Genomic DNA, 92,154 nt, shown 5'->3' with positions numbered 1-92,154 from the left:
TCGGTGAAACCACAGTATCACGACGCGGGGAGGGAAAACCTCAGGTCAGCCGCTTGTCCCCGTGCTCTTGAGCTTCGCTCCGGCGTCCGCCGCGCGCTGGAGAGCGTCCTGAAGGTCCTCCTGCGCCTTGCCGTACGCCGTCCAGTCGCCCTTCTGGAGCGCCGCCTCGCCCGCGTCGTACGCCTTCTGGGCGTCGGCGATGGCCGCCTTCAGCGCGGCGTCGTTCGACGTGGGTGCCGGAGGCGTGGTGCCGTCCTTCGGCGGGGTCGTGGGCTTCGTCGGCGCATCCACCCCGAAGACCGCGTTCAGCGCGTCGGTGAGGTTGTCCTCGAACACGGTGGTGTCCTTGGTCGTGTCACCGTCCGGCTGGTCCGCGTCCACGTAGGACACCGCGACCTTCTTCAGGAGCGGGTACAGGGCGTTCCGGCCCTGGGCGTACACCGGCTCCACGTACAGGAACCCGCCGTCGAGCGGCACGGTCAGCAGGTTGCCGTACTGGATGTCGGAGTCGGCGCCCTTCATGTCCCGGACGAACTGGGCGACGTCCGGCAGACCGTTGAGCTTGCTCTGCACCTGGGCCGGACCCGGCACGTCCTCGGTGACCCGCAGCAGTCTCAGCCGGCCGTACTCCTTGCTGGTGGCGTCGGCGTCGACCGCCATGAAGCCGCCCAGGTTGGGCCGGCCGTTCGGCGTGAACGTCGTCGTCAGCGAGAAGCGCTGCGCCGTGTCCCCGGGCATCTTCATGCTCAGGTAGTACGGCGGGACCGCGTTGCCGTCCTTGTTGGTCGGGTCGTCCGGCACCTGCCAGGCGTCCGAGCCGCTGTAGAACTGCGCGGGGTCGGTGACGTGGTAGCGGGTCAGCAGCTCGCGCTGGACCTTGAACATGTCCTGCGGGTAGCGCAGGTGCTCCATCAGGTCGCCGTCGATCTCGGACTTCGCCTTCACCGTGTCCGGGAAGGCCTTCATCCAGGTCTTGAGGACCGGGTCCTGCGTGTCCCACTGGTAGAGGTTCACCGTGCCGTCGTAGGCGTCGACGGTGGCCTTCACCGAGTTGCGGATGTAGTTGACCTGGTTCTGCTGGGCGACGACGGCGCGCTGCTGGTTGCCGACGGTCAGGGAGTCGGCCGTGGTGTCGCCGAGCGTGGTCCGCGAGGCGTACGGGTAGCCGTTGGTCGTCGTGTAGGCGTCGACGATCCACTGGATCCGGCCGTTGACGACCGCCGGGTAGGCGTCGCCGTCGATGGTCAGCCAGGGCGCGACGGCCTCGACGCGCTCCTTGGGCGTGCGGTTGTAGAGGATCCGCGAGCCCTCGCCGATGGCCCCCGAGTAGAGGATCTGCGGCTCGCTGAAGGCCACCGCGTAGGCGGCGCGGTTGAACGCGCCGGAGAGGCTGACGCCGCTCTTCTCCTTGTAGCTGGTGGTCTTCTCGCCGTTCTCCTCGTAGTCCAGCTCCTTCTGCGGGCCGCCCACGATCGAGTACTGGTCGGTCTTCTCGCCGTAGTAGATCCGCTGCTGGTACTCGCCGACGTCACCGGTCGTCGGCAGCCCGGACTCGGTGAAGACCGGGGAGCCGTTGGCGTCCGTCTGCGTACCCTTGGCCATGATCGCGCCGTAGCCGTGGGTGTAGGTGAAGTGGTCGTTGATCCAGTTCCGCTTCGGGATGCCCTTGATGTTGAGCTCCCGCAGACCGATGACCGTGTCCCTGCCCTGGTAGCGGTCCACGTCCAGGGTCGTCGGGAACTGGTAGTACTTCCGCTTCTGCTCCAGCTGCTGGAACGTCGGCGAGACGATGTTCGGGTCGAGGACGCGGTAGCTGGCCGCCGAGTCGGCGTCCGTGCGGAGCTGGTCCTTGGCCTTGACCGTCGACTTGCCCGAGTAGTTCTCGGGCTTCGTCGAGTCGATCGCGTACGCCTTGCGGGTCGCGTCGATGTTCTTCTGGATGTACGGCGCTTCCTTGGCCTGCTCGTTCGGCTGGACCTGGAACTTCTGCACGATGGCCGGGTACAGGCCGCCGATGAGGACCGCCGAGAGCACCATCAGGCCGAAGCCGATCACCGGCAGCTGCCAGGTGCGGCGCCAGAGCGTCGCGAAGAACAGCACGGCGCAGATCGCGGCGATGCAGAACAGGATGGTCTTCGCCGGCAGGTACGCGTTGGCGTCGACGTACCGCAGGCCCGTCCAGTTGCCGGTGGCCTTGAAGTCGCTGGACTTCACGGCCAGGCCGTACCGGTCGAGCCAGTACGCCACGGCCTTGAGCGAGACGAAGATGCCGAGCAGCACCGAGAGGTGACCGGTGGCGGCGGCGGTCGCGCGGGCGCCCGGGCTGGTGATCCGCAGTCCGCCGTACAGGTAGTGCGTGAGCGCGGCGGCGATCAGCGACAGCACGGCGGCGGCGAAGCCGAAGGCGAGGAGGAAGCGGTACCAGGGCAGGTCGAAGGCGTAGAACGCCACGTCGAGACCGAACTGCGGGTCCTTCTGGCCGAACTTCACGCCGTTGACCCACATGAGCCAGGTGCGCCACTGACCCGAGGCGGAGGCTCCGGCGATCAGCCCCACCAGGACCGTGACCGCGAGCAGCACCCACTTCTTGAAGGGGGCGACCCCCATCCGGTACCGGTCGAGGCTCTGCTGCTCCAGCGACATCGCGCTGAGCGGCGGACGCAGCCGGTACGCCAGCCAGATGTTCAGGCCGACGGCGAGCCCCATGAGGAGACCGAAGACGGCGAAGAGCCCGATCTTGGTCCACAGAGTGGTGGTGAACACGGACGAGTACTTGACCGAGCGGTACCAGAGCCAGTCCGTCCAGAACCCGGCGAACATCACGAACGCCATGGCCAGGACGGCCAGCACCCCGAGTGTCATGAGCAGGGTGCGGGCCCGCCGGGACGGCCGGCCGACTCTCATCCTCGGCCCGGACGGGCTACCGCCGCGGTCCGGCATCTGGAAAGCCAACGTGCGCCCCTCGATGTTGATGCGTCTGAAAGCAGGCCCCGCGATCGTAGAGCCCAATGGTGCAACTTACTGAGGCTTTACCTAGTTCCCGTCTTCGGGGCAAGACGAGGCAGGATATTGGTCATGTCCAACGTTTCCCCCTCAGGCCCGGCGATGGCCGCGAGCCCCCTCACCCGCGCAGTACTCGAGATCGACGAGTACGCGTCGGGTCTCGGCTGGAACCAGCCGGCCCGTCTGTTCGCCCTCGTCGACACCGCACGGCTCCGCGCCAAGGAGCCCGCGCTCGCCTCCCAGCTCGGCCTGGGCGACGACGCCACCGCCTTCACCCCCATCGAGCAGGACAAGCTGCCGCGCGGGAAGCCGCTCGACGAGTTCCTCGGCACGATCGCCTGGCCCTCCTCCGTGGCGGGCTGCGCCCTGACCGTGGAGCGCCTGATGCTGCCGCCGTCGGCCGAGTCCCAGGTGCCGCAGGGGCTGAGCGAGAAGCAGCTCGCCAAGTGGGTCGCCGCGCACCCGGACCGCCAGGAGGTCCGGATGACCGTGGCGGTGCTGCGCGGCGGCGCCCGCGAGGCGGCGATCCGGCTGCGGGAGAAGGACACGACGACCGAGGTCCTGACCGGCCCCGACCTCGTGCCCGGGCTCGCCGAGGCACTGTCGGCGACCTTCGAGTCCTGAGCCACGCCAGGCCCTGAGCCACGCCGGTCCACGGCGGCGGTACGAAGAGGGGGCGCCCGGTCGGCCGACCGGGCGCCCCTCGTGCGTGTCCGGGCCGGTCAGCCCGCGGAGCAGCGCGGCAGGTCCGCCGTGTCGCCCTTGCGGAGCTTCTCCAGCGACTTGGTGGCGTCGTCGATGGTGTCCACCTTGATCAGGGTCAGACCGTCGGGCGTGTCGGAGGCGGCGGACGCGCAGTTGTCGGCGGGGGTGAGGAAGTACTGCGCGCCCGCGTTGCGCGCGCCGACGAGCTTCATGTCGATGCCGCCGATCGGACCGACCTTCCCCTTGTCGTCGATGGTGCCCGTGCCGGCGATGAACTTGCCGTCGGTGAGGCTCTCCGGGGTGAGCTTGTCGACGATGCCGAGGGCGAACATCAGGCCGGCGCTGGGGCCGCCGACGTCGGCGAGGTTGATGTCGATGGTGAACGGGAAGACGTGGTCGGTCCCGGCCTGGATGCCGACGATGGCCCGGTCGCCCTCCTCCGAGGTGGCGGTCCTGATGACCACCTTCCGCGTGACGGTGGGCTCCTTACGGGCCTTCTCGGCCTCGGCGGCCTCCTTGGCGGGGACGATCGTGAACTCGACGTCCTGGCCGGGCTTGCGCTTCGTGACCTGCTCGGCGACGTCGCCCGGCTCGGTGACCTTCACGCCGTCGACGGCCCTGATGACGTCACCGGCGTGCAGCTTGCCCTCCGCCGGGGAGTCCTTGACGACGGTGGCGACGATGACCCGGCTGGTCACCGGGATGCCCAGCTCCCCGAGGGCCGCCACCTTGGCGCTCTCCTGGGACTGGCTGAACTCCTCGGCGTTCTCCTGGCTCGACTGCTCCTCGGTCTTGCCGTCCGGGTAGAGCGTGTCGTGCGGCACCACCACGTTGTCGTGGGCGAGCCAGCCGTAGACCGCCTCGACGGCGTTCATCTTGTAGTCCGCGCTGGTGACACGGACCGTCGTCATGTTGAGGTGACCGTCGGTCGGGTATGTCTTGCGTCCGGAGATCGAGAGGACGGGCTCTCCCCTGGCCTCTCCCAGGGTGTTGACCGTGGGACCGGGACTCATCTCCGCGTACGGCACCGGGATCAGGACGCCTGCGATGAGCAGACAGATCAACACCAGGGTGGAGGCGAGCATCGTCGCGGTGCGGCGTGGCATGGAACGACAGTACGGGACTCGCCTGTGGGTGCACCCCTGGGGCGGTCCGTACGGGGCTGTCCGTACGGGGGCGGCCGGCGGGCCGCGTCAGCTGGACGGTGTGGACACGGGACTCACCGTCGTGGCCGCCTCGCGCTCCTGGACGACGGAGTCGGCGGTCGTGATGTGGGAACGCTCCATCGCGTCCCGGAAGCGGGCGTAGCCGGCGAGCTCGGCCACGTCACCTATCGTCTTGTTCCTCGAAGCCCAGCTTCCCCATATCGCCGCGCCGACGACTGCGAAAAGCGGAATCAGCAACCAGGCCAGCGCTGCCATCCCGACCTCCCATCCCCAGTGAGTTGACCAGCAGACTATTCATCTGTGGCATCAACGCTGCTGCCTGGGGGCCGGTTACGCAAATCGGGCGTTCGGCTACGCGCAGTCGGCGCGTCGCCTTGCGGGCCGGGACCGCTCCCGGCACGGCCTCAGCAGGCCCCCACCCACTCCTCGGTGCCGTCGGAGAAGGTCTGGTGCTTCCAGATCGGAACCTCGTGCTTGAGGTCGTCGATCAGCTTGCGGCAGGCCTCGAAGGCCTCGCCGCGGTGCGGGCAGGAGACGGCGACGACGACCGCGATGTCGCCGATCCGGAGGTCGCCGACGCGGTGCACGGCGGCCAGCGCGCGGACCGGGTAGTCGGCGACGACCTTCTCGGCGACGCGGCGCATCTCCGCCTCGGCGGTGGGGTGGCAGGAGTAGCCGAGGGCGTCGACGTCCGCGCCTCCGTCGTGGTTGCGCACGGTGCCCACGAAGAGCGTCGTGCCGCCGGAGGCGTCGTCGCCGACGGCCCGGAAGACCTCGTCCACGGAGAGCGGGGTGTCCCGGATCGCGAGGAGCTTGATCGGGTCGTCGGCGGCCTGCTCGCCGGGATGGTCGTGGGTGCGTGCCATGCGCCCATGGTGCCGTACGCCGCCGACATCCCGGAATAGCGGTTTCGACCGGTCGTCGGAACCCTCCGTAGGAGGGTTCTACAGACCGCCCCTACAGACCGCTCCCCCGGGCCCGCCCCCCGGCGCGGGTCAGATCCCGCGCCGCTTCCGCATCTGCCGGACGAGCGCCGCCGTGCCGAGCAGCGCCACCGTCGCACCGGCCGCGCCCGCGGCCGTCGCGTCCTTGCGGCCCAGGCGGCGGCCGGCGACCGTGTGGCGGCCCTCGACCTCCTCCAGGAGCGCGGTGAGGACCTCCTCGTTCGTCCACTTCGGCCGCCAGCCGGCGTCGTGCAGCCGCCCGACGCTGACCACCCAGGGGTGCATGGTGTACGCGAGGTCGCCCGCCGGGGACGGGGTGAGCCCGATCCGGTGGAGGCGGGCCGCCGCGCCGAGGGCGACGGCGGAGGGGAGCTCCATGCGCCGGATCCCGGAGAGCTCCTCGACCTCCTCCTGCTCCAGCCAGCCCTCGCAGCCGACCGCGAACTCTCCGTCGACCTTCTCCAGGGCCGCGTACTCCAGCGCGCTCACCAGGTCGTCGACGTGGCAGAACTGCCAGGTGGGCCGGGAGCCGGCGACGACGAGCAGCCGGGGCGACTCGAAGTAGCGGGTCAGCGCCGTGTCCGTACCGCCGACGAGGACGGCCGGGCGGACGACCGTGACGTTGAGGCCGGGGTGCGCGCGGGGCGCCCGGCGGCCGAGGCGCTCGATCTCCAGCATGTCGCCGACGCCGGTGGCCTCCGCCGTCGCCCTGAGCTCGGCGTCCTCGGAGAGCGGGATGTCGTTGTCGGGCAGGGCGCCGTAGACCATCGCGGAGGTGCAGAGCACCACGCGGTGCACTCCGGCGGCCGCGGCGGCGGTCAGGACCGTCTGCGTGCCGCGCACGTTGTAGGCCGTTCGGGCGGCGGGGTCGGTCTCCAGGTCGAGATCGACGGCGAGGTGCACGACGACGTCCGCGCCGCGCAGCTTCTCGGCGATGGCCGGATCGCGCACGTCGAGGATGTGCCACCGCGCCTCGGCGACCTCGCCCCGGCGCTCGTCGATCGCGACGACCTGCTTGACCTCGTCGGACGCGGCGAGGCGCCTGGTCAGCAGGTCACCGACGCCGGAAGCGGCACCGGTGACCGCGACGACGGGTCCGCGCGCGGCGGACCGGGTTGAGTGGTTTCGCGCTCCGCGAACCTGAGGATCTGGGGAACTCACCGGGCGTCTCCAGCGGTTGTCTTCAGTACGTACACGCATGACGCGTACGGACCAGGTGGCGTCCATCCTGCCGCAGGGCACGGCCCGGCGGAGCACCGAGCCCATTTCCGGCCCGGATGTCTACGCTGGTGGTGTGCGGGGCCCGTGGATCGGGCCCTGGTCGGGCAGTCGCCGTCGGCAGGAGGCCGGCGGCCCTACGAGCCGAGGAAACCTGTGAGTGACACCCCATTCGGATTCGGCCTTCCGCCGGAGGAGCCGGAGAACGGCGACGAGGGCAAGAAGAAGGACCCCGCCGGAGGTGGCCAGGGCTCCGGCAACCCGTTCGGGGCGAACCCGTTCGGCTTCGGCGGGCTGCCCGGCATGGGCGGGCCTGGCGGCGCGGACAATCCCTTCGCGGCGATGTTCGGCTCGCTGAACCCCAACGATCTGGGTGCGGCCTTCCAGCAGCTCGGGCAGATGCTGAGCTACGAGGGCGGTCCCGTGAACTGGGACATGGCCAAGCAGATCGCCCGCCAGGTGGTGGCCCAGGGCACCCCCGACGGCACGAAGGACGCCAGCGTGGGCCCCGCGGAGAAGTCCGCGGTCGAGGAGGCCGTGCGCCTGGCCGACCTGTGGCTGGACGGCGTGACCTCGCTGCCCTCGGGCGCGAGCACGGCCGTGGCGTGGAGCCGCGCGGAATGGGTCGAGGCGACGCTGCCGGCGTGGCAGCAGCTCGTGGACCCGGTCGCCGAGCGGGTCGGCGCGGCGATGGGCGACGTCCTGCCGGAGGAGATGCAGGCCATGGCCGGCCCGCTGATCGGCATGATGCGCTCCATGGGCGGCGCCATGTTCGGCCAGCAGATCGGGCAGGCCGTGGGCGCGCTCGCCGGTGAGGTCGTCGGCTCGACCGACGTCGGTCTGCCGCTCGGCCCGGCCGGGCGCGCGGCGCTGCTCCCGCTGAACATCGAGGCCTTCGGCAAGGACCTGGGCGTGCCCTCGGACGAGGTGCGGCTCTACCTGGCCCTGCGTGAGGCCGCCCACCAGCGGCTCTTCGCGCACGTGCCGTGGCTGCGGGCGCATCTGTTCGGCGCGGTCGAGGGATACGCGCGCGGGATCAAGGTCGACACCTCGAAGCTGGAGGAGGCCGTCGGCCAGCTCGACCCGACGCACCCGGAGCAGCTGCAGGAGGCCCTCCAGCAGGGCATGTTCCAGCCGCAGGACACCCCGGAGCAGAAGGCGGCCCTGGCCCGGCTCGAGACGGCGCTCGCGCTGGTCGAGGGCTGGGTGGACGCGGTGGTCCACGAGGCCGCCAAGTCGCGGCTGACCTCGGCGGACGCGCTGCGCGAGACGCTGCGCCGGCGCCGGGCCTCGGGTGGTCCGGCCGAGCAGACCTTCGCGACGCTGATCGGTCTCGAGCTGCGTCCGCGGCGGCTGCGGGACGCGGCGCGCCTGTGGGCCTCGCTCACGGACGCGCGCGGGGTCGACGGCCGGGACGGGCTGTGGGAGCACCCGGACATGCTGCCGACGGCGACCGACCTGGACGACCCGGACGGCTTCGTCCACCGCGAGCACCTCGACTTCTCGGAGCTGGACAAGATGCTGGGCGAGGCGGCGGAGGGCCGCTCCGAGGACGAGGGCGACGACAAGAAGTGAGCCTGTACGACGACGCGGTCCTCGTGCTGAACGGGTACGAGGACCAGCCGGAGCTGCGTGATGTCTATCTGGACCATCTCGCGGAGCACCCGGACGGCATGTACAAGCCCTGCGGGGCCGGGCATCTGACCTCCAGCGCGCTGGTGATCGATCCGGCGCGGGGGCGGGTGCTGCTGACCCTGCACAAGAAGCTGGGCATGTGGCTGCAGATGGGCGGCCACTGCGAGGAGGGCGACGCGACGGTCGAGGCCGCCGCGCTGCGGGAGGCGACGGAGGAGTCCGGGATCGCGGGGCTGACCCTGCTGCCGGGCGGTCCCGTGCGGCTCGACCGGCATCCGATCCCGGCGCCGTGCCACTGGCACCTGGACGTGCAGTACGCGGCGCTGGCCCCGGCCGACGCGGAGGCGGAGATCAGCGAGGAGTCGCTGGACCTGCGCTGGTTCGCGTACGAGGACGTGGCGGGCGTGGCGGACACCTCGGTGGTCGAGCTGCTGAAGGGCACGCTGGCGCGGCTCGCCTGAGTACGCGTAAGGGGCGACCTCCATGGGAGGCCGCCCCTTACGTGTGTGCCGTGCTCAGTTCCAGGCGTTGTTCTGGTTCTGCGCGTGGGCGCCCTGCTGGCCGGCGCCGAACTGGGCGGCGATGCCCTGGCCGATGGCCGCGTGCTGCGGGGGCATGACCTCGCTGGGCTGGACGAGCGCGAAGCCTTGGCCGAGGAAGCTGAGCTCCCAGCCCTCGCCCGTGTCGCCGCGGCGGCGGCGGACGCTGGAGTTGGTCGTCTGCGCCTGCATCTGGACGCGCAGCCCGGTGGACCAGGCGACGATCGCGTCCGCGTCGACGCTGACGTACTTCTCGGGCGTGACCTGCATCATCAGCGGCTGGCCGGAGGTCATGAGGGCGACCTTGCCGCGGCCGGAGATGTTGAGCTGGTACTTGCCGGAGCCGGAGATGCCGTACTGGCTGTCGACGGCGATGACCTCGGTGTGGAGGGTCGAGTCGAGCGCCAGGACGTAGGAGCTGTCGACGGTCAGGCCTTCCTGGTCGACCTCCACGACATGCACGTACTGCGCGAGGTTCGCGAAGTAGACCGTGCCCTGGCCGGAGCAGCGCATGAGGTCGAGACCCTCACCGGTGCGGGCGCGGGCCCGACGCTGGTTCGGGGTCTGGTACTCGCCGTCGAAGTCGACGAGCCCCTGGTACGCGACCATCGCGCCCTTGCGGGCGAGGATGTCGTCCTGCCCGGTCAGGCTGACCCGCAGGAGCTGCGGGTTCTGGATGACGTACCGCTCCTGGCTCTGCTGTTCGGCGTGGTTGAAAAGCGGGCTCTGCATGGTGTGTTCTCGCTCCCCCTCAGCCCCGGATCCGCAGGCGGTCGGTGCTGTCCTCGCTCGGCTGTACGACGACGATGCCCTGGCCCGAGAAGGCCATCTGCATGGCCTCGCCGCTGCCCCGTCCGATGAGGGAGGAGGCCTTGAAGCTGCGCTTGCCCTTGACCTTGAGCGACGGAGACCAGGCGACGAGCGCGTCGGGGTCGACGTAGGTCTCGTCCTCGCCGCGACCGCAGTCGACGACGATGGGCGTGCCGCGCGAGGTGAGCGCGACCCAGCCCGTGCCGGCGATCTCCACGTTGAACAGGCCCTGGCCGGCGAACTTGGCGAGTCCCTTGACCCGCTCGACGCCCCACTGGAGGTGCGCGTCGAAGGCGAGCAGGTTGGTGCCGTTGACCGACAGGGAGTCGTTCTGGAGGTTGATCACGACGACGTCGGCGCCGTAGTCGGCGAGGTAGAGCAGTCCGTCGCCGGAGCACTTCATGATCGGCGCGCCCTCGCCCGTGGCCCAGTCCTTGGCGACCTGGCGGACGGCGGGCGGGTTGGGCTCGTAGGTGATGAAGCCCTCGTAGGCGATCATCGAGCCGGTCCGCGCGTACAGGTCCTGGCCGGAGGCCATGGCGACCTTCAGCATGGTCCGGCCGTGGTTCTCCATCCGGGCCGCGACGGGGGTCGGGGCGTAGCCCGCGAGTTGCTGGTTCATGACTTCGGGCTCCCTCAGACCTCGTAGGGCTGGACGACGATGAAGTTGCCGGGGGCGCCCCGGAACTGCAGGTTCACGGTCTCTCCGCTGTGGCCCGGGTAGGCGTTGCGGCGGAGCCGCACCTGGCTGGAGAGGATGACCTGGGACGCGGACGACCAGGCGACGACGGCGTTGCAGTCGGCGAAGGTGGTCGGCGTGACGGGCAGGACCACGGGGATGCCGTTGGTCTTCACGACGACGGTGCCGGTGCCCTGGAACTGCATGGTGAACAGGGCTCCGCCGGGGATGCCGTGGCCCTCGATGCGACGGACCTCGTACTGGAGGGACTCGTCGAAGGCGAGGACGTTCTCCGCGGAGACGCAGATGCCGTCGCCCTGGAGCTCGATCGGGTGCAGATGGGCGCCTTCCTCGGCGAGGAACACCTGGCCGCGGCCGTTGCACCGCATCAGCTGCATCTCCTGGCCGGTGGCGTTGCCGACGATCCGGCCGGCGAAGCCCGCGCCCTTGTGGGAGAAGTCGACCTTGCCCTGGTACATGACCATGGAGCCCTGCCGGGCGAGGACGGGGACGCCGCCCATGGCCAGGTCGACCCGCATGAGCTGCTGGTTCTGCGGGGTCCACCGGGCGCCGGTGGCGGTCTCCTTGTACGGCGCGAGCGCGGCGGCGAGCCCCGCGCCGGTGGCCGGGACGCCCTGCGGGACGCCCGCGGGCTGCTGCCCGAACTGCGGCTGCTGCCCGTACGGGCCGGGGGCCGCCTGTCCGTACGGAGGCTGCTGCGGCGGCTGGCCCTGGCCTCCGGGGAACGGACCGGGTGCCTGGCCCGGGACCTGGCCGGGGTACTGACCCGGGGGCTGGCCCGGGACCTGGCCGTACTGCGGGGGCTGCGGCGGCTGTCCGTACGGAGCGGGGGCCGGCGCGGGCGGCGGGACCTGGGCGGGCGCGATGGGCGCCACCATCGTCGGCGCCGTGTGGACCGGCTGCGCGGGCGCGACGGGCGCGGGCGGGGCCGGCGGCGCGCCGAACGCGGGCGCCGGGGCGGGCGGCTGGGGCGCGGCCGGTGCGGGCGCGCCGAAAGCCGGGGGCGCCGCCGCCTGCTGCGGCGGGGCGAAGCCGGGGGCCGGGGCCTGGGCCTGCGGCGCCGCGGGCTCCTCCTCGGCGACCTCGCCGCCGAAGTTCCGCAGGAGCGCCTCCAGGCCTCCGTCGAAGCCCTGGCCGACGGCGGCGAACCGCCAGACGTCCTTGAGGTAGAAGTCGCCGAGCATCACCGCGCGCTCGGTGGAGAACTCCGCACCGGTGAAGGCGTACCGGGCGACCTCCTCGCCGCCCGCCACGATCCGCAGGTGGCCGGGGCCTACCTGGGACATCTGGCCGGCGCCGTCGATCGTCGCGGTGAACGACAGCTTCTGGATGTTCGCGGGGATGCGGTCGAGGGTGACGCGGAAGGACTCGGTGTCACCGGACTGGGCACCGAGCAGCTGGATGGACTCCTCGGGCGACTTCGGCTGGTTGAAGAAGACGAAGTAGCGGTCGTCCGAGAGCCGCTCGTCCGCGTCGAGTCCGAAGCAGCTGATGTCGAAGCTGAGTCCGGGAGCCGCGATCTGCACACCCACGTACAGATCGGTTCCCGCGGTCAGATCACTGATCTTGGCCTTGTGGCCGCGTTGGAATTCCCTGGCCATGCGTAACGACCGTCCCCCATCCCGAATGGCGAATGCTCGCGCCAGGCTAACGGCTGAGTGCGACATTGAGACAGGGCAGGTCGTTTTCGGTACGGAATCGGGAAAGACGCGCGCTGCCGGTATCGGCGGCGTCACTCCTCGCGAGCGTCCTGAAGGTGCGGGAGGCGGTCGGCGGCGACCACGCCCTCCAGGTAGCCGCGGGCCCGCTCGGTGCGGGGGTACGCCTCCAGGAGCCGCCAGAACCCGGGGCCGTGGCCCGGGACGAGGAGGTGGGCCAGCTCGTGCAGGAGGACGTAGTCGACGACGTACTCGGGCATGCCCTGCAGCCGGTGGGAGAGGCGGATGCTGCCCTCGGAGGGGGTGCAGGAGCCCCAGCGGGTGTTCTGGTTGGTGACCCAGCGGACGGAGCCGGGGCGGGCCCGGCCGCCGTAGTACTGGTCGGACAGGTGCAGCGCCCGCTCGGTGAGCTCGCGGTCGCCGAGGACGCTCCGGCTCTCCTGGGCGGCGAGCTTGTCCAGCATGACGGTGACCCAGCGCTTCTCCTCCGCCTCCGACATACGGGCGGGGATGAGCACGATGGTCCGGTCGCCCTCGCGGTAGGCCGAGACGGTTCTGCTCCGTCGCGCGCTTCTGCGGACCTCGACCGCACTCGTCCCCGAACCGCGGGGCGGCTTGCTGGTCACGCTGCGCTGTGGGTCGGCGGGCACGGCCCCGACGTTACCCGCTGACCGTGGGGGAAGTCCTCCCTCCGGAGGGGTTTCGGGAAGGTTCCGACCTCACCCCGCACCATTTGAATGACTAATGCCCCGGCCTGTGGACAACTTTCGGCGGCGTTCGCGGCGGCGGGGCATTCTCGCTTCAGGACGACGGAAGAGCCGTTGTCGATCTTGAATGTGGTCGCGGGCGAGGGCGGGGAAAAATGCATCCGATGGTGAAACCGGCGCTGCGACGCGCCTGGCGGAGTCTGCGTTGCGTCCAGTTCGGGATCACCCCCGCGCACGCGGTGGTGGTGAGCCCGGTCGACCCGGGTACGGGGGAGCTTCTGGCGCTGCTCGACGGCACCCGGGGGACGGAGCTGCTGCGGGCCGAGGCGCGGGCGCGCGGTCTGCCGGACGGGCATCTGGAGGCGCTTCTCGGCCGGCTGGCGGCGGCCGGCCTCCTCGCGGACGCCTCGAACGGACGGCCCGGGAAGCCTGGTTCGGGTGCCGGTTCGGGTGCCGCGGCGGGTGCCGCTGCAGGTGCCGGGGCGGGGGCCACGGTGCGCGATCCGCTCCGTGCCGACCTGGCCTCGCTCTCCGTCGTCCATAGCGAGCCCGACCGGGCGGTGCGGACACTGGCCGCCCGCCGGGCCCTGCGCGTCCAGGTCCGGGGTGCGGGGCGGGTGGGGGCGATGGTGGCGGCCCTGCTGTCCGCGGCGGGCGTGGGCACGGTCGAGGTGCTGGACTCCGGCCGGGTCGAGCCGTGGGAGACCGCCCCGGGCGGGCTGCCGGCCGAGGCCGTCGGCGAGCGACGGGCGACGGCGGCCCGGCGTGTGGTCCGCCGCTGGGCTCGGGGCGGTACCCGCGCGGGGCCGACGGGCGGCGCGACCGGGCAGGGTGACGGGCGCGGCTCGCCCGGGTTGTCACTCGTCGTGGTGACACCGCGCGACGGTCTCGGCGCGTACGTCCCCGACCCCGTTCCGGCAGGACCGTGGATCACCACCGGCACACCCCATCTGTACGCAGGGGTGCTGGAGGCGACGGGGACGGTCGGGCCGCTCGTCCTGCCGGGCGGGACGGCCTGCGCCTGCTGCCTCCAGGAGGAGCTGACGGATCGGGAGCCCGTCCGGCCCCGGCTCCTCGCCCAGTGGCGCTCGGGCGCCCCGCATCCGCTGCCCGCCTGCGACCTCGCGCTGGCCACGGCGGTGGCGGGACTCGCCACCGCGCACGCACTGGCCTTCCTGGACGGGGACCTCCCGGCGAGCACGGGCGCCCGCTGGGAGGTGTCGCTGCCGCTGTTGGAGTGGCGGGCGGAGCGGCTGCGGCCCCACCCGGACTGCCCGTGCGGGGCGGCGCGTGGCGGAGAAGGGGAGCGCGCCTCGGCAGCCGGAAGCGCGCAGGACACAATGGCGGGGTAACAGCCCTGCGCGACACGGCAGTCTGGGATTTGGAGGGGCGCATGTCTGATCTTCCCCGGAAGGCGGTCACTCGGACCGCCAAGCTGGCCGCGTTGCCACTCGGCTTCGCCGGCCGGGCCACATGGGGGCTGGGCAAACGGATCGGCGGCAAGTCCGCCGAACTGGTCGCCCGCGAGCTCCAGCAGCGCACGGCCGAGCAGCTGTTCAAGGTGCTCGGCGAGTTGAAGGGGGGTGCCATGAAGCTGGGTCAGGCGCTGTCCGTCTTCGAGTCGGCCCTCCCCGAAGAGGTCGCCGGACCGTACCGGGCGGCGCTGACGAAGCTTCAGGAGGCGGCGCCGCCGATGCCGACGACGACCGTCCACGCGGTCCTCGAAGAGCGGCTCGGCGAGAACTGGCGTGAGCTCTTCCTGGAGTTCGAGGACAAGCCGGCGGCGGCCGCCTCGATCGGCCAGGTGCACCGGGCGGTGTGGCACGACGGGCGCGAGGTCGCCGTGAAGGTGCAGTACCCGGGCGCCGGGGAGGCACTGCTCTCGGACCTGACCCAGCTGAGCCGCTTCGCCCGGCTCCTCGGGCCGCTCGTTCCGGGGATGGACATCAAGCCGCTGATCACCGAGATGCGGGACCGGGTCTCGGAGGAGCTGGACTACGCCCTGGAGGCGACGTCCCAGCGGGAGCACGCGGAGGTGTTCGCGGACGATCCCGACGTGGTCGTACCGGCGGTGGTGCACCAGTCGGAGCAGGTCCTCGTGACCGAGTGGATGGACGGGATCCCGCTCTCGGAGGTGATCACGGACGGCACGGCGGACCAGCGGGACCGGGCGGGGCAGCTGCTGGCCCGCTTCCTCTTCTCCGGTCCCGCGCGCACCGGCCTGCTGCACGCCGATCCGCACCCGGGGAACTTCCGGCTGCTGCCGGGCGCCGAGGGGGACGAGGATCCGGCGAGCTGGCGCCTCGGCGTCCTCGACTTCGGCACCGTGGACCGGCTTCCGGGCGGGCTGCCGGAGACGATCGGCGTCTGTCTGCGGATGACGCTCGCCGGTGAGGCCGAGACCGTCTACGAACTGCTCCGCGCGGAGGGCTTCGTCAAGGAGTCCGTCGCCCTCGACCCGGACGCGGTCCTCGAGTACCTGCTGCCGATCATCGAGCCGGCCGAGGCGGAGACCTATCTCTTCACCCGTGGCTGGCTGCGCTCCCAGGCCGCCCGGATCGCCGATCCCCGCTCCCCCGCCCACCAGCTGGGCAAGCAGCTCAACCTGCCGCCCTCGTACCTGTTGATACACCGTGTGACGTTGAGCACGATCGGGGTGCTGTGCCAGCTCAACGCGACGGTACGGCTCCGGGACGAGCTGGAGGAGTGGCTGCCCGGCTTCGTCGCGCCGGACACCGAAGGAGCCGCTTCCTGACGGCTCCGGCCTGAGGGCCGGTCACCACCAGGCGGAGTCGAGGCGGCCCTCGATCGCGCGGATGTTGGCGCGGGCGCACTCCTCGCAGAAGTACTCGCGCCGGCCGTTCTCCACCGAACACGTCCAGGTCAGCGGGAGGGTGTCGGTGGTCTTGCCGCAGCGCGCGCAGGCGAGGGGCGCCTCGGGGATACGGGCGTCGTTCACCCTCGTGACGATAGCCCGGCACAGGCGCCTCGGCCCGGTCAACGCACCGCGGGGGCCGGTCCGTTCGGACCGGCCCCCGCGGGGGCGCCCCTGAGGGCGCGGGGTGGGAACCCCTTAGTTCATGACGGCCATGGCCAGTGCGCGGCGGGCGCGCAGCGACACGCGCTCGGCGCGGCGCTGCATGCGCCGGGCGGCGACCAGGCGCACGGCCTGGCGTTCCGCCTCGGCCTCACGCCGGCGCTCGTGCATATGGGCACGAGCCAGGGCTTCTGGGATGAGTTGCATTTCGCGGATCCTGTTCTGACGCGCGGTGTGCGCGGCGGTGGTGGAGAAGTCGGGGGTCGCGGAGCCGATGGGCTCGATCGCGGAGGAGGTCATCGGGGCCTGATTCCGGGGGTCGTGCGTGTAGGGGCGGTCGATGGTTCCGGTGGCGCTCATGCCGCGACCGGGTTCTTGCGCGGACGGCCACGGGGCCGCTTCCGGGCTACGACCACGCCCTGGACGAAGAGCTCGCCACCCCAGACGCCCCAGGGCTCGCGACGCTCCTGGGCGCCGGCGAGGCAGGCAGCCATGAGCGGGCAGGTCCGGCAGAGGGACTTGGCGTACTCGACGTCGGCCGGGGACTCCGCGAAGAAGACCTCGGGGTCATAGGCGCGACACGGGACGGGGACGCCGAGGTTCTCGATGGCGTCGTCGAGCGCGGTGAGCGCGGTGAGGGGGGTCAAAGCGTGGTCCTCCGTGGAGCCGGGCAGGGAGATCGAATCGGAAGGCGGTACGGACGGGGCGTGCGCTTCGAGTTGCACGGTGGTCTTTCCTCGTCTGGTCGTTCCGGCCTGTTGGCCGGGCTTTCGGCTGGTACCGGGTGTTTTCTGCCCGAGGCCCCTTCGCTCCGTCATCCCCGTTCGGAGACAAACAGAAGGGCCGCGGATCCCGGGTGGGGTTCCGCGGCCCTGAAGGCGCCGGTCTGATCATGGATCAGACTGGATCACTCCAGGGTTCGAGCCCACGGAAGGCCCACATCATGTGGTGGTGCGTCGTCGTCTGCCGCTGCTGGATTCCGGCACCGGTCGCGGCAAAGGCATAGGCCGTGGCCTTGCCTGCTGCTACTGCTTCCAGTGCCTTGGTCGGTCGCTCATTGCGCTCGATGGCGGCGGGCGTGCCGAGACCGGACAGACCGGTGACGGGCAGACCACTGCCAAGGAACGCAGCGCCGGAGAGGCCGAGCGAGCAGGCGGAGGCGATGGAGCGATCGGTCATTTTGGCGGCGGTGACAAAGCCGGCGGTGCTGGTCTTGATGTTGCTGATCACGGGGAATCGCCTCCTCTCGGCGTCTCGGAGGGCTCGGGTGCGAGCCGGACCCTCATGTTTATTTGGACAAGTACAGCACGAAGACAGGGCTTCTTAGAAGCCGCCGTGTCCGTGGTTAAGAACCTATGGCGCTTGACGGGGCAGGCGCAAACTATTTTCGCGACGAGTTTTCCTCAGACTTCGCCGCCCCCCGCCCCTCCCTCCCCACCTGCGCAGATGGCCAGGACGTCGGCTCCGAAGCGGTCGAGCTTGCGGATGCCGACGCCGGCGATCGAGGAGAGCTCGCCGTCGGTGGTCGGGACGCGCTCGGCGATGGCCATGAGCGTCTTGTCGGTGAAGACGCAGTAGGCGGGCTGGGCCAGCTCCCGGGCCTGCTCGGAGCGCCAGTCGCGGAGCCGCTCGTACAGCCCCTCGTCCATGTCCGAGGGGCAGTCCTCGCAGCGCATGAGCTTCATCGCGCCCGCCTCGGTGAGCGTGGCCCCGCAGACCCGGCACAGGACGGGGCCGCGCGGCTTGCGACGGCCGCCCGCGATGCCCCGCTCGATGCCTCCGGAGCCGGTGACGCCGACGGAGCCGAGGGAGCCGGAGCCGGGGCGCAGCCCCTTGAGGAAGCGGCTGGGGCGCCGGGAGGCGCGGCCGCCCGGGGCGCGGGACAGCGCCCAGGAGAGCGAGAGGTGGACGCGGGCCCGGGTGACGCCCACGTACAGCAGGCGGCGCTCCTCCTCGACCTGTTCGTCGGTCTTGGCGTAGGTGATGGGCATCATGCCCTCGGTGAGGCCGACCAGGAACACGGCGTCCCATTCGAGGCCCTTGGCCGCGTGCAGCGAGGCGAGGGTGACGCCCTGGACGGTCGGCGCGTGCTGGGCGGCGGCCCGCTCGTCGAGCTCGGCGACCAGGTCGGAGAGGGTGGCGCCCGACTTGGCGCGGGCGAAGTCCTCGGCGAGCCGGACGAGCGCGGCGAGCGACTCCCAGCGGTCGCGGACGGCGCCGGAGCCGGAGGGCGGCTTGGTGGTCCAGCCCTTGGTCGACAGGACCGCCCTGACCTGTGCGGGAAGGTCCTCGACGTCGTCGAGGAGCGAGTCGTTGCCGCCGGCGCGGGCGGCGCCGCGCAGGGCGATGCCCGCTTCCCGTACCTCCTGGCGCTCGAAGAAGCGCTCGGCGCCGCGGAGCTGGTAGGGCACTCCGGCGTCGGCGAGGGCCTGCTCGTAGACCTCGGACTGGGCGTTGATCCGGTAGAGGACGGCGATCTCGCCGGCCGGGACGCCGGCGGCGATGAGGTCCCTGATGCGGCGGGCGGTGCCCTCGGCCTCGGCCGGTTCGTCGGCGTACTCCGTGTAGACGGGCTCGGGGCCCGGGTCGCGCTGGGAGATCAGCTCCAGGCGGTGCTCGGCGGCCCGGCCGCGGGCCTGGCTGAGCAGGCCGTTGGCGAGATGGACGACCTGTGGGGTGGAGCGGTAGTCGCGGACGAGCTTGACCACCGTGGCGTTCGCGTGACGGTCGCGGAAGTTCAGCAGGTGGTCGGGGGTGGCGCCGGTGAACGAGTAGATGGTCTGGCTGGCGTCGCCGACGACGCAGAGGTTGTCGCGGTCGCCGAGCCACAGGTCGAGCAGGCGCTGCTGGAGCGGGGAGACGTCCTGGTACTCGTCCACGACGAAGTGCTGGTACTGGCGGCGGATCTGCTCGGCGATGTCGTGCCGGTCCTGGAGGATGCCGACCGTGAGCAGCAGCACGTCCTCGAAGTCGATCACCGAGCGGTCGCGCTTGAGCTGCTCGTACAGGGCGTAGATCTGACTGATCTCGGCCGGGTCGCGCGGGGCGTCCCTGACGGACTTGGCGACCGCCGCCGGATAGTCGGCGGGGACCGTCTGGGTGACCTTGGCCCATTCGATCTCGCTCGTGACGTCGCGCAGCTCGTTCCGGTCGAGGCGGATGCGGCAGCGGGCGGCGGCGTCGGCCACGAGCTGGATCTTCCGCTCCAGGAGCCGGGGCATGTCGCCGCCGACGGCCTTCGGCCAGAAGAACTGGAGCTGGCGGAGGGCGGCGGAGTGGAACGTACGGGCCTGGACCCCGCCCGCTCCGAGCTGTCGGAGCCGGCCGCGCATCTCGCCCGCGGCGCGGTTGGTGAAGGTGACGGCCAGCACACTGGCGGGCTGGAGTATGCCCGCCCGCACCCCGTAGGCGATCCGGTGGGTGATGGCGCGCGTCTTGCCCGTGCCGGCTCCCGCCAGCACGCACACCGGGCCGCTCAGGGCCAGCGCGACCTCGCGCTGCTCGGGGTCGAGCCCGTCGAGCACCGCGTCGGCCGTCTCCGGGACCTGCGGGAAGAGAGTGGAGTGCGTTGCTGCTGTCACCTGTCCATGCTGCCAGGTCCGGCGAGCGCGGTGCGGCGGCTTGTCCACAGGCGAGCGGCGCCGGTCATACGAATCCGGGGAATGGGACGGCAGGGGTGTGCGTTCTCCTTCTCGGCACCCGTCCGCGAACAAGAGGAGCGCCAGGCCATGCAGGGCACTGTGACGATGTACAGCACCACGTGGTGCGGCTACTGCCGTCGGCTGAAGAGCCAGATGGACCGCGAGGGCATCGCGTACTCGGAGATCAACATCGAGCAGGACCCGGATTCGGCGGCGTTCGTCGAGAAGGCCAACGGCGGCAACCAGACCGTGCCGACCGTCCTCTTCCCGGACGGCTCGACCCTCACGAACCCCTCGCTCGCGCAGGTCAAGCAGAAGATCGGCGTCTGAGGTCACGAACGCGCGGCGTGTCGACCGGCACCCGGAAAGCGGTCGGCGGAATCGATTCCGCCGACCGCTTTCGCGTCCGGGTCAGCGCGGCCGGCCTCGGACCGGAACCGAAACGGGTCAGACGACGTCGCCCGGCTTCGGGAGCGGCTTGCCGTACCAGAGCTCGATCAGCCGGGAGGCGATCGAGATGCCGTACGGGGGCAGCACCTCGCCGGACTCGAAGCCGGCCGTGAGGTCCTCGCGGGAGAACCAGCGGGCCTCGTGGATCTCCTCGCCGTCCACGTTTATCTCCGAGGAGGTGGCGCGGGCGAAGAAGCCCAGCATGAGGCTGGACGGGAAGGGCCAGGGCTGGCTGGCGATGTAGTCGACCTCGCCGACCGTGACGCCGGCCTCCTCGAAGACCTCGCGGGCCACCGACTGCTCGATGGACTCGCCGGGCTCGACGAAGCCGGCGAGGGTCGAGAAGCGGCCCTCAGGCCAGTGCACCTGACGGCCCAGCAGGGCCCGGTCCTGGTCGTCCGTGACCAGCATGATGACCGCCGGGTCGGTACGCGGGTAGTGCTCGGCTCCGCAGGCCTGGCAGCGGCGGATGTGCCCGGCGGCGGCGATGACGGTGCGCTCGCCGCAGCGCGAGCAGAAGCGGTGGAGCCGCTGCCAGTTCTCCAGGGCGACGGCGTGCACCATGAGGCCCGCGTCCCGGTCCGAGAGCAGCAGGCCCGCCTCGCGCAGCCCTGCGGGCCGGGCGGACTGGTCCATGCGGCCGGGCAGGGTGTCCTTCTGCAGCGCGAAGTACGACACCCCTTCGGCGTCCGTGCCCAGGAAGTAGCGGTGGGTCTCGGTGACCGGGGCCTCGAACGCCGGGGTCATGACGAGCTCGGTGGTGCCGTCGGGCCGGTCGTCGATCAGCACCTGCCCCCCGGAGACCACGAAGACCCGGGTCGTGGGGTGGCTCCAGGCCGCCGCCAGCCACGCCTCGTCGAGGCGGTGGTGGGCGGCCCGGTCGATGCCGGTCGGTGCGGTCAGCGAGATCGGGCGGTCCGGCCCGACCGTTGACGCGTGCTTCGAGTTGCTCACAGGTGCTTCCAGCTCCCCCGGATCGATGTGTGGGTTCAGCGCGCGGCGGCGTGGAGGGCGGCGGGCAGGTCGCCCCACAGGTGAGCCGTGGTCTCGACGCCCTTCATGAGGAGATCGAGCTCGATCTTCTCGTTGGGGGCGTGCCAGCCGTCGGACGGGACGGAGATGCCCAGGAACAGCACGGGCGCCGCCAGGACGTCCTGGAGGTCGGCGGCCGGTCCCGAGCCGCCCTCGCGGGTGTAGCGGACCTTGGCGCCGTCGAAGGCGCGGCTCATGGCCCCGGCCACCGCCTTGAGGGCGGGGTGGTCGAGGGGGGTGAGGCAGGGGCGGGTCGGGGCGCCGAAGACGATCTCGTACCGGATGCCGGCGGGGACGAGCCCCGCGAGCCAGTCCCGCACGGCGAGCTCGATCTTGGCCGGCTCCTGGCCGGCGACCAGCCGGAACGACAGCTTCAGCTGGGCGGAGGCGGGGACGATCGTCTTGCCGCCGGGGCCCTGGTAGCCGCCGCCGATGCCGTTGACCTCGGCGGTCGGGCGGGCCCAGACCCGCTCCAGGGTGGAGAAGCCGGCCTCGCCGAGCGTGCCGCGGGACTTGGCCGTCCGCAGCCAGGCGTCCTCGTCGAAGGGGAGCTCGGCGACGAGGGCGCGCTCGGCGTCGGAGAGCTCGGTGACGCCCTCGTAGAAGCCGGGGATCGCGACGCGCTCGGTCTCGTCGTGCAGGGCGGCGACGATCCGGCCGGCGACGGTGGCCGGGTTCGGCACGGCGCCGCCGAAGGAGCCGGAGTGGATGTCCTGGTCGGGGCCGTACAGCTCGATCTCGCAGTCGGCGACGCCGCGCATGCCCGTGCACACGGTGGGGGTCGTCTCGGACCACATGCCGGTGTCGGAGACGATCACGGCGTCGGCGGCGAGCCGCTCGGCGTGGGTCTCGACGAGCTCGCGGAAGTGCGGCGAGCCGGACTCCTCCTCGCCCTCCACGATCAGCTTGAGGTTGACGGCGGGGGCGGTGCGGCCGGTGGCGGCGAGGTGGGCGCGGACCCCGAGTGTGTGGAAGAACACCTGCCCCTTGTCGTCGGCGGCGCCTCGCGCGTACATCCGGCCGTCGATCACGGTCGGTTCGAAGGGCTCCGTGTGCCAGCCGTCCTCGCGGGCCGCGGGCTGGACGTCGTGGTGGCCGTAGACGAGGACCGTCGGGGCGTCCGGGTCGTCGGAGGGCCACTCGGCGAAGACCGCCGGGGCGCCGTCCGTCTCCCAGACCTCGACCGTGGCGAAGCCGGTCTCCGTGAGCTTGGCGGCGAGCCACTCGGCGCTGCGCCGCACGTCACCCGCCCGGTCGGGCTGGGCCGACACGGAGGGGATGCGCAGCCAGTCGGCCAGGTCGCCGAGGAAGGCGGCACGGTGCTGCTCGATGTACGTACGCACGGCGTGGACGGCGCTGTCCGGGGTCTCGCTCATGCCTCCGAGCCTATCCGGCGCCGGGGGGTGCCCCGGCAAGGAGGAGGGCCTCCAGCTCCGCACGCCCCGGCAGGCGGGCGGGGCGGGCGATCTCACCCGTCCGGACGTAGACGAAGGCGGCCGTGACGTCCTCGGGCGCGAGGCCGTGCTGCTCGGCCCAGGCGAGCCGGTAGATCGCGAGCTGGAGGGGGTCGGCGGTGCGGTGGTGGCTGGTCTTCCAGTCGACGATCTCGTACGCGCCGGTGTCCGGGTCCCGGTAGACGGCGTCGATCCGGCCCCGGACGACCCGGCCCGCGAGGGTGAGGTGGACGGGGACCTCGACGCGGTACGGGGAGCGGTGGGCGTACGGCGTGCGGGCGAAGGCCTCCTTGAGGGCGTCGAGGTCCCGCTCGTCGAGGATCTCGGGCTCCCCCGCGAAGTCCTCGCCGCCGGGCAGCTCCTCCGGGCCGAGGAACGGCAGCGGAAGCTCCTCGAAGCGGGACTCCACCCACGCGTGGAAGCGCGTGCCCCGCCGGGCCGCGGGCTGCGGCGGCTTGGGCATGGGGCGGGCCAGGTCCTGGGCGAAGCCGTCGGGGTCGGCGGCGAGGCGCAGCACCTGGGAGGCGGAGAGGTAGGCGGGCAGCAGGACGTCCCGGGTCGTCGCGCGGGCGCGGCGGAGCTCGGTGGTGAGGGCGGTGAGGTCGCGGTCCCAGGAGGCGATGGTCCTCGCGTCCTCGGGGGTGAGGTCGCCGTACGGCTCCTCCGAGGGCGCCTCGGGCTCCCTCGGAGGCGGGACCGCGTCCTTGTGGAGGTCCTCCGGGAGGGTCTCTTCGTCCCAGAGGGGTTCCTCCTCCTCGGGCCAGAGGTCCTCGGGGTGCGGGTCCGGGAGGTCGGGCGCCGCGGTGTTGGGGTTGTGCCCACCGGTCCCGCCCTGCGGGACGATGGCCCACAGTGCGGCAGCGACCTGCTCTGCCGCCCTCCGCCTCCGATTCAACGACTCCCCGTCCAGCGGCAACGGCCAGGCCTGGTCCCTGTCCTGCTCCGTCAGGGACGGGTTCTCCGCGTCCGGTCCCGGTTCGTCCGCCCAGTGCTCGATGTCGCCGTGGCCGGCCTCGCAGTGCTCGTACAGGGCCTGGAGGAAGTCCGAGGGGCCCCGGGGCTTCTTCTGGGACGGGCCCCACCAGTGGGCGGAGCCGAGGAGGAGGGAGCGGGGGCGCGTGAAGGTGACGTAGCCGAGGCGGAGCTCCTCCGTGTGCTGGTGGTCCCGCATGGCGTTCTTGAACGAGGTGAGGGACTTGGCGTCCCAGGTGTCGATCCCCGGCAGTGTGTCCGCGTCGCCGCGCAGGGCGTGCGGGAGCACCTGGGGCTGCGAGGTCCACGCCTCGCGGGCGCGGGCGCTGGGGAAGGCTCCGGCGACCAGACCGGGGACGGCGACGACGTCCCACTCCAGGCCCTTGGACTTGTGGGCGGTGAGGACCTTCACCGTGTTCTCGCCGCCCGGGAGGGCGTTGTCGAGGCCCTTCTCGAACTGGACGGCCGTGCGCAGGAAGCCGAGGAAGGCGAGCAGGCTCGCCTCGCCGTCGAGGGAGGCGAAGCCGGCGGCGATGTCCAGGAAGTTCGAGAGGGTCTCGCGGCGGCGGGCGGCCAGCGCGTGCGGGGAGGCCGAGAGCTCGACCTCCAGGCCGGTCGCGGCGAGGATCCGGTGCAGGACGTCCATGAGCGGGTCGGCGAGCGAGGTGCGCAGGGCGCGCAGCTCGGCGGCGAGGCGCGCGAAGCGGACCCGGGCCTCGGCGGAGAAGGGCAGGCCGTCGTCGGCGGCGCCGCCGGAGTCCAGGAAGGTGTCGAGCGCGTCGGCGAGCGAGACGACCTCCGCCGGGTCGACGCCCTCGACGGCGGCGGCGAGCCGCTGCTCGGGGTCGGGGTCGTCACCGCCCCGGTGGACGAGGAGGCGGGCGCGGCGGCCGAGGAGGGCCAGGTCGCGGGGGCCGATCCGCCAGCGGGGGCCGGTGAGGAGGCGGACGAGGGAGGCGTTGGCCCCCGGGTCCTGGAGGACCTCGCAGACGGCGACGAGGTCGGCGATCTCGGGCAGGTGGAGGAGGCCGGAGAGGCCGACGACCTCGACGGGCACGTCACGGGCGACGAGCGCGGCGTGGATCGCGGGGAAGTCGGTGGCGGTCCGGCACAGGACGGCGATCTCGCCGGGCTCACGGCCGGTGCGGACGAGGTGGGCGAGGGAGTCGGCCAGCCAGTCGATCTCCTCGGCGTGGGTCGGCAGCAGGGCGATGCGGACGCTGCCGTCCTGCTCCGCGCCCGGCGCGGGGCGCAGTGCCTCCACGCCCGCGTGCATGGCGCGCAGGGGGGCGGCGAGGCCGTTGGCGAGGTCGAGGAGGCGGCCGCCGCTGCGCCGGTTCTCGGAGAGGGAGTAGCGGCTCGCGGGGGTGCCGTCGGCGTGCGGGAAGTGCTCGGGGAAGTCGTCCAGGTTGGCGACGGAGGCACCGCGCCAGCCGTAGATGGCCTGGCAGGGGTCGCCGACGGCGGTCACGGCGTGTCCGGTGGCCCGGCCGGAGGGGCCCTGGCCGAAGAGGCCGGAGAGCAGCAGCCGCTGGGCGACGGAGGTGTCCTGGTACTCGTCGAGGAGGACGACCCGGAACTCCTCGCGCAGCAGGCCCCCGACCTCGGGCCGGGTGGTGGCGAGCTCGGCGGAGAGGGCGATCTGGTCGCCGAAGTCGAGCAGGTCGCGGGAGCGCTTGGCGGCGCGGTAGCGGATGACGAGGTCGAGCAGCTCGCGGCGGGCGGCGGTGGCCTCGGGGATCTTGCGCAGTTCGGCGTTGCTGAGCCTGGCGCCGGCGAGCGTGGTCAGCAGCTCGGAGTCGTACGCCCTGAGGTCCTGGGGCCGTACGAGGTGCTCGGCGAGCTCGCCGTCGAGGGCGAGGAGGTCGGTGACGAGGGTCGGGAAGGACTTGGTCAGCGCCGGGTACGGGCCGGGGGCCTCGCGCAGGACGCGTGCGGCGAGCTGATAGCGGGTGGCGTCGGCGAGGAGCCGGGCGGTGGGCTCCAGGCCGATGCGGAGGCCGTGGTCGGTGAGGAGCTGTCCGGCGAAGGCGTGGTACGTGGAGATGCGGGGCTCGCCGGGGGGTTCGTCCGGGTCGATGACGTCGGGGTCGGTGACCCCGGCGCGGACGAGGGCGGTGCGGACGCGCTCGGCGAGTTCACCGGCGGCCTTGTTGGTGAAGGTGAGGCCGAGGACCTGCTCGGGGGCGACCTGTCCCGTACCGACCAGCCAGACCACGCGGGCGGCCATCACCGTCGTCTTGCCGGAGCCGGCTCCGGCCACGACGACCTGCGGGGCGAGCGGCGCGGTGATGCAGGCCGTCTGCTCCGGAGTGAACGGGATGCCGAGGAGCTCCTTGAGCTGCTCGGGGTCGGTGAGGTGTGCGGTCACCTCAAAGAGGCTAACGCGACCGACTGACAGTGCGGCCGCGGGCGGCGCTCACCGTCGCCCCGGCCGAGGCCGGATCCGGCCCCGCCCCCGGCTCCGGCTCACGCGCTCGTGCCCTGCCCGAGCTTCGACAGGTCCACCGTCTCCGAGGCGGGCGGGACGACCACGTCGACCGGCTTGTCGAAGTCGGAGAGCGTCATGGAGCCCGGTTCCTCGCCACCCGTCTTGACCATCTTGAGGATGTAGGGCTTGCCCTCCTGGGACACGGAGACGGTGGTCGTCTCCGGCTTGGCCGGCTCCGGTTCGGGTTCGGTCGTCCCCGGTTCGGTCGTCTCCGGCTCGGTCGTCTCCGTACCGGTCTCCTCCCCGGTCTCCTTCTTCACGAGGGTCGCGACCGGGGTGCCGTCCACCTCGCCGTCGGGCCCCCGGACCAGGGTGCCGGGCTCCGCCTTGTCCTCGTCCAGGGAGGCGAGGAGGCCCTGCAGGTCACAGACGCCGCTGAGGTCGCTGCTGCCCGCCTGCCCTGGGGCGATCTTCAGCCAGCGGCCCTTGACGAGCTCGATCGTGGCGTCGATCTGCGGCTTGGACATCCCTTGGGAGGCCATGGAGACGCGCCAGAAGGCCTCGTCGCCCTTCATGTACGTGAAGTCGTCGACGCGGCGCAGCTCGGCTGTGCCGCCGTCGATCTTCATCAGGCCGGTGCACTCGTCGCGCTCGTTGACGGCGAAGTCGATGTCGAGCTGCTGCCCCTCGGAGACGACCCGGCCCGCCATGCGGAGAGAGGTCGCGGACTGGGTGGCGGTGACCGCCCGATCGACGATCTCGTCGGGAGTGAGGTCCGCGAAGGGATCCGGGGAGGGGGAGGGGGCGGGCACGGGCAGGAGGGGCGCGTTCTCCTGGACCGCCGCCCGGACCGCTGCCGGGGGTGCCGCCCAGGCCGCCGCCGACGTGGGACCCGCGACGGCGACGGCGGCGCAGACGACGGCCGCGGCACGGAGCTTTCGGTGGGACGCCATGCGAGCCTCCTCGCGGATTCCCCGGCCCCTGTCCACCAGGGTCGCCCCACGCGCGCGTGCCCGCGACCGGACGGGGCGGGTCAGGAGGCGCCGGCGAGCTCCGCCATGTCGACGACCTGGTCGGCCGGGGGCGCGGTGACCGTGATCGGCTTGTCGTAGTCGCTGAAGGTGACCGTGCCGGGCTCCTTGCCGCCGGCCTCCACGACGCGGAGGATGAACGGCTTGGCGGAGTCCTTGGCCACGTAGAAGGTCGTGGTCTCGCCCTTCGCGTCCTTCTTCGTCAGCACGGCGGCGGGCCTGCCGTCGACGTCGGCGTCGTCGCCGCGGGTCAGGCCCTTGCGCGGGGTGTCCTCGTCCATGTCCTTGACGATGGTCTTGAGGTCGCAGAAGGCGTCGGGGCCTTCCTCTCCGGCGGGCATCTTCATCCAGCGGCCCTTGAGCAGCGCGGTCAGGGCGCCGGCCTCCTCCGGGGAGTCGCCCTCCTCGCCGGCGGTGGAGCCCCAGAAGGCGTCGTCGCCCTTCATGTAGCTGACGCCGCCGGTGCTGATCATCTCGGCCTTGCCGCCCTTGCCGGTCTCCATCGTGCCCGTGCAGGAGCCCTTGCTGTCGACGGAGAGGTCGACCGTCATGTCGTCGCCGTCGGTCTTGCCCTTGCCGTTCATGTGGAAGGCGGTGGCCGCCTTCGTGGTCTCGACCGCCTTGTCGGCGATGGCGTCGGCGGTGAGGCCCGCGAAGGGGTCCGCGGCCTTGTCGTCGCCCTGGGAACAACCCGTGACGCCTGCGACCACGGCCGCACAGACCGTCGCCGCAACCCAGAGCTTCCGATTGGCCTTCATGCGTGTACTCCCTCAGCGTTCATTCACAGCTTGTCTTCACAGCACCCTTATGCGGGCCGCCGCGAAGACTGACCCGTGAAGACGAACAAAGGATGTACAAAACGGAACGTGACGCTCCGCACATATCGTCATTCGACGATCTGGCGGCCCTCCGGCTGCGCGCTGCACGAGGCGCGGAAGGCGCAGTTCGCGCAGTGCTGGCCGGTGGTGGGGGTGAAGCGCTCGTCCAGGACACGGCCGGCGGCGGTGGCGAGCAGGTCGCCGACCCACTCCCCGTCCAGGGGTTCCTGGGCCTGGACCTTCGGCAGGGCGTCGCCGCCCTCCTTCTTCGGGGCGGCCTGCCTCAGCTGGACGAGTTCGGCGCCGCCCGGCTCCGGCCGGTGCCCGTCGAAGACCTCGTCGAGGGCTCCTTCCCGGACCGCGAGCTGGTAGACGGCGAGCTGCGGGTGATGGGCGACCTCGTCCCGGGTGGGGGCCGACTTACCGGTCTTGAAGTCGACGACGTAGGCGCGGCCGTGCTCGTCGGTCTCGACGCGGTCCATGGAGCCGCGGATGCGGACCTCGTACTCCCCCGCCGCGAGGGTCACGTCGAAGCCGTGCTCGGAGGCGGCGGGGGTGCGGCCGCCGCGGTCCATGACGTGCCACTGCAGGAAGCGTTCGAGCGCCACGCGCGCGTGGGCCTTCTCCTGGGCCGACTTCCAGGGCGCGTCGAAGGCGAGGGCGTCCCAGACGGAGTCCAGGCGGGCCATGAGGACGTCGAGGTCGGCGGGGGTGCGACCGGAGGCGACCTCGTCGGCGAGGACGTGCACGACGTTGCCGAAGCCCTGAGCCGCGGTGGCGGGGGCCGCGGCCTTGACCTCGCGGCCGAGGAACCACTGGAGGGAGCAGGTGGTGGCGAGGTTCTCCAGCGCGCTCGGCGAGAGGGCGACGGGCAGGTCGCGGTCGCGCAGCGGCACCGTGCTGTGCGTCGGCTCGAACAGGCCCCACCAGCGGTCCGGGTGCGCGGCGGGCACCAGCGGCTGGCCGTCCTCGTCGGTGAGCGCGGCGAGGGAGGCGAGGCGGTGGGCGGCGGCGTCCCGGAGCGCGGGCGAGGCGGCCGGATCGACGGTCGTCGCCCGGAGCTCGGCGACCAGGGCCGAGACGGCGAGGGGGCGGCGGGGGCGGCCGGGCACCTCCTTCGGCTCGGCGCCGAACTCGGTGAGGAACCGGGACGGCTGGTCGCCGTCCTCCGCCGGCGCCTTCACCGCGGTGACGACGAGGCGGTCGCGGGCGCGGGTGGCGGCCACGTAGAAGAGACGGCGCTCCTCGGCGAGGAGGGCGCCGGGGGTGAGGGGCTCGGCGAGGCCGTCGCGGCCGATGCGGTCGGCTTCGAGGAGGGAGCCGCGGCGGCGCAGGTCGGGCCAGAGGCCCTCCTGGACACCGGCGACGACGACGAAGCTCCATTCGAGGCCCTTGGAGCGGTGGGCGGTCATGAGGCGGACGGCGTCGGGGCGGGTGTGGCGGCGGGTGAGGGTGTCGGCGGCGATGTCCTGGGCGTCGAGCTCTTCGAGGAAGTTGAGGACGCCGCGGCCGCCGACGCGCTCCTCGGCGCGGGCGGCGGTCTCGAAGAGCGCGCAGACGGCGTCGAGGTCCCGGTCGGCATTGCGCCCGGCGGGGCCGCCGCGGAGTGCGGCGCGCTCCAGGCGGCCGGGCCAGGGGGTGCCGTTCCAGAGCACCCAGAGGGCCTCCTCGGCGGTGCCGCCGGCGTCGAGGAGCGTACGGGTCTCCTGGAGGAGCTTCCCGAGGCGCTGCGCTCCGCGGGCGTAGGCGGGGTCGTGCGCGACGAGGCGCTCGGGCTCGGCGAGGGCGCGGGCGAGGAGGACGTCGGAGGGGGGCGGGACCTTGTTGCCGGCGGCGCGCTCCTCGTCGCGGAGGGCGCGGCCGAGGCGGCGGAGGTCGGCGGGGTCCACGCCGGCGAGGGGGGAGGCGAGGAGTTCTTGCGCGGTCTCGACGGTGAGCCAGCCGGCGGTGGCGGTGGCCGTGCCGGTGGCGGTCTCGTCCGGCTGCGCCGGGGCGGCGCTCGGAGCCGGAGCCTCGGCGTCGGGCCCGGGCTCGGGCTCGGCGGGGGCGTGGGTCGAGGGGGACGCCGACGGTACGGCGCCGTGGGTGGTTGTGCCCACCCTCCCCCAGAGCTCCGCCTGGGAGGTACCCCCCGCCCCGGCGGAACGCATGCCCACAACCAGGTCCGAATCACGTGCGGGCTCGGTCGGCTGGGGCTTGGCCACCGCTCGGAGGGCCAGGAGCAAAGGGGACACCGCCGGTTCGTGGCGGAGGGGGGTGTCCGCGGCGTCCGTTTCCACCGGGACGCCTGCCGAGGTGAGAGCGCGGCGGAGGGACGGGAGGGTGGCGGCGGCGCGGGTGAGGACGGCCATGTCCTGCCAGGGGACGCCGTCCTCCAGGTGCGCCCGGCGCAGCAGGTCGGCGATGTTCTCGGCCTCCGCCGAGGCCGTGGGGTACGTGTACGCCTCGGCCCGGCCGCCGGGACGGTCCGCCGTCAGCTCGCGGTGCGCGCGGACCTTCTCGGACGGGAGCCGGGTCAGCGGCATGCGCTGGGTGAGCAGCCTGGTCGCCCCGAGCAGCCCGGCGCCCGCGCGGCGCGAGGTGCCCAGGACCTTGACGCCCCCGCCGCCGAAGGCGTCCGGGAAGTCGAGGATGCCGTTCACGTCGGCGCCGCGGAAGGCGTAGATGGACTGGTCGGGGTCGCCGAAGGCGACGACCGTGCCGCGCCCGCCGCCCGTGAGGGCGTGCAGGAGCCGGACCTGCGCCGGGTCGGTGTCCTGGTACTCGTCGACGTAGACCGCGTCGTACCCGGGCAGGCGGGTGCTCCCCGCGAGCGGTACGGCCCGGTGGACGAGCTCCGTGTAGTCGAGGACGCCCTGGAGGTCGAGGACGTCGAGGTACTCGGCGAGGAAGCCGGCCGCCGCCTTCCAGTCCGGGCGGCCGACGCGCTCGGCGAAGCGGGCGAGGGCGTCCGGGCCGAGGCCCAGTTCGCGCGAGCGCGCGAGGACCGCCCGCACCTCGTCGGCGAAGCCGCGGGTGGTGAGGCAGGCGCGGAGTTCGTCGGGCCAGCCGACCTGTCCGAGGCCCGCCTTCTCCAGGTCGATCTGGCCGGCGAGCAGCTCGCGCACGGCGAGGTCCTGCTCGGGTCCGGAGAGCAGCCGCAGCGGTTCGGCGAAGAGCTCGGCGTCCTGGTGGGCGCGGATCAGGGCGTAGCAGTACGAGTGGAAGGTCGTCGCCTGCGGGGGGCGTCGGCCGCCGAGCCGGGTGGCCATCCGGTCGCGGAGTTCGACGGCGGCCTTGCGGCTGAAGGTGAGGACGAGGAGCCGTTCGGGGTCGGCGCCCCGTTCCATCCGGGCCGCGACCGCCTCGACCAGCGTCGTCGTCTTTCCGGTGCCGGGGCCGGCGAGGACGAGGAGTGGTCCGCCCGTGTGGTCAACCACTTCCCGCTGGGCTGCGTCCAGCTGAGGGGGATCCAGCGGGGCCGGCGCGGTACGCACCAGTCGGTACGCGCCCGGGGTCCGCTGCCGGCCCGGACCCGGGTACGGCTGTCCCTGGTGCGGCGTGTGCCGGGTGGTGGAGGAGGAGCTCACGTGGTTCGCCGGTCCTGGGGGGAGTGGTGGTGCGGGTGATGCGGGTGATGCACCCATGCGCGGCGGCCGTCGCCGCGGCAGACGCGAACGTCGACGTTACGCGAAACGGACCGTCGCCGAGCCGTACTCCGGACCGGATCCGGCGCCGTTCCCCGTACCGGACGCGGCGCCCCGCTCCGTACCGCGTCCGCTCCACCAGGCCCGCCCTGCCCGCCCGGCCCGTGCCCCCCGGGGCTCCGGACTCAGGTGTGAGATCCGTCCCAGCGCGCCCGCCGCATGTCGATCCTCGGCACATGTCCCTCGGCCGCGCGGCCCGCCTCGCGCAGCGGGGTGCCCTCCTCGCGGTAGTGGTCGAGGGCCCGCAGCTCGTGGCCCGGAAGCAGCGTCCCGTCCGCGCGGACCACGCGCCACCACGGCGCCGTCCCGCCGTACAGGGCCATCACACGGCCGACCTGACGCGGTCCGCCCTCGCCCAGCCATTCGGCGACGTCCCCGTAGGTCATCACCCGGCCGGGCGGGATCCCGTCGGCCACGTCGAGCACCCGCTCCGCGTACTCGGGCAGTTCTCCGGTGTCCCCCACGGGCTCCTCCAGGCTCATCCGTCTCATCCTGCCTCACCCCACCGACATGGCCCTGATGCCTCCGCGCGGCGGCTCTTCATGCCACCATCGTCCGGGCGGTGACTGGTGATACGAGATCAAGAGCGACAAATACAAGAACAAGAACGAGAACAACGGCAAGAGCGGGAACGACAAGACGCGCATGCAGAGACGGACATGGTGATGGGGCAGGACACGAAGCCTCCCGGGGACGGCGAGGCCGGCCTCCCCGAGCGGGTCTCCGGGGACGAACCCCTGCTCGCCGCCCGCGTGCACCGGCCCTCCGACCTGATGCGGCTGCTCGCCGGCCTCCTCGCCATCGGTCTCGTCATCGCCATCGCCGCCTTCGCGCACGGCACGACGTCGGGCCTCGAGGAGGACATCAACAAGGGCGCCGGCGGCGCCCCCGACGTCTTCGTCAAGATCGCCGGTCTCGTCTCCTCCATCGCCGTCCTGCTGGTCCCGGTCGCCTTCGCCATCGAGCGCCTGATCAAACGGGACGGACTGCGCATCGCCGACGGCGTCCTCGCCGCCGTCCTCGCGCACGGCGTCACCCTCGCCACCGACCTCTGGGTCGCCCAGGCGGCGCCCGGCACGATCCAGGAAGCGCTGACCCAGCCGCAGTCCGGCGGCGGGCTCACCGACCCGGTGCACAACTACCTCGCCCCGGTCATCGCGTACATGACCGCCGTCGGCATGGCCCGCAGACCCCGCTGGCGGGTGTCGCTCTGGGCGGTGCTGCTGCTCGACGCGTTCACGATGCTGGTCGCCGGCTACACCACGGCGCTCTCGATCGTGCTGACCGTGCTGATCGGCTGGACGGTGGCGTACGGCACGCTCTACGCCGTCGGCTCCCCGAACGTCCGGCCCACCGGCCAGACCCTCCTGGCCGGCCTGCGCCGGGTCGGCTTCCGGCCGGTCACGGCGCTGCGCGCCGAGGGTGTGCCGGACGCCTCGGACATCGGGGACCGGGGCCGCCGGTACATCGTGACCCTGGAGGCCGGACCACCGCTCGACGTCACCGTCGTCGACCGCGAGCAGCAGGCACACGGCTTCTTCTACCGGGTGTGGCGGCGGATCACCCTGCGGACGATCACCACCCGCCGGTCGATCGTCTCGCTGCGCCAGGCCCTGGAGCAGGAGGCGCTCCTCGCCTACGCGGCCATCGCCGCCGGGGCGAACGCGCCCAAGCTGATCGCCACCTCGGAGCTCGGCCCGGACGCCGTGATGCTCGTGTACGAGCACATCGGCGGCCGGAGCCTCGACTCGCTCGACGACAAGGAGATCACCGACGAGCTGGTACGCGGCGCCTGGCGGCAGGTGCGGGCGCTGCAGTCGCGTCGCATCGCCCACCGCAGGCTCGCGGGTGACGCGATTCTGGTGGATCGTTCCGGCAGGGTGATCCTGACCGATCTGCGGGGCGGCGAGATCGCGGCCGGGGACCTGATCCTGCGCATGGACATCGCGCAGCTGCTCACCACCCTCGGCCTGCGGGTCGGGGCCGAGCGGGCGGTCGCGGCGGCCGTGGAGGTCCTCGGTCCTGACAGCGTCGCCGACTGCCTGCCGCTGCTCCAGCCGATCGCGCTGAGCCGCTCCACGCGCGCGACGCTGCGCAGGCTCGCGCGGGAGCGGTCGGCGCGGGAACGGGAGGCCGTGCTCACGGCCTCGGAGGCGGCCAAGCACGAGCGGGAGCTCGCGAAGGCCGAGGCCGTGGCGGACCGTACGGCGGACGAGACCGCCGTACGGTCCGAGACGAAGGCCGAGAAGAAGGCGGACAAGAAGGCCGAGAAGCGGGCGCTCGACACGGCGCTCGACGAGGCCCGCGAGGAGGACCTGCTCGCGCAGATCCGCCGGCAGGTCCTGCTGATCCGCCCGCAGGCGCCGGTGGAGCCCGTCCGTCTGGAGCGGATCAAGCCGCGGACGCTGATCAGCATGATCGCGGGCGCGGTCGCCGCGTACTTCCTGCTGTCGCAGATCGCCCGTACGCCGCTGTCGACGGTCGGCGAGGCGGACTGGCGGTGGGTGGCTGCGGCGGTCCTGTTCTCCGCCTTCAGCTACGTGGCGGCGGCGATGAGCCTCCTGGGCTTCGTGCCGGAGCGGGTCGGATTCTGGCGGACGGTGGTGGCGCAGGTCGCCGGCTCGTTCGTGAAGATCGTCGCTCCCGCGGCGGTCGGCGGTGTCGCCCTGAACACCCGCTTCCTCCAGCGCGCGGGCGTCCGCCCGGGGCTCGCGGTGGCGAGCGTCGGCGCCTCGCAGCTCTTCGGGCTCGGGGCGCACATCCTGCTCCTGCTCTCCTTCGGCTATCTGACGGGGACGGAGAAGTCGCAGTCGTTCACCCCGTCGAGGACGGTCATCGCCGGTCTGCTGACGGTCGCGGTGCTCGTCCTCGTCGTGACCGCGATCCCGTTCATGCGCAAGTTCGTGTCGACGCGGCTGCGCTCGCTCTTCGCGGGTGTGGTGCCGCGCATGCTGGACGTGCTCCAGCGGCCGATGAAGCTGGTGACCGGCATCGGCGGGATGCTCCTCCTGACCGGCGCGTTCGTGTTCTGTCTGGACGCCTCGATCCGGGCCTTCGACCACGGCAACCACACGGTCAGCTACGCGAGCGTGGCCGTCGTCTTCCTCGCGGGCAACGCGCTCGGTTCGGCGGCGCCGACGCCGGGCGGTGTCGGCGCGGTCGAGGGCGCGCTCACCCTCGGCCTGGTCACCGTCGGCCTCCCCTGGGAGGTCGCGACCCCCGCGGTCCTGCTGTACCGCCTGCTCACCCTGTGGATCCCGGTCCTCCCGGGCTGGATCTGTTTCAACTGGCTGACGCGGCGCGAGTCGCTGTAGTCCGGGGCACCTGCGACGCCGGGGTCCTGTAGTCCGGGCGTCGCGACGCCCTGTAGCCGGGGCGCCGAAACGCCCGGCCACCCGTCCGGACCCCCGCCCCGCGCGGAGGTCCGGACACCGGCCCACGATGGGCCTATGCCGATCTCCGCCGCCCAGCGCGCCGCCCTGATCACCGCCACGACCGTGCTGCTCGCCGCCGCCGGATGCTCGGGCGGCTCGGACGACGCGGCCGAGACGACGAAGCCGAGCGGCTCGGCCGGACTGTCGGCGCTGGCGGAGCAGAAGCTGGTCTGGGCCCCCTGCACGGCGCCGTCCGCCGCCGAGGGCGGCGGGCCCGCGCCCTCGCCGCTCCCCGGCGGCACGCCCTGGGAGTGCTCCTTCCTCCAGGCGCCGCTGGACTGGGCGAAGCCCGACGGCGAGACCATCGAGCTGGCCCTCATCCGGGCGCGGGCCCGCGACGCCGACGCCCGCATCGGCTCCCTCGTCTTCAACTTCGGCGGTCCCGGCGGCTCGGGCATCACCGGCCTGCCGGGCTTCGCCAACGAGTACGAGTCCCTCCGCTCCCGCTACGACCTCGTCTCCTTCGACCCCCGCGGGGTGGGCCGCAGCGAACCCGTCGAGTGCGCGACCGACAAGGAGCTCGACGCGTACTACGCCCTCGACTTCACGCCCGACGACGCGGCCGAGGAGCGGACGCTGTCGGACGCGCAGAAGAAGTACGCGGACGGCTGCGAGAAGGACGCGGGGGCGGCCCTCCCCCACGTCGGCACGGAGAACGCCGCCCGGGACATGGACCTGATGCGCCAGGTCCTCGGCGACGACAAGCTCCACTACTTCGGCATCTCGTACGGCACCGAACTCGGCGGCGTCTACGCCCATCTCTTCCCGGAGAACGTGGGCCGGGCCGTCCTGGACGCCGTCGTCGACCCCGACGCGGGCGTCGAGGAGGGCGCGCTCGCCCAGGCGAAGGGCTTCCAGCTCGCCCTCGACAACTTCGCCCAGGACTGCGTGGACCGCGGCGACGAGTGCACCCTGCCCGGTACGAGCGTCGCCGAGGTCGAGTCGTTCATCACCGACCTCCTGGCCTCGCTCGACAAGAAACCGATCCCGGGCATCGGCGACCGCGAGCTGACCCAGACGCAGGCCACCAACGGCATCGCACAGGCCCTCTACTCCAAGGACTACTGGCCCTACCTGGAGCAGGGCCTCGAAGCGGCCGACGGCGGCGACGGCGCACTGCTCCTCTCGCTCTCCGACTCGATGAACGGGCGCGGCCAGACGGGCACGTACAGCAACATCCAGGCCGCCAACGCCGCCATCAACTGCGTGGACTTCAAGGAGCGCTACACCCTCGGCCAGGCGAAGGAGCGGCTCGACAAGTTCCGGGAGGCCTCCCCCGTCTTCGGCGACTTCATGGGCTGGGCGCTCGCGAGCTGCTCGCAGTGGCCGGTGCCGGGCACCTGGGAGCACCCGGACGTCTCCGCGGCCGGTTCGGACCCGCTCCTGGTCGTCGGCACGACCGGGGACCCGGCCACGCCGTACGAGGGCACGCGCGCGATGGTGAACGCGCTCGGCAAAGGCGTCGGCATCGAGCTGACGTACGAGGGCGAGGGCCACGGCGCCTACAACAGCGGCAACGCGTGCGTGAAGAAGGCGGTGGACGCCTACCTCCTGGACGGCAAGCTGCCGGCCTCGGGGACCGTCTGCAAGTGAGACCCCGCGAGCCCGCCTGATCGGCAGGACACCCCCTAGGATGGGCGGCCTTGCCGGGATCCTGGGGGAACACATGTCCATACGCGTACGCATGACGGTGCTCGCCGTGACCGGTCTCCTCGTCGCGGGCTGTACGAGCGGCGGGAGCGGCGCCGGAGGGACGACGGCGGCTCCGTCCGCCGCCATCACCACCCCGACGACGCCGCCGTCGCCGACGGCCGCCGACGCCAAGCCGTCGGCGGCCGCCACGCTCCCCGCGCTCCCCGCCTCCCTCACCGGCCAGCGCCTCGACTGGAAGCGCTGCGAGGCCCCTTCGAGCGGCCCGCGGCCCGGTCCCGAGTGGCGGTGCGCGTCGGTCAAGGTGCCGCTCGACCACGCGAAGCCCGAAGGCGCCACGATCCCCTTCGCGCTGATCCGCAAGGAGGCCGACGACGAGCGCGGCCGGATCGGCTCGCTCCTCTTCAACTTCGGCGGCCCCGGCGCCTCCGGCGTCGAGATCCTGCCGCAGGCGGCCGAGGAGTACGCGAAGCTGGGCGAGCGCTACGACCTGGTCGGCTTCGACCCCCGGGGCGTGGGCCGCAGCGCGGGCGTGGTCTGCCGGGACGACGCCGAACAGGCCGCCTCCGAGGCCTCGGTGGACCTCACCCCCGACACGGCCGCCGAGGAGGCCGCGTATCTGAAGGACAACACCGCCTTCGGCGCCGGCTGCGCCCGCCGCTCCGCGACGGTCCTCCCGCACACCACGACCACGGCCACCGCCCGCGACCTTGACCTGGTCCGGCAGGTCCTCGGGGACGACAGGCTCCACTACTTCGGCATGTCGTACGGGACACAGCTCGGCGGCACCTACGCCCACCTGTTCCCCTCCCGCGTGGGGCGGCTCGTCTTCGACGCGGTCGTCGACCCGACCGCCGACACCACCGGGCACGCCCGCCACCAGACGATCGGCTTCCAGCGGGCCCTGGACAACTACCTGAAGAGCATCGGCGAGGACCCGAAGGCCGGGTCGGAGCGGATCGCGCGCCTGCTGCGGAAGCTGGACCGCGAGCCGCTGACCGTCGGCGACCGCCGGCTGACCGAGGGCCTCGCGCTCACGGGCATCGCGGTCACGCTGTACGGGCAGTCCAACTGGCCGCTGCTCACCCAGGCCCTGGCCAATGCCGAGCAGGGCCGCGGCGCGACCCTGCTCGAACTCGCCGACTACTACAACGACCGGGACGCGAAGGGCCACTACTCGACGCAGTCGCACTCCCAGCGGGCGATCGCCTGCGCCGACTCCAGCGAGCGCCCGACCGCCGCGCAGGCGAAGGCGCTGATCCCGGAGTTCCGCGGGCTCTCCCCCGTCTTCGGGGCGTTCCTCGCCTGGGACACGGCCGGCTGGTGCGCGAACTGGCCGGTGAAGGGCGAGCGGACGACCCCGGAGGCGAGCGCCCCGGGCGCGGCCCCGATCCTCGTCGTCGGCACGACCGGCGACCCGGCGACCCCGTACGAGGGCGCGGAGAAGATGGCGAAGGAGCTCGGGGACGGCGTCGGTGTCCTGGTCACGAACAAGGGCGAGGGGCACGGCGCCTACGGCACCTCGCCGTGCGTGACGAAGACGGTCGACGCGTACTTCCTGAAGGGCACGGTCCCGAAGTACGGCACGACCTGCGGGTGACCACGCCCCCGGGCACGGCCTGCCGGCGGGCACGGGAAAGGGCCCGGACCTCGTGTCGAGGTCCGGGCCCTTTCCCGTGTCGCCTAGTAGACCGGCTTGTCGGGCTCGATCTGGTGGACCCAGCCGATCACGCCGCCGCCGACGTGCACCGCGTCCGCGAAGCCCGCGGACTTGAGCACCGCGAGGACTTCCGCACTGCGGACACCCGTCTTGCAGTGCAGGACGATCCGCTTGTCCTGCGGGAGGTCCTGGAGGGCGGTGCCCATCAGGAACTCGTTCTTCGGGATCAGTCGCGCGCCGGGGATCGAGACGATCTCGTACTCGTTCGGCTCGCGGACATCGATGATGTCGATGTTCTCGCCCTCGTCGATCCACTCCTTGAGCTGCTTCGGAGTGATCGTCGAGCCGAGCGCCGCCTCCTGGGCCTCCTCGGACACGACGCCGCAGAAGGCCTCGTAGTCGATGAGCTCGGTGACGGTGGGGTTCTCGCCGCAGACCGCGCAGCCCGGGTCCTTGCGGACCTTCACCTGGCGGTACTGCATCTCCAGGGCGTCGTAGATCATCAGTCGGCCGACCAGCGGGTCGCCCACGCCGGCGAGCACCTTGATGGCCTCGGTGACCTGGATGGAGCCGATGGACGCGCACAGCACGCCCAGGACGCCGCCCTCGGCGCAGGACGGGACCATGCCCGGCGGCGGGGGCTCCGGGTAGAGGCAGCGGTAGCAGGGGCCGTACTCGGACCAGAAGACCGAGGCCTGGCCGTCGAAGCGGTAGATCGAACCCCAGACGTACGGCTTGTTCAGCAGCACGCAGGCGTCGTTCACCAGGTAGCGCGTGGCGAAGTTGTCCGTGCCGTCGACGATCAGGTCGTACTGACCGAAGATCTCCATCACGTTCTCGGCTTCGAGCCGCTCCTCGTGAAGGATCACGTTCACGTACGGGTTGATGCCGAGCACGCTGTCGCGCGCCGAGGCGGCCTTGGAGCGGCCGATGTCGGCCTGGCTGTGGATGATCTGGCGCTGGAGGTTCGACTCGTCGACCTCGTCGAACTCCACGATGCCGAGCGTGCCCACGCCGGCGGCGGCCAGGTACATCAGCGCCGGCGAGCCGAGACCGCCGGCGCCGACACACAGCACCTTCGCGTTCTTCAGCCGCTTCTGCCCGTCCATCCCGACGTCCGGGATGATCAGGTGGCGGGAGTACCTGCGGACCTCGTCTACGGTGAGCTCGGCAGCCGGCTCGACCAGGGGTGGCAGCGACACGGGGACTCCGGTTGTCGGTATGTCAGTACGGTTGTTCTCCCCGTAACACTGCCACGCCCCTCCTCATTCCGAGACACCCGGTCCGATCCGCGAGACGATTTCGTCCCAGTAGCCGGGCAGCGAGTGAAATGGCGCACTTTCTCCCGGGCCACCCGCGCGGTCGGTGAAGAAGATCGTCCCGGCGCCCTGCCAGCGGGCGATCCGCAGCGCCTCGTCGAGATGCGTGCGCGGGACCCCGTGCACGAGGTGGACGAACTTCGCCTCCGGATGGTCGGCGGTCCACTCCGCCACCTGTGACCAGCGGTAGTCCACCCAGGAGCCGGAGAAGGTGACCAGCTGGTCGGCGGTCTCCGCGTACCCCGGGTGGGGGTGGGTGCCGTGCCCGAGGACGAGGTGCGCCTCGCCGCCGAGGACGGCCTCCAGGGTCGCGGTGAGCCGCCGCGTCCCGGCCAGGTCGGCCCGGTCGGCGGGGGCGCGGTCCAGGTAGTAGCCGTCCACCTTGTACCAGTCGAGGAAGCGGTGGGCGTCCGAGACCAGCTCCCCGAAGGGCCGGGAGCCGTACGCGAGGTCCAGGTGCCCGAGGACCCGGACCCCGGCGTTACGGAGCTTCCCGGCGGCCTCAAGACAGTGCGGGTCGGGACGGCTGCCCGGGCCGTCCGCGACATTGAGCACGGCCCAGTGCAGCGGGGTCCCGGGGCGGGTCAGCTCGCCCCACTCGACGGGGGCGAGCAGCGGGTGGGCGTAGCCGGGGACGCCCACCCCCAGGGCCTGGACCGCTCCCGTGGTGGTCGTCAGATGCGACACGCCGCCTCCATCCAGATGTCGGCGAGCGACTCCTCCAGATTGATCCGGGGCCGCCAGCCGAGCCGGTCGCGGGCGGTCCTGACGTCGGCCTGCTGCCAGGGGCCGCAGCCGTCGGGGTACGGGTAGGGGGCGGCGGCCAGCTGGTCGGCGATGGTCCCCTCGGTGCGGGGCGCGCCGATCATCGGGCGCTGCGGAATGCCGTGCGGGGCGTCCAGCTCGTGGAGGTTGCCGGTGTAGCCGGCGACCCGGGCGAGCACGGCGGCGGCGTCCCGGAGCCGGACCGCGCGGCCGGTGCCGATGTTGACGACGCCCTGGGCGGCGGAGAGGGAGGCCGCGTGGACGGCCCTGGCCACGTCCCGTACGTCGACGAAGTCGCGCTGCACGCCGAGTCCGCTGAGCTTGAGCTCGCCGTCCCCCGCCTGCATCGCGCGGCGCATCGCCTCGGCGAGGCGGCCGAGGGGGGAGCCGGCGGGTGTGCCGGGGCCGACGGGCGAGAACACCCGCAGGACGACGGCGTCGAGGCCCGAGCCGAGGACGAGTTCCGTCGCGGCCAGCTTGGACACCCCGTACGGGCCGCCGGGGCGGGGTACGGCGTCCTCGGCCGTGGAGGAGCCGGGCTGGCTCGGTCCGTACTCCGAGGCGCAGCCGACCTGGACGAGCCGGGCTCCGCAGCCGCTGCGGCGCAGGGCCTCGCAGACGGTGGCGACGGCGATGGTGTTGTGCCGGGTCAGCTCGCGGGCGCCGCCGCGGGTGGCGCCCGCGCAGTTGACGACGACCCCGGGGTGGACGGCGTCGAGGAAGCGGGTCAGCGCGCCGGGGCTGCCGGAGGCGAGGTCGAAGCGCACGTCGGCGTCGTCGCCCCGGCCGAGGGCGGTGAGGTGGACGGCCGGGTCGGCCAGCAGTCGGTCGGCGACGAAGCGGCCGATGAAGCCGTTGGCTCCGAGCAGTAGCACCCTCATCGTGCGGCCCCTACGTGCCGACCGGCCGGTCCTTGGGATCGAGGGGTCATGGTCTTCGGTCTCCTTGCGGGTGATGAGAGAGGTGACGGGGCACGCCCGCGGCGTCGGCTCCGCGGGTGCGCGGGGGATTCACTGGGGTTCTCAGGGGGTGGTGGCGTGGGCCGAGGCCCGGGCGAGGGCGCCGGTCGCGTGGGCCAGCAGGCCGAGCGCGGCGGCGCCGCAGACGAGGGTGGGTACGACCCCGGGTCCCGCGGCGTCGGCGAGGGCGCGCACGGGAGCGGCGAGCGCGTCGAAGCCGGGGGCGGGGACACGGGCGGCGAGGACGCTCGCGAGGGCGAGGGCCTCGGCGGCGCAGGCGGCGGCGAGCGCGGCGGAGGCCGTCTCGGGGAAGCCGTGCACGGTGAGGAGCCGGGCGAGCAGGAGGAGCGCGCCGAGGGCGAGGGCCCCCGGGCTGAATCCGGTGAGGGCCAGGAGCCCCGTGAGGGCGAGGAGCTGGAGCGTCACGGTGCCGAGGAGCAGGGGGCGGGCCCGGGCGGCGAAGTCAGCCAGTCCCCGGCTGTCGGCGATCCGGCGGCGGGCCCGGCTCGCGAAGAGATGGGCGCCCCAGGCGGCGGGGGCGACGGCGAGGGCGAGGGCGAGGAGGGGGCCGGGGGCGAGGTCCCAGGGCCCGTCGGGCCCGCCGGTCAGGACCTGCGCCAGGAGTCCGTCGCCGGCGACGGCGTATGCGAGGAGCCAGAGGGTCCAGACGCGGGCGGCGGGCACGGTCCGGCCGCCGGATGCGCGGAGCGGGCCGCGCCGGACGGCGAGGACGAGCGCCCCGGTGAGCGCGAGGGCCCCGGCGGCGCCGGCGGCGAGGCGTACGGAGCCGTCGGTGAGGGCGAGCCCGAGTCCGGCGAGCGCGGCGGCGGCGCCGGGCGCGAGGGCGGCGAGCACCCAGGGCGCGCGGACCGGCTCGCCGGGCACGGGGGCCGGGGGCGTGCCGGTGCCGCGGGGCACGCGCGCGTACAGCTCCTCGGCGAGCGCGAAGACGTCGCGGTGCCGGAAGCGGGCGGCGGTCCGGTCGGTGAACCCCTGCGCTTCGAGCCCGGCGGCGATCTCCAGCGGGTCGACGGCGCGCTCGCAGAGCTCCCGGTGGCGGTGCATGAGCACCTTGACGGGGTCGGCGTTGCCGCGGCGGGGCCGGGGGGTGGAGGCCGAGGGGGCGGGCGCCGGCGCACCCTGCCCCGCGGCCGGCGCGGGGGCCCCGGCCGCGGGGGCGCGGTCCGTCGCGACCGTCCAGGCGAGACCGGGCTCCGGGGCGTCGGGGCGGTCGGCGCCTCCGTGCGCGGACGTGCCGGCCGGCGGGGGTTCGGTGGTGACCGGGGCTATCCCGGACGGCGCGGCGTCGAAGGGGCCGGAAGCATCGGGGGCCGCAGGGGCGTCCGGGGCAGCCGAAGCATCCGGGGCCGCCGGCTCGTCCGGTGCCGTCGACGCGTCCGAAGCTGCGGGGACGTCCGGGGCAGCAGGGACGTCCGCGGCAGCCGGATCGGCCAGGCCCGCCGTCGCGTCCGGGGCAGCCGAAGCATCCGGAGCCGCAGGGAGGTCCGCGGCCACCCGATCGGCCAGGCCCGCCGTCGTATCCGGGGCAGCCGTCGCGCTCGAAGCCGCAGGGGCATCCGGAGCCGCAGAGACGTCCGCGGCCGCCGGACCGGCCAGGCCCACCGTCGCGTCCGGTGCGGCCCCCGGCTTCTCGGCCGTGCTGAGGTCGCGGGCGGTCTCGGGGGCGGCCGGGGTCAGGGCCGGGGTGCCGAGGAGGGCTTCGGAGCGGGCGTCCCAGGCTCCGGGGCTCGTGGGGGCGGCGGGGCCGCGCATGGGTGTGCCTCCTTCAGGCATCGGGGGCTCCTGTGCCCGCGGTCACGGCCTGGTGCGTCCAGCTGCCGGGCACATGGGCCTCGGCCGGGTGGGCGAAGGGCACGCCGTCCCCGGGGCGGTGGCGCACCGGCGCGTGGGAGAGAAGCTCCAGGTAGATACCGCGGAACGCGGCGAGGTTCTGATCGACGGTGAAGAGTTCGAGCGCGCGGGCGCGGGCCGCCGCGCCCAGCCGGTGGCGGCGCTCGGGGTCCCTGAGCAGCGCGAGGCACGCGTCGGCGAGGGCGCGCGGGTTGCGCGGCGGGACGACGAGGCCGGTGCCGCCGATGACCTCGACGACCGCGCCGACATCGGTCGAGACGGTGGCGCGGGCGCAGAACATCGCCTCGACGAGGCTGGTCGGAAAGCCCTCGACGACGCTGGAGAGGACGACGACGGCGGCGGAGGCGTATGCGTCCTCAAGGGTGGGCGCCTCGGGGCCGCCGAGCTCCTCGAAGGTGACGGGGTTCTCGCCGACGGCGTGCGCCACCGGGGCCTCGTCGGGGAAGAGCTGCGCCGCGAAGCCCTTGCAGTGGGTGAGGTACGCGTCGGCGCACGGCTCACCGTTGGGGACGGCGACGATCCGGAGCCGGACGTCGGGCTGCCGGGCGCGGAGGTCGGCGAAGGCGTGCAGCAGGGCGACGAGGTCCTTGGCGGGTTCGACGCGGCCGACCCAGACGAGGGTGGCCGGGTCGCCGCTCTCCTCGTCCTCGCCGACCTCGGCGAAGCGGTCGGCGGCGAGGCCGGGGTGGACAGTGCGGATCCGGGCGCGGTCGGCGCCGCACTTCTCCTGCCAGCGGCGGGCGTGGGCGTTGCCGGGGGTGAGGAGCGCGGCCTGACCGTAGGTCTCGGCGGCGAGCCGGCCGTGGAGGGCGGCGAGGAGGGCGCGCAGGGGGGCGGAGTGCCGGGCGACGGCCGGCGAGAGGTAGTGCGCGCGGAGCTGGACGCCGTACTCGGTGACGAGGAGGGGCGTTCCGAAGAAGCGTTTGGCCAGGAGGCCGGGGAGGGCGGTCGTGCCGCCGGCGGTGGCGTGGCAGAGGTCGACGGCGCCGAGCGCCTCCTCCTCGTACCAGTCGAGGGAGAGCGGGCGCAGGGCGCGCTCCAGGTGGTCGGCGAAGGCGAGGTGGTCGGGGAGGCCGGCCGCCGCCGCGGTCCGGCGTGCGCCGGGGGCGCGGCAGGCGGTTTCGAGGGCGCGGACGGCGTCGTCGGAGCGGAGCGCGCCGGGCAGTCCGCCGCGCTCGCGGGCGAGGTCGGCGAGGGCGTAGAGGCCGGTGGCGAAGGACCCCTCGTCGTGTTCGGCGCAGAGGCCGGTGGCGAGGGCGTGGAAGGCCTCGGTGAAGCGGCGGCGCTCGCGGCGGCCGTAGGCGCGGCGGGAGGCGCGGTCGTCGCCGAAGGCGGCCCGCTCGATGCGGCTCCCCGGGGCGGTGCCGACGCCGGGGCCGCTCACGTCTCCCGTGCGGACGGTCCGGGCGTTCGGGGGGAGCGGCATGCTGGTGGGTCCGAGGGCGTAGAGGTCGAACTGGTGCTGCCCGAGCCCGTGTACGAGCCGTTCGCACCAGAGTCCGGCCTCACCGGTGGCGTACGGGTGGCCACCTTCCATGAGCAGTCCGATCCGCACGAGCACACCCCCGATCTCCCTTGACGACGGCCACCGTTCGGTGCGGCGACTCACAGCGGGAAGAACGTAAGCGGAGATACCGGTGGTGTGACGGACGGTTGTCCGTCGCACCACCGGAAGGGGTGAATGCACGTAACTTTCCCGACCCGGTCGCGTTCGGTCGCGATACGAGGCCGATCGGTTACGGAGTGTCAGGCAGCGGCCAGCTCCTGGCGTCGTCCCCGGCGCTCGGCCGCGAGGACCGGGTCGAGGGACGGGACGGCGGCGAGGAGCCGGCGCGTGTACGGATCCTGGGGTGCGCCGTACACCTCCTCGACCGTGCCCTGCTCGACGATCCGGCCGCCGCGCATGACGGCGACGCGGTCGCTGACCTGGCGGACGACGGCGAGGTCGTGGGCGATGAAGACGAGCCCGAGGCCCAGTTCGGCCTGGAGCTCGGCGAGCAGCGCAGTCACCTGGGCCTGGGTGGTGACATCGAGAGCGGAGACGGGTTCGTCGCAGACGACGACCCGGGGTTCGGCGGCGAGCGCGCGGGCGATGCCGACGCGCTGCCGCTGGCCGCCGCTGAACTCGTGCGGGTAGGCCGCGTGCCGGTCGGGTTCGAGCCCCACCCGGTCGAGCAGCTCCCGCACCCGGGACCGGATCCGGGTCTCGTCGCGCTCCCCCGCCGCGCGCAGCGGGTCGGCGATCGACTCGCCCACGGAGCGGCGGGGGTTGAGGGAGGAGACGGGGTCCTGGAAGACCATCTGGAGCTCGCGGCGGTACGGGCGCAGCTCCCGCTCCGACAGGGCGCCGATCTCCGTACCCCCGTAACGGAGTCGGCCCCCCGTCGGGTCGAGGAGCCGCACGAGCATGCGGCCGAGGGTGGTCTTTCCGCTGCCGGACTCCCCGACGACGCCGAGGGTCTCGCCCGCGTGGACGGTGAGCGAGACACCGTCGACGGCGGCGACCGCCCGCTTGCCGCGCCCGAACTCCCGCCGCAGGTCGACCGCTTCGAGGAGCGGCTCGCCCGTGGGCGCGGGGGCGGCGGGCCGCAGCGGCCCGTCGAGCCGGGGCACGGCGCCGAGCAGCCTGCGCGTGTACGGCTCCGACGGGGCGCCCAGCACCGAGTCGACGGGGCCGCGTTCGATCTCGCGGCCGCCGCGCATGACGAGCACCTCGTCGACGCTCTCGGCGGCGACGCCCACGTCGTGGGTGACGAGGAGCAGCGCCGTGCCCGTCTCGCGCCGGAGCTCGTGCAGCAGGTCGAGGATCTGGGCCTGCACGGTGACGTCGAGGGCGGTGGTCGGCTCGTCGGCGACGATGAGCCGGGGCTCGCAGGCGAGGGCCATCGCGAGGAGCGCGCGCTGGCGCATGCCGCCGCTGAACTCGTGCGGGCGGGAGCGGGAACGGCGGGCCGCGTCGGGGATGCCGACCCGGTCGAGGACCTCCACGGCGCGGGCCCGGGCGTCCCGGCGGGAGCCTCCGGCGTGGATCCGGTGGACCTCGGCGATCTGGTCGCCGATGGCGTAGTAGGGGTCGAGGGCGGACAGCGGGTCCTGGAAGACCATGGCGGCGACGCCGCCGCGCAGTCTCCGCAGCTCGCCGGGGCCGGCGGCGCCGACGTCGATGCCGCCGACGCGCACGGAGCCGGTGACCCGCGCGCCGGTCCCCCGGTGGAGGCCGAGGAGGGCGCCCGCGACGGTGGACTTGCCGCTGCCGGACTCGCCGACGAGGGCCAGGGCGCGGCCTTCGCCGAGGGTGAAGGAGAGCCCGTCCACGGCCCGCACGGAGCCGCCTTCGCGGTCGAACCCGACGGTGAGGTCCCGGACTTCCACCAGGGGGTCTTCGCTGTGCCGGGTCATGTCAGGACCACCCTTCGGTCGGCGGCGGCGTACAGCAGGTCGGCGACGACGCCGGCGAGGACGACGGCCACGCCCATCACCATGACCACGCCGACCACGACCGGCAGGTCGATCTCGCGCACGCCGTCGAGGAGGGTCTTGCCGAGGCCGGGGATGCCGAAGAGGGACTCGGTGAGCACGGCCCCGCCGAACATGTAGCCGAGGTCGACGGCGCTGACCGCGACGACGGGCGGGACGGCGCCGCGCAGCGCGTGGCGGGTGACGACGGCCCGCTCCCCCACGCCGTAGGCGCGGAAGGTGCGGATGTGGTCCTCGGCGAGCGTCTCCAGGGTCGAACTCCTTGTGAGTCGCGCGTATTTGGCGGATTCGAAGAGGCCGAGGGTGAGCCAGGGCAGGAGCATGTTCCAGGCCCACTGCTCGGGGTTCTCGCCGAGCGGCACATAGGTCGGGAAGGGCAGCCACTGGAGGTAGGCGCAGACGACCATCAGGAGCAGCAGTCCGAGGATGAAGACGGGCGTGCCGGTCGCGGCGAGGGTGAGGACGGTGAGGATCCGCTCGGTCGGGCCGCCCCGGCGCAGCGCCGAGAGCAGTCCGGTGCCGACACCGACGACGAGCCAGACGACGAGCGCGCCGAGCGCGAGCGAGGCGGTGGCCGGGAGCCGCTCCAGGACGAGCTGGGTGACCTGCTGGTCGCTCTGGTACGAGAGCCCGAGGCAGGGCGCGTCGCAGCGCACGACGGAGGTTCCCGTGGAGTAGTCGCGGCCGACGAACACACCCTGGAGGAAGTGCGCGTACTGCGCGAACACGCCTTCGTTCAGACCGAGTTGCTCGCGCACCTGGGCGATCTGACGCGGGTTGCAGCGCTCGCCGCAGGCGAGCCGCGCGGGGTCGCCCGGCGCGAGGTAGAAGAGGGCGTACACGAGGACCGAGAGCGCCAGGAGGACGAGCGCGGCACCCGCGAGCCGCTTGAGGACGTAGCGGGTCATCGGGAGGTCTCCTTACGGGTGCCCACGCGCAGCCGGCTCGCCTCGCGCGGGTCGAGGGCCGTGCGGACCGCGTCGCCGAGGACGGTGAAGGCGAGCACGGTGACGAAGAGCAGTCCGGCGGGCAGCAGGACGTACGCGGGGTCGGCGCGGAACCAGGTCTGCGCGGTCGACAGCATCTGCCCCCAGGACGGGGTGGGCGGGGTGACGCCCACGCCGAGGAAGGAGAGGGCGGCCTCGACGACCATGTTGGTGGGGACGGAGATCGCCGCGTAGGTGATGACGGGGGCGGCGAGCGCGGGCAGCAGTTCCCTGCGGGCGGTCCGCCACCGGCCCGAGCCGGCGAGGCGGGAGGCGGCGACGAAGTCGAGGCTCTTGAGGGTGAGCGTCTGGGCGCGCACGATCCGGGAGGTGCCGGCCCAGCCGAGCAGGCCGATGACGAGGATCAGCAGCAGCGGGCGGGGGAAGTCCCGGGGGACGACGGCGGTGAGCGCGATGGCGAGGACGAGCATCGGCAGGGCGACGAGCACGTCGGTGATCCTGCTGAGGATCCCGTCGGCCCAGCGGCTGCCGAGCCCGGCGGCGAGGCCGACGAGGACGCCGATGAGGACCTGGACGGCGGTGGCGCCGACGGCGACGAGGAGCGAGACCCGGGCGCCGTGGAGGAGGCGGGCGAAGAGGTCACGCCCTGTGCCGGGTTCGACGCCGAGCCAGTGGTCGGCGCTCACCCCGCCGAAGGAGCCGTACGGGACGCCGCCGCGGGCCGAGTCGACGAGGTCGTCGTGGTACGCGTACGGGTCCTGGCCCTCCAGGGCGGCGAACAGCGGTGCGGCGAGGGCGAGAAGGACGAGCAGGAGGAGGACCCCGGCGGAGACGACGGCGGCGGGGCGTCCGCGGAGCCGTCGCAGGAGCTGCCGGGCGGCGCCCGTGGCGGGGATGCCCGCCACGGGCGCCGACGTGTCGGTCGGAGCGGTCACTTGACGGAGACCTGCGAGATGTCGAGGACGCCGGTCCAGTCGCTGATGACGACGTTCTTGATGTCCTTGCCGACGAGCCGCTTGTAGACGGGGTGGAAGAGCGGCACGTCGAGCGCCTGCGCGCCGATCTTCTTGTCGAGGGCGCCCCAGCGGACGGCGGCGGCCTGGAGGTCGGTCAGCTTGTTGATCTCGTCGATCTCCTTGTTGACCGCCGGGTCGTTCAGCTGCGCGTGGTTGTAGTTGGAGCCGTTGGTGACGATCTGGCGCCCGTCGAAGATCGGCGCGAGGAAGGGGCCGCCGGCCGGCCAGTCGGCACCCCAGCGGGAGAGGAAGAAGCCGGGCGCGTCCTTGACGCTCCACCGCTTCTCGTTGAAGGAGTTGGGCTCCTGCCCGTCGAGCTTGACGGTGATGCCCGCCTTGCCGAGGGCCTCCTGGACGGCGGTGGCGATCTCGGGGCTGGTGGTGCGGTTCTGGGCGGTGGAGTGCAGCAGGGTGACGGTCAGGCCGTTCGGGAATCCGGCCTCCTTCAGCAGCGCCTTGGCCTTCTCCGGGTCGCCGGTCTTCCCGGCCGGGAAGTGGTCGTACGGCGTGAAGCCGAAGGACTTCTGCTCGGGCAGGAAGGTGGTGGCGGGCTCGGCGAGCGCGGAGCCGCCGGCCGCGTTGACGACGCTGGTGCGGTTGACGGCGTACGAGATCGCCTGCCGGACCTTGGGGTTGTCGAAGGGCTTCACCTTCGGGTTGAAGGCGATGTAGTTGGTGAAGCCGAAGCGGCCGGTGCCGACACGGGCGGCGAGCGCCTTGTCGGAGCCGATCTGGGCGAGTTCGGCCGGTCCGAGGTTGGTGTCGGTGGTGACGGCGGCGGCGTCGGACCTGGAGGAGGTGGCGAGGCGCTGGTTGATGACGGCCTCGTCGAGGCCGGCCTTGACGTCGATCCTGTCCGGGTAGGCCTTGCGCTCCTCGTCGGTCTTGGGGTCCCAGTGCTCGTTGCGCTCCAGGACGAGGCGCTCGCCGTCGTTCTCGTTCTTGACGACCTTGTACGGGCCGGAGGAGACGGGGTGCTCCTCGTACTTCGCGCCGGTGTCCTTGGCCCGGGGCACGGGGGCGAACTGGGTCTGCGTGGCGACGAAGGGGAACTCGCCCTCGGGCTTCTTCAGCTTGAAGACGATGGTCCGGTCGTCGGGCGTGACGACGGACGCGAGGCCCTTCTTGTCCTTGTAGGGGCCCTCGTACGTGTCACCGCCGACGAGCCAGTCGCGCAGGTAGGGGGCGCCGCCGGAGAGTTCGGCGGCGAAGGAGCGCTCGATGCCGTACTTGACGTCGGCGCTGGTGATGGGCGTGCCGTCCTCGAACTTGAGGCCCTCCTTGAGGGTGTACGTCCACTCCGTCGCGTCCTTGTTGGGGCGGCCGAGGTCGGTGGCGAGGTCGGGGACGACCTTGCTGCCGGCGGCGCCCGCCTCCCGGTTGCGGGTGGTGAGCGTACGGAAGACGAGGGAGGGGACGTTGCCGCCGCCGGAGGTGTAGAGACGGGCCGGATCGAAGTCGGTCTGGGCTTCGCTGTTGAGGACGGTGAGCGTGCCGCCCTTCTGCGGGCCGCCCGCGGCCCCCTTGCCTGCGGAGGCTCCCCCCTTGGCGCCGGTGTCCTCGGGTCCCGCGCAGGCGGCGGCGCCCGTGGCCAGGACGAGACTGACGGCGGCCGCTGCCACGCGGCGCGAAATGACGGACGATTGACGCATCGGAGAAGACCTCTCGGAGAACTGCGGGCGGGAAAAAGGGAATTCCGCGCAGGCAGCGGCGAGCGGCGACTTCCGGAAGGAATGACGGAGTACCGGAACAGCACAGGAGAGAGCCGCGCCTGCGGGAGGGAAACACCCGGGCGCGGAATGGCGTCAGCGGTATCTGGGAAGCAGAAAAGGGGCCGACGCGCGCTCGGGGCAGGTCAGCTACAGAGAATGTCGGCCACGGCGTGCCGGGTCACGCCGATGAGCGCCAGCTCAATGGCGGCGCGATCGAAGGCGACGTGACGGTGCGACATGCCGAGAAATATGAACGAACGCACGAGCGATGTCAACGCGCATTCCGGAATTCCCGAGACGCGCGTCTCACCATGTGATCATCGCCGGATCGGACGGAACGTCAACTTCCGGGATACACCCACGGGTTGGGGCGACAGGCGATTCCGTCGACCCGCAGCGACTTCGTCTGCTGCTGCATCACGGGGGCGAGCGCGCCGGGAGTCCCGCAGCTCACGTGCCCGTGCCCGAGCCGGTGCCCGACCTCGTGGTTGATGAGCATCTGGCGATAGGCGTACATGGCCTTGGGTCCGAAGGTCTCCGAGCCCTGCGCCCAGCGGAACGCGTTGATCATCACGCGCTCGGTGCTGGCGGAATCACAGGAGACATTGTCGACCGTCGTGTCGAGTCCGGACTTCCGGCACCACTCCCCGGTGGTGCCGGGACTCGCGAGCGTGATGACGAACTGGGGTTCTCCGGAGGAGATCCGCTCGAAGGTCATCGCGCCCTGACCGGCCCAGCTGCGTTCGTCGTTGAGCGTCTTGTGCACGGCCGAGGCGAAGAGCACGGGGTCGAGCCCGATCCCCTTCTCGACGTCGATCCGGTAGCGGACGAGGCGGCCCTTGCCCGGCGCCTTCTGGAAGCCCGGCACGGCCTCGAACTCCCCGGAGCCGGTCAGCTTCGGATCGATCGGGAACTGGCGGGTCATGAGCTGCTCGTACGTCGGCGCCGGGGCCGACGCGGACGCGGAGGGCGCGGCGGGTGCGGCGGTCGCCGGGCGCGTCGGGGTGACCCGGTCGTCGGAGCGGGAGGCGGAGTCGTCGCCCGCGGCCCGCTCGGCCGGTCCGTCGGCGGCATGGGCGGTGCTCGGCGCGGCTCCCCGGTCGGCGACCTGTCCGGCGACCACGACGGCGAGGACGGTGGTCACGGCAGCGGCCGCGATACCGGTCAGGGTGCGGCCCTTGAAGGTCCGGCCGGCGGTCTCGTCGACCGGGGTCCCTGCGCCGTTCTCCGCGCCGTCGTCCACTCCGGTCGGGTTCTCGCGCCGGGGTCCGGGGATGAACGGCCCCTGGGGACCGGCCTGTTCGGTCGGGGGTGCGTCCTGCCCGGGCGCGGTGGCGCGGTGCGAGCCGCGCCGGTGGCCGTACCCCTCGGGCCGCGGCCCGGCGCCCTCGTCGTGCTGCGGATGCCCGCCCCGCACGGGAGTGGTCCCGTAGGCGGGGATGCCGTACGCGGGCGTGCCGGGGGTCCCGTGCGCCGGGGTGTCGAAGACCCCGCCGCCGTAGCCCTGACCACTGGAGGTCCGACCGCCGTACCCCTGACCGCCGTAGAACTGCGGCCCGGACGACTGCTGCCCGGTCGACTGCGGCCCCGTCGGCTGCTGCCCGTATTGAGGTGCCCCGTACTGCGGAGCCCCGTGTGACGGCGCTCCGTACCGAGGTGTCCCGTGCGCCGGCGTACCGCCGGCGTCCTGACCCTCGCCCGGCGCCCTGCGGCGGCGCCCCGGACCCGATGCCTGTCCGGGTGCCGCCCCGGTCTGCCCGGGTGCTGTCGTCCGGGGCTGCCCGGCCGCGCTCTGCGGCGCCGCCCCCGTCGTCCGTCCGGCCGCCGCGCGCTGCTCGGTGTCGGGCACCGAGGGCGCGGGGCCCTTGCGACTATGTCGTCCCACGCCCCGGATCAGCTCCCGCCGTCTTCGGCGATCAGTTCCCGCGCGGCCTGGGCGACCGTCTCGGGGTACTCCATCATCGCCACGTGCCCCGCGTCCGGCAGGGTCAGCAGGCGCGAGCCGCGGAAGGCGGCGGCCGCCCTCCGGGCCATCCGGTACGAGACGAGCTGGTCGCGCGCGCCGTAGACGAGCAGCGTCGGCGCGAGCACGCGCTCGGCCTGCCGCCACAGCCCGTGCTGACCGCCGAGCGTATAGGCGTCGACGATGCCGCGCGAGGAGCGGGCCATGGCGTCCCAGAAGTACGGGAGCTCCAGGCGTCGCTCCATCTCCTCGACGGCGTGCAGGAAGCCCTCGTCGGTGACCCGGCCGGGGTCCCCGTAACAGAGCGAGAGGACGCCGCGGACGCGCTGCTCGGGCGTCCAGTCCCGGGAGAGCTTCGCGAAGAGCGAGGCGACGCCGGGCACCGCGAGCATCACGGTGGGCCAGGCGGTGCGCTGGGCGCGCAGCTCGGGCAGGGCCGGCGAGATGAGTGTGAGGGTGCGGACCAGGTCGGGCCGGACGGCGGCGACGCGGGTGGCGACGGCGCCGCCCAGCGAGTTGCCGAAGAGGTGGACCGGTCCGCGCCCGCCGGCGTCCAGGAGCCGGATGACGGCCCGGGCGTGCCCGGTGACCGAGTAGTTGCCGTCGTCGGGCGGCGGGGAGTCGCCGAAGCCGGGCAGGTCGACGGCCTCGCCGTCGACGAGGTCCGCGAGCAGCGGCATGAGCGCCGACCAGTTCTGCGAGGAGCCGCCGAGGCCGTGCACGTACAGCGCGGGCGGCAGACCGGCGCGGGTGCCGGGGCGGGCCCGCACGGTGAGGGTGAGTCCGGGCAGGGCGACGGAGCGGAGCTCCTCGCCGTCGGCGACCCTTACGGGGCGGATCCGCGGCGCCTGCGGTGCGGCGGCGGTCCGGGTTTCCGGCAGCTCGGTCGAGGACATGGCCGCAATATTACGAGACGATCACGCGAGGGCGTGTGTGGGTGCCGTCACAAGTGCGTGTGCGGCGGGGCGCGTGTGCTCCTACGCTCGAAGTGAGGGCCATCGGAGAGGACCGCGGACCCCGCGCGCCGGAAGGAACCGCATGACTGTCGATCCGACCGAGCCGGACACATTCGCCGAGGAAGAGGACGTCGTGCTCGACCAGGAAATCCCCGAGGCCGACGCGGCCGAGCAGCACACCGAACTGCAGCAGCGCGAGGACGAGCACCCCACACATATCGAGCACGAGTCGGCGAACGAGGCCGATGCGTCCGATCAGGCGCGTGTCGTCGCGCTCGACGAGGACGACTATCGCTGATTTGTTCGGTTTAATCTTGAATCGACTGTCGACCAGGGCGTCCGGTCCATGAAATTCTGCGTTCGCACCGCGCACAGCCGGGTTACCCAAAAGTACGATGGCGGCGCGGCGCGACAGCGCGCATGGATCGATTCTTGGGAGGCCGCGTGAGCGCCATCGAGCAGACAGAGGCAGCACGCCCTCGGGGCACGCGCCTGCCGCGACGTGCCCGACGGAACCAGCTGCTCGGCGCGGCCCAGGAGGTCTTCGTCGCCCAGGGGTACCACTCGGCCGCGATGGACGACATCGCCGAGCGGGCGGGCGTCAGCAAGCCGGTGCTCTACCAGCACTTCCCCGGAAAGCTGGAGCTCTACCTGGCCCTGCTCGACCAGCACTGCGAGTCCCTCCTGCAGTCGGTGCGCACGGCCCTGGCCTCCACCACGGACAACAAGCTCCGCGTCGCGGCGACGATGGACGCCTACTTCGCGTACGTCGAGGACGAGGGCGGCGCCTTCCGGCTGGTCTTCGAGTCCGATCTGACGAACGAGCCGGCCGTGCGCGAGCGCGTGGACCGGGTCAGCCTGCAGTGCGCCGAGGCGATCTCCGACGTCATCGCCGAGGACACCGGGCTCTCCAAGGACGAGTCGATGCTGCTCGCCGTGGGGCTCGGCGGCGTCTCCCAGGTCGTCGCCCGCTACTGGCTGTCCAGCGAGTCGAAGATCCCCCGCGAGAAGGCCGTGGGCCTGCTGACCTCGCTCGCCTGGCGCGGCATCGCGGGCTTCCCGCTGCACCCGGTCGAGGGCCAGCTGAGCGCCGAGGGCCACTGAGCCGCGTCCCGGCCCTCGCGCCGGTCCCGGTCGCGGTCCGGTCGTGGTCGCGGTCCGGTCCGGTCCTGGTCGCGGTCCCGGCGCATTCCCGCGGGCTGTTCGCTCCTGGCGTGCCGCCGCTGAGCCGTACGCGTCCCCTCACCGGGCTAATGTGTGCAGCGTACGGCGCGGAAGTCGCGCAACGCTGACCGTTCGGAGGGACATAGCCGTGGAGGTCAAGATCGGCGTGCAGCACGCACCCCGGGAGATCGTTCTGGAGAGCGGGCAGTCCGCCGAGGAGGTGGAGCGCGCGGTGGCCGACGCTCTGGCCGGCAAGGCGCAGCTGCTCAGCCTCTCGGACGAGAAGGGCCGCAAGGTCCTCATCCCGTCCGAGAAGATCGCGTACGTGGAGCTCGGCGAGCCCGCCGTGCGTCGGGTGGGCTTCGGCGCCCTCTGAGTCCCGGATCTACGGGAAAGGCCCGGTGGACCGTCACGGTCCACCGGGCCTTTCGTGTGTCCTCGCCGTGGCCGAACGACCACGTCACGAGGGTGGGTGAGGATTGCCGTCGTGGCGCCGGGGGTAGGAGGGCTACGACCGCAACACCCGCCCCGCAGCACCCGCGAGGTGATCCGCCGTGTTCCTGGAAGCCCTCGGTTCCGCTCTGCTCGGCTTCGCCCTGGCCTGGGCCGCCGTGCACCGGCTGGCCGACCGCCTCCCCTCCCGGGGGACCGTCCTCATGACCGGCGCGCTGGGCGGCGTCTTCGGTGCGCTCGTGACCCACGGGGCGCTGGGCCCCGGCCACTTCCTCGCCACCCTCATCGGTGCGGTGGCGGTCGCGGCGGTGCTGCTCTCGCTGCTGATCCGCCCGGCCTCGCGCAGGCTGCGACGATCAGCGGCGGCGTGAACAGCGCCGCCCGACGACGGACGAGAAGCCTTACGCGGCCAGGCCGAGCGCGGCCATGCGCTTGGTGTGGGCCTCGGTGATCCGGGAGAACATCCGGCCGACCTCGGCGAGGTCGAAGCCGTCCGCGACACCGCCGACCAGCATCGTCGACAGCGCGTCGCGCTCGGCGACCACACGCTGGGCCTGCGAGAGCGCCTCGCCCATCAGGCGGCGCGCCCAGAGCGCGAGCCGGCCGCCGACGCGGGGGTCGGCGTCGATCGCCGCGCGGACCTTCTCCACGGCGAAGTTGCCGTGGCCGGTGTCGTCGAGCACCGACAGGACGAGCCCGCGCGTGTCGGAGTCGAGCCGGGCCGCGACCTCCCGGTAGAAGTCGCTGGCGATCGAGTCGCCGACGTACGCCTTGACGAGGCCCTCCAGCCAGTCCGACGGCGCGGTCTGGCGGTGGAAGTCGTCGAGCGCCTTGGCGAAGGGCTCCATCGCGGTGGTCGGCTCGACGTCCACGGCGGCGAGGCGGTCCCGCAGCTGCTCGAAGTGGTGGAACTCGGCGGAGGCCATCTTCGCCAGCTCCGCCTTGTCCGCGAGGGTCGGCGCCAGCTTGGCGTCCTCGGCGAGCCTCTCGAAGGCCGCCAGCTCTCCGTAGGCCAGCGCGCCGAGGAGGTCGATCACGGCGGCGCGGTACTGCGGCTCGGCGGATGCCGTGGCCCAGTCCTCGGCGGCGATCCCGGTCGGTGTGGCGTTGTCAGGCGTCTCCATGGAGCGCACAATAGCCCGCTCCCGCCGCCGGGAAGGCCCTGGTCAGTCAGTGTGACCGTGCCCTCATCACGTTTTCTCCCAACACACATGCGCGATTCCGGGGTACAGTGATAAAGCGCCTGCTGAGTATGCGGACATGCTTTCGCACGTTCGGACGTACACGGTGGGCCGACTCATGAATGAGGATGCCCGGTCGGTGGCCCGATCGGCTCCGGCCCGACAGCCCTTCCGGCGGACCCGCGGAAGGGTCACCTCAGCGGTACGACGCTCGAGCGACGGCAGTGGTCCCGTGCCACCTGGCCGGCTGTGATCTTCCCGATCCGGCAGCCAGTGTTCCGGCACGGTACGACCCCCATCGTTCGCCTCGTACCGCGTCCACAGAAGAGGCAGCACCCTGACTACGACTTTCCGAGAGCTCGGAATCCTTCCCGAGACGGCCGAGGCCCTTGAGGCCGTCGGTATCGTCACCCCCTTCCCCATCCAGGAGATGACCCTCCCGGTCGCCCTCACCGGCACCGACGTCATCGGCCAGGCCAAGACCGGCACGGGCAAGACCCTCGGTTTCGGCCTCCCCATCCTGGAGCGCGTGACCGTTCCCGCGGACGTCGAGGCCGGCCGGGCGAAGCCCGAGCAGCTGACCGACGCCCCGCAGGCGCTCGTCGTCGTCCCCACCCGCGAGCTGTGCCAGCAGGTCACCAACGACCTCCTGACCGCCGGCAAGGTGCGCAACGTCCGCGTGCTCGCCATCTACGGCGGCCGCGCGTACGAGCCGCAGGTCGAGGCGCTGAAGAAGGGCGTCGACGTCGTCGTCGGCACCCCCGGCCGTCTGCTCGACCTGGCCGGCCAGCGCAAGCTCGACCTCTCGCACGTCAAGGTCCTCGTCCTGGACGAGGCCGACGAGATGCTCGACCTGGGCTTCCTGCCCGACGTCGAGAAGATCATGAACATGCTTCCGCCGAAGCGTCAGACCATGCTGTTCTCGGCGACCATGCCGGGCGCGGTCATCGGCCTCGCCCGCCGCTACATGTCGCAGCCGACGCACATCCGCGCCACGTCGCCCGACGGTGAGGGCGCGACCGTCGCCAACATCAAGCAGCACGTCTACCGCGCGCACAACATGGACAAGCCGGAGATGGTCTCCCGCATCCTGCAGGCCAACGGCCGCGGGCTCGCGATGATCTTCTGCCGTACGAAGCGCACGGCGGCCGACATCGCCGAGCAGCTGGAGCGGCGCGGCTTCGCGTCCGGCGCGGTCCACGGCGACCTCGGCCAGGGCGCCCGTGAGCAGGCGCTGCGCGCCTTCCGCAACGGCAAGGTGGACGTCCTCGTCTGCACCGACGTCGCCGCCCGAGGCATCGACGTCGAGGGTGTCACCCACGTCATCAACTACCAGTCGCCCGAGGACGAGAAGACCTTCCTCCACCGCGTGGGCCGCACCGGCCGCGCCGGTGCGAAGGGCACGGCCGTGACGCTGGTCGACTGGGACGACATCCCGCGCTGGCAGCTCATCAACAAGGCGCTGGAGCTGGACTTCCACGACCCGGTCGAGACGTACTCCTCGTCCCCGCACCTCTACGAGGAGCTGGACATCCCGGCGGGCACCAAGGGCATCCTGCCCCGCACCGAGCGGACCCGTGCGGGTCTGGGCGCGGAGGAGCTCGAGGACCTGGGCGAGCCCGGCGGACGCCGTGGCCGCGGCCCGAAGGCGGCCGACAAGCCCGAGACGACGGAGGAGCGTCCGGCCCGTACGCGGACCCCGCGTCAGCGCCGTCGCACCCGTGGCGGCAGCGACCTCGGTGACGCCCCGGTGTCGACGGCTCCGGCCGCTGCCGTGTCCGCCGCTCCGGCCGCTCCGGTGACCGAGGACGCCCCGGCCGAGTCCGGTCCGCGCACCCCGCGTCGCCGTCGCCGTACCCGTCCGGGCGGCCCCGGCATCGCGCAGCTCGCCCAGGCCGCTCCCGTGACGCAGGCCGCTCCTGTGGCCCAGGCCGCTCCGGTCGTGGAGGCCGCTCCGGTGGTCCAGGCCGCTCCGGCCCCCGCCGCCGAGGAGCCGAAGGCTCCCCGTCGCCGTGCCCGTGCCGCCCGCCCGGAGGCCGTGACGGCCGCGCCCGTCGCCCAGGCCCCCGCGGTCCAGGAGGCCCCGCCGGCCCCGCGCCGTCGCCGTCCGCGTGTGCGGCCGGTCGAGGACACCGTCTCCTTCCAGACGGTCGAGACCGCCGCGGCCGCCCTGCGGAACGCTTCGGTCGTCGAGGCGCCCGCCGCCCCGGTCGTCGAGGCCCCCGTGGAGGCCCCGGCGGAGCCGAAGAAGGCCCCGCGTCGCCGTACGGCCAAGAAGGCCGTCGCGGAGGCGGTCACCGTCGCCGCTCCGGTGACCGAGACCGTCGCCGCTCCGGTGACCGAGACCGTCGAGGCCGTCGCCGAGGTCACGGCCGAGGTTCCCGCCCCGCGCCGTCGCCGCGCGGTCCGCAAGGCCACCGGTTCCCCGGTGACCGCCGAGGCGCCGGTGGCCGAGGCCCCCATCGTCGAGCCGGTCGCCGAGCCGGCCGTCGAGGAGGCCCCCAAGGCTCCCCGCGCCCGCCGCACCGCCCGCAGGCCCGCCGGTTCCCCGGTCACGGCCGAGGCCCCGGTGAGCGAGATCGTCGTCGAGGCCGTCGCGGCCCCGGTGGTCGAGGAGGCCCCCAAGGCCCCGCGCGCCCGCCGCACCGCCCGCAGGCCCGCCGGTTCCCCGGTCACGGCCGAGGCCCCGGTGGCCGAGGTCGTCGTCGTCGAGGCCGTCGCGGCCCCCGTGGCCGAGCCGGTCGCGGAGCCGGTCGTCGAGGAGGCCCCCAAGGCCGCCAAGGCGCCGCGTGCCCGCCGTACGACCAAGAAGGCCGCGGCCACCGAGGCCGTCGCCGAGACGGTCGAGGTCCCCGTGGCCGAGCCGGTCGCCGAGGAGGCCCCGAAGGCTCCGCGTCGCCGCACCACGAAGAAGGCCGTCGTCGCCGAGGCGCCCGACGCCTCGGAGCCGAAGAAGCCGACGCGTCGCCGTACGACGAAGAAGGCCGCTGCCGCCGAGGCCGAGGCCGTCGACGCCCCGGCCGTCGAGGAGGCCCCGAAGGCTCCGCGTCGCCGCACCACGAAGAAGGCGGCGGCGGCTCAGCCCGAGAGCTGATCCCGCCCCGTCACGGCCGCTCCGCACGGCCCCGGGCCCCGGGCCCCGGGCCCCGGCGTGCGTCCCCGCTCCCGCAGTTACAGTCCAGATATGAGCAAGCCCCGTTCCCTCGCACTGCCTCCCCGCACCCGTGCCCGCCGCCTGGTGACCGTGCGGGGCGACTTCGCCGTCCTCGACGCGACTCCCGAGGGCGAGCGGCGCGGGACGGTGCTGCTGCTGCCCGGGTACACCGGCAGCAAGGAGGACTTCCTGGCGCTGTTCGGGCCGCTGAGCGAGGCCGGCTACCGGGCGGTGGCGGTGGACGGGCGGGGCCAGCACGAGACCCCGGGCCCGCGCGGCCGGGCCGCCTACCGGCGCAGGGCGCTCGCGCTCGACGTGGTCGCGCAGGCCGCCGCCCTCGGGGACGGGCCCGTCCATCTGCTCGGCCACTCGTTCGGCGGTCTCGTCGCCCGCGCCGCGGCCTCGCTCGCGCCCCGGGCGTTCCGCTCGCTCACCCTGCTCTCCTCGGGGCCGGGCCGGGTCGCACGACCGCAGCGGATCCGGGTCCGGGTGCTGCGGGGCTCGCTGGCGGTGCTGCCGAAGGAGCGGGTCTGGCAGGCCATGTGCTGGCTGGACAGCCGGGGCGAGGAGCCGGGCGCTGTCGACGCGCCGGAGCTGGTGGGCTTCCTGCGGAGGCGCTGGATGCGGACCCGGATCGCCCAGCTCGCGGGCGCCGGCCGGCTGCTGCTGGGCGATCCGGACGGCACGGCGGAGCTGCTCGAACTGCGGATGCCGCTGCACATCGCGTACGGGGCGGACGAGATGGTCTGGCCCCCGGCGGAGCTGGCCGCGGCGGCGGCCCGCGTCGGCGCGCACCACACGGTGGTCGAGGGCGCGGGCCACTCCCCGAACGTGTCGCACCCGCGCGAGTTGACGGACCGGCTCACCGGCTTCTGGGAGCGGGTGGCCGCCCTCGCGGAAGCCGGTGCGACAGCCCCGTAGGTCACTCAGTACTGCGTCTTGAGGTGCTGCCAGAAGCCGTCCCGCAGCGCGCGCCGCAGGGAGGCGTGCCCGCGCAGGGAGCGGCTGAGCAGGCGTTCCGCCTCGACGAGCAGGTCCTGGTCGACGGGGCCCGGGAGGTACGGGGCGCCGGGCAGGAGCTCGGCGAGCCGGTCCCGGCCGCGCTCGGCGAGCCAGGTCGCGGCGATCTGGGCGCCGACGAAGCGGACCTCCTCGCGGGAGGGCGGCGGCTCGCCCTCGTTCTCGTACGTCGTGACGGGGCGGCGGGTGACGTACGGGCGGCAGAAGTCGAGCTCGAAGGTGCGCTGGCTGTCGACCTCCCAGAGGAGCGCCTCGGCCTGGTTGCGGCCCTCGGCCGCCTCGATGCCCCAGAGGTGGACGCGGGCCCCGTAGCCCTGGGCGGCCTCGACGGCCGAGACGAGGTCCTCGTCGCCGCCGACGAGGGCGGCGTCGCTGATGGCGCGGTGGCGGGCGAGGGACTCCAGATCGGTGCGGATCAGGGAGTCGACGCCCTTCTGCTGGTTGTTGGCGTTGAGGTTGCCGAGGCGCACCTTGACGTCGGGCAGCTCGGCGATGGCCTGCTGTTCGGGGGTGTGAATCCGGCGCCGGGCGCCGTCGTACCAGTAGACCCGGAGCAGTCTGCTGTCCGCGAAGATCGTGCGGGCCTTGTCGATGAAGGCCTCGATCAGGCCCTCGGCGTCGAGGTCGAAGGAGCGCCGGTCCTCGGTGCCCGTCACCAGCAACCCGGCCGCAGCATGGACGTAACCTGCGTCGACGAAGATGGCATGCGTGGACGGGGTCTTGGCCACCTCGGCCAGCATCCGCTGGAGGAGCTCGTTGGTGCGCTCCACACGGGCGTCGAGCGCGCTCAGGCGGGCGTCGAGCGCATGGGCGTCGGCGGGGGCGTCGATAGGTACGCCGGTGGGCACGTCGGCGGATGTTTCGGCGGGTGCGGCGGTGGTCTCTGCGTCGTTCATACGGGGCTCATTCTCCGCCGCCGGAGGCCCTGCCGCCACACCCCCCTACCCGCCAGTAGTTAGCCATCCGAAAATTTTCCTTAGCGTAAGGAATGTTTTCCACCTGCACCTCGTTGGACCCCTATGTAACGCAGTTCTCCATCAGGAGGATCAACTCAGACGAAGGGAGAAGCCCATGCGCTTCGAAATCCTGCGCCTCGACGACATCGACGGCACGCCCGTCGACAGCACGGTCGTGGACGCCGCCTCCGTCAATCGGATCGTGCAGCAGGCCGCCGCGATCGGCCAGCGCATCTGGATCCGCCCCGCCGAGACCTCGGCCTCGTAACAGGTCGGGTCCACCCCACGCACCGCGCCCCCGCACGGACTTCGCAGAAGCGGAATCCGTACGGGGGCGCAGTGGTGTCCGGAGCCGTCCGGGAGCCGGAACCTCCGAGGGGGTGTCCTGGCCGGTCAGGCCCCCTGGACGACCTGGGTGACGCCGTTGATGATCTGCTGCACCGCGATGGCGGAGAGCATCATGCCGGCGAGGCGGGTCACCAGGACGACACCGCCGTCCTTGATGACCCGGATGATCACCAGCGAGTAGCGCATGGTCAGCCAGAGCACGACGTGCATGGCGATGATGGCGGCCCAGACGGAGACCTGCGAGGCGACGCTGTCGGCGTGCTGCACCGCGAGGATGACCGAGACGATCGCACCCGGCCCGGCGAGCAGCGGCATGCCGAGCGGCACCAGGGCGACGTTCACGTCCTTGGTCTGCTTCGGCTCGTCGGTCTTGCCGGTGAGCAGGTCGAGCGCGATGAGCAGCAGGAGCAGCCCGCCCGCGATCATCAGCGCGGGGACGGAGACGTGCAGATAGTCGAGGATCTGCTGCCCCAGGATGCCGAAGACGGTGATGACGCCGAAGGCCACGGCGACGGCCTGCCAGGCCATGCGGCGCTGGACCTTGGCCGGCCGGCCGGAGGTGAGGGCGAGGAAGATCGGCGTGATCCCGGGGGGATCCATGATCACGAAGAGGGTCAGGAACAGCGAGCCGAAGACGGCGACGTCGAACACGGTGGGGTGCCTTGCGGGAGAGGTCGAACGGTGGGGTGTGGGTCGCCGCTGCCGGAATGTGGAGTTCCGCCGGCGGGCCGACGCGGGGACGTCCACCGCGGGGCGCGGAGCCGCGCGGGTGACGTGAACGGATACGGGTGGGGGCTGCCCGGGACCCTCTCGGGGCCCGGAGACCGGGTCCGGCAGCGGGACTCCGCACCGCCCTGGCGGGGCCGGCGCGGACGCGGGCGCGGGTCGTGATGACGGACCGATCGGACCGATCGGACCGGACGGTTCGACCGCCGCGGCCCGTCCGCTCCGGACGGCCGGCGAAGGCCGTGGGCCTCGCGGTCCTCGGGCCTGGGGCCTGTCGCCCGGGGCCTTTGCTACCGGCCCTCCGGCATCGGAGCTCGGCCCCTCAGGACCGCCCCCCTAGGGGCTAGGCGGCGGCTCCCCCCGTGCCGGGGACCGCGAAGGCCCCTGTGGCACGGCGGATGATCTCGCCGTAGATCTCGGGATCGGTGGTGCAGTCGCCGAGGCGACAGGTCTTGCGGCTGCCGTGGTAGTCGCTGGAGCCCGTGACCAGCAGCCCGAGCTCCTTCGCGAGCCCGCGCAGCCGCGCGCGCGTCGCCTCGTCGTGGTCCATGTGGTCGACCTCGATGCCGTCGAGCCCGGCGTCGGCCAGCCGGGCTATCGCCGCCTCCGGCACGACCTCGCCGCGCTTGACGGCGAGCGGGTGCGCGAAGACGGTGACCCCGCCTGCGGCCTTGACCAGGCGGATCGCCTCGATCGGGTCCAGCTCGTGCTTCCCGACGTACGCCCGGCCGCCGTCGGCGAGCCAGTCGGGCGTGAAGGCCCCGGACACGTCCGGTACGACCCCGAGCTCGACGAGCGCCTCGGCGACGTGCGGGCGTCCGACGGATCCGTCGCCGGCGATGCGGGCGACCTGCTCCCAGGTGACGGGGACGCCGAGCTCCTGGAGCTTGCCGACCATGGCGCGGGCGCGCGGCACGCGGTCGTCCCGGACGAGCTCGCGCTCGGCGAGGAGCGCGGGCTCCTCCGGGTCGAAGAGGTAGGCGAGCATGTGCAGGCCGATGCCGTCGAGGCGGCAGGACAGCTCGGCGCCGGTGACGAGGGTCAGCCCCTCGGGCAGCGCGCGGATCGCCTCGGCGTGGCCGCGGGTGGTGTCGTGGTCCGTCAGCGCGACGACGTCGAGCCCGGCGGCGGCCGCGTTCCTGACGAGTTCGGCCGGCGAGTCCGTGCCGTCGGAAGCCGTGGAGTGGGTGTGCAGATCGATGCGCACGACGCGGTACTCCGGGGGCTCGACACGGACGAGGGACGCTTCAGCATAACGGGCGAATCGAACAGCCTTGTACGGATCCCGGCGCCCGGTCGCCCGTTACTTGAGCAGCCTCGGGGTGAGCGCGCCGCACGGCACGAGCTCGACCTCGGCGCCCGCGTCCCGCAGGTCCGTCAGGACCAGCTCGTCGTACATCAGAAGGCCGGACTGTTCGGGCCAGACGATCGCCCACAGCCAGAGGCCGCGCGCCTCCCCCGCGAAGACCGCCCGGTCCTGCGGGGTGCCGGTGACGTGCCACAGCGGGGTGGGGCGTCCGGCGGCGAGGACCTTCGCCTGGGGCGGCTTGTCGATGGCCATGCCGGAGCCGGGATCGAGGCCGTCGATGCCGGCGTACCGCGCGCCGAGACCGACGCCGAGCTCCTCGGCGATCAGGAGCAGCTCGCCGATCCCGCCGAGCGGACCGGGGCCCGAGCAGGCGACGGCCGTCGCACGTCCGCCGCTGCGGTCGTCACCGGCGTACGCGACACCGGTGAAGAGCCAGCCGACGGGCAGGGGCCACGGCATCCACACCGGGACGTGGGACCGGTGCACCACGACACCGAGGGCCTCGACGCTGGGTGGGATCACGGGCTGGAGCGGGTGCACCGAGCCGTGCACGTCACACTGCCAGGAGTCGGCGAAGAGACCGGGCGCTCTGACCCTGCCACCGCACTTCGGACAACTGGGTTCGCCCCTCATAGGGCTCAACGGTCCTACCCCTCGGGCCCCGCGTCAAGGACGGCCCGCGGACGATCACCCGTCCGGCCCGGGCCGTTCACCCGAGCTGTTCGGCCCGGCCGTTCAGCCCGGCCGTTCGGCCCGCGCGTTCGGCCCGGGGCGAGCGGCTCCTCAGTCCAGGCTCACGGACCCGCGCAGCGGATCGCGCAGATCCGTCCCCCGGGCCAGCCAGCGCTCCTCCAGCGCCTTCGCCCCGTGCACACGCTTCCAGGCCGCCTCGTTCGGGGTCATCGGGAGCAGCGGCAGGAAGCGGACGGGGTCGAGCGGCTCGTCCAGTTCCAGGTCCTCCACGAGACCGCCGGACTCGGCGACCAGGACCGAGCTGAAGGAAGCGCCCGGCCAGAGGGGCTCACCGACGTCGAGCGAGGCGCCGGGGGCCACGACCACGCCCTCGACCTGCGGGGTGGAGGCGAGCACGGCGAGCGGGCGCAGGACCTTGTCGGTGTCGGCGAGGCCGGCCCGTACGGTCAGGACGAGCTCCGCGCGCGGGCCCTTCACGGGGTCGGCGAGGGCGGCGGTCGGATCGGCCATCGGCGAGGCGGACATCCCGAGGGTCGCGTACCGCACGACGTCGCCGTCGACGAAGCGGAGCACCTCGATCCGATCGGTGCCGAGGAACGTCACCGCGGCCCGCGCGTCCGGTTCACCGAGCGCCGTCCGCAGCCGGGCTTCGACCAGAGCAAGAACTTCTCCCATGCGTTGAGCATAAAGCGCGTATGGAACGGGCAAAGTCAGGGATTGACCCTCTGTCGGCTGATAGTCTTGGCCGCTGGTCGGGAGTCACGAACTCCTGATTACTCGTCACACGTCATCCCTCACGGGGGACCGGCCGGAGGAGGTGGGGCTGCGATGGACCGAAGTCGGTCGGGCAGTACCAGTCGCTCTTCCGCCCCGCACCCTTGCCCGGTGCGCTTCTCCCTCCGGTGATCCCAGGGTCCCGTTCGGACCTGCCTTCTCCGGCATCTCGCACGACGGAAGAGCATTTCGCCTTTGCCTGTCTGTAGCGAACGCCGTCACCGCGATCCCCCGGTGCCGCCCGCTTTGTGGACGACGTAGCTCCACGTCCCCATTCCGGGCTGTGCCACGCATCGCCGACGGCCTCTCCGTGAAGGAGCATGCCCATGTCGATGATCCGTGACCTGCGCGCCGCCGTCCGGCCGAGCCTGCGGCACACCCTGCGCAAGACCCCCACCACGTACACCTCGTACGACCCCACCCGCGACCACTCGGCCTCCAGCGCCGTCGTCGACTGCGCCGTCTACCGCGACGGGCGCCGGGTCGACGACCGCGAATGCCTCACGCCCCGCGGCGCGATGAGCCAGGTCCGCGAGAGCGGCGGCTTCGCCTGGATCGGGCTCCACGAGCCGACCGAGGCCGAATTCGCCGGTATCGCCGCCGAGTTCGGGCTGCACCCGCTCGCCGTCGAGGACGCCGTCCACGCCCACCAGCGGCCCAAGCTGGAGCGGTACGACGACACCCTCTTCACCGTCTTCAAGACGATCCACTACGTCGAGCACGCCGCGCTCACGGCGACCAGCGAGGTCGTCGAGACCGGCGAGGTCATGTGCTTCACCGGCCCCGACTTCGTCATCACCGTCCGGCACGGCGGCCAGGGCTCCCTGCGCAACCTCCGCCACCGCCTCCAGGGCGAGCCCGAGCTCCTCGCCAAAGGGCCCTCGGCCGTCCTGCACGCCATCGCCGACCACGTCGTCGACGGCTACATCGCGGTCGCCGACGCCGTCGAGCTGGACATCGACCAGCTGGAGATCGACGTCTTCTCGCCGAGCACGAAGGGCTCCACACGCGGTACCGACACGGGCCGGATCTACCAGCTCAAGCGTGAGGTACTGGAGTTCAAGCGGGCCGTCACTCCGCTCCTGCGTCCGCTGACGCTGCTGAGCGAGCGTCCGATGCGGCTGGTCGACCCCGACATCCAGAAGTACTTCCGGGACGTCGCCGACCACCTCGCCCGCGTCCAGGAGCAGGTCGTCGGCTTCGACGAGCTCCTCAACTCGATCCTCCAGGCCAACCTGGCGCAGGCGACCGTCGCGCAGAACGAGGACATGCGCAAGATCACCTCGTGGGCGGCGATCGTCGCCGTCCCCACGGCGGTCTGCGGCGTCTACGGCATGAACTTCGACCACATGCCGGAGCTGCACTGGAAGTACGGCTACCCGATGGTGCTCACCGGCATCATCGTGGTCTGTTTCAGCATCCACCGCATGCTCAAGCGCAACGGCTGGCTGTAGCGGACAGGGCCTAAGCTTCGGGCCATGACTGAAGAGCTGCTCGGGTCCGCCCTCGTCGAGGAGGCCACCAAGAAGTCCGGCCTCGTCTGGGTGCGCGGGACCGGTCCCGCCCGCGCGCTCTGGCACGTCTGGCACGACGGCGCCGCGCACGTCGTCGGCGACGGTCCCGGTGAGCAGCCGCTGCCGGGCCTGGCGGACGGCGGGACGGTCGAGGTCACGGTCCGCAGCAAGGACAAGGGCGGGCGGCTCCTCGCCTGGACGGCCTCGGTGCGCGAGCTCTCCCCCGGTACGGAGGAGTGGGACGCCGCGGTCGCCGAGCTGAAGGGCAAGCGGCTGAACGCCCTCGACGGCGAGGCCATGCCGGGGCGCTGGGCGCGCGAGTGCCGCGTGCTGCGGCTCGAACCCCGCTCCTCGACGACGGAGCTGCCGGACGGCTCGCTGGCGGCCGTACCGCTGCCCTCGGAGGCCACGACCCGCCGACCGGTGCCGGCCGCGCTCCCGAAGCTGCTGTTCCGCAAGCGCCGCAAGTAGCGGCGGCGCCAGGCCCTACGAGCGCGGCAGCTGCTTGCCGTAGTCGAGGGTCTCCTCCTTGGACGGCTCCGCGAGCGGGAAGTCCTTGTTCCACTCGGAGAGCACGACGACGCCCGCTCCCCCGCCGCGCGCGAACTGCAGCGGGTACGGGGAGCCCTCCAGGGCCACGTCGAGCGTGCCGCCCTCGCCCTCGGCGCCGCCCTTGACCTTGATCGTGCGGACCCCGCCGATCTGGTCGCGGTCGCCCTTGACCTTCTCCCCGTGCAGGCCGATCAGCCCGCCGAGGAGCACGTCCATGTCGGTGAAGCCGCGGAACTGCTTGTACGTGGGGTCGCCCTGCGGCACCTTCACGTACATGTCGTCGAGCTTGTCGGCGGCCTCGGTGTCCGCCTCGGAGGGCTCGTCGGTCGCCTTGTCGTCGTGCGCCCAGAAGTCCGCGTCCGCCTTCAGGTAGAGCGCGTCGCCGATCCGCAGCAGCTCGAAGGTGCTGTTCTTCGTCGTCACCGAGCCGGCGGCGCCGTCCTGCTTGAGCCGCATGTTGAGCTTGAAGGTGCCGCCCTTGCTGACGAGGGTGCCGGACAGGCGTACCGCCTTCGCCGCGTCCGCCGCGGTCTGCGCCTTCTGCTCGATCTCGGGCGCGGAGAGCTTCCCGACCCCGTTGGTCCCCTCGTCCGGGTCGGCGCCGCAGGCGGTGAGTCCGACCGTCAGTCCGGCGCAGAGGGCCAGGGGCGCGACGGCCCTGCGGATACGCGACGACGGGGTACGAACGGCCATCTGCGCTGCCTCTCGTGTCGTGGGGGGAGGTATGCCGGGCCGTGGCCCGTTACGGGGTGCCGTGTGCGGCCGCGGGCGGGGTCGGCGGAATGGCCGGGTCCGGTGCCGGGGCCGAGGAGGGGGGACGGCAGACCGCAGCGTACCCGGGCCGGGTGACGGGGCCCGCAGGCAGCCGTACGGAGTCCTTGCCGGAGCGGGTCGGAACGGCACGGGCTAGCCTGAACCAGGCAAAGCTCCGCGAGAAGCGGCAAAGCTCTTGCCACGACTCGAATCGTGCGGCACCGAGGAGGCGCGTGGCATGGCGGCAGGCGCCCCCCGGATTTTCGTCTCCCACCTCGCGGGGGTCCCCGTCTTCGACCCCGTCGGCGACCAGGTCGGCCGGGTCAGCGACCTCGTCGCCATGCTCCGCGTCGGCCGCAGACCGCCCCGGCTGCTCGGCATGGTCGTGGAGGTGCTGAGCCGCCGCCGGGTCTTCGTCCCCATGACCCGCATCACGGGCGTCGAGTCCGGCCAGGTCATCACCACGGGCGTGGTCAACATGCGCCGCTTCGAGCAGCGGCCCACCGAGCGGCTCGTCCTCGGCGAGCTCCTCGACCGGCGCGTCCGGCTCGTGGGGCCCGACGGGCGGGAGGGCGAGGAGGTCACCGTCCTCGACGTCGCCATCCAGCAGCTGCCCGCCCGCCGCGACTGGGAGATCGACAAGGTCTTCGTCCGCAAGGGCAAGGGCGGGGTGCTGAGCCGCAAGGGCGAGACGCTGACCGTCGAGTGGTCGGCCGTCACCGGCTTCTCCCTGGAGGAGGAGGGACAGGGCGCGGAGAGCCTCGTCGCCACCTTCGAGAAGCTGCGCCCCGCCGACCTCGCCAACGTCCTGCACCACCTCTCCCCCAAGCGGCGCGCCGAGGTGGCCGCCGCCCTCGACGACGACCGGCTCGCCGACGTCCTCGAAGAGCTGCCGGAGGACGACCAGATCGAGATCCTCGGCAAGCTGAAGGAGGAACGGGCCGCCGACGTCCTGGAGGCGATGGACCCGGACGACGCGGCCGACCTGCTGTCCGAGCTGCCGGAGGAGGACCAGGAGCGGCTCCTGACCCTGATGCAGCCGGACGAAGCCGCAGACGTACGCCGCCTCCTGTCGTACGAGGAGCGCACGGCGGGCGGTCTGATGACGACCGAGCCGATCGTGCTGCGGCCGGACGCCACGGTCGCGGACGCGCTGGCCCGGGTGCGCCAGCAGGACCTGTCGCCGGCGCTCGCCGCGCAGGTGTACGTGTGCCGGCCGCCGGACGAGACGCCGACCGGGAAGTACCTGGGCACGGTGCACTTCCAGCGGCTGCTGCGGGACCCGCCGTTCACGCTGGTCAGTTCGCTCGTGGACAGCGATCTGCCGCCGCTGGGTCCGGACACCCCGCTGCCCGCCGTCACCAGCTATCTCGCCGCGTACAACATGGTCGCCGCGCCCGTCGTGGACGAGAGCGGGTCGCTGCTCGGCGCGGTCACCGTCGACGACGTGCTCGACCATCTGCTGCCGGACGACTGGCGCGAGACCGACTTCCACGAGGAGGGCACCGCGCATGGCGGCTGAGCGGGGGCAGGAGAGGGAGCGGGACCGGGAACGGCCGATGGTGGCCCGGATCCGGCTCGACCTGCCGCGCGAGCGCCGGCCCAGGTTCCTTCCGGAGTACGACCCGGAGGCCTTCGGGCGGATGTCGGAGCGGATCGCCCGCTTCCTGGGGACGGGGCGCTTCCTGGTCTGGATGACGCTGACGGTCGTCGTCTGGATCGGGTGGAACATCTTCGCGCCGTCGTCGCTGAGGTTCGACGAGTACCCGTTCATCTTCCTGACGCTCGCGCTGTCCCTCCAGGCCTCGTACGCGGCCCCGCTGATCCTGCTGGCCCAGAACCGGCAGGACGACCGGGACCGGGTCAACCTCGAACAGGACCGGAAGCAGAACGAGCGGTCGATCGCGGACACCGAGTACCTGACCCGGGAGATCGCGGCGCTCCGCATGGGCCTCGGCGAGGTCGCGACGCGGGACTGGATCCGCTCGGAGCTCCAGGACCTGATCAAGGAGCTGGAGGAGCGCCGGGATCTATTCCCGTCCGGCGAAGGACACGGAAGTGACGTACCCGACCGTTGACAGCCCTTTCATGGGCCGGTGGTCGGCGCCGTACCATCGTCGGTATGGCTATGGAAGACGCGGTGCTCGAAGCACTGGCGACGGTGAACGACCCCGAGATCAACAAACCGATCACTGAGCTCGGCATGGTCAAGTCGGTGGAGATCGAACCGGACGGCAAGGTCGCCGTCACGGTCTACCTGACCGTCTCCGGCTGCCCGATGCGGGACACGATCACGCAGCGCGTGACCGAGGCCGTCTCCCGGGTGGAGGGCGTCACCGGTGTCGACGTGACGCTCGACGTGATGAGCGACGAGCAGCGCAAGGAGCTGGCGGCGGCGCTGCGCGGGACCGGTGCGGAGCGCGAGGTGCCGTTCGCGAAGCCGGGCTCGCTGACCCGGGTGTACGCGGTCGCCTCCGGCAAGGGCGGAGTCGGCAAGTCCTCCGTGACCGTGAACCTGGCCGCGGCGATGGCCGCGGACGGTCTGAAGGTCGGTGTCGTCGACGCCGACATCTACGGCCACAGCGTGCCGCGGATGCTGGGCGCGGACGGCCGTCCGACCCAGGTCGAGAACATGATCATGCCGCCGTCCGCGAACGGCGTGAAGGTCATCTCCATCGGCATGTTCACCCCGGGCAACGCCCCGGTGGTGTGGCGCGGCCCGATGCTGCACCGCGCGCTCCAGCAGTTCCTCGCGGACGTGTACTGGGGCGACCTGGACGTCCTCCTGCTCGACCTGCCCCCGGGCACGGGCGACATCGCGATCTCGGTCGCACAGCTCGTCCCGAACGCCGAGATCCTGGTCGTGACGACCCCGCAGCAGGCCGCCGCCGAGGTCGCCGAGCGGGCCGGTTCGATCGCGGTGCAGACGCACCAGAAGATCGTCGGCGTCGTCGAGAACATGGCGGGCCTGCCCTGCCCGCACTGCGACGAGATGGTCGACGTCTTCGGCACGGGCGGCGGCCAGCGGGTCGCGGACGGCCTGACGCAGACCACGGGCGCGACCGTCCCCGTCCTCGGCTCGATCCCGATCGACGTGCGGCTCCGCGAGGGCGGCGACGAGGGCAGGCCCGTCGTCCTGTCCGACCCGGACTCCCCGGCGGGCGCGGCCCTGCGCGCCATCGCCGGCAAGCTGGGCGGCCGCCAGCGCGGCCTGTCGGGCATGAGCCTGGGCATCACCCCGCGCAACAAGTTCTGACGTACGGCATGACGAAGGGGCGCCCCCGGGTGGGGGCGCCCCTTCGTCATGCCGTCAGGAGTACGCTTCCAGGTCCTTGATCTGCGAGAAGCCGAGGCCGTACGCGCTCATCCCCCGCCCGTACGCCCCGAGGTGCACCCCCGCGGCCGAGCCGGCGAGCACCCAGCCGAACTCCGACTCACGGTAGTGGAACGGCATCGGGACCCCGTCCACGGGCAGCGACAGCGTCGACCAGGCGGGACCGTCGAGGTCGTCCGCGAGCTCGAAGGCCGTCTCCGTCTGCTGGTCCAGCCAGTTGTCGCGCAGCCCGTGGTCGAGCGAGGCGGGCCAGGTGTGCACCAGAAGGCCCGAACCGGCCAGCCAGGCGGCGGAGGAGACCGTGGTGGCGTCGAGGACGCCCGTCCCGTCCCCGGTCCGCCTGACGGGGCTCGCGGCCACGGTCACGACGACCGCGAACCGCTCCTTCTCCGCGGCGGTCGCGTCCGACTTTATGGACGGCGTGTCACCGTGCCCGGTCGACCCGTGCTGCACGCTGCCGTCCGCCGCCGTGCCGACCTGCATCAGCCAGCGCGGCCCGGTGAACGCCTCGTCGAGGCCGTACCAGGCGAAGGGTGCCCGCAGATATCCCTCGGGGGTACGCCGTGCCGTCGGCACGCCCTCCACCCGACTCGTGGTCTCCAACTCGGCCGCCTCCTCGTAACGTCAACAGAGGGAGGATAGCCACCGGGACGCGTCGGGTCGGTGACAGCCCGTCGTCAGGTCGCGTCGGAGTCGTACGGCGGACGCTCTCCGGTGTCCGGCTTGTCCTGCTTCTTGAGGAGGTCCGGGGTGCCGGCGGCGGCGCTGCCGTTGACCGCGGCGGGCGCGGTCTCGCGGTTGTGGACCGCGTCGGCGACGTCGTTCATCTCCTTCTTGAGGTCGAACGAGCCGCGCAGCTCCTTGAGCTCCTTGAGGTCCTCGTTCCCCTCCATCTGCTTGCGGAGGAACGTCTTCGGGTTGAGGTCCTCGAACTCGAAGTCCTTGAACTCCGGTCCCAGCTCGCTGCGGATGTCCTCCTTCGCGCTGTCCGAGAAGTCACGTACCTTCCGGATGAAACGCGAGACGTCCTGGATGACCTTCGGGAGCTTGTCAGGCCCGAAGACGAGCACGGCGAGGACCACGAGGGCCACCAGCTCGAGTGCGCCTATGTCGCTGAACACCTAGTAGCTCCTTCACGCCGGTCCAGGGCCCGGTCCACGGTACCCGCCGAAGCTGTCGGACGGGTACCTCCCGGTGTCCGCCACATGGCACTCAGGTGCCCTGCGACGAACCGAGTGTCAACGTCTTGGTCAGTTCTTTGCCGTCGCGGGTGAGCGTGAGCCGCAGTTTGTCACCGGGGCGGTGGGCGCGGATCTTCACGATCAACTCCTCGCCGTTGTGCACCCGCTGGCCGTCGACCTTGGTGATGACGTCGCCGGGCCGGAGGCCCGCCGCGGCGGCCGGGCCGCCCGGGGTGACGGAGGCGGCACCGTCCTTGCCCTTCTCGCCGACCCGGGCGCCGTCGCCGTTGAACTGCATGTCGAGGCTCACACCGATGACGGGGTGGGTGGCCTTGCCGGTGTTGATGAGCTCCTCGGCCACCCGCTTGCCCTGGTTGATCGGTATGGCGAAGCCGAGGCCGATGGAGCCGGGCTGGCCGGCGCTGCCGCCGTCGCCGTCACCGGAGCCGCCGGCGGCGCGGATCGCGCTGTTGATCCCGATGACCCGGCCCTTGGAGTCGAGCAGCGGACCGCCGGAGTTGCCGGGGTTGATGGGGGCGTCGGTCTGGAGGGCGTCGACGTAGCTGATGTCGGTGCCGTCGCCCTTCTCGCCGCCGGCGGTGATCGGGCGCTCCTTGGCGCTGATGATCCCGGAGGTCACGGTGTTGGAGAGGTCGAAGGGGGCGCCGATGGCGACGACGGGGTCGCCGACGCGGACGTTGTCGGAGTTGCCGAGGGGCAGCGCCTTGAGGCCGGAGACGCCGGTGACCTGGACGACGGCGAGGTCGTAGCCGGTGTCCTTGCCGACGATCTTGGCGCGGGCGGTCTCACCGCTGGAGAAGGTCACGGTGATGTCCCCGGAGGACTCGGCCGCGTCGACCACGTGGTTGTTGGTGAGGATGTGGCCCTTGGTGTCCAGGACGAAGCCGGTGCCGGTGCCGGAGGAGCCGCCGCCGCTGACGTGCAGCGTGACGACGCCGGGCAGCGCGGCGGCGGCGATCCCGGCCACGCTCTCGGGGGCGCGGTCGGTGTCCCCGCCGTCGGCCTGGGGCAGCTCGACCGTGGTGAGCCCGCCGTTCCGCTCGACGTAGGCGCCGATGCCGCCGCCGATGACTCCGGTGACGAGGGCGAAGACCAGGGCTCCGGCGAGCGCGAGGCCCTTCCGGGACTTCTTCACGGGCGCCGGCGCGACGCCGATGCCGCCGACGGCCCCGCCCCAGGGGTCGTACTGCATCCACGGGGCGGTCCCGCCCTGCTGCGGCGGTACGGGGGGCACGGCGGCCTGCTGCGGGGGTACCGGGGGCACGTGGCCCTGCGGCTGGGCCTGGGGCGGTACGGGGGCCTGGGGAGGCACGGAGGCCGCCGGGTGCTGCACGGGCGGCGCGGGCGCCCACGGGCCGGGCTCGCCGTAGGGCGGCGTCCGGTACTCGTCGGGCGCGTGCAGGGGCTGCGGGGCGGGCTGCGCGACCGCCTCCGGGGCGACCTGGGGCGCGTCGGCCACGGGCGCATCGGTCACAGGAGTCACAGGCGCGTCGGCCGGCTCGCCCTTCGTCAGCAGGACGGCGGGCGCGGGAGCAGGCACGGTCTCCTGCTCCGGCGCAGCCGGGCGAGGCGCGTCGGCGATCTCCGCGGTGCCGGTCTCGACCACGGCCTCGACCACGGTCTCGGCTTCGGCGCTCGCGGCGGCGGCCTCGACCTGTGGCTGGGGCGCGGGCAGGGGGAAGTCACCGTCGCCGTCGTCACCGCCGTCGGTCGGAGGCGGCGAGGGTATCCGCGCCGCCTCCGGTGTCTCCGGTGCCGTCGAAGGCCGGCTCCACCAGTTCGGCTTCCCGTCGTTCATGCTCTCCCCGCAACCGCTGACCCGTCCGCGCCCCTGGCTCGGGCGCCCCTGTCCCTGGATTCAACCAGGTCGCGGGTCAGCGGTGGGAGCCGAGCGGTGCGTTCGTCGGGCTCGCCGCCGGGCTGGGACCGGGGGCGAAGGCCAGATCGAGGGCCGGACCCGTCGGTCGTATGAACGGCGAGAGGGCCAGGAACGACTGCATCGCCTGGTTCTGGAGGCGAACCGCCACCAGCGGAGCCCTGCCGGAGCGCACCGCGTCCGGTGGCACCGCGCCCGAGGGAACGGTGCCCGCGGGAGCCCGGCCGGCGGGGGCGCCGGTACGGGCCGCGAGCGGGGTGAGCGGCTCCTCGGCGACGGACTGGGCGCCCGAACGCTCGCCGGAGCGCGTACCTCGTGTGGCGGCGGTGGTGCCCGAGGCGCCGCCCGTGGCCGTGGCGCGCATCGGGGTGACCGCGCTGCCCGTGCCCTGGCCGCCGCGTCCGCTCGCGCTGACCGAGGTCTCGACCGGCAGGGTGCCGCCGAGGGCGATCGCCGCGAAAGAGACCGCGCTGGCCGCCGCGAAGGCGAAGCGCCGGCCGCGCCCGGACGCGCCGGAGCCGCGGTCGCCGACCTCGTGGATCCGGAAGCCGGTGCCGGGGTGCGGGGCGTTCGGGGTGACGACCGCCGCGGTGGCGAAGCCGTCGGACTTCAGCGCCGCCGCGCCGAGCAGTTCTTCGAGGGGCCCTCGCGGTGCTCCGGGCCCGCCGGAGCCACCCGAAGGCTCACCTGGTCCCCCGGGGAGCCCCTGGAGCCTGGCGAGGAAGCCCTCCGAGGGGGGCGGGGGCGCCGCGGAGGCGAAGACGCTCTTGACGGTGCGCTGCGCGTCGGCCTCGGCCTTGCAGCGTGCGCAGGTCGCGAGGTGCGCGAGCACCCGCTCGCGGGCGTCGTGGCCGAGCTCGCCGTCGACGAGCGCGGCGAGCCGGTCCCCGAGGTGGTGCTCCGCGGGGGTCGGCGACGAGGGACGTGTGCCGCTCACGCTGTCCCTGCCTCCCATCCGACGGAGGCGAGCGCACGCTCCGCCCGGGCTTCGGGCGAGCGGTGCTTGAGCGCCTTGCGCAGGTGGGAGCGCCCGCGGTGGATCCGGCTGCGGACGGTGCCGAGCTTCACGCCGAGGGTCGCGGCGATCTCCTCGTACGACAGTCCTTCGATGTCGCAGAGGACGACCGCGGCGCGGAACTCGGGCGCGAGGGTGTCCAGGGCCTGCTGCACGTCGGCGTCGAAGTGGGTGTCGTTGAACACCTGCTGCGGCGACGGCTCACGGCTGGGCAGCCGCTCGGCGGCGTCGTCGGCGAGCGCGTCGAAACGGATGCGCTGCTTGCGACGGACCATGTCGAGGAAGAGATTGGTGGTGATGCGGTGGAGCCAGCCCTCGAAGGTGCCCGGCGTGTACGTCGACAGCGAGCGGAAGACGCGGACGAAGACCTCCTGGGTGAGGTCCTCGGCGTCGTGCTGGTTGCCGGTGAGGCGGTAGGCGAGGCGGTAGACCCGGCCACTGTGCGTGCTGACGATCTCCTCCCAGGTGGGCGGAGTCCACGCCTGCGATTCCGCATCCGATGCGAAGGTCGCGGTGGTGGGAGCGGAGTCGGTGGAGCGGATTCGGTCAGCGGTGTCGGTCACGGATTTCGGCTCACCCGCCGACCTGAGAAGACGCCGAAGCACTCCTCCCCGATCCACAGGCGCAGCCGCACCTCCCCTGTCGGCTCTGGTGGTGTCCAGTGGAGCCCCTACCATAGCCACCTCGCCCGTTAGCTCCGGATAAGAATCTTTACGCGAATTTGGAACCGGCTCGCCCGGCTGCCGCCGGTCGCGTCCCACCCCCAGTGAACGTGCGGTCCCATCTGCGGGTTCCCGCTGACAGCGGATACAGTCACCGTTGCGTCAACTACGGGGACAGGAGAGGGCCATTACCGCCAACCGGCAGACGGGCTGGTCGTTCGCCGACGCCTTCGTCGCCGAGGACGAAGCTCTGCGCTGGGCCCGGGACCGGGCCCGGGAGGCAGGGCTGCCCTCGGTGTCGCCCGGCACCGGTGGCGCGCTGCGCCTGCTCGCGGCGACGGCGGACGCCAAGGCGGTGGCGGAGATCGGGACCGGCACGGGCGTGTCGGGCATCTACCTGCTGCTGGGGATGCGGCCGGACGGGGTCCTGACGACGGTGGACCTCCAGCCGGAGCGCCAGCAGTTCGCGAAGACGGCGTTCCGCGCGGCGGGCTTCGCCGGCAACCGGGCCCGGTTCATCCCCGGCCGCGCCCTCGACGTCCTGCCGCGTCTCGCGGACGGCGGATACGACCTCGTCTTCTGCGACGGCGACCGCCTGGAGTACCTCGACTACCTCGCTGAATCGTTGCGCCTGCTGCGACCTGGGGGTCTCGTCTGCTTCGAGGGCGTCTTCGCGGACGGCCGGACGGTCGACTCGGCAGCCCAGCCGGCCGAGGTCCTGCGGGTCCGCGAGCTGCTGCGCACGGTGCGGGAGAGCCAGGAGCTGCTGCCCTCGCTGCTGCCGGTGGGCGACGGCCTGCTCTGCGCCGTACGCCGCGGCTGACGCGGCCCGCCGCCCCGAGCCCCCGGAAGTTCCCCCGGAGTCACTCTTCCTCACCCCGGACACACCGCTGCCCCGGCACGGTGGAACCGTCCCGGGGCAGTGGCGAGAAATCGTCGAGGGTCAGGTCAGCCGACAACCTTCTTCAGGGCGTCGCCCAGCGCCTCGGCCTCACCCGGCGTCAGCTCGACGACAAGCCGACCGCCGCCTTCGAGCGGAACGCGCATGACGATGCCCCGCCCCTCCTTGGTCACCTCGAGCGGGCCGTCACCCGTCCGCGGCTTCATGGCCGCCATGCTTGTTCCCCTTCCTGAAACCAGCTCATCGTCAGCCGGGCAGCTCTTTGATGTGGAGCACGCTTCACCGGCTTCGAACACATTGCTTCCAGGTCATTATCCCGCATCGCAGGACCCGATGACCAACATCGATCTGCATCGCTTGCGCAACGCGCTCTCTCAAAACCCCACATTTCGGCGATCCGGCTGCGATACTGCGCCGCCTCGGATCCCACCGACGGCCGGATTTCTTTGACGCAGCTCACATGTGCGGTGCGGGTGATCTCCGCCATGCTGGGCACGTCAACCACGCAAAGAGGCGAAGGGAACCCCATGGCCGACACGGTGCTGTACGAGGTGAGCGACGGGCTCGCCACCATCACGCTCAACCGGCCCGAGGCCATGAACGCGATGAACGTGGCGGCGAAGGTCGCGCTCCGGGACGCCGCGGAAACAGCCGCGGCGGACACCGCTGTACGGGCCGTCCTGCTCACCGCGGCCGGCGACCGGGCGTTCTGCGTCGGGCAGGACCTCAAGGAGCACGTGGGTCTGCTCATGGCGGACCAGGAGTCCGGCACGCGCGAGACCATGAACACGGTCCGCGACCACTACAACCCGATCGTCAGGGCCCTCACCGGCATGCGGAAGCCGGTCGTGGCGGGCGTGAACAGCGTCGCGGCGGGTGCGGGCTTCGGCTTCGCGCTCGCGGCGGACTACCGGGTCGTCGCGGACACGGCCGCCTTCAACACGTCCTTCGCGGGCGTCGCGCTCACCTCGGACTCGGGCATGTCCTGGACGCTGCCCCGGCTGATCGGCGCGAGCCGGGCCTCGGACCTGCTGCTCTTCCCGCGCTCGATCACCGCCCAGGAGGCGTACGAGCTCGGCATCGCGAACCGCCTGGTCCCGGCCGCCGACCTCGCCGCCGAGGCCGCGAAGGTGGCCCGCGCCCTCGCGGAGGGCCCGACGGTGGCCTACGCGGCGCTCAAGGAGTCCCTGGCCTACGGCGCCGACCACTCGCTCGCCGAGTCCCTGGAGAAGGAGGACGAGCTCCAGTCCCTCGCGGGCGCCTCGGAGGACCACACGATCGCGGTCCGCGCCTTCATCGCCAAGGAGAAGCCGAAGTACCTGGGCCGCTAGGGCTCGTGCGTGGCCCGGGGCTACTTCCCGCCCCGGGCCACGCATCCCTCCACGTGGTCGTCGACGAGGCCGCAGGCCTGCATCAGGGCGTAGGCCGTCGTGGGGCCGACGAACCGGATGCCGCGCTTCTTGAGGGCCTTGGCGAGGGCCGTGGACTCGTCCGTGACCGCCGGGACCTCGGAGACCGAGCGCGGGGCCGGGCGGCCGGCCGGATCGGGGGCGTACGACCAGATCAGGGAGTCGAGCTCGCCCGGGGACCAGGTGGCGAGCAGCTTGGCGTTGGCCAGGGTCGCGTCGACCTTGGCGCGGTTGCGGATGATGCCCTCGTCGGCGAGGAGCCGCTCCCGGTCGGTCTCGCCGAAGCCGGCGACGGAGGCGATGCGGAAGCCGTCGAAGGCGCGCCGGAAGCCCTCGCGGCGGCGCAGGATCGTGATCCAGGACAGGCCGGACTGGAAGGCCTCCAGGCAGAGCCGCTCGAAGAGTTCGTCGTCGCCGTGGACCGGGCGGCCCCACTCCTCGTCGTGGTACGCCACGTAGTCCTCGGTCGACAGGCCCCAGGGGCAGCGCGGTCGCCCGTCGGGGCCGGGGACGGCCCCGCCCTCGGTCATGAGTGCTCGTCCTCTGCGTCACCGCTGCCGGCGGCGCCCGCGAGCGCGCCCTCCAGCTCGGCGATCCGCGCGTCCCGCTCGGCGAGCTCGGCGCCGAGGCGGACCAGGACGTCGTCCACGTCCGCCATCCGGTAGCCGCGGACCGCGACGGGGAGGCGGAGCGCCTCGACGTCGGCGCGGTCGACCGGGCGGGCCGCCGGGAGGGGGTCGACGAGCTGCTCGGGCGCCACCTCCGGCAGCACCTCGCTGTCGCCTCCGCCGACCACCGCCAGAGTCACCGCGGCCACGACCACGACCATCGTGATGAGCAGAAACCAGAACACCTGCGCGCCTCTTCCCGGAGTGGAATTCGTCCCGTGCCGATCGTGCCATGCGCCACTGACGGTTAGGGTCGCAGCGAACGTACGCGAGGGAGGACAAAAGGGATGCTGCGCTTGGGACGGCGTGAATTCGGGCCGCACGAGCCGGTGATCATGGCGATCGTGAACCGGACCCCGGATTCTTTCTACGACCAGGGCGCCACCTTCCGGGACGAGCCCGCACTCGCCCGCGTCGAGCAGGCCGTGGCCGAGGGCGCGGCGATCATCGACATCGGCGGGGTGAAGGCGGGCCCCGGCGAGGAGGTCACGGCCGAGGAGGAGGCCCGGCGGACGGTCGGTTTCGTCGCCGAGGTCCGCAGGCGCCACCCCGACGTGGTGATCAGCGTGGACACCTGGCGGGCGGATGTCGGCGCGGCGGTCTGCGAGGCCGGGGCGGACGTCCTGAACGACGCGTGGGGCGGGGTCGACCCCGGGCTCGCGGAGGTGGCCGCGAAGTACGGCGCGGGGCTCGTCTGTACGCACGCCGGCGGGGCGGAGCCGCGGACGCGGCCGCACCGGGTGGAGTACGAGGACGTGATGGCCGACATCCTGCGCGTCACGGTCGGGCTCGCGGAGCGTGCGGTGGCGCTGGGGGTCCGGCGCGACGCGATCATGATCGACCCGGGGCACGACTTCGGGAAGAACACCCGGCACAGCCTGGAGGCGACGCGGCGGCTCGGCGAGATGGCGGAGACGGGGTGGCCGGTGCTGGTGTCCCTGTCGAACAAGGACTTCGTCGGGGAGACGCTGGACCGGCCGGTGAAGGAGCGGGTCCTCGGGACGCTGGCGACGACCGCCGTCTCCGCCTGGCTCGGTGCGCAGGTGTACCGGGTGCACGAGGTCGCGGAGACCCGGCAGGTCCTGGACATGGTGGCGTCCATTGCCGGGCACCGGCCTCCCGCCGTGGCCCGGCGCGGGCTCGCGTAGTCGGGCCGGGTGCGGGAGGGGGTGGGGGCGCCTGCGGCGGGCTCTCCCCCACCCCGCCCCTTCCCGAAACCGGGGCTCGGCCCCGGACCCCGGTCCTCAAACTCCCCCTACGCCCTGGGGGGCGTGGGGGGACCCCCAGACGGGCTGGTTTCTCCTACTTGCCCGTCTCCTTCGTGACGAGCGCCACCGCCTCTTCCACGTCGTCCGTGACGTGGAAGAGGAGCAGATCCCGCTCCGAGGCCTTGCCGCCCGCGACGACCGAGTCGCGGAGCCAGTCGACGAGCCCCTTCCAGTACTCCGTGCCGAAGAGGACGATCGGGAAGCGGGTGACCTTGCGGGTCTGGACCAGGGTCAGCGCCTCGAAGAGCTCGTCGAGGGTGCCGAGGCCGCCGGGCAGGACGACGAAGCCCTGCGCGTACTTCACGAACATCGTCTTGCGGACGAAGAAGTAGCGGAAGTTCACGCCGATGTCGACGTGCTGGTTGAGCCCCTGCTCGAAGGGGAGCTCGATCCCGAGGCCCACGGAGACGCCCTTGGCCTCCCTGGCCCCCTTGTTGGCCGCTTCCATGGCGCCCGGGCCGCCGCCCGTGATGACCGCGAAGCCGGCCTCGACGAGCGCCCGGCCGATCCGGACGCCGGCCTCGTACTCGGGCGAGTCCGGCTGCGTGCGGGCCGAGCCGAAGACGCTGATCGCGCTCGGCAGTTCGGCGAGGGCTCCGAAGCCCTCGACGAACTCGGACTGGATGCGCATGACCCTCCAGGGGTCCGTGTGCACCCACTCCGAGTCGCCCTCGGTGTCGAGCAGCCGCTGGTCCGTGGTGCCCGACTGGACCTGGTCCCTGCGCCTCAGCACCGGCCCCAGACGCTGCTCCTCGGGCTTCGCCATTCCCTCGGGAATGCCCATGGCCTGCTCCCTCCGCCGATCCACTGATCTTCTGGTCCGGTCAGCGTAGGACGACAGAGGTGACGAAACGCGAAATTACGGAAGTCAGGCAGTCAGCCAGTCGCGGAGGCGTGCCTCGCAGTGGTGGATCCTGTCGACGGGGACGTGCTCGTCGCGCTTGTGCGCGTAGATGGGGTCGCCGGGCCCGTAGTTGACGGCGGGCACGCCGAGCGCGCTGAAGCGGGAGACGTCGGTCCAGCCGAACTTGGGCTGGGCGCTGCCGCCGACGGCCTTCATGAAGGCCTCGGCCGCCGGGTGGGAGAGGCCGGGCAGGGCGCCGGGGCTCTCGTCGTCGACGACGAACTCGGCGATGTCGCAGCCGTCGAAGAACTCGCGGACGTAGGCGAGGGCCTCGGCCGGGGAGCGGTCGGGGGCGTACCGGTAGTTGACCGTGACCGTGCAGGCGTCGGGGATGACGTTGGTGGCGACGCCGCCCTGGATCGCCACGGCGTTGAGGCCCTCGTGGTACTCCAGGCCGTCGATGACCGGCTTGCGGGGCTCGTAGGCGGCGAGGCGGGCGAGGATCGGGGAGGCGGTGTGGATGGCGTTGGAGCCCATCCAGGAGCGCGCGGAGTGGGCCCGCTCGCCGGCGGTGTGCAGGATGACCCGGAGGGTGCCCTGGCAGCCGCCCTCGACCTGGGAGTCGGAGGGTTCGAGGAGGACCGCGAAGTCGCCCTCCAGCCAGTCGGGGTGCGCGGCGGCGATCTTCCCGAGGCCGTTGAGGTCGGCGGCGACCTCCTCGTTGTCGTAGAAGACGAAGGTGAGGTCGCGGTTGGGCTCGGGCACGGTGGCGGCGATCCGGAGCTGGACGGCGACGCCGGACTTCATGTCGGAGGTCCCGCAGCCCCACAGGATGCCGTCCTCGTCGAGCCGCGAGGGGACGTTGTCGGCGATCGGCACGGTGTCGATGTGGCCGGCGAGGACGACCCGCTCGCCGCGGCCGAGGTTCGTACGGGCGACGACGTTGTTGCCGTAGCGGTCGACGGTGAGGTGCGGCAGGGCGCGCAGGGCCTGCTCGATGGCGTCCGCGAGCGGCTGCTCCGTCCCACTGACGGACGGGAAGTCGACGAGCGCGGCGGTGAGCGCGGCCCCGTCCTGGGAGAGGTCCAGCCGGGTCTCGTACGGAGTGATGTCAGCCATGTGCCGACCCTAACCCGGCCTCCAGTACGGTGGGCCCCGTGTCCGAGCCCACCCGCCCCGTCCGTCGCGGCCGCCCCGCCCGCCGCGGCCGTCTCGCCCGCTCCGCGGCCGCCTTCGCCGCGCTCCTCGGCCTGGCCTCGTACGTGGCCTTCCACCAGGTGACGGGGAGCAGGGGCACGCCGCGGTGCAGTGTCGGCAGTGGCGAGAACCGGTACGAGTTCACGCCGGACCAGGCGTCGAACGCGGCGACGATCTCGGCGGTCGGCACCACCCGGGGGCTCCCGGAGCGCGCGGTGACGATCGCGCTCGCGACGGCCCTCCAGGAGTCGGCGCTGCGGAACATCGAGCACGGCGACCGGGACTCGCTCGGCCTGTTCCAGCAGCGGCCCTCGATGGGCTGGGGGACGCCGGCGCAGATCATGGACCCGGTGTACTCGGCGGGGAAGTTCTACGAGGGCCTGGAGAAGGTCCCGGGGTACTCGCGGCTGCCGCTGACGGTGGCGGCGCAGAAGGTGCAGAAGAGCGGTTTCCCGCAGGCGTACGCGAAGCACGAGCCGGACGCGACCCTGCTCTCGGCGGCGCTGACCGGCCGGGCGCCGGCCGCGCTGACCTGTACGGCGAGCGATGTGAAGGGCCGCCCGCCGGGCGATCCGGAGAAGGTGCGCAAGGAGTTGGTGCGGGCCTTCGGCGAGACGGCGGCGCCCAAGGCGGTCACGGGCGGGTCGAGCGCGGGCCGGTCGGCCTCGGAGCCGCCGGTGCTCTTGGTGCCTGTCCGGGCGGCGGCGGAGTCGGGCGCTGCGCCCGGGGCCGGTGCGGACGAGCGGCGGGGCTGGGAGCTGGCGCAGTGGGCGGTGGCGCGGGCGGACGAGCTGCGCGTCACGGAGGTCGCTTACGGGGGCCGGGTCTGGCGCGCGAGCGAACCGTCCGGCGGCTGGGAGAAGTCCTCCACGGCCTCGGCCGGCGCGGCTTCCGGCGCCGGCTCCGGCAAGGCCCCGGGGGCGGAACCGGTCCGCATCCGGCTCGCTCGGTAGCGATCACCCGTACGGTCGTTCACCCGCCCGTGGCATGCGCCCGGACGGAATCCCAGGAAATTCGCGCACCCTTCGAGCGGTTATTTCCCGACCCTTCGACGACACCCCAACTCCCTTGCAGGGCAAGGGAAGTGACGGTTCGGCAGACGCTCTCGCAATGACGCGTTCGTCCGTTTTCCTCCCCACCCGACAATACGACGCATTACCAATCCTTTACCTTCGACCGCCGCAACCTCTCCCACCCCGGGGCCGGTTGTCACTGCGTCCGAACACCACTCGTCGCACCTCGTCGAAGGAGCACCATGTCCCTCCCCCTGACCCGTCGGATCGCCCGCGCCGCCCTCCTCATCGCGGCCGGAGCAGCCCCCGTGGTCGGTGCGGCCGGTTCCGCGAGCGCCCTGGACCACAGCATCGCGCCGACCGGCGCCCTCGGCGGCGTCACCGCCCTGGACGCCGCCGGTGCGGGCACCGCTGTCGACAGCGGGGCGCAGGCCGCCACCGGCGTCGTCGGCGCGACCGGCAGCGAGGCCGTCGGCACGGCCGTCCCGGCCGCCGGCAAGTCCGTCGGCGCGGCGGGCAAGACCGCCACCCCGGCCGCGCAGAAGGTGGCCGGCGAGGCCGCCGGCAGCACCGGCGAGGTCGTCGGCAAGACCGCCGGCGCCGCCGGCGAGAGCGCGCAGGGCCCGGCCGCCGGAGCCCTGGGCGGCGGCCTCCCGGCCGCCCCGTCCCTGGGCGGCCTGCCGCTCGGCGGCTGACCTCCGCACCGAGACACGTGAGGGCCCGGGGAGCATCGCCTGCTCCCCGGGCCCTCCCGCGTGCACGTCCTAGCCGAGGCGCTTCACGGCCGCCTCGACGCGCTCGTCCGTCGCCGTGAACGCCACCCGCACGAACCGCTCCCCGGCCTCGCCGTAGAAGTCCCCGGGCGCCACCAGGATGCCCTTGTCCGCCAGGTACGCCACGGTCTCCCAGCACGGCTCGTCCCGGGTCACCCACAGGTACAGGCTCGCCTCGCTGTGCTCGACCCGGAAGCCGTGCGCCTCCAGGGCCGCCCGCAGCGCCGCCCGGCGGGCCGCGTACCGCTCCCGCTGCTCGGCCACGTGCGCGTCGTCGCCGAGCGCCGCGACCGTCGCCGCCTGCACCGGGGCCGCGGTCATCATGCCGCCGTGCTTGCGGATCAGGAGCAGCTCGCCGAGGACGGCCGCGTCGCCCGCGATGAACGCGGCGCGGTAGCCGGCCAGGTTGGAGCGCTTGGAGAGCGAGTGGACGGCGACGATGCCCTCGTACGAACCGCCGCAGACGTCCGGGTGCAGGACGGAGACCGGGTCGGCCTCCCAGCCCAGCTCCAGGTAGCACTCGTCGGAGAAGACGAGGACGCCGTGCTCGCGCGCCCAGGCCACGATCCGGGTCAGCTCGTCCTTGCCGAGGACCTTGCCGGTCGGGTTGGACGGGGAGTTCAGCCAGAGCAGCTTCAGACCCGCCGGGTCGAGCTCCGTCGGGTCGTCGTAGACGACCGGCTCGGCGCCGCAGAGCCGCGCGCCGACCTCGTACGTCGGGTAGGCCAGGCGGGGGTACGCCACCTTGTCCCCGGCGCCGAGGCCCAGCTGCGTCGGCAGCCAGGCGACGAGCTCCTTGGAGCCGACCACCGGCAGCACGTTCTCGTGGGCGAAGCCCACCGCGCCGAGACGCCGTTCGCACCAGCCGGTGAGCGCGTCCCGCAGCTCTTTCGTCCCCCACACCGTGGGATAGCCCGGCGAGTCCGCCGCCGCGACCAGGGCGTCCTGGATCAGCGCGGGGACCGGGTCGACGGGCGTGCCGACCGAGAGGTCCACGATTCCGTCCGGGTGCGCCAGGGCCGTCTTCTTGTACGGCTCCAGCTTGTCCCAGGGGAAGACGGGCAGGCGCGAAGAGACTGCGCTCACGGGTTGGCTCTCACTTCCTGTACGTACGGGAAAACGCCTCGGTCCCGTACAGCGACCGACGCCGTACGGGACCGGAAGCGGTCGATCAGCCGTTCTGCGGCGGCAGGGCGGCGATGAAGGGGTGGTCACGCTCGATCTCGCCGAGCTTGGAGGCACCACCGGGCGAACCGAGCTCGTCGAAGAACTCGACGTTCGCCTTGTAGTAGTCCTTCCACTCCTCCGGAGTGTCGTCCTCGTAGAAGATCGCCTCAACCGGGCAGACCGGCTCACAGGCCCCGCAGTCGACGCATTCGTCCGGGTGGATGTACAAGGACCGCTTGCCCTCGTAGATGCAGTCGACGGGGCACTCCTCGATGCACGCCTTGTCCTTCACGTCGACACAAGGCTGCGCGATGACGTAGGTCACGCTGTCGTTCCTCCTCGATAGGGCTGGTCTGCGCGGGAGCGCGGCGTCGTCGATGCCCGCACCTAGTATCTCCGTTCTTGGGGGCGATCCGAACAGGAGGGGCGGAGAAGCTGTGGAATTGACCGGCGGAGGACTTCTCGAGGTCCGAATCACCAGCGCTGACGTGGGAAAACGTGTCTCCGTTCGGTACGTGACAGACTCCGCCGCGCCGGGCGGGAGGTTCACCGACGCGGTCGGAGTGCTCACATCATGGAACTCCGGTGTGGTGGTGATCACACGAAAGAGCGGGGAAACCGTCCGGATCGCGGAAACCTCCCTCGTCGCGGGGAAGGTCGTACCCCCCGCTCCGGCCCGCCGAAGGGGCCCCTCGGCGACCTTCCCGGAGCTGGCCCGGGCCACCGCGCGCGCCTGGCAGCCGGTCGAGAGCGAGCCGCTCGGCGAATGGACCCTGCGGGCCGCCGCCGGATTCACCCGCCGTGCCAACTCCGCACTGCCGCTCGGCGATCCCGGACTCCCCGTGCCGGACGCCCTCACCCGCGTACGCGAGTGGTACGCGGCCCGGAAGCTCCCCGCGTACATCCAGACGGCGACCGGCGCCGAGGGCACCCAGGAGCTGCTGGGCGCGGCGCTCGACCGGCACGGCTGGCGGCGCGAGGTCTCCGCCGAGGTCCGGATCGCGGCGCTCGCCCCGATCGGCGACCTGGACTCCGACATCTCCGGCGTACGCCTCTCGCGCACGCTCGACGACGCGTGGCTGCGCCGCTACCAGCGCTTCGGAGAACCGAACCCGGCGGTACGGCCCGTCCTCGGCTCCGGTCCGAGTGTGTGGTTCGCGTCCGTGGCGGGCACGGGAGAGGTACCGGCGGCGATCGGGCGCTGTGTGGTCGACGGCCGCTGGGCGGGCTTCATGGCCGTCGAGGTCGACCCCGCCCTCCGACGGCAGGGCCTGGCGACGACCGTCATGACGGCACTCGCCCGGCAGGCGCTCGACGAGGGCGCGTCGGCGGCCTGGCTCCAGGTGGAGGCGGACAACGACGGCGCCCGGGCGTTGTACGACGGGATGGGCTTCGCGGTCCACCACCACTACCACCACTACCGATGGGCGGAGGCGTGACGGAGGCGTGACCGAGCACGGAGCCGGATCCGACGGACCGGACGCACGGGCGGGCGACGGACCGCCGGAGGACGAACCCGACTGGCGTCGGGAATTCGCCGAGGAGGCCCGGGCCGAGCGGCCCGACCTCGCCCGGCTCTGTCTGCTCGTCGGGGCGGTGGCCGACCCGACCGTCACCCGGCACGTCATCGACGAGGCCGAGATCGAGCTCGACCGCCTCGCCGGGCTCATCCCGTACGCCACCCGCGCCACCGGCGCCTGGGCCGCCGAGCTCGCCGCGCTCCTCGGCCACCGCGAGGGCTTCGAGGGCGTGCCCGCCGACTACCAGCGCCTGGAGTCCTCGCTCCTGCACGAGGTGCTGCGCCGCCGCCGGGGCCTGCCGATCCTGCTCTCCGTCGTCTGGATGGAGGTCGCCCGCCGGGCCGGTGCCCCCGTGTACGGGCTCGGCCTGCCGGGTCACTTCGTCGTCGGGTTCGGCGACCCCGCCGACCTGAACCTCGCCGACCCCTTCTCCGGCGGCCGGCCCCTGACGGGCCCGGACGCGGAGCTGCTCGTGGCGAGCGCGACGGGCGAGGCCCTCGACCGCTCCATGCTCCGGCCGGCCGAGCCCGGCGCGATCGTGCTGCGCGTCCTCAACAACATCCGCGCCTGGGCGGCCCCCCGCCCCGAGCGCTCCGACGTGGGCCTGTGGGCCGTGGAGCTCGCCCTGCTGCTGCCCTCCCACCCGGCGCGGCTGCGCTACGAGCGTGCGGAACTGCTCGTCCAGCGGGGCGAGTTCCTCTCCGGCGCGGCGGAGATGGAGGCGTACGCGCGGGTGATGGACGCGGTGGACCCGGAGTCGGCGACGACGATCCGTCGCCGGGCACTGGCGGCGAGGGCCCGCCTGAACTGAACACGATCACACGGTGCCGAACTCGCCCCGCCCGTGGGTGTCTTGCGGATCACGCCGGGATTCCGGAGTGATCCGCCGCCACCGCGACTAGGATCCCTTCCCGTTCACGGGGGAGGTGATCACATGCGTCCATGGACGCCGAACGACCCGACACAGGTGGGGCCGTTCCGTACGGTCGCGGTGCTCGGGCAGGGCGGCATGGGCCGGGTCCTGCTCGGTGTCGCGCCGAACGGCAGCCTGGTCGCCGTCAAGCAGGTGCACGCCGAGCTGGCCGACGACGAGGGCTTCCGGTCCCGGTTCCGACGCGAGGTCGACGCCTCGCGCCGGGTGTCCGGCGCCTACACGGCGCCCGTGGTCGACGCCGACCCGGACGCCCCGACACCCTGGCTCGCCTCGCTCTTCCTCCCCGGGCTCCCGCTGAGCGACGTCCTCGCGGACGGCTTCCTGCCCGAGGAGGCGGTACGGCAGCTGGCCGCCGGCCTCGCCCAGGCGCTCGCCGACATCCACCGCATGGGCCTCGTCCACCGGGACCTGAAGCCGTCGAACGTGATGCTCACCGACGACGGCGTCAGGGTGATCGACTTCGGCATCGCCCGGGCGGGCGACCACCTGACGAAGCTCACGCACACGGGCGCGCTCATCGGCTCCCCCGCGTTCATGGCGCCCGAGCAGATCACCGGCGGGGCTTCGACGCCCGCCGCCGACATCTTCGCGCTCGGCGCCACCCTGGTCGTGGCCTGTACGGGGAAGACACCGTTCAACGGCACCTCGGCCCCCGCCCTGATGTACAGCATCGCCCACGAGGAACCCGACCTCGGCGCCGTACCGCCGGGGCTGCGCGACCTCCTCGGGGCGTGCCTCGCCAAGGACCCCGCCGCCCGCCCCTCCCCGCAGGACCTCCCGGCCCTGATCGGGCCGGTGGCGCCGTCGACACGGCCCTGGCCGGAGGCCGTGCACCGGCGGATCGCGGTTCAGTCGGCGGAGGTCGCCCGGCTGGTGAGCCAGGCCCCGCCGGCCGCCCCCGCGCCCGCTCCCCTCCCCCGGGTACGGAGCCGGGGCCGCCGGCGCTGGACGGTCGCCGCCGTCACCGCCGGGGTCCTCGCGGTCACCGGGGCGCTGTTCGCGGTGAACGGCTGGGCGGACGACGTGTACTACGCGTTCGTCGACGAGCCCGTGCCGACGCCGGGGAACGTCCCGCTGAGCCAGGTGGCCGACACGTACGTGGGGCCCATCCCCTCCTGCACGCAGCTGCGCCCGAAGATGGAGGTGCCGGCCGGGTTCACCCAGCAGCGGGTCCAGGACGGCGGGCCCCCGCACACCCAGTACGACGGCGCCACGTCGAACCAGTGCACCTGGAACACCCGCTCCGGCGACCAGATCGTCGTGGTCTGGGACCTCTACCGCAGCAAGCCGGGCGGCCCCGCCGGCGCCGAAGGCGCGAAGGCGCGCTACGAGGGCATGTACATGCGCGGCAGCACCCAGCGGGTCTCCCACCTCGACTTCGTCGAGGAGGCGCTCTGGTACAAGCCCGACGGCCACTGCGTGCTGTACGCCCGGGACGTCAACCTGGAGCTCTTCGTCCAGGTGAAGGGCCCCAACTACCCCCTGGGCACCTGTGAGGCCCTCACCGAGAAGAGTGCGAAGCAGGCCGTCGCGCTCGTAGGGAAGAAGGCGGCGGCGCAGTGACCCGTCCTCTGGGCCCCACCGACCCCCGCGAGGCCGGCCCCTACCGGCTCCTCGCCGAGCTCGGCCGCGGCGGCATGGGCCGCGTCTACCTCGGCGCCTCGCCCGACGGGCGGCTCGCCGCCGTGAAGCAGGTGCACGCCCGGTTCGCCCACGACGAGGACTTCCGCGCCCGGTTCCACCGCGAGGTCGACACCTCGCGCAAGGTGTCCGGCGCCTGTACGGCCGCCGTGATGGCCGCCGACGCGGACGCGCCCGTCCCCTGGCTCGCCTCCGTGTTCGTCACCGGACCCTCGCTCGGGGCGGCCGTGGAACGGACCGGCACCCTGCCCGTCGAGACCGTACGGCGCCTCGCCGTGCAGCTCGCGACGGCCCTGGACGAGATCCACCGGGCCGGGATCGTCCACCGCGACCTGAAGCCGGAGAACGTCCTGCTCTCGGGGGACGGCGCCCGGGTCATCGACTTCGGCATCGCGCGGATCGCCGAGGCCGGGAACGTCACCGAGCTCACCGGAACAGGGCTGGTCGTCGGCTCCCCCGCCTTCATGTCGCCCGAGCAGGCCGAGGGCAAGGAGCTCACCCCGGCGAGCGACGTGTTCTCGCTCGGCTCGGTCCTGGCGCTCGCGGCGACGGGCACGAGCCCGTTCGCGGGCCCCTCGACCCTCCAGTCCCTCTACAACGTCGTCCACACGGAACCCGACCTCGCCGCCGTACCGCCGGAACTGGCCGGCCTCCTGGCCTCGTGCCTGGCCAAGGACCCGACGGCCCGGCCCACCCCCACGCAGCTCCTCGCCGCACTGGGCCCGGCGGCCCCGACGACCCGGCCGTGGCCGCCCGCCGTCCACGCGATGATCGACGACCAGCAGCGCTCCGTCGACCACCTGCTCACCCGCCACGACGACGACCCCGAACGCACGGTGGTCGTCCCTCCCGGCAGAGGCAGGGCCGCGACCCCGACGGCGGTCGTCACCCGGGTCACCCCCACGAGCCCCGGGCGGCGCCGCCGGGGCCCGGTCGCCGTCGCCGCCGTCGTCGCCCTGTGCGTCCTCGGCGCCGGCGCGTGGTGGTCCCTGAAGGACAGCGAGCTGTTGGCCGGCCCGCCGGACGCGTACCTGGCGATGCCGGTCTGCGCGGAGGTCGCCCCGAAGCTCCCGCTCACGGGACGCAACCCCACCCGGGACACGTACACCGAGTACTCGGACTCGGCGACGACCAGCTGCTCCTGGAACGACAAGGACGAGACGCAGAAGGACGGCTGGAGCTTCTACTCGCACGCCATGGTCCGCTGGGAACTGCGCCGCAGCGCGGGCACGGACGAGAACGCGACGGAGCGCCAGGAGGACGAGTTCGCGGACGACGCGGAGGGCGAACGCGAGACGAGCCTCCCCTTCGCCGACGAGGCCTTCTGGAGCGCCCCGAGCGACGGCCAGACGACCTGCACGCTCTACGCCCGCAAGGGGAACCTGATCGTGGACGTGTCCCTGGGCGGCGAGAGACACCCGGCCGAGACGTGCGAGCAGGAGGCCAGGACGATCTCGCAGGCGGCCTTCGCGGCGATGCCGAGCACCTGAGGGAGCGGCGCCCCGGGAGACGTCAGCCCGGAGCCGTGGCCGCCGCCACGAACATCGGCAGTGCCAGGAAGAGGCGGTCGGCCTCGGCCCGCGCACGCTGCTCGGCGACCCAGCGGTCCGTCCGCGCACGGGTGACGGCACCGGTGGAGCAGGCTCCTTCGGCCAGCCCGGTGAGCAGCGGGAGCATCACCGGTCCGGTGAACACGCCGGTGCGGACCTCGACCGTCACCTCGCCGAAGCGGGCGTCCAGCAGGAGGTTGCGGTAGCGGCGGGCGGCCCGCGGGCCGACGATCAGGTCGGCCCGGGCGTGCACGATCGTGCGGGTGAGCGCCGGATCGTCGGAGTCGACGACGAAGGTGTCCCAGTCCTGGCCGGTCAGCACGATCCGCCCGCCGGGCACGAGCACCCTGCGGGCCTCCGCCAGCGCCCGCTCCGGCTCGGCCAGCACGTGGAACACCTTGTCCGCCCGGTAGCCGTCCACCGAGGCGTCCGGCAGCGGCAGTTCGTACGCCCCCGCGATCCGGAAGTCCGCCCGTGGCCACCGGCCGCGGGCGACGGCGATCATCCGCTCGCTCGGGTCCACTCCGACGGCCCGCACACCCCGTTCGGCCAGTTCCGCCACGGCCCGTCCGGCGCCGCACCCCACGTCCACCACGGACGTTCCGGGTGCGGCGCCGAGCAGGCCGTAGGACAGGGCCCTCAGTTCCTCGGCGCCCGGCAGTCGATCGGCCGCGTCGAGCAGTGCGACGAGGTCCGGCGGCGGTCCTGTCCGATCCGTGTCTCTGGTCATGAGCCCAAGGCTGGGACTTAATGTCGGCATGAAGTCAAGCGAGCCCAGGACGCCGGACGACGGCGAGCGTGCGCCGATCGGCATCGGCGCCCTCGCCGAACGCTTCGGTCTGGCCACCCATGTGCTGCGGCACTGGGAGGCGATGGGGCTGCTCGCTCCGGCACGTGACGCCGTCGGCCACCGCCGCTACGGCGCCGCCGACGTCACCCGCGTCGCCGTCATCCTGCGCGCCAAGGAGGTGGGGCTCTCCCTGGAGACCATCCGCACCCTGGTCGCCACCTCCGACACCGCGAAGCGACGGGACACCCTCCGCGAGGAGGCCGAGGCGCTTCGCGCCCGCATCGCGGCCGCGCAGGCCTCCCTCGCACTCGTCGAATGCGCCCTCGGCTGCGACCACGAGGACATCACCGGGTGCGCCCACTTCGAGCGGGTGACCGCGGCTCGCGGGGCGGGTGGCCCACCCCCCGCGTCGCGCGCCGGCTCCCG

The 92,154-nt window shown here is 72.8% G+C and carries 84 protein-coding genes; 31 read left to right on the top strand and 53 right to left on the bottom strand.

Going from position 1 to position 92,154, the window contains the following annotated elements:
* Window positions 1–45 precede the first annotated feature (45 nt).
* Window positions 46–2,940 carry a UPF0182 family membrane protein gene (locus SGA01_RS30585; RefSeq protein ID WP_141300480.1) on the bottom strand — a complete coding sequence of 965 codons (2,895 nt, stop codon included), beginning with the start codon at window positions 2,938–2,940 and terminating at the stop codon, window positions 46–48.
* A 135-nt stretch (window positions 2,941–3,075) separates the two neighbouring features.
* On the opposite strand from SGA01_RS30585, the gene SGA01_RS30580 reads away from it, so the two are divergent.
* Window positions 3,076–3,627, top strand: coding sequence for a PPA1309 family protein (locus SGA01_RS30580; RefSeq protein WP_055641423.1), 552 nt, complete (start codon window positions 3,076–3,078; stop codon window positions 3,625–3,627).
* A gap of 98 nt (window positions 3,628–3,725) precedes the next feature.
* Here the strand turns inward: SGA01_RS30580 and SGA01_RS30575 are convergent, their stop codons facing one another.
* The 4 genes from SGA01_RS30575 to SGA01_RS30560 form a co-directional block, all read right to left on the bottom strand.
* The gene (locus tag SGA01_RS30575) at window positions 3,726–4,814 is read right to left on the bottom strand and encodes a YlbL family protein (protein WP_141300470.1); all 1,089 of its coding nucleotides are present in this window, start codon (window positions 4,812–4,814) and stop codon (window positions 3,726–3,728) included.
* Window positions 4,815–4,901: 87 nt separating this feature from the next.
* Window positions 4,902–5,033, bottom strand: coding sequence for a hypothetical protein (locus SGA01_RS42340; protein WP_255325288.1), 132 nt, complete (start codon window positions 5,031–5,033; stop codon window positions 4,902–4,904).
* 245 nt (window positions 5,034–5,278) lie between these two features.
* Window positions 5,279–5,740, bottom strand: coding sequence for a molybdenum cofactor biosynthesis protein MoaE (locus tag SGA01_RS30565; protein ID WP_141300466.1), 462 nt, complete (start codon window positions 5,738–5,740; stop codon window positions 5,279–5,281).
* Between the two features lie 129 nt (window positions 5,741–5,869).
* Window positions 5,870–6,979, bottom strand: a complete 1,110-nt coding sequence (locus SGA01_RS30560) for an SDR family oxidoreductase (protein WP_141300464.1) — start codon at window positions 6,977–6,979, stop codon at window positions 5,870–5,872.
* 213 nt (window positions 6,980–7,192) lie between these two features.
* Here SGA01_RS30560 and SGA01_RS30555 point away from each other — a divergent pair, with 213 nt between their 5' ends.
* Together SGA01_RS30555 and SGA01_RS30550 are read left to right on the top strand one after the other, a co-directional pair.
* Window positions 7,193–8,611 carry a zinc-dependent metalloprotease gene (locus tag SGA01_RS30555; protein ID WP_055641427.1) on the top strand — a complete coding sequence of 473 codons (1,419 nt, stop codon included), beginning with the start codon at window positions 7,193–7,195 and terminating at the stop codon, window positions 8,609–8,611.
* Complete coding sequence (locus SGA01_RS30550) at window positions 8,608–9,132, top strand: NUDIX hydrolase (RefSeq protein WP_141300462.1); 525 nt, start codon at window positions 8,608–8,610, stop codon at window positions 9,130–9,132. Before SGA01_RS30555 ends, SGA01_RS30550 begins: the two co-directional genes overlap by 4 nt.
* Before the next feature lie 54 nt (window positions 9,133–9,186).
* On the opposite strand, the gene SGA01_RS30545 is transcribed toward SGA01_RS30550, so the two are convergent.
* From SGA01_RS30545 to SGA01_RS30530, 4 genes are all read right to left on the bottom strand, one after another.
* Complete coding sequence (locus SGA01_RS30545; RefSeq protein ID WP_055641429.1) at window positions 9,187–9,942, bottom strand: AIM24 family protein; 756 nt, start codon at window positions 9,940–9,942, stop codon at window positions 9,187–9,189.
* Between the two features lie 19 nt (window positions 9,943–9,961).
* On the bottom strand, window positions 9,962–10,642 hold the full coding sequence (locus tag SGA01_RS30540) for an AIM24 family protein (protein WP_141300460.1): 681 nt from the start codon (window positions 10,640–10,642) through the stop codon (window positions 9,962–9,964).
* A 14-nt stretch (window positions 10,643–10,656) separates the two neighbouring features.
* Complete coding sequence (locus SGA01_RS30535) at window positions 10,657–12,321, bottom strand: TerD family protein (protein WP_141300458.1); 1,665 nt, start codon at window positions 12,319–12,321, stop codon at window positions 10,657–10,659.
* Between the two features lie 131 nt (window positions 12,322–12,452).
* Window positions 12,453–13,028, bottom strand: coding sequence for a M48 metallopeptidase family protein (locus SGA01_RS30530; RefSeq protein WP_141300456.1), 576 nt, complete (start codon window positions 13,026–13,028; stop codon window positions 12,453–12,455).
* 212 nt (window positions 13,029–13,240) lie between these two features.
* Between SGA01_RS30530 and SGA01_RS30525 the strand changes: the two genes are divergently transcribed.
* Both SGA01_RS30525 and SGA01_RS30520 read left to right on the top strand, forming a co-directional pair.
* A complete protein-coding gene (locus tag SGA01_RS30525) occupies window positions 13,241–14,437 on the top strand; it encodes a TOMM precursor leader peptide-binding protein (protein WP_141300454.1) in 1,197 nt (398 codons plus the stop codon).
* A gap of 41 nt (window positions 14,438–14,478) precedes the next feature.
* Complete coding sequence (locus tag SGA01_RS30520) at window positions 14,479–15,840, top strand: ABC1 kinase family protein (protein ID WP_141300452.1); 1,362 nt, start codon at window positions 14,479–14,481, stop codon at window positions 15,838–15,840.
* 21 nt (window positions 15,841–15,861) lie between these two features.
* On the opposite strand, the gene SGA01_RS30515 is transcribed toward SGA01_RS30520, so the two are convergent.
* From SGA01_RS30515 to SGA01_RS30495, 5 genes are all read right to left on the bottom strand, one after another.
* Window positions 15,862–16,044 carry a hypothetical protein gene (locus SGA01_RS30515; RefSeq protein ID WP_055641435.1) on the bottom strand — a complete coding sequence of 61 codons (183 nt, stop codon included), beginning with the start codon at window positions 16,042–16,044 and terminating at the stop codon, window positions 15,862–15,864.
* Between the two features lie 114 nt (window positions 16,045–16,158).
* Window positions 16,159–16,482: a putative WhiB-interacting protein gene (locus SGA01_RS30510; RefSeq protein ID WP_055641436.1), complete on the bottom strand. Its 324-nt coding sequence runs from the start codon at window positions 16,480–16,482 to the stop codon at window positions 16,159–16,161.
* Window positions 16,479–16,847 (bottom strand): WhiB family transcriptional regulator, encoded by a 369-nt coding sequence (locus tag SGA01_RS30505; RefSeq protein ID WP_055641437.1) that lies wholly within the window; start codon window positions 16,845–16,847, stop codon window positions 16,479–16,481. Before SGA01_RS30505 ends, SGA01_RS30510 begins: the two co-directional genes overlap by 4 nt.
* 172 nt (window positions 16,848–17,019) lie before the next feature.
* Entirely contained in the window at window positions 17,020–17,349 is a 330-nt protein-coding gene (locus tag SGA01_RS30500; RefSeq protein ID WP_063785853.1) for a hypothetical protein, read from the bottom strand.
* 176 nt (window positions 17,350–17,525) lie between these two features.
* Window positions 17,526–19,703, bottom strand: coding sequence for an ATP-dependent DNA helicase UvrD2 (locus SGA01_RS30495; RefSeq protein ID WP_167534223.1), 2,178 nt, complete (start codon window positions 19,701–19,703; stop codon window positions 17,526–17,528).
* A 147-nt stretch (window positions 19,704–19,850) separates the two neighbouring features.
* Between SGA01_RS30495 and SGA01_RS30490 the strand changes: the two genes are divergently transcribed.
* Window positions 19,851–20,093: a mycoredoxin gene (locus SGA01_RS30490; RefSeq protein ID WP_055641439.1), complete on the top strand. Its 243-nt coding sequence runs from the start codon at window positions 19,851–19,853 to the stop codon at window positions 20,091–20,093.
* Between the two features lie 117 nt (window positions 20,094–20,210).
* Here the strand turns inward: SGA01_RS30490 and nudC are convergent, their stop codons facing one another.
* From nudC to SGA01_RS30455, 7 genes are all read right to left on the bottom strand, one after another.
* Window positions 20,211–21,167: an NAD(+) diphosphatase gene (gene nudC / locus SGA01_RS30485; protein WP_055641440.1), complete on the bottom strand. Its 957-nt coding sequence runs from the start codon at window positions 21,165–21,167 to the stop codon at window positions 20,211–20,213.
* A gap of 35 nt (window positions 21,168–21,202) precedes the next feature.
* The gene (locus SGA01_RS30480) at window positions 21,203–22,621 is read right to left on the bottom strand and encodes a dipeptidase (RefSeq protein WP_141300447.1); all 1,419 of its coding nucleotides are present in this window, start codon (window positions 22,619–22,621) and stop codon (window positions 21,203–21,205) included.
* A 10-nt stretch (window positions 22,622–22,631) separates the two neighbouring features.
* On the bottom strand, window positions 22,632–26,042 hold the full coding sequence (locus tag SGA01_RS30475) for an ATP-dependent helicase (RefSeq protein WP_141300445.1): 3,411 nt from the start codon (window positions 26,040–26,042) through the stop codon (window positions 22,632–22,634).
* Window positions 26,043–26,140: 98 nt separating this feature from the next.
* Window positions 26,141–27,055, bottom strand: a complete 915-nt coding sequence (locus SGA01_RS30470) for a hypothetical protein (protein WP_141300443.1) — start codon at window positions 27,053–27,055, stop codon at window positions 26,141–26,143.
* 80 nt (window positions 27,056–27,135) lie between these two features.
* Window positions 27,136–27,891 (bottom strand): hypothetical protein, encoded by a 756-nt coding sequence (locus SGA01_RS30465; RefSeq protein ID WP_141300441.1) that lies wholly within the window; start codon window positions 27,889–27,891, stop codon window positions 27,136–27,138.
* A 128-nt stretch (window positions 27,892–28,019) separates the two neighbouring features.
* Window positions 28,020–31,520, bottom strand: a complete 3,501-nt coding sequence (locus SGA01_RS30460) for an ATP-dependent helicase (protein WP_141300439.1) — start codon at window positions 31,518–31,520, stop codon at window positions 28,020–28,022.
* Between the two features lie 242 nt (window positions 31,521–31,762).
* Window positions 31,763–32,128 (bottom strand): MGMT family protein, encoded by a 366-nt coding sequence (locus SGA01_RS30455; RefSeq protein WP_141300437.1) that lies wholly within the window; start codon window positions 32,126–32,128, stop codon window positions 31,763–31,765.
* Between the two features lie 168 nt (window positions 32,129–32,296).
* On the opposite strand from SGA01_RS30455, the gene SGA01_RS30450 reads away from it, so the two are divergent.
* From SGA01_RS30450 to SGA01_RS30440, 3 genes are all read left to right on the top strand, one after another.
* The gene (locus tag SGA01_RS30450) at window positions 32,297–34,951 is read left to right on the top strand and encodes a lysylphosphatidylglycerol synthase transmembrane domain-containing protein (RefSeq protein ID WP_141300435.1); all 2,655 of its coding nucleotides are present in this window, start codon (window positions 32,297–32,299) and stop codon (window positions 34,949–34,951) included.
* Window positions 34,952–35,086: 135 nt separating this feature from the next.
* Complete coding sequence (locus tag SGA01_RS30445; protein ID WP_141300433.1) at window positions 35,087–36,664, top strand: alpha/beta hydrolase; 1,578 nt, start codon at window positions 35,087–35,089, stop codon at window positions 36,662–36,664.
* 73 nt (window positions 36,665–36,737) lie between these two features.
* Entirely contained in the window at window positions 36,738–38,321 is a 1,584-nt protein-coding gene (locus SGA01_RS30440) for an alpha/beta hydrolase (protein WP_174867549.1), read from the top strand.
* Window positions 38,322–38,404: 83 nt separating this feature from the next.
* On the opposite strand, the gene moeZ is transcribed toward SGA01_RS30440, so the two are convergent.
* The 12 genes from moeZ to SGA01_RS30385 all read right to left on the bottom strand — a co-directional run bounded on the left by moeZ (window position 38,405) and on the right by SGA01_RS30385 (window position 53,307).
* Complete coding sequence (gene moeZ, locus SGA01_RS30435; RefSeq protein WP_141300431.1) at window positions 38,405–39,583, bottom strand: adenylyltransferase/sulfurtransferase MoeZ; 1,179 nt, start codon at window positions 39,581–39,583, stop codon at window positions 38,405–38,407.
* Between the two features lie 63 nt (window positions 39,584–39,646).
* A complete protein-coding gene (locus tag SGA01_RS30430) occupies window positions 39,647–40,387 on the bottom strand; it encodes a spherulation-specific family 4 protein (protein ID WP_141300429.1) in 741 nt (246 codons plus the stop codon).
* The gene (locus SGA01_RS30425) at window positions 40,375–41,346 is read right to left on the bottom strand and encodes an NAD-dependent epimerase/dehydratase family protein (RefSeq protein WP_055641452.1); all 972 of its coding nucleotides are present in this window, start codon (window positions 41,344–41,346) and stop codon (window positions 40,375–40,377) included. The genes SGA01_RS30430 and SGA01_RS30425 overlap by 13 nt, the downstream gene beginning before the upstream one ends.
* A 141-nt stretch (window positions 41,347–41,487) precedes the next feature.
* Window positions 41,488–43,197 (bottom strand): hypothetical protein, encoded by a 1,710-nt coding sequence (locus SGA01_RS41475; protein WP_167534222.1) that lies wholly within the window; start codon window positions 43,195–43,197, stop codon window positions 41,488–41,490.
* 13 nt (window positions 43,198–43,210) lie between these two features.
* On the bottom strand, window positions 43,211–44,851 hold the full coding sequence (locus tag SGA01_RS30415; protein ID WP_141300474.1) for a glycosyltransferase: 1,641 nt from the start codon (window positions 44,849–44,851) through the stop codon (window positions 43,211–43,213).
* 191 nt (window positions 44,852–45,042) lie between these two features.
* Window positions 45,043–46,695: a dipeptide ABC transporter ATP-binding protein gene (locus SGA01_RS30410; RefSeq protein ID WP_141300427.1), complete on the bottom strand. Its 1,653-nt coding sequence runs from the start codon at window positions 46,693–46,695 to the stop codon at window positions 45,043–45,045.
* Complete coding sequence (locus SGA01_RS30405; protein WP_141300425.1) at window positions 46,692–47,681, bottom strand: ABC transporter permease; 990 nt, start codon at window positions 47,679–47,681, stop codon at window positions 46,692–46,694. Before SGA01_RS30405 ends, SGA01_RS30410 begins: the two co-directional genes overlap by 4 nt.
* Complete coding sequence (locus SGA01_RS30400; RefSeq protein WP_141300423.1) at window positions 47,678–48,655, bottom strand: ABC transporter permease; 978 nt, start codon at window positions 48,653–48,655, stop codon at window positions 47,678–47,680. The genes SGA01_RS30405 and SGA01_RS30400 overlap by 4 nt, the downstream gene beginning before the upstream one ends.
* Complete coding sequence (locus SGA01_RS30395) at window positions 48,652–50,388, bottom strand: ABC transporter substrate-binding protein (protein WP_141300421.1); 1,737 nt, start codon at window positions 50,386–50,388, stop codon at window positions 48,652–48,654. Before SGA01_RS30395 ends, SGA01_RS30400 begins: the two co-directional genes overlap by 4 nt.
* 203 nt (window positions 50,389–50,591) lie before the next feature.
* On the bottom strand, window positions 50,592–50,687 hold the full coding sequence (locus SGA01_RS42990) for an Ms4533A family Cys-rich leader peptide (RefSeq protein ID WP_317598890.1): 96 nt from the start codon (window positions 50,685–50,687) through the stop codon (window positions 50,592–50,594).
* A gap of 101 nt (window positions 50,688–50,788) precedes the next feature.
* Window positions 50,789–52,333 (bottom strand): DUF3152 domain-containing protein, encoded by a 1,545-nt coding sequence (locus SGA01_RS30390; protein ID WP_141300419.1) that lies wholly within the window; start codon window positions 52,331–52,333, stop codon window positions 50,789–50,791.
* An 8-nt stretch (window positions 52,334–52,341) separates the two neighbouring features.
* Window positions 52,342–53,307: an alpha/beta fold hydrolase gene (locus SGA01_RS30385; protein ID WP_141300417.1), complete on the bottom strand. Its 966-nt coding sequence runs from the start codon at window positions 53,305–53,307 to the stop codon at window positions 52,342–52,344.
* 142 nt (window positions 53,308–53,449) lie between these two features.
* Here SGA01_RS30385 and SGA01_RS30380 point away from each other — a divergent pair, with 142 nt between their 5' ends.
* The 4 genes from SGA01_RS30380 (at window position 53,450) to SGA01_RS30365 (ending at window position 55,355) form a co-directional block, all read left to right on the top strand.
* On the top strand, window positions 53,450–53,665 hold the full coding sequence (locus tag SGA01_RS30380; RefSeq protein ID WP_055641457.1) for an Rv3202a family protein: 216 nt from the start codon (window positions 53,450–53,452) through the stop codon (window positions 53,663–53,665).
* 146 nt (window positions 53,666–53,811) lie between these two features.
* Window positions 53,812–54,471 carry a TetR/AcrR family transcriptional regulator gene (locus SGA01_RS30375; protein WP_055641458.1) on the top strand — a complete coding sequence of 220 codons (660 nt, stop codon included), beginning with the start codon at window positions 53,812–53,814 and terminating at the stop codon, window positions 54,469–54,471.
* 208 nt (window positions 54,472–54,679) lie between these two features.
* On the top strand, window positions 54,680–54,907 hold the full coding sequence (locus SGA01_RS30370; RefSeq protein ID WP_055641459.1) for a DUF3107 domain-containing protein: 228 nt from the start codon (window positions 54,680–54,682) through the stop codon (window positions 54,905–54,907).
* Window positions 54,908–55,085: 178 nt separating this feature from the next.
* Window positions 55,086–55,355 carry a hypothetical protein gene (locus tag SGA01_RS30365; protein ID WP_055641460.1) on the top strand — a complete coding sequence of 90 codons (270 nt, stop codon included), beginning with the start codon at window positions 55,086–55,088 and terminating at the stop codon, window positions 55,353–55,355.
* 30 nt (window positions 55,356–55,385) lie between these two features.
* Here the strand turns inward: SGA01_RS30365 and SGA01_RS30360 are convergent, their stop codons facing one another.
* Window positions 55,386–56,108, bottom strand: coding sequence for a ferritin-like fold-containing protein (locus SGA01_RS30360; RefSeq protein ID WP_055641461.1), 723 nt, complete (start codon window positions 56,106–56,108; stop codon window positions 55,386–55,388).
* A gap of 487 nt (window positions 56,109–56,595) precedes the next feature.
* On the opposite strand from SGA01_RS30360, the gene SGA01_RS30350 reads away from it, so the two are divergent.
* A complete protein-coding gene (locus tag SGA01_RS30350) occupies window positions 56,596–59,259 on the top strand; it encodes a DEAD/DEAH box helicase (protein ID WP_141300415.1) in 2,664 nt (887 codons plus the stop codon).
* Between the two features lie 90 nt (window positions 59,260–59,349).
* Window positions 59,350–60,240 (top strand): alpha/beta fold hydrolase, encoded by an 891-nt coding sequence (locus tag SGA01_RS30345; protein ID WP_141300413.1) that lies wholly within the window; start codon window positions 59,350–59,352, stop codon window positions 60,238–60,240.
* A 5-nt stretch (window positions 60,241–60,245) separates the two neighbouring features.
* On the opposite strand, the gene SGA01_RS30340 is transcribed toward SGA01_RS30345, so the two are convergent.
* Complete coding sequence (locus SGA01_RS30340) at window positions 60,246–61,079, bottom strand: NYN domain-containing protein (RefSeq protein ID WP_223835462.1); 834 nt, start codon at window positions 61,077–61,079, stop codon at window positions 60,246–60,248.
* A gap of 331 nt (window positions 61,080–61,410) precedes the next feature.
* Between SGA01_RS30340 and SGA01_RS30335 the strand changes: the two genes are divergently transcribed.
* Complete coding sequence (locus SGA01_RS30335; protein WP_099054331.1) at window positions 61,411–61,563, top strand: DUF8834 family protein; 153 nt, start codon at window positions 61,411–61,413, stop codon at window positions 61,561–61,563.
* A 125-nt stretch (window positions 61,564–61,688) separates the two neighbouring features.
* On the opposite strand, the gene SGA01_RS30330 is transcribed toward SGA01_RS30335, so the two are convergent.
* From SGA01_RS30330 to SGA01_RS30315, 4 genes are all read right to left on the bottom strand, one after another.
* On the bottom strand, window positions 61,689–62,294 hold the full coding sequence (locus SGA01_RS30330) for a MarC family protein (protein WP_055641464.1): 606 nt from the start codon (window positions 62,292–62,294) through the stop codon (window positions 61,689–61,691).
* Window positions 62,295–62,712: 418 nt separating this feature from the next.
* Window positions 62,713–63,576, bottom strand: a complete 864-nt coding sequence (locus SGA01_RS30325; RefSeq protein WP_141300411.1) for a PHP domain-containing protein — start codon at window positions 63,574–63,576, stop codon at window positions 62,713–62,715.
* Between the two features lie 96 nt (window positions 63,577–63,672).
* Window positions 63,673–64,311, bottom strand: a complete 639-nt coding sequence (locus SGA01_RS30320) for a DUF6758 family protein (protein ID WP_055641466.1) — start codon at window positions 64,309–64,311, stop codon at window positions 63,673–63,675.
* Window positions 64,312–64,461: 150 nt separating this feature from the next.
* Window positions 64,462–65,046, bottom strand: coding sequence for a suppressor of fused domain protein (locus tag SGA01_RS30315; protein ID WP_141300409.1), 585 nt, complete (start codon window positions 65,044–65,046; stop codon window positions 64,462–64,464).
* 425 nt (window positions 65,047–65,471) lie between these two features.
* Here SGA01_RS30315 and SGA01_RS30305 point away from each other — a divergent pair, with 425 nt between their 5' ends.
* Window positions 65,472–66,599, top strand: a complete 1,128-nt coding sequence (locus tag SGA01_RS30305) for a magnesium and cobalt transport protein CorA (protein WP_141300407.1) — start codon at window positions 65,472–65,474, stop codon at window positions 66,597–66,599.
* Between the two features lie 24 nt (window positions 66,600–66,623).
* Window positions 66,624–67,130, top strand: coding sequence for a hypothetical protein (locus SGA01_RS30300; RefSeq protein ID WP_055641469.1), 507 nt, complete (start codon window positions 66,624–66,626; stop codon window positions 67,128–67,130).
* A 15-nt stretch (window positions 67,131–67,145) separates the two neighbouring features.
* Here the strand turns inward: SGA01_RS30300 and SGA01_RS30295 are convergent, their stop codons facing one another.
* Window positions 67,146–67,904: a hypothetical protein gene (locus tag SGA01_RS30295; protein ID WP_141300405.1), complete on the bottom strand. Its 759-nt coding sequence runs from the start codon at window positions 67,902–67,904 to the stop codon at window positions 67,146–67,148.
* A 298-nt stretch (window positions 67,905–68,202) separates the two neighbouring features.
* On the opposite strand from SGA01_RS30295, the gene SGA01_RS30285 reads away from it, so the two are divergent.
* From SGA01_RS30285 to SGA01_RS30275, 3 genes are read left to right on the top strand one after another with little or no spacing between them, the layout of a single operon-like run.
* Window positions 68,203–69,486 (top strand): magnesium transporter MgtE N-terminal domain-containing protein, encoded by a 1,284-nt coding sequence (locus tag SGA01_RS30285; protein WP_141300401.1) that lies wholly within the window; start codon window positions 68,203–68,205, stop codon window positions 69,484–69,486.
* Complete coding sequence (locus SGA01_RS30280; RefSeq protein WP_141300399.1) at window positions 69,476–70,042, top strand: DUF1003 domain-containing protein; 567 nt, start codon at window positions 69,476–69,478, stop codon at window positions 70,040–70,042. Before SGA01_RS30285 ends, SGA01_RS30280 begins: the two co-directional genes overlap by 11 nt.
* A gap of 44 nt (window positions 70,043–70,086) precedes the next feature.
* Window positions 70,087–71,220, top strand: coding sequence for an Mrp/NBP35 family ATP-binding protein (locus SGA01_RS30275; RefSeq protein WP_055641473.1), 1,134 nt, complete (start codon window positions 70,087–70,089; stop codon window positions 71,218–71,220).
* 54 nt (window positions 71,221–71,274) lie between these two features.
* On the opposite strand, the gene SGA01_RS30270 is transcribed toward SGA01_RS30275, so the two are convergent.
* The 5 genes from SGA01_RS30270 to sigE all read right to left on the bottom strand — a co-directional run bounded on the left by SGA01_RS30270 (window position 71,275) and on the right by sigE (window position 76,068).
* Entirely contained in the window at window positions 71,275–71,901 is a 627-nt protein-coding gene (locus SGA01_RS30270; protein ID WP_141300397.1) for a hypothetical protein, read from the bottom strand.
* Between the two features lie 74 nt (window positions 71,902–71,975).
* Window positions 71,976–72,419, bottom strand: a complete 444-nt coding sequence (locus SGA01_RS30265) for a sec-independent translocase (protein WP_141300395.1) — start codon at window positions 72,417–72,419, stop codon at window positions 71,976–71,978.
* 91 nt (window positions 72,420–72,510) lie between these two features.
* Window positions 72,511–74,298: a trypsin-like peptidase domain-containing protein gene (locus tag SGA01_RS30260; protein ID WP_141300393.1), complete on the bottom strand. Its 1,788-nt coding sequence runs from the start codon at window positions 74,296–74,298 to the stop codon at window positions 72,511–72,513.
* Between the two features lie 76 nt (window positions 74,299–74,374).
* Window positions 74,375–75,313: an anti-sigma factor family protein gene (locus SGA01_RS30255; RefSeq protein ID WP_174867547.1), complete on the bottom strand. Its 939-nt coding sequence runs from the start codon at window positions 75,311–75,313 to the stop codon at window positions 74,375–74,377.
* Entirely contained in the window at window positions 75,310–76,068 is a 759-nt protein-coding gene (sigE, locus tag SGA01_RS30250) for an RNA polymerase sigma factor SigE (RefSeq protein WP_079037420.1), read from the bottom strand. Before sigE ends, SGA01_RS30255 begins: the two co-directional genes overlap by 4 nt.
* 142 nt (window positions 76,069–76,210) lie before the next feature.
* On the opposite strand from sigE, the gene SGA01_RS30245 reads away from it, so the two are divergent.
* Window positions 76,211–76,876 (top strand): O-methyltransferase, encoded by a 666-nt coding sequence (locus tag SGA01_RS30245; protein WP_055641478.1) that lies wholly within the window; start codon window positions 76,211–76,213, stop codon window positions 76,874–76,876.
* 125 nt (window positions 76,877–77,001) lie between these two features.
* Here the strand turns inward: SGA01_RS30245 and SGA01_RS30240 are convergent, their stop codons facing one another.
* Window positions 77,002–77,169 carry a DUF3117 domain-containing protein gene (locus SGA01_RS30240; protein ID WP_017239934.1) on the bottom strand — a complete coding sequence of 56 codons (168 nt, stop codon included), beginning with the start codon at window positions 77,167–77,169 and terminating at the stop codon, window positions 77,002–77,004.
* Between the two features lie 312 nt (window positions 77,170–77,481).
* Here SGA01_RS30240 and chcB point away from each other — a divergent pair, with 312 nt between their 5' ends.
* On the top strand, window positions 77,482–78,285 hold the full coding sequence (gene chcB / locus SGA01_RS30235) for a 2-cyclohexenylcarbonyl CoA isomerase (RefSeq protein WP_141300389.1): 804 nt from the start codon (window positions 77,482–77,484) through the stop codon (window positions 78,283–78,285).
* 20 nt (window positions 78,286–78,305) lie between these two features.
* Here the strand turns inward: chcB and SGA01_RS30230 are convergent, their stop codons facing one another.
* Complete coding sequence (locus SGA01_RS30230; RefSeq protein ID WP_141300387.1) at window positions 78,306–78,893, bottom strand: DNA-3-methyladenine glycosylase I; 588 nt, start codon at window positions 78,891–78,893, stop codon at window positions 78,306–78,308.
* Entirely contained in the window at window positions 78,890–79,216 is a 327-nt protein-coding gene (locus SGA01_RS30225) for a hypothetical protein (RefSeq protein WP_141300385.1), read from the bottom strand. The genes SGA01_RS30230 and SGA01_RS30225 overlap by 4 nt, the downstream gene beginning before the upstream one ends.
* A 102-nt stretch (window positions 79,217–79,318) precedes the next feature.
* Between SGA01_RS30225 and folP the strand changes: the two genes are divergently transcribed.
* On the top strand, window positions 79,319–80,179 hold the full coding sequence (gene folP / locus SGA01_RS30220) for a dihydropteroate synthase (protein ID WP_055641482.1): 861 nt from the start codon (window positions 79,319–79,321) through the stop codon (window positions 80,177–80,179).
* A 154-nt stretch (window positions 80,180–80,333) separates the two neighbouring features.
* Here folP and SGA01_RS30215 read toward each other — a convergent pair whose 3' ends face one another.
* Both SGA01_RS30215 and dapE read right to left on the bottom strand, forming a co-directional pair.
* Complete coding sequence (locus tag SGA01_RS30215; protein WP_141300383.1) at window positions 80,334–81,083, bottom strand: LOG family protein; 750 nt, start codon at window positions 81,081–81,083, stop codon at window positions 80,334–80,336.
* 84 nt (window positions 81,084–81,167) lie between these two features.
* Window positions 81,168–82,262, bottom strand: coding sequence for a succinyl-diaminopimelate desuccinylase (gene dapE, locus SGA01_RS30210; protein ID WP_141300381.1), 1,095 nt, complete (start codon window positions 82,260–82,262; stop codon window positions 81,168–81,170).
* A 29-nt stretch (window positions 82,263–82,291) separates the two neighbouring features.
* Here dapE and SGA01_RS30205 point away from each other — a divergent pair, with 29 nt between their 5' ends.
* Together SGA01_RS30205 and SGA01_RS30200 are read left to right on the top strand one after the other, a co-directional pair.
* Window positions 82,292–83,293 (top strand): VldE C-terminal domain-containing protein, encoded by a 1,002-nt coding sequence (locus SGA01_RS30205; RefSeq protein WP_141300379.1) that lies wholly within the window; start codon window positions 82,292–82,294, stop codon window positions 83,291–83,293.
* Between the two features lie 302 nt (window positions 83,294–83,595).
* Window positions 83,596–84,048: an ATP-binding protein gene (locus SGA01_RS30200; RefSeq protein ID WP_141300377.1), complete on the top strand. Its 453-nt coding sequence runs from the start codon at window positions 83,596–83,598 to the stop codon at window positions 84,046–84,048.
* A 69-nt stretch (window positions 84,049–84,117) separates the two neighbouring features.
* On the opposite strand, the gene SGA01_RS30195 is transcribed toward SGA01_RS30200, so the two are convergent.
* Together SGA01_RS30195 and fdxA are read right to left on the bottom strand one after the other, a co-directional pair.
* Window positions 84,118–85,212, bottom strand: coding sequence for a bifunctional succinyldiaminopimelate transaminase/glutamate-prephenate aminotransferase (locus tag SGA01_RS30195; RefSeq protein ID WP_141300375.1), 1,095 nt, complete (start codon window positions 85,210–85,212; stop codon window positions 84,118–84,120).
* Between the two features lie 85 nt (window positions 85,213–85,297).
* Window positions 85,298–85,618 carry a ferredoxin gene (gene fdxA / locus SGA01_RS30190; protein ID WP_015035968.1) on the bottom strand — a complete coding sequence of 107 codons (321 nt, stop codon included), beginning with the start codon at window positions 85,616–85,618 and terminating at the stop codon, window positions 85,298–85,300.
* A gap of 112 nt (window positions 85,619–85,730) precedes the next feature.
* On the opposite strand from fdxA, the gene SGA01_RS30185 reads away from it, so the two are divergent.
* The 4 genes from SGA01_RS30185 to SGA01_RS30170 all read left to right on the top strand — a co-directional run bounded on the left by SGA01_RS30185 (window position 85,731) and on the right by SGA01_RS30170 (window position 90,878).
* Window positions 85,731–86,732, top strand: coding sequence for a GNAT family N-acetyltransferase (locus tag SGA01_RS30185; RefSeq protein ID WP_141300373.1), 1,002 nt, complete (start codon window positions 85,731–85,733; stop codon window positions 86,730–86,732).
* Window positions 86,733–86,739: 7 nt separating this feature from the next.
* Window positions 86,740–87,624 carry a transglutaminase family protein gene (locus tag SGA01_RS30180; RefSeq protein ID WP_141300371.1) on the top strand — a complete coding sequence of 295 codons (885 nt, stop codon included), beginning with the start codon at window positions 86,740–86,742 and terminating at the stop codon, window positions 87,622–87,624.
* 123 nt (window positions 87,625–87,747) lie between these two features.
* Window positions 87,748–89,310, top strand: a complete 1,563-nt coding sequence (locus SGA01_RS30175) for a serine/threonine-protein kinase (protein WP_141300369.1) — start codon at window positions 87,748–87,750, stop codon at window positions 89,308–89,310.
* Complete coding sequence (locus SGA01_RS30170; RefSeq protein WP_229917621.1) at window positions 89,307–90,878, top strand: serine/threonine-protein kinase; 1,572 nt, start codon at window positions 89,307–89,309, stop codon at window positions 90,876–90,878. Before SGA01_RS30175 ends, SGA01_RS30170 begins: the two co-directional genes overlap by 4 nt.
* Window positions 90,879–90,900: 22 nt before the next feature.
* On the opposite strand, the gene SGA01_RS30165 is transcribed toward SGA01_RS30170, so the two are convergent.
* Entirely contained in the window at window positions 90,901–91,668 is a 768-nt protein-coding gene (locus tag SGA01_RS30165) for a methyltransferase domain-containing protein (protein ID WP_141300366.1), read from the bottom strand.
* A 28-nt stretch (window positions 91,669–91,696) separates the two neighbouring features.
* On the opposite strand from SGA01_RS30165, the gene SGA01_RS30160 reads away from it, so the two are divergent.
* The coding region (locus tag SGA01_RS30160; RefSeq protein WP_141300364.1) for a MerR family transcriptional regulator at window positions 91,697–92,154 on the top strand (458 nt) is incomplete at its 3' end.

It is taken from the genome of Streptomyces gardneri (assembly GCF_006539185.1).
Lineage (GTDB): Bacteria > Actinomycetota > Actinomycetes > Streptomycetales > Streptomycetaceae > Streptomyces > Streptomyces gardneri.
The sequence above is the reverse complement of the archived record's forward strand: the minus strand, read 5'-3'. Positions and strand labels throughout refer to the sequence as shown.

What these genes read in the sequence shown, in the direction of transcription:
- SGA01_RS30585 (WP_141300480.1), bottom strand. Translation starts at nt 2,940, where the DNA reads ATGCCGGACCGCGGCGGTAGCCCGTCCGGGCCGAGGATGAGAGTCGGC.
- SGA01_RS30580 (WP_055641423.1), top strand. Translation starts at nt 3,076, where the DNA reads ATGTCCAACGTTTCCCCCTCAGGCCCGGCGATGGCCGCGAGCCCCCTC.
- SGA01_RS30575 (WP_141300470.1), bottom strand. Translation starts at nt 4,814, where the DNA reads ATGCCACGCCGCACCGCGACGATGCTCGCCTCCACCCTGGTGTTGATC.
- SGA01_RS30565 (WP_141300466.1), bottom strand. Translation starts at nt 5,740, where the DNA reads ATGGCACGCACCCACGACCATCCCGGCGAGCAGGCCGCCGACGACCCG.
- SGA01_RS30545 (WP_055641429.1), bottom strand. Translation starts at nt 9,942, where the DNA reads ATGCAGAGCCCGCTTTTCAACCACGCCGAACAGCAGAGCCAGGAGCGG.
- SGA01_RS30540 (WP_141300460.1), bottom strand. Translation starts at nt 10,642, where the DNA reads ATGAACCAGCAACTCGCGGGCTACGCCCCGACCCCCGTCGCGGCCCGG.
- SGA01_RS30535 (WP_141300458.1), bottom strand. Translation starts at nt 12,321, where the DNA reads ATGGCCAGGGAATTCCAACGCGGCCACAAGGCCAAGATCAGTGATCTG.
- SGA01_RS30525 (WP_141300454.1), top strand. Translation starts at nt 13,241, where the DNA reads ATGCATCCGATGGTGAAACCGGCGCTGCGACGCGCCTGGCGGAGTCTG.
- SGA01_RS30520 (WP_141300452.1), top strand. Translation starts at nt 14,479, where the DNA reads ATGTCTGATCTTCCCCGGAAGGCGGTCACTCGGACCGCCAAGCTGGCC.
- SGA01_RS30510 (WP_055641436.1), bottom strand. Translation starts at nt 16,482, where the DNA reads ATGAGCGCCACCGGAACCATCGACCGCCCCTACACGCACGACCCCCGG.
- SGA01_RS30490 (WP_055641439.1), top strand. Translation starts at nt 19,851, where the DNA reads ATGCAGGGCACTGTGACGATGTACAGCACCACGTGGTGCGGCTACTGC.
- SGA01_RS30480 (WP_141300447.1), bottom strand. Translation starts at nt 22,621, where the DNA reads ATGAGCGAGACCCCGGACAGCGCCGTCCACGCCGTGCGTACGTACATC.
- SGA01_RS30470 (WP_141300443.1), bottom strand. Translation starts at nt 27,055, where the DNA reads ATGGCGTCCCACCGAAAGCTCCGTGCCGCGGCCGTCGTCTGCGCCGCC.
- SGA01_RS30465 (WP_141300441.1), bottom strand. Translation starts at nt 27,891, where the DNA reads ATGAAGGCCAATCGGAAGCTCTGGGTTGCGGCGACGGTCTGTGCGGCC.
- SGA01_RS30455 (WP_141300437.1), bottom strand. Translation starts at nt 32,128, where the DNA reads ATGAGACGGATGAGCCTGGAGGAGCCCGTGGGGGACACCGGAGAACTG.
- SGA01_RS30450 (WP_141300435.1), top strand. Translation starts at nt 32,297, where the DNA reads ATGGTGATGGGGCAGGACACGAAGCCTCCCGGGGACGGCGAGGCCGGC.
- SGA01_RS30445 (WP_141300433.1), top strand. Translation starts at nt 35,087, where the DNA reads ATGCCGATCTCCGCCGCCCAGCGCGCCGCCCTGATCACCGCCACGACC.
- SGA01_RS30440 (WP_174867549.1), top strand. Translation starts at nt 36,738, where the DNA reads ATGTCCATACGCGTACGCATGACGGTGCTCGCCGTGACCGGTCTCCTC.
- SGA01_RS30425 (WP_055641452.1), bottom strand. Translation starts at nt 41,346, where the DNA reads ATGAGGGTGCTACTGCTCGGAGCCAACGGCTTCATCGGCCGCTTCGTC.
- SGA01_RS41475 (WP_167534222.1), bottom strand. Translation starts at nt 43,197, where the DNA reads ATGCGCGGCCCCGCCGCCCCCACGAGCCCCGGAGCCTGGGACGCCCGC.
- SGA01_RS30410 (WP_141300427.1), bottom strand. Translation starts at nt 46,695, where the DNA reads ATGACCCGGCACAGCGAAGACCCCCTGGTGGAAGTCCGGGACCTCACC.
- SGA01_RS30405 (WP_141300425.1), bottom strand. Translation starts at nt 47,681, where the DNA reads ATGACCCGCTACGTCCTCAAGCGGCTCGCGGGTGCCGCGCTCGTCCTC.
- SGA01_RS30395 (WP_141300421.1), bottom strand. Translation starts at nt 50,388, where the DNA reads ATGCGTCAATCGTCCGTCATTTCGCGCCGCGTGGCAGCGGCCGCCGTC.
- SGA01_RS42990 (WP_317598890.1), bottom strand. Translation starts at nt 50,687, where the DNA reads ATGTCGCACCGTCACGTCGCCTTCGATCGCGCCGCCATTGAGCTGGCG.
- SGA01_RS30385 (WP_141300417.1), bottom strand. Translation starts at nt 53,307, where the DNA reads ATGTCCTCGACCGAGCTGCCGGAAACCCGGACCGCCGCCGCACCGCAG.
- SGA01_RS30380 (WP_055641457.1), top strand. Translation starts at nt 53,450, where the DNA reads ATGACTGTCGATCCGACCGAGCCGGACACATTCGCCGAGGAAGAGGAC.
- SGA01_RS30360 (WP_055641461.1), bottom strand. Translation starts at nt 56,108, where the DNA reads ATGGAGACGCCTGACAACGCCACACCGACCGGGATCGCCGCCGAGGAC.
- SGA01_RS30350 (WP_141300415.1), top strand. Translation starts at nt 56,596, where the DNA reads ATGACCCTCCCGGTCGCCCTCACCGGCACCGACGTCATCGGCCAGGCC.
- SGA01_RS30345 (WP_141300413.1), top strand. Translation starts at nt 59,350, where the DNA reads ATGAGCAAGCCCCGTTCCCTCGCACTGCCTCCCCGCACCCGTGCCCGC.
- SGA01_RS30340 (WP_223835462.1), bottom strand. Translation starts at nt 61,079, where the DNA reads ATGCTGGCCGAGGTGGCCAAGACCCCGTCCACGCATGCCATCTTCGTC.
- SGA01_RS30335 (WP_099054331.1), top strand. Translation starts at nt 61,411, where the DNA reads ATGCGCTTCGAAATCCTGCGCCTCGACGACATCGACGGCACGCCCGTC.
- SGA01_RS30320 (WP_055641466.1), bottom strand. Translation starts at nt 64,311, where the DNA reads ATGAGGGGCGAACCCAGTTGTCCGAAGTGCGGTGGCAGGGTCAGAGCG.
- SGA01_RS30315 (WP_141300409.1), bottom strand. Translation starts at nt 65,046, where the DNA reads ATGGGAGAAGTTCTTGCTCTGGTCGAAGCCCGGCTGCGGACGGCGCTC.
- SGA01_RS30305 (WP_141300407.1), top strand. Translation starts at nt 65,472, where the DNA reads ATGTCGATGATCCGTGACCTGCGCGCCGCCGTCCGGCCGAGCCTGCGG.
- SGA01_RS30300 (WP_055641469.1), top strand. Translation starts at nt 66,624, where the DNA reads ATGACTGAAGAGCTGCTCGGGTCCGCCCTCGTCGAGGAGGCCACCAAG.
- SGA01_RS30295 (WP_141300405.1), bottom strand. Translation starts at nt 67,904, where the DNA reads ATGGCCGTTCGTACCCCGTCGTCGCGTATCCGCAGGGCCGTCGCGCCC.
- SGA01_RS30285 (WP_141300401.1), top strand. Translation starts at nt 68,203, where the DNA reads ATGGCGGCAGGCGCCCCCCGGATTTTCGTCTCCCACCTCGCGGGGGTC.
- SGA01_RS30280 (WP_141300399.1), top strand. Translation starts at nt 69,476, where the DNA reads ATGGCGGCTGAGCGGGGGCAGGAGAGGGAGCGGGACCGGGAACGGCCG.
- SGA01_RS30275 (WP_055641473.1), top strand. Translation starts at nt 70,087, where the DNA reads ATGGCTATGGAAGACGCGGTGCTCGAAGCACTGGCGACGGTGAACGAC.
- SGA01_RS30260 (WP_141300393.1), bottom strand. Translation starts at nt 74,298, where the DNA reads ATGAACGACGGGAAGCCGAACTGGTGGAGCCGGCCTTCGACGGCACCG.
- sigE (WP_079037420.1), bottom strand. Translation starts at nt 76,068, where the DNA reads ATGGTAGGGGCTCCACTGGACACCACCAGAGCCGACAGGGGAGGTGCG.
- SGA01_RS30240 (WP_017239934.1), bottom strand. Translation starts at nt 77,169, where the DNA reads ATGGCGGCCATGAAGCCGCGGACGGGTGACGGCCCGCTCGAGGTGACC.
- chcB (WP_141300389.1), top strand. Translation starts at nt 77,482, where the DNA reads ATGGCCGACACGGTGCTGTACGAGGTGAGCGACGGGCTCGCCACCATC.
- SGA01_RS30230 (WP_141300387.1), bottom strand. Translation starts at nt 78,893, where the DNA reads ATGACCGAGGGCGGGGCCGTCCCCGGCCCCGACGGGCGACCGCGCTGC.
- folP (WP_055641482.1), top strand. Translation starts at nt 79,319, where the DNA reads ATGCTGCGCTTGGGACGGCGTGAATTCGGGCCGCACGAGCCGGTGATC.
- SGA01_RS30215 (WP_141300383.1), bottom strand. Translation starts at nt 81,083, where the DNA reads ATGGGCATTCCCGAGGGAATGGCGAAGCCCGAGGAGCAGCGTCTGGGG.
- dapE (WP_141300381.1), bottom strand. Translation starts at nt 82,262, where the DNA reads ATGGCTGACATCACTCCGTACGAGACCCGGCTGGACCTCTCCCAGGAC.
- SGA01_RS30200 (WP_141300377.1), top strand. Translation starts at nt 83,596, where the DNA reads ATGTCCCTCCCCCTGACCCGTCGGATCGCCCGCGCCGCCCTCCTCATC.
- SGA01_RS30175 (WP_141300369.1), top strand. Translation starts at nt 87,748, where the DNA reads ATGCGTCCATGGACGCCGAACGACCCGACACAGGTGGGGCCGTTCCGT.
- SGA01_RS30165 (WP_141300366.1), bottom strand. Translation starts at nt 91,668, where the DNA reads ATGACCAGAGACACGGATCGGACAGGACCGCCGCCGGACCTCGTCGCA.